111 protein-coding genes, 1 rRNA gene and 1 riboswitch (1 of these 113 only partly in view) are annotated in these 111066 nt (G+C 70.8%); of the genes, 45 read left to right on the forward strand and 67 right to left on the reverse strand.

Features of this window, described 5'->3' with window-relative positions; all coding sequences use genetic code 11:
* From N2041_RS04725 to rrf, 3 genes are all read right to left on the reverse strand, one after another.
* A partial coding sequence (locus N2041_RS04725) for an ATP-dependent Clp protease ATP-binding subunit (protein ID WP_297676322.1) occupies positions 1–1765 on the reverse strand: 1765 nt, incomplete at its 3' end.
* Positions 1766–1803: 38 nt separating this feature from the next.
* A complete protein-coding gene (locus tag N2041_RS04730; RefSeq protein ID WP_297676324.1) occupies positions 1804–3357 on the reverse strand; it encodes a S1 RNA-binding domain-containing protein in 1554 nt (517 codons plus the stop codon).
* A 307-nt stretch (positions 3358–3664) separates the two neighbouring features.
* A 5S ribosomal RNA gene (gene rrf, locus N2041_RS04735) occupies positions 3665–3781 on the reverse strand.
* A 79-nt stretch (positions 3782–3860) separates the two neighbouring features.
* Here rrf and N2041_RS04740 point away from each other — a divergent pair.
* A complete protein-coding gene (locus tag N2041_RS04740) occupies positions 3861–4361 on the forward strand; it encodes a hypothetical protein (protein ID WP_297676326.1) in 501 nt (166 codons plus the stop codon).
* Positions 4362–4370: 9 nt separating this feature from the next.
* On the opposite strand, the gene N2041_RS04745 is transcribed toward N2041_RS04740, so the two are convergent.
* The 3 genes from N2041_RS04745 to pth form a co-directional block, all read right to left on the reverse strand.
* Positions 4371–5501, reverse strand: a complete 1131-nt coding sequence (locus N2041_RS04745) for a VIT1/CCC1 transporter family protein (RefSeq protein WP_297676328.1) — start codon at positions 5499–5501, stop codon at positions 4371–4373.
* Positions 5502–5512: 11 nt separating this feature from the next.
* The gene (locus tag N2041_RS04750) at positions 5513–6877 is read right to left on the reverse strand and encodes a sigma-70 family RNA polymerase sigma factor (RefSeq protein WP_297676330.1); all 1365 of its coding nucleotides are present in this window, start codon (positions 6875–6877) and stop codon (positions 5513–5515) included.
* A gap of 142 nt (positions 6878–7019) precedes the next feature.
* Complete coding sequence (pth, locus tag N2041_RS04755) at positions 7020–7652, reverse strand: aminoacyl-tRNA hydrolase (RefSeq protein WP_297676331.1); 633 nt, start codon at positions 7650–7652, stop codon at positions 7020–7022.
* A gap of 68 nt (positions 7653–7720) precedes the next feature.
* On the opposite strand from pth, the gene N2041_RS04760 reads away from it, so the two are divergent.
* Entirely contained in the window at positions 7721–7891 is a 171-nt protein-coding gene (locus N2041_RS04760; RefSeq protein ID WP_297676333.1) for a hypothetical protein, read from the forward strand.
* A complete protein-coding gene (locus N2041_RS04765) occupies positions 7866–8435 on the forward strand; it encodes a DinB family protein (RefSeq protein ID WP_297676335.1) in 570 nt (189 codons plus the stop codon). The genes N2041_RS04760 and N2041_RS04765 overlap by 26 nt, the downstream gene beginning before the upstream one ends.
* Before the next feature lie 12 nt (positions 8436–8447).
* Here the strand turns inward: N2041_RS04765 and N2041_RS04770 are convergent, their stop codons facing one another.
* Positions 8448–8615: a hypothetical protein gene (locus N2041_RS04770; protein WP_297676337.1), complete on the reverse strand. Its 168-nt coding sequence runs from the start codon at positions 8613–8615 to the stop codon at positions 8448–8450.
* 131 nt (positions 8616–8746) lie between these two features.
* Between N2041_RS04770 and N2041_RS04775 the strand changes: the two genes are divergently transcribed.
* The 5 genes from N2041_RS04775 to N2041_RS04795 all read left to right on the forward strand — a co-directional run bounded on the left by N2041_RS04775 (position 8747) and on the right by N2041_RS04795 (position 12504).
* Positions 8747–9433 carry a CehA/McbA family metallohydrolase gene (locus N2041_RS04775; RefSeq protein ID WP_297676338.1) on the forward strand — a complete coding sequence of 229 codons (687 nt, stop codon included), beginning with the start codon at positions 8747–8749 and terminating at the stop codon, positions 9431–9433.
* A 131-nt stretch (positions 9434–9564) separates the two neighbouring features.
* Complete coding sequence (locus N2041_RS04780) at positions 9565–9852, forward strand: ferredoxin family protein (protein ID WP_270055872.1); 288 nt, start codon at positions 9565–9567, stop codon at positions 9850–9852.
* 145 nt (positions 9853–9997) lie between these two features.
* Positions 9998–10582, forward strand: a complete 585-nt coding sequence (locus N2041_RS04785) for a 50S ribosomal protein L25 (RefSeq protein ID WP_297676342.1) — start codon at positions 9998–10000, stop codon at positions 10580–10582.
* 12 nt (positions 10583–10594) lie between these two features.
* Complete coding sequence (locus N2041_RS04790; protein WP_297676344.1) at positions 10595–11554, forward strand: hypothetical protein; 960 nt, start codon at positions 10595–10597, stop codon at positions 11552–11554.
* A 65-nt stretch (positions 11555–11619) separates the two neighbouring features.
* Entirely contained in the window at positions 11620–12504 is an 885-nt protein-coding gene (locus N2041_RS04795) for an NAD(P)-dependent oxidoreductase (protein WP_297676346.1), read from the forward strand.
* 10 nt (positions 12505–12514) lie between these two features.
* Here the strand turns inward: N2041_RS04795 and N2041_RS04800 are convergent, their stop codons facing one another.
* The 4 genes from N2041_RS04800 to N2041_RS04815 all read right to left on the reverse strand — a co-directional run bounded on the left by N2041_RS04800 (position 12515) and on the right by N2041_RS04815 (position 15512).
* On the reverse strand, positions 12515–13483 hold the full coding sequence (locus N2041_RS04800; RefSeq protein WP_297676348.1) for a diguanylate cyclase: 969 nt from the start codon (positions 13481–13483) through the stop codon (positions 12515–12517).
* A 101-nt stretch (positions 13484–13584) separates the two neighbouring features.
* Positions 13585–14562: an SDR family NAD(P)-dependent oxidoreductase gene (locus tag N2041_RS04805; protein ID WP_297676350.1), complete on the reverse strand. Its 978-nt coding sequence runs from the start codon at positions 14560–14562 to the stop codon at positions 13585–13587.
* A 27-nt stretch (positions 14563–14589) separates the two neighbouring features.
* On the reverse strand, positions 14590–15009 hold the full coding sequence (locus N2041_RS04810; protein WP_297676352.1) for a MaoC/PaaZ C-terminal domain-containing protein: 420 nt from the start codon (positions 15007–15009) through the stop codon (positions 14590–14592).
* Positions 15010–15026: 17 nt separating this feature from the next.
* The gene (locus tag N2041_RS04815) at positions 15027–15512 is read right to left on the reverse strand and encodes a MaoC family dehydratase N-terminal domain-containing protein (RefSeq protein ID WP_297676354.1); all 486 of its coding nucleotides are present in this window, start codon (positions 15510–15512) and stop codon (positions 15027–15029) included.
* Between the two features lie 105 nt (positions 15513–15617).
* Here N2041_RS04815 and N2041_RS04820 point away from each other — a divergent pair, with 105 nt between their 5' ends.
* Positions 15618–16958, forward strand: coding sequence for a GH1 family beta-glucosidase (locus N2041_RS04820; RefSeq protein WP_297676356.1), 1341 nt, complete (start codon positions 15618–15620; stop codon positions 16956–16958).
* A 6-nt stretch (positions 16959–16964) separates the two neighbouring features.
* Here N2041_RS04820 and N2041_RS04825 read toward each other — a convergent pair whose 3' ends face one another.
* The gene (locus tag N2041_RS04825) at positions 16965–17420 is read right to left on the reverse strand and encodes a glutathione peroxidase (protein WP_367187686.1); all 456 of its coding nucleotides are present in this window, start codon (positions 17418–17420) and stop codon (positions 16965–16967) included.
* 85 nt (positions 17421–17505) lie between these two features.
* Positions 17506–17943 (reverse strand): TIGR03668 family PPOX class F420-dependent oxidoreductase, encoded by a 438-nt coding sequence (locus N2041_RS04830; protein WP_297676360.1) that lies wholly within the window; start codon positions 17941–17943, stop codon positions 17506–17508.
* 57 nt (positions 17944–18000) lie between these two features.
* Here N2041_RS04830 and N2041_RS04835 point away from each other — a divergent pair, with 57 nt between their 5' ends.
* A complete protein-coding gene (locus N2041_RS04835) occupies positions 18001–18954 on the forward strand; it encodes an ROK family protein (protein ID WP_297676362.1) in 954 nt (317 codons plus the stop codon).
* Position 18955: 1 nt separating this feature from the next.
* Here the strand turns inward: N2041_RS04835 and N2041_RS04840 are convergent, their stop codons facing one another.
* Both N2041_RS04840 and N2041_RS04845 read right to left on the reverse strand, forming a co-directional pair.
* Positions 18956–19687, reverse strand: coding sequence for a dienelactone hydrolase family protein (locus N2041_RS04840; RefSeq protein ID WP_297676364.1), 732 nt, complete (start codon positions 19685–19687; stop codon positions 18956–18958).
* An 85-nt stretch (positions 19688–19772) separates the two neighbouring features.
* A complete protein-coding gene (locus N2041_RS04845) occupies positions 19773–20618 on the reverse strand; it encodes a zinc metalloprotease HtpX (protein WP_297676366.1) in 846 nt (281 codons plus the stop codon).
* 187 nt (positions 20619–20805) lie between these two features.
* On the opposite strand from N2041_RS04845, the gene N2041_RS04850 reads away from it, so the two are divergent.
* A complete protein-coding gene (locus N2041_RS04850) occupies positions 20806–21345 on the forward strand; it encodes a fasciclin domain-containing protein (RefSeq protein WP_297676369.1) in 540 nt (179 codons plus the stop codon).
* Between the two features lie 88 nt (positions 21346–21433).
* On the opposite strand, the gene N2041_RS04855 is transcribed toward N2041_RS04850, so the two are convergent.
* The 5 genes from N2041_RS04855 to N2041_RS04875 all read right to left on the reverse strand — a co-directional run bounded on the left by N2041_RS04855 (position 21434) and on the right by N2041_RS04875 (position 26514).
* On the reverse strand, positions 21434–22003 hold the full coding sequence (locus tag N2041_RS04855) for a peroxidase-related enzyme (protein WP_297676371.1): 570 nt from the start codon (positions 22001–22003) through the stop codon (positions 21434–21436).
* A gap of 53 nt (positions 22004–22056) precedes the next feature.
* A complete protein-coding gene (locus N2041_RS04860) occupies positions 22057–22608 on the reverse strand; it encodes a YqgE/AlgH family protein (RefSeq protein ID WP_297676373.1) in 552 nt (183 codons plus the stop codon).
* 39 nt (positions 22609–22647) lie between these two features.
* A complete protein-coding gene (locus N2041_RS04865) occupies positions 22648–23046 on the reverse strand; it encodes a hypothetical protein (RefSeq protein WP_297676375.1) in 399 nt (132 codons plus the stop codon).
* A gap of 99 nt (positions 23047–23145) precedes the next feature.
* Positions 23146–24360 (reverse strand): CaiB/BaiF CoA-transferase family protein, encoded by a 1215-nt coding sequence (locus N2041_RS04870; protein ID WP_297676377.1) that lies wholly within the window; start codon positions 24358–24360, stop codon positions 23146–23148.
* Between the two features lie 63 nt (positions 24361–24423).
* Complete coding sequence (locus tag N2041_RS04875) at positions 24424–26514, reverse strand: lamin tail domain-containing protein (RefSeq protein WP_297676379.1); 2091 nt, start codon at positions 26512–26514, stop codon at positions 24424–24426.
* A gap of 191 nt (positions 26515–26705) precedes the next feature.
* Here N2041_RS04875 and N2041_RS04880 point away from each other — a divergent pair, with 191 nt between their 5' ends.
* The 10 genes from N2041_RS04880 to N2041_RS04925 all read left to right on the forward strand — a co-directional run bounded on the left by N2041_RS04880 (position 26706) and on the right by N2041_RS04925 (position 36922).
* The gene (locus N2041_RS04880; RefSeq protein WP_297676396.1) at positions 26706–27491 is read left to right on the forward strand and encodes an SDR family NAD(P)-dependent oxidoreductase; all 786 of its coding nucleotides are present in this window, start codon (positions 26706–26708) and stop codon (positions 27489–27491) included.
* Positions 27492–27545: 54 nt separating this feature from the next.
* Positions 27546–28343, forward strand: coding sequence for a pseudouridine synthase (locus N2041_RS04885; protein WP_297676398.1), 798 nt, complete (start codon positions 27546–27548; stop codon positions 28341–28343).
* Positions 28340–29014, forward strand: a complete 675-nt coding sequence (gene cmk / locus N2041_RS04890) for a (d)CMP kinase (protein WP_297676400.1) — start codon at positions 28340–28342, stop codon at positions 29012–29014. Before N2041_RS04885 ends, cmk begins: the two co-directional genes overlap by 4 nt.
* A complete protein-coding gene (locus N2041_RS04895; protein WP_297676402.1) occupies positions 29005–29724 on the forward strand; it encodes a 1-acyl-sn-glycerol-3-phosphate acyltransferase in 720 nt (239 codons plus the stop codon). Before cmk ends, N2041_RS04895 begins: the two co-directional genes overlap by 10 nt.
* A complete protein-coding gene (ispH, locus tag N2041_RS04900) occupies positions 29699–30643 on the forward strand; it encodes a 4-hydroxy-3-methylbut-2-enyl diphosphate reductase (protein WP_297676404.1) in 945 nt (314 codons plus the stop codon). The genes N2041_RS04895 and ispH overlap by 26 nt, the downstream gene beginning before the upstream one ends.
* A 25-nt stretch (positions 30644–30668) precedes the next feature.
* Positions 30669–32096 (forward strand): DUF512 domain-containing protein, encoded by a 1428-nt coding sequence (locus N2041_RS04905; RefSeq protein ID WP_297676406.1) that lies wholly within the window; start codon positions 30669–30671, stop codon positions 32094–32096.
* A gap of 100 nt (positions 32097–32196) precedes the next feature.
* Positions 32197–33744 (forward strand): acyl-CoA carboxylase subunit beta, encoded by a 1548-nt coding sequence (locus N2041_RS04910; RefSeq protein WP_297676408.1) that lies wholly within the window; start codon positions 32197–32199, stop codon positions 33742–33744.
* Positions 33745–33854: 110 nt separating this feature from the next.
* A complete protein-coding gene (locus N2041_RS04915) occupies positions 33855–34697 on the forward strand; it encodes an HDOD domain-containing protein (RefSeq protein WP_297676410.1) in 843 nt (280 codons plus the stop codon).
* Positions 34698–34832: 135 nt separating this feature from the next.
* Positions 34833–36419, forward strand: coding sequence for a phosphoenolpyruvate carboxykinase (ATP) (pckA, locus tag N2041_RS04920; protein ID WP_297676412.1), 1587 nt, complete (start codon positions 34833–34835; stop codon positions 36417–36419).
* Between the two features lie 80 nt (positions 36420–36499).
* On the forward strand, positions 36500–36922 hold the full coding sequence (locus N2041_RS04925; protein ID WP_297676414.1) for a hypothetical protein: 423 nt from the start codon (positions 36500–36502) through the stop codon (positions 36920–36922).
* Positions 36923–36962: 40 nt separating this feature from the next.
* Here N2041_RS04925 and N2041_RS04930 read toward each other — a convergent pair whose 3' ends face one another.
* The 3 genes from N2041_RS04930 to N2041_RS04940 are packed head-to-tail and all read right to left on the reverse strand — an operon-like array spanning position 36963 to position 40712.
* Positions 36963–38081 (reverse strand): calcium/sodium antiporter, encoded by a 1119-nt coding sequence (locus N2041_RS04930; RefSeq protein WP_297676416.1) that lies wholly within the window; start codon positions 38079–38081, stop codon positions 36963–36965.
* Between the two features lie 52 nt (positions 38082–38133).
* Positions 38134–39786 carry an ABC transporter substrate-binding protein gene (locus tag N2041_RS04935; RefSeq protein WP_297676418.1) on the reverse strand — a complete coding sequence of 551 codons (1653 nt, stop codon included), beginning with the start codon at positions 39784–39786 and terminating at the stop codon, positions 38134–38136.
* Positions 39783–40712, reverse strand: coding sequence for a cation diffusion facilitator family transporter (locus N2041_RS04940; RefSeq protein WP_297676419.1), 930 nt, complete (start codon positions 40710–40712; stop codon positions 39783–39785). Before N2041_RS04940 ends, N2041_RS04935 begins: the two co-directional genes overlap by 4 nt.
* A 187-nt stretch (positions 40713–40899) precedes the next feature.
* On the opposite strand from N2041_RS04940, the gene mfd reads away from it, so the two are divergent.
* The 4 genes from mfd to N2041_RS04960 all read left to right on the forward strand — a co-directional run bounded on the left by mfd (position 40900) and on the right by N2041_RS04960 (position 47206).
* The gene (mfd, locus tag N2041_RS04945; RefSeq protein WP_297676422.1) at positions 40900–44340 is read left to right on the forward strand and encodes a transcription-repair coupling factor; all 3441 of its coding nucleotides are present in this window, start codon (positions 40900–40902) and stop codon (positions 44338–44340) included.
* 120 nt (positions 44341–44460) lie between these two features.
* Positions 44461–44901, forward strand: a complete 441-nt coding sequence (locus N2041_RS04950) for an OB-fold domain-containing protein (protein ID WP_270055839.1) — start codon at positions 44461–44463, stop codon at positions 44899–44901.
* Between the two features lie 30 nt (positions 44902–44931).
* Positions 44932–46128, forward strand: coding sequence for a thiolase family protein (locus tag N2041_RS04955; RefSeq protein WP_270055838.1), 1197 nt, complete (start codon positions 44932–44934; stop codon positions 46126–46128).
* 127 nt (positions 46129–46255) lie between these two features.
* Complete coding sequence (locus N2041_RS04960) at positions 46256–47206, forward strand: phosphotransferase (RefSeq protein WP_297676425.1); 951 nt, start codon at positions 46256–46258, stop codon at positions 47204–47206.
* Here the strand turns inward: N2041_RS04960 and N2041_RS04965 are convergent.
* Positions 47196–48263 (reverse strand): AI-2E family transporter, encoded by a 1068-nt coding sequence (locus tag N2041_RS04965; RefSeq protein ID WP_297676427.1) that lies wholly within the window; start codon positions 48261–48263, stop codon positions 47196–47198. The two genes, N2041_RS04960 and N2041_RS04965, sit on opposite strands and share 11 nt — an antisense overlap.
* A 74-nt stretch (positions 48264–48337) precedes the next feature.
* Between N2041_RS04965 and N2041_RS04970 the strand changes: the two genes are divergently transcribed.
* Positions 48338–48889 (forward strand): DinB family protein, encoded by a 552-nt coding sequence (locus N2041_RS04970; protein WP_297676429.1) that lies wholly within the window; start codon positions 48338–48340, stop codon positions 48887–48889.
* A 76-nt stretch (positions 48890–48965) separates the two neighbouring features.
* Here N2041_RS04970 and ilvN read toward each other — a convergent pair whose 3' ends face one another.
* The 30 genes from ilvN to N2041_RS05120 form a co-directional block, all read right to left on the reverse strand.
* Positions 48966–49583, reverse strand: a complete 618-nt coding sequence (gene ilvN / locus N2041_RS04975) for an acetolactate synthase small subunit (RefSeq protein ID WP_297676431.1) — start codon at positions 49581–49583, stop codon at positions 48966–48968.
* Positions 49580–51271, reverse strand: coding sequence for a biosynthetic-type acetolactate synthase large subunit (gene ilvB, locus N2041_RS04980; RefSeq protein ID WP_367187685.1), 1692 nt, complete (start codon positions 51269–51271; stop codon positions 49580–49582). Before ilvB ends, ilvN begins: the two co-directional genes overlap by 4 nt.
* A gap of 162 nt (positions 51272–51433) precedes the next feature.
* The gene (locus N2041_RS04985; RefSeq protein WP_297676435.1) at positions 51434–52501 is read right to left on the reverse strand and encodes an SIS domain-containing protein; all 1068 of its coding nucleotides are present in this window, start codon (positions 52499–52501) and stop codon (positions 51434–51436) included.
* A complete protein-coding gene (locus N2041_RS04990) occupies positions 52498–53922 on the reverse strand; it encodes a phosphoglucomutase/phosphomannomutase family protein (protein WP_297676437.1) in 1425 nt (474 codons plus the stop codon). The genes N2041_RS04985 and N2041_RS04990 overlap by 4 nt, the downstream gene beginning before the upstream one ends.
* The gene (locus N2041_RS04995; RefSeq protein WP_297676439.1) at positions 53912–54925 is read right to left on the reverse strand and encodes an NDP-sugar synthase; all 1014 of its coding nucleotides are present in this window, start codon (positions 54923–54925) and stop codon (positions 53912–53914) included. The genes N2041_RS04990 and N2041_RS04995 overlap by 11 nt, the downstream gene beginning before the upstream one ends.
* Before the next feature lie 13 nt (positions 54926–54938).
* On the reverse strand, positions 54939–56102 hold the full coding sequence (gene metK, locus N2041_RS05000) for a methionine adenosyltransferase (protein WP_297676441.1): 1164 nt from the start codon (positions 56100–56102) through the stop codon (positions 54939–54941).
* A gap of 94 nt (positions 56103–56196) precedes the next feature.
* A riboswitch (SAM-I-IV-variant riboswitch) is annotated at positions 56197–56303 on the reverse strand.
* Positions 56304–56357: 54 nt separating this feature from the next.
* Entirely contained in the window at positions 56358–57083 is a 726-nt protein-coding gene (locus N2041_RS05005; protein WP_297676443.1) for a ScpA family protein, read from the reverse strand.
* A 67-nt stretch (positions 57084–57150) separates the two neighbouring features.
* The gene (aroF, locus tag N2041_RS05010) at positions 57151–58194 is read right to left on the reverse strand and encodes a 3-deoxy-7-phosphoheptulonate synthase (protein WP_297676445.1); all 1044 of its coding nucleotides are present in this window, start codon (positions 58192–58194) and stop codon (positions 57151–57153) included.
* A 28-nt stretch (positions 58195–58222) separates the two neighbouring features.
* Complete coding sequence (gene aroH, locus N2041_RS05015; protein WP_297676447.1) at positions 58223–58594, reverse strand: chorismate mutase; 372 nt, start codon at positions 58592–58594, stop codon at positions 58223–58225.
* A 167-nt stretch (positions 58595–58761) separates the two neighbouring features.
* Positions 58762–59553 (reverse strand): tryptophan synthase subunit alpha, encoded by a 792-nt coding sequence (trpA, locus tag N2041_RS05020; RefSeq protein ID WP_297676449.1) that lies wholly within the window; start codon positions 59551–59553, stop codon positions 58762–58764.
* Between the two features lie 7 nt (positions 59554–59560).
* The gene (locus tag N2041_RS05025) at positions 59561–60388 is read right to left on the reverse strand and encodes a CPBP family intramembrane glutamic endopeptidase (RefSeq protein WP_297676451.1); all 828 of its coding nucleotides are present in this window, start codon (positions 60386–60388) and stop codon (positions 59561–59563) included.
* Entirely contained in the window at positions 60385–61128 is a 744-nt protein-coding gene (locus tag N2041_RS05030) for a type II CAAX endopeptidase family protein (protein ID WP_297676453.1), read from the reverse strand. The genes N2041_RS05025 and N2041_RS05030 overlap by 4 nt, the downstream gene beginning before the upstream one ends.
* A 77-nt stretch (positions 61129–61205) precedes the next feature.
* On the reverse strand, positions 61206–62402 hold the full coding sequence (gene trpB / locus N2041_RS05035; protein WP_297676455.1) for a tryptophan synthase subunit beta: 1197 nt from the start codon (positions 62400–62402) through the stop codon (positions 61206–61208).
* Positions 62392–63138: a phosphoribosylanthranilate isomerase gene (locus N2041_RS05040; protein ID WP_297676456.1), complete on the reverse strand. Its 747-nt coding sequence runs from the start codon at positions 63136–63138 to the stop codon at positions 62392–62394. The genes trpB and N2041_RS05040 overlap by 11 nt, the downstream gene beginning before the upstream one ends.
* On the reverse strand, positions 63135–63968 hold the full coding sequence (gene trpC / locus N2041_RS05045; RefSeq protein ID WP_297676458.1) for an indole-3-glycerol phosphate synthase TrpC: 834 nt from the start codon (positions 63966–63968) through the stop codon (positions 63135–63137). Before trpC ends, N2041_RS05040 begins: the two co-directional genes overlap by 4 nt.
* Complete coding sequence (trpD, locus tag N2041_RS05050) at positions 63961–64980, reverse strand: anthranilate phosphoribosyltransferase (RefSeq protein WP_297676460.1); 1020 nt, start codon at positions 64978–64980, stop codon at positions 63961–63963. Before trpD ends, trpC begins: the two co-directional genes overlap by 8 nt.
* Before the next feature lie 43 nt (positions 64981–65023).
* Positions 65024–65611, reverse strand: a complete 588-nt coding sequence (locus N2041_RS05055; protein ID WP_297676462.1) for an aminodeoxychorismate/anthranilate synthase component II — start codon at positions 65609–65611, stop codon at positions 65024–65026.
* Complete coding sequence (locus N2041_RS05060) at positions 65608–65937, reverse strand: hypothetical protein (RefSeq protein ID WP_297676464.1); 330 nt, start codon at positions 65935–65937, stop codon at positions 65608–65610. The genes N2041_RS05055 and N2041_RS05060 overlap by 4 nt, the downstream gene beginning before the upstream one ends.
* The gene (locus N2041_RS05065) at positions 65934–66584 is read right to left on the reverse strand and encodes an HAD-IA family hydrolase (RefSeq protein ID WP_297676466.1); all 651 of its coding nucleotides are present in this window, start codon (positions 66582–66584) and stop codon (positions 65934–65936) included. The genes N2041_RS05060 and N2041_RS05065 overlap by 4 nt, the downstream gene beginning before the upstream one ends.
* Complete coding sequence (locus tag N2041_RS05070; RefSeq protein ID WP_297676468.1) at positions 66581–67438, reverse strand: carboxymuconolactone decarboxylase family protein; 858 nt, start codon at positions 67436–67438, stop codon at positions 66581–66583. The genes N2041_RS05065 and N2041_RS05070 overlap by 4 nt, the downstream gene beginning before the upstream one ends.
* A complete protein-coding gene (locus N2041_RS05075) occupies positions 67435–67827 on the reverse strand; it encodes a hypothetical protein (protein ID WP_297676470.1) in 393 nt (130 codons plus the stop codon). The genes N2041_RS05070 and N2041_RS05075 overlap by 4 nt, the downstream gene beginning before the upstream one ends.
* Before the next feature lie 17 nt (positions 67828–67844).
* Positions 67845–69332: an anthranilate synthase component I gene (gene trpE / locus N2041_RS05080; RefSeq protein ID WP_297676472.1), complete on the reverse strand. Its 1488-nt coding sequence runs from the start codon at positions 69330–69332 to the stop codon at positions 67845–67847.
* Positions 69332–70357: a tryptophan--tRNA ligase gene (gene trpS, locus N2041_RS05085; protein ID WP_297676474.1), complete on the reverse strand. Its 1026-nt coding sequence runs from the start codon at positions 70355–70357 to the stop codon at positions 69332–69334. Before trpS ends, trpE begins: the two co-directional genes overlap by 1 nt.
* Positions 70354–70815, reverse strand: coding sequence for a four helix bundle protein (locus N2041_RS05090; RefSeq protein WP_297676476.1), 462 nt, complete (start codon positions 70813–70815; stop codon positions 70354–70356). Before N2041_RS05090 ends, trpS begins: the two co-directional genes overlap by 4 nt.
* Position 70816: 1 nt before the next feature.
* On the reverse strand, positions 70817–71488 hold the full coding sequence (locus N2041_RS05095; protein ID WP_297676478.1) for a CADD family putative folate metabolism protein: 672 nt from the start codon (positions 71486–71488) through the stop codon (positions 70817–70819).
* Positions 71489–71535: 47 nt separating this feature from the next.
* Entirely contained in the window at positions 71536–72891 is a 1356-nt protein-coding gene (locus N2041_RS05100; protein WP_297676480.1) for a TrpB-like pyridoxal phosphate-dependent enzyme, read from the reverse strand.
* 398 nt (positions 72892–73289) lie between these two features.
* The gene (locus N2041_RS05105; protein WP_297676482.1) at positions 73290–74138 is read right to left on the reverse strand and encodes an alpha/beta fold hydrolase; all 849 of its coding nucleotides are present in this window, start codon (positions 74136–74138) and stop codon (positions 73290–73292) included.
* Positions 74139–74192: 54 nt separating this feature from the next.
* Complete coding sequence (locus N2041_RS05110; RefSeq protein WP_297676484.1) at positions 74193–74600, reverse strand: DUF2203 domain-containing protein; 408 nt, start codon at positions 74598–74600, stop codon at positions 74193–74195.
* On the reverse strand, positions 74600–75889 hold the full coding sequence (locus N2041_RS05115) for a glucose-1-phosphate adenylyltransferase family protein (protein WP_297676486.1): 1290 nt from the start codon (positions 75887–75889) through the stop codon (positions 74600–74602). Before N2041_RS05115 ends, N2041_RS05110 begins: the two co-directional genes overlap by 1 nt.
* 106 nt (positions 75890–75995) lie before the next feature.
* Positions 75996–76190: a hypothetical protein gene (locus N2041_RS05120; RefSeq protein ID WP_297676488.1), complete on the reverse strand. Its 195-nt coding sequence runs from the start codon at positions 76188–76190 to the stop codon at positions 75996–75998.
* Between the two features lie 136 nt (positions 76191–76326).
* Here N2041_RS05120 and N2041_RS05125 point away from each other — a divergent pair, with 136 nt between their 5' ends.
* Together N2041_RS05125 and N2041_RS05130 are read left to right on the forward strand one after the other, a co-directional pair.
* Positions 76327–78060, forward strand: coding sequence for an NAD+ synthase (locus tag N2041_RS05125; protein ID WP_297676490.1), 1734 nt, complete (start codon positions 76327–76329; stop codon positions 78058–78060).
* A 101-nt stretch (positions 78061–78161) separates the two neighbouring features.
* The gene (locus tag N2041_RS05130) at positions 78162–79295 is read left to right on the forward strand and encodes a citrate/2-methylcitrate synthase (protein WP_297676493.1); all 1134 of its coding nucleotides are present in this window, start codon (positions 78162–78164) and stop codon (positions 79293–79295) included.
* Positions 79296–79383: 88 nt separating this feature from the next.
* On the opposite strand, the gene N2041_RS05135 is transcribed toward N2041_RS05130, so the two are convergent.
* Positions 79384–80073, reverse strand: a complete 690-nt coding sequence (locus tag N2041_RS05135; RefSeq protein ID WP_297676495.1) for a flavin reductase family protein — start codon at positions 80071–80073, stop codon at positions 79384–79386.
* 86 nt (positions 80074–80159) lie between these two features.
* The gene (locus tag N2041_RS05140; RefSeq protein WP_297676497.1) at positions 80160–80507 is read right to left on the reverse strand and encodes a helix-turn-helix transcriptional regulator; all 348 of its coding nucleotides are present in this window, start codon (positions 80505–80507) and stop codon (positions 80160–80162) included.
* Positions 80508–80731: 224 nt separating this feature from the next.
* Here N2041_RS05140 and tsaE point away from each other — a divergent pair, with 224 nt between their 5' ends.
* Genes tsaE through N2041_RS05160 form a run of 4 tightly spaced genes read left to right on the forward strand, consistent with a single transcriptional unit; the run spans position 80732 to position 82832 of the window.
* Positions 80732–81208, forward strand: a complete 477-nt coding sequence (gene tsaE, locus N2041_RS05145) for a tRNA (adenosine(37)-N6)-threonylcarbamoyltransferase complex ATPase subunit type 1 TsaE (protein ID WP_297676499.1) — start codon at positions 80732–80734, stop codon at positions 81206–81208.
* A complete protein-coding gene (gene tsaB / locus N2041_RS05150; RefSeq protein ID WP_297676501.1) occupies positions 81205–81804 on the forward strand; it encodes a tRNA (adenosine(37)-N6)-threonylcarbamoyltransferase complex dimerization subunit type 1 TsaB in 600 nt (199 codons plus the stop codon). Before tsaE ends, tsaB begins: the two co-directional genes overlap by 4 nt.
* A 13-nt stretch (positions 81805–81817) precedes the next feature.
* On the forward strand, positions 81818–82276 hold the full coding sequence (gene ndk / locus N2041_RS05155) for a nucleoside-diphosphate kinase (RefSeq protein WP_297676503.1): 459 nt from the start codon (positions 81818–81820) through the stop codon (positions 82274–82276).
* Positions 82251–82832 carry a TIGR00730 family Rossman fold protein gene (locus N2041_RS05160; protein WP_297676505.1) on the forward strand — a complete coding sequence of 194 codons (582 nt, stop codon included), beginning with the start codon at positions 82251–82253 and terminating at the stop codon, positions 82830–82832. The genes ndk and N2041_RS05160 overlap by 26 nt, the downstream gene beginning before the upstream one ends.
* On the opposite strand, the gene N2041_RS05165 is transcribed toward N2041_RS05160, so the two are convergent.
* From N2041_RS05165 to N2041_RS05175, 3 genes are read right to left on the reverse strand one after another with little or no spacing between them, the layout of a single operon-like run.
* Complete coding sequence (locus tag N2041_RS05165) at positions 82829–84016, reverse strand: M20 family metallopeptidase (protein WP_297676507.1); 1188 nt, start codon at positions 84014–84016, stop codon at positions 82829–82831. The two genes, N2041_RS05160 and N2041_RS05165, sit on opposite strands and share 4 nt — an antisense overlap.
* A gap of 26 nt (positions 84017–84042) precedes the next feature.
* Entirely contained in the window at positions 84043–84969 is a 927-nt protein-coding gene (locus N2041_RS05170; protein ID WP_297676509.1) for a DMT family transporter, read from the reverse strand.
* 60 nt (positions 84970–85029) lie between these two features.
* Positions 85030–85626 (reverse strand): YkgJ family cysteine cluster protein, encoded by a 597-nt coding sequence (locus N2041_RS05175; RefSeq protein WP_297676511.1) that lies wholly within the window; start codon positions 85624–85626, stop codon positions 85030–85032.
* Between the two features lie 103 nt (positions 85627–85729).
* Here N2041_RS05175 and N2041_RS05180 point away from each other — a divergent pair, with 103 nt between their 5' ends.
* The 3 genes from N2041_RS05180 to N2041_RS05190 all read left to right on the forward strand — a co-directional run bounded on the left by N2041_RS05180 (position 85730) and on the right by N2041_RS05190 (position 88452).
* Complete coding sequence (locus N2041_RS05180; RefSeq protein ID WP_297676513.1) at positions 85730–86569, forward strand: tetratricopeptide repeat protein; 840 nt, start codon at positions 85730–85732, stop codon at positions 86567–86569.
* A gap of 92 nt (positions 86570–86661) precedes the next feature.
* Positions 86662–87123: a hypothetical protein gene (locus tag N2041_RS05185; RefSeq protein ID WP_297676515.1), complete on the forward strand. Its 462-nt coding sequence runs from the start codon at positions 86662–86664 to the stop codon at positions 87121–87123.
* 108 nt (positions 87124–87231) lie between these two features.
* Complete coding sequence (locus N2041_RS05190; protein ID WP_297676517.1) at positions 87232–88452, forward strand: acyl-CoA dehydrogenase family protein; 1221 nt, start codon at positions 87232–87234, stop codon at positions 88450–88452.
* Between the two features lie 65 nt (positions 88453–88517).
* On the opposite strand, the gene N2041_RS05195 is transcribed toward N2041_RS05190, so the two are convergent.
* Positions 88518–89162: a helix-turn-helix domain-containing protein gene (locus tag N2041_RS05195; protein WP_297676519.1), complete on the reverse strand. Its 645-nt coding sequence runs from the start codon at positions 89160–89162 to the stop codon at positions 88518–88520.
* 201 nt (positions 89163–89363) lie between these two features.
* Between N2041_RS05195 and queG the strand changes: the two genes are divergently transcribed.
* From queG to N2041_RS05210, 3 genes are all read left to right on the forward strand, one after another.
* Complete coding sequence (gene queG / locus N2041_RS05200) at positions 89364–90521, forward strand: tRNA epoxyqueuosine(34) reductase QueG (protein WP_297676522.1); 1158 nt, start codon at positions 89364–89366, stop codon at positions 90519–90521.
* A 54-nt stretch (positions 90522–90575) separates the two neighbouring features.
* A complete protein-coding gene (locus N2041_RS05205; RefSeq protein WP_297676524.1) occupies positions 90576–91244 on the forward strand; it encodes a dienelactone hydrolase family protein in 669 nt (222 codons plus the stop codon).
* Positions 91245–91319: 75 nt separating this feature from the next.
* Entirely contained in the window at positions 91320–92117 is a 798-nt protein-coding gene (locus N2041_RS05210; RefSeq protein ID WP_297676526.1) for an SDR family NAD(P)-dependent oxidoreductase, read from the forward strand.
* On the opposite strand, the gene N2041_RS05215 is transcribed toward N2041_RS05210, so the two are convergent.
* Together N2041_RS05215 and N2041_RS05220 are read right to left on the reverse strand one after the other, a co-directional pair.
* Positions 92103–92447, reverse strand: coding sequence for a hypothetical protein (locus tag N2041_RS05215; RefSeq protein ID WP_297676528.1), 345 nt, complete (start codon positions 92445–92447; stop codon positions 92103–92105). The genes N2041_RS05210 and N2041_RS05215 overlap by 15 nt on opposite strands.
* A 113-nt stretch (positions 92448–92560) precedes the next feature.
* Positions 92561–93442, reverse strand: a complete 882-nt coding sequence (locus tag N2041_RS05220) for a VOC family protein (RefSeq protein WP_297676530.1) — start codon at positions 93440–93442, stop codon at positions 92561–92563.
* 93 nt (positions 93443–93535) lie between these two features.
* Here N2041_RS05220 and treS point away from each other — a divergent pair, with 93 nt between their 5' ends.
* From treS to N2041_RS05250, 6 genes are all read left to right on the forward strand, one after another.
* The gene (gene treS / locus N2041_RS05225; protein ID WP_297676532.1) at positions 93536–96862 is read left to right on the forward strand and encodes a maltose alpha-D-glucosyltransferase; all 3327 of its coding nucleotides are present in this window, start codon (positions 93536–93538) and stop codon (positions 96860–96862) included.
* Positions 96859–98763 (forward strand): 1,4-alpha-glucan branching protein GlgB, encoded by a 1905-nt coding sequence (glgB, locus tag N2041_RS05230; RefSeq protein ID WP_297676533.1) that lies wholly within the window; start codon positions 96859–96861, stop codon positions 98761–98763. The genes treS and glgB overlap by 4 nt, the downstream gene beginning before the upstream one ends.
* A 53-nt stretch (positions 98764–98816) precedes the next feature.
* Positions 98817–100073: an MFS transporter gene (locus tag N2041_RS05235; RefSeq protein ID WP_297676535.1), complete on the forward strand. Its 1257-nt coding sequence runs from the start codon at positions 98817–98819 to the stop codon at positions 100071–100073.
* 157 nt (positions 100074–100230) lie between these two features.
* Positions 100231–101178 carry an ABC transporter permease gene (locus tag N2041_RS05240; protein WP_297676537.1) on the forward strand — a complete coding sequence of 316 codons (948 nt, stop codon included), beginning with the start codon at positions 100231–100233 and terminating at the stop codon, positions 101176–101178.
* Complete coding sequence (locus N2041_RS05245) at positions 101178–102110, forward strand: ABC transporter permease (protein ID WP_297676539.1); 933 nt, start codon at positions 101178–101180, stop codon at positions 102108–102110. The genes N2041_RS05240 and N2041_RS05245 overlap by 1 nt, the downstream gene beginning before the upstream one ends.
* Positions 102111–102166: 56 nt before the next feature.
* Positions 102167–103876, forward strand: a complete 1710-nt coding sequence (locus N2041_RS05250) for an ABC transporter substrate-binding protein (RefSeq protein WP_297676541.1) — start codon at positions 102167–102169, stop codon at positions 103874–103876.
* A gap of 95 nt (positions 103877–103971) precedes the next feature.
* On the opposite strand, the gene N2041_RS05255 is transcribed toward N2041_RS05250, so the two are convergent.
* The 5 genes from N2041_RS05255 to N2041_RS05275 form a co-directional block, all read right to left on the reverse strand.
* Positions 103972–104514, reverse strand: coding sequence for a methylated-DNA--[protein]-cysteine S-methyltransferase (locus N2041_RS05255; RefSeq protein WP_297676543.1), 543 nt, complete (start codon positions 104512–104514; stop codon positions 103972–103974).
* Positions 104511–106793 (reverse strand): transglutaminase domain-containing protein, encoded by a 2283-nt coding sequence (locus N2041_RS05260; RefSeq protein ID WP_297676545.1) that lies wholly within the window; start codon positions 106791–106793, stop codon positions 104511–104513. Before N2041_RS05260 ends, N2041_RS05255 begins: the two co-directional genes overlap by 4 nt.
* Positions 106781–108031, reverse strand: a complete 1251-nt coding sequence (locus N2041_RS05265; RefSeq protein WP_297676547.1) for a DUF58 domain-containing protein — start codon at positions 108029–108031, stop codon at positions 106781–106783. Before N2041_RS05265 ends, N2041_RS05260 begins: the two co-directional genes overlap by 13 nt.
* Before the next feature lie 9 nt (positions 108032–108040).
* Positions 108041–108991 (reverse strand): MoxR family ATPase, encoded by a 951-nt coding sequence (locus tag N2041_RS05270; protein ID WP_297676549.1) that lies wholly within the window; start codon positions 108989–108991, stop codon positions 108041–108043.
* Between the two features lie 85 nt (positions 108992–109076).
* A complete protein-coding gene (locus N2041_RS05275; protein WP_297676551.1) occupies positions 109077–109691 on the reverse strand; it encodes a TetR/AcrR family transcriptional regulator in 615 nt (204 codons plus the stop codon).
* 158 nt (positions 109692–109849) lie between these two features.
* On the opposite strand from N2041_RS05275, the gene N2041_RS05280 reads away from it, so the two are divergent.
* On the forward strand, positions 109850–111066 hold the 5' portion of the coding sequence (locus tag N2041_RS05280) for an MMPL family transporter (protein ID WP_297676552.1). 946 nt of this gene lie beyond the right edge of the window; only the first 1217 of its 2163 coding nucleotides appear in the window; the start codon lies at positions 109850–109852; its stop codon lies off the right edge, out of view.

Raw genomic sequence — 111066 nt, forward strand, 5'->3', positions numbered from 1 at the left:
AGACGGTGTGCTTCTCGCTGAACTCGCTCATGTCGAGCTTAATCATGTTGTCCTGCGAGCCGAACATGAACTCGGCGAGGGCGCGGGCGAGCTCCGTCTTGCCGACGCCGGTGGGGCCGCAGAAGAGGAAGACGCCGATCGGGCGGCGCGGGTCTTTGAGGCCGGCGCGGGCCCGGCGGACGGCGCGGGCGATGGTTTCGATCGCTTCGTCCTGGCCGATGATGCGGCTGCGGAGCGCTTCCTCCATGCGAAGGAGGCGGGCGCTTTCCTCGCTGGCGATGCGGGCGACGGGGATGCCGGTCCACATCGAGACGACTTCGGCGACGTCCTCATCGGTGACGACGGGGGTCGCGATGCCGGCCTCGCCCTCTTCCCATTCGCCCATCTCGCGGATCTTGTCCTGGAGCTTGACTTCGCGGTCGCGCAGCTCCGCGGCGTATTCGTACTGCTGGGCGGCGATCGCCTGCTCTTTCTCGCGGCGGAGGCTTTCGAGGCCCTTCATCGCCTCCTTGAGGGAGGGCGGAGTGGCGGCGCGCCGGATGCGGACGCGGCTGGCGGCCTCGTCGATGAGGTCGATGGCCTTGTCCGGCAGGTAGCGGTCGCTGACGTAGCGGGCGGAGAGCTCAGCGGCGGCGACGAGCGCGGCGTCGCTGATCTTCAGCTTGTGGTGCTCTTCGTAGCGCGGGCGGATGCCCTTGAGGATTTCGATCGCTTCCTCGACGGTCGGTTCTTCGACCATGACGGGCTGGAAGCGGCGCTCGAGGGCGGCGTCGCGCTCGATGTGCTTGCGGTACTCGTCGAGGGTGGTGGCGCCGATGCACTGGAGTTCGCCGCGGGCGAGCGAGGGCTTCAGGATGTTGGCGGCATCGACCGCGCCCTCGGCGGCGCCGGCGCCGACGAGCATGTGGAGCTCATCGATGAAGAGGATGCAGTTGCCGGCGGCTTTGATCTCTTCGATGACCTTCTTGAGGCGCTCTTCGAACTCGCCGCGGTACTTGGTGCCGGCGACGAGGGAACCGATATCGAGCGTGAGGAGGCGCTTGTTCTGGAGCGTCTCGGGGACATCGCCGGAGACGATGCGCTGGGCGAGCAGCTCGGCGATGGCGGTCTTGCCGACGCCGGGCTCGCCGATGAGCACCGGGTTGTTCTTCGTGCGGCGGGAGAGGATCTGGACGACCCGCTCGAGTTCGTTGGAGCGGCCGATGACGGGGTCGAGCTGGCCGTTGCGGGCGGCAGCGGTGAGGTCGATGCCGAGCTGGTCGACCGTCGGGGTGCGGCTGGCCTGGCGGGCGCCGGAGCCGGAGGCCGCGGCCTGCGGCGCGCTCTGGCTGAGGATGCGGGTCGTCTCGGCGCGGACGCGCTCGAGGTTGACGCCGAGGCTTTCGAGCACGCCGGCGGCGATGCCTTCGCCTTCGCGGACGAGGCCGAGGAGCAGGTGTTCGGTGCCGATGTAGGAGTGGTTGAGGCGGCGCGCCTCATCGACGGCGAGCTCGATGACCTTCTTGGCGCGCGGGGTGAGGCCGATTTCGCCGAGGACGGTGCGGTCGCCGCGGCCGATGATGAACTCGACGGCGGAACGGACCTTGTTGAGTTCGACGCCGAGGTTGGCGAGGACTTTCGCTGCGACGCCGTCGCCTTCGCGGACGAGGCCCAGGAGGATGTGCTCGGTGCCGATGTAGTTGTGGTTGAAGCGGTGGGCTTCTTCCTGGGCGAGCGTGAGGACGCGCCGCGCCCGTTCTGTGAATTTGTCAAACCGATCGGCCATGGTGGTACTCCCTTCCCCTGGGTGCGCCCAAAGAACGTCTAGGAGCCGTCAGCAGTTTCCTCCTCTGTTGCGGCTGGTGCTTCGTTCGGGGCCTCTTCGGTCCCCTCGCTTCTATTGTGCGGCATTTCTTCGGGGGCCGTCGCCCCGGTGGAAACCCGAGTTTCCGCTTCCGGCTCCCCGGACGCGGGGGCCTCGGCTGCGGCTTCGGCGGCCGGCGGCTCAGCGGCAGGCGCCTCTTCCTTCGGCGCGAGGCCGGCGGCCTGGGCGACCGTCTCGGCGAGGCCGTTGCCGGCTTCGGCGTTTTCGAGCGCCTGCGCGAAGGCGGCCGCGAAGGCGGACATCGGCTCGGGGTCGCGGGCGACGGCCTGCTCGATCGCCTCCTGCGCGGTGCGCGGCTCGCGGCGGGCGGGCTGGGCAGTGGTGTCGCGCGGGGGCAGGCCGAACTGCTCGCGGACGTCGTCCGGGTAGTCGATGACGGAACCGTTGGCATCGAAGACGAAGCCCATGGCCTCGGCGTCGCTGCGGGCCTGGCGGAGGCTGAGCCCAAGCCGGTGGCGGTCCTTCTCGATGCGGACCAGCTTCACGGGGACGACGTCGCCTTCCTTGACGACGTCCTTCGGGTGCTGGATGCGGCGGTTCGAGAGCTCGGAGATGTGAATGAGGCCCTCCACCGGCCCATCGAGGCGGACGAAGGCGCCGAAGGGCATGAGCTTGGTCACGCGGCCGATGAGGATCTGGCCGATGACGAAGCGGTCGACGGTGGTGTCCCAGCGTTCGGGCTGGGCGCGCTTGAGCGAGAGCGAGATCTTTTTGTTCTCGCGGTCGATCTTGAGGATGTAGGCCTGGACTTCGTCGCCGACCTGGAAGAGATCCTTCGCCTTTTTGCCGCGCTCCCAGGTGAGTTCGGTCATGTGGGCGAGGCCGTCGGCGCCGCCGAGGTCGACGAAGACGCCGAAGTCGGTGATGGAGGAGATGCGGCCGGTGCGGATCTGGCCCTCTTCGAGCTCATCGAGGACGCGGTCCTTCTGCTCCTTGCGGATCTCGGCCATGGCAGCGCGCTCGGAGAGGATGACGCGGTTCCGCTTCCGGTTGAGCTCGATGACCTTGAGCTTGATGACCTGGCCGACGAGGCCGGCGAGCTGGTTGGCGGCATCGGGGTCGTCGCGGCGGACCGATTCGACCTGCGAGAGCGGGACGAAGGCGTTGACGCCGTCGACGTTGACGAGGAGGCCGCCGCGGTTGTGGCCGGTGACCTGGGCGTCGAAGATTTCGCCGGATTCGAAGCGCTTCTGGAGGGTTTCCCAGCCCTCTTCGCCGCGGGCGCGGTCGAGCGAGACGATGGCGTGGCCTTCCGCGGTGGAGGGCTGGAGGACCATGACGCGGACGGTATCGCCGGCCTTGAGCTTGCTGGCGCCGTCGATGCCGAGGGAGAGCATTTCGTTCTGGGGGATGACGGCTTCCATCTTGGTGCCGACATCGACGATGAGGCCGTCGGGGGAGGCGCCCATCACCATGCCCTCGATGATTTCGCCGCGGCGAAGCTGGCCGCCCGACTGGGCGGCTTCGAGGTCGAGGAGGGCCCCCATATCCATTTCGGCTTCCGGGGGAGTGGTGGGCTGGGCGGTATCTGCTGACAAGTGTGGCTCCGTCTGGGGGCACGTATCCCTTCCGCAGGGTGTACGCGCCGGGGTGAGTTGAGGGATTCTCGAACTGAATTGTACCAGCGGCCGATCGTTCGAGGAAACCGGACGCGGGGCTGCGCGGGAGCCGCGCGGGGCATGAGGAGAAACGCCTGCGGGGGCCGTGCAGTTACCTTCTGGCGCAGCAGCCGGTCGCTCGGGGGTGCTGCTGGACCCTCCCGAAAAAGGAAGAAACCGCCTCGCGGCGGTTCTCGTGAGTACCCGGCGGCGGCCTATTTTCCCACCCGGTTGCCCGGGCAGTATCGTCAGCGCTGAGGCGTTTCACTTCCGTGTTCGGGATGGGAACGGGTGGGTCCACCTCGCTCTAGCCACCAGATGCTTCGAATTATGGCGGCGGGCGGGAGTTCGTGCAAGCGCCGGTTGCGGCAAGGGGGCGGAGGCGGCACGCTCGCGGCATGCGGGGACTGTTCGCGTTCGCGCTGGGGATGCTCGCCGGGGCCGTCGCGGTCGTGCTGTGGTTCACGGTGGACCCCGATTTCGACGCGCGGACGGAGGCGGTCGCCGGCGGCGGCAACATCACGGTGACGTTCGACGAGCGGGCGCTGGCGGCGATCATCGCGCGGGAGCTCCCGGCCATCCCGGGCGTCGGCGAGCGGCCGGCGGTGGATGTCGAGGTGCTGCAGGAGGGGCTCGTCGGGGTGACGTTCGGCGTCGGCGCGTGGGGCGTTGGGACGCGCGCCTCGGTGTACCTCGACCCGGAAGTGGCGGATGGGCGGCTCGTGCTGCGGGTGGCGCGGGCGACGCTGGGCGGCCTGACGGCGCCGGAGGCGGTGGCGGCGCTCATCGAACCGCCGCTGCAGGAGCGGCTCGACGAGGCGGCGGGGGAACTGCCGTACCGGCTGGTGGCGATCCGGACGACGGACCGGCGGCTGGCGCTGGACCTCGCGCTCGATTGACCGCGGGCGTCAGATGCCGGTGCTGACGCCGATGAGGCGGCCGATGCCGAAGGTGATGGCCGAGGCTGCGAGGCCGAAGGTGAGCATGCGGAACCCGGAGAAGAGGATGCCGCGGCCGGTGTAGAGGGTGATGGCGGCGCCGACGGCGAAGAGGCCGAGGGCGCTGGCGGCTGCGCTGGCGGCCACTCCGGCGATGCCGGCGAGGAAGAGCCACGGAATGACGGGAATGATGGCGCCAACGCTGAAGGTGAGGAACGAGGTGATGGCGGCGACCCACGGGTTGCCCGCCTCTTCTTCGGACATGCCGAGCTCTTCGCGGGCGAGGGTATCGAGGGCGGTTTCGCGGTTGGCGATGATGCGCTGCGCGGTGGCGCGGGCTTCCTCTTCGCCGAGGCCCTTCGCGCGGTAGATGAGGACGAGCTCCTCGAGCTCTTCATCGGGCATCAGGGCGAGCTCATCGCGCTCGATTTCGAGCTGGCGGGCGAAGGCCTCAGCCGAACTGCGAACGCTGATCCATTCGCCGAGAGCCATCGAGAGGGAGCCGGCGAGGAGGCCTGCGATGCCGGCGAGGACGACGACGTTCTGGCCGGGGTTCGCGCCGGCGACGCCCATGACGAGCGAGAGATTCGAGACGAGGCCGTCGTTAGCGCCGAGGACGGCGGCGCGGAGGGCGTTGCCGGTGCCGGCGCGGTGGCGGCCTTCGAGCCGGGCGATGTCGACCTCGACCGGCCGGCCGCGGGTCGATCGAGCGAGTTCGCGGAAGAGGCGGGCGTGGGAGCGCTCGTCGCGGGGGAGGTCGGCGGCGATGGCCTCCGGCTGGTCGTCGTACATCGTGTAGGCCGACATCTCCATGCGGGTGACGATGGGGCTGACGGAGGCGGTGCCGAAGCGGCGGGCGAGCCAGCCGAGGAAGCGAGTGCGGAAGCTTGGGCGGTAGTCCGGGACCTCAGCGCCGGCTTCTCGGAGCTTCGCTTCCCAAAGGGCGCGGTGGCGGTCTTCGCTCTCGGCGAGGCGGAGGAAGACGTCGCGCAGGTTCGGGTCTTTCTCAGCGGCGGCAAGGTAGCGGTAGAGGGCGGCGCCGTCGACCTCGTCGCGGAGGTTGCGCCGGTAGCGTTCGATGTCGGCAGCGGTCGGGCTCATCTGGAATGAGTCTAGGACGGGACGCGGTATTTGCGCGCCTTGCGCGGCTTCCGGGACGGGGAAGGCAGGGCTAATTGGCGGGGCGGGCGCTGCGCGGCCGGGGCGGGTGCCTCTTCGAGATACCAGCCCCAGGTGCCGGCGCGTTTGTGCTCCGTGAAGCGGAACCGGATGCCGCGGCGCGAAAGATCCTCCATCTCCTGCGCGAGCTTCATATGGAGGTCGTGGACCCAGAGGGCGCCGCCCCGGGGGCGGTTGTCGACGATGTCGTAGCCGCGGGCGCGGAAGCCCTCGAGGGCCATCGCGAGGGGGTCCTGCGGGGCGACTGCCGGGAACAGGATGAGACGGCTGCCGGGATCCTCGGTTTCGGCGGGCTCTTCGGGGGCGGAGGGCGGCGGCGGGGCGGGGTCGTACGTCCCGGGCGCGGCGCGGTGACGGCGGAGTTCGCGGGTGAACCAGCGGTCGAGGTCGGTGAGGCGCGCTTGCGGGATGCCGAGCTGCCGTTCGATGGCGGCCGGGGCGAGCGCGGCGCGGAAGCCGTGGAGGTGTTCGAGCGCGGCGCGTTCGGCGGGTTCGAGCATCGCGAGGAGGCGCTCGGTCGCGTCACTCGTACCGGTCACGGCCGGGACGCTGGAGGAGGCAGCGGATTCCGCGTCCGACGGCCCGGAGGGCGGGAAGAAGACGTGAACGATGGCGTCGTAGATGGCGTCCTCGGCGGTCGCCGGGGCCGGGCTGGAGGGGTCGGCCGGCGCCGGGGCCGCCGGTGGCCGCTCGGCACTGGCAGGCGGACGGTTCGCCAGGGGCGGCGCCGGAGCGGCGCGGCGGTCCGTTTCCCGGTTCGTCTTCGCGGGGCCGACGTGGCGGCGGTCGGCGGACCCATCCCGGGGTGCCGGTGCGCCCACCCGGCGGAGCACGGCGGGCGCTGCCGGCTTCGCGGCCGGGCGCGCGGGGCCGCCCGGGCGCCACGGCTCGAGGAAGGGCATGAACCGGGGCGACTGGAGCTTTTTCAGCGCTTTCGCCTCGATTTGGCGGATGCGTTCGCGCGTGAGGCCGAAGACGGCGCCGATCTGTTCGAGCGTCTGCGGTTCGCCCGCGAAGCCGAAGCGGAGACGAAGGACCTGGCGCTCGCGGGAATCGAGGGCGGCGAGCGCCTGCGCCACGGCGACGCGGAGGCCCTTGCGGAGCGCGGTCTCCTCCGGGTCCTCGGGCGATGGCGAGGGAAGGAGGTCGCCGTAGATGACGTCGCAGGCGTACGGGGAGACGCGGCCGGTGCCGCCGGGCGTGCAGGTCGTGTCCATACGAAGCGGTGGCCGGATGGCGCAGCCAGGGAAGAACCCGAGGTGCGCGTCGATAGCGCGGTAGTCTTCTTCGCGGTACATGCCTCGCTTCCGCGGTCGAATGTCGCCGAACCTTTCCCGGAATTTTACCCGGTATCAGCGCGGGTTTGCGCAGGCAGCATGCGACAGTTCAGCGACAAATCGTGACGCGCTCGGCGGCGCTGAGGCCGCTCTTGCGGGCTTCTCACGCCTTGCGATTGAAGGCGGCAGCGGCGGCTTCGACGCCGGCGGAGATGATGGTCTCGATGGCGTCAGCGGCGCGCTGGACGGCGGCTTCGAGGAGCTCGCGGTCGGCCGGCGCGGGCGGGCTGAGCACCCAGTCGGCGACGACGTCGGGATCCCAGGAGGGTTCGCCGCCGACGGTGGGGCGGCCGATGCCGATGCGGACGCGGATGAAGTCGAGCCCGGCGTGCTGGGCGATGCTCTTGAGACCGTTGTGGCCGCCGTGGCCGCCGCCGGCGCGGATGCGGAGCTGGCCGGGGGGCAGGTCGAGGTCGTCGTAGGCGACGATGGTGTGTGCGAGGTCGCAGCCGGTCCACTGGAGGGCCTGGGCGACGGCTTTGCCGCTGACGTTCATGAAGGTTTTCGGCTTGACGAGGGCGGCGCGCTGACCCTGGAGGGTGCCGACGCCGATGTGCATGAGGCTGCCGACGGCCTTCGGCTGGGTGCCGGCGCGCTTCGCGAGGACGTTCACGACCCAGAAGCCGACGTTATGACGCGTACGGGCGTACTCTTCGCCCGGGTTGCCGAGGCCGACGATGAGCCAGTCGGCGGCGAAGCGGGGGCCGGCGGGCGCGGGCTTGCGGCGGAAGGGCATGGGGGGAGTGTGGCACGGGGCGGGCGTGCGCCCAACCGGCGGGAGCAGATGCCGGTAGAATCGGAGCCGTGCCGCTGGCGGAGTTCGCGGTGGATTTCGTTTTCGGGGGCCTGTACGGGGCGCTCGTGACGGGCATCGCGCTGCTGGCGGCGATCCCCTACGCGGCCTGGCAGGGCGTGCGCCGGCTCGGCCGCCGATTCGGAGGCAGGCAAGATGGCGACCCGCGACCAGGTGGATGAACTGCTGGCGAAGATGGCGGAAGAGCGGGCGAACCTCATCCGCGTGGCGGAGGGGCTGAGCCCGGAGGACGCGCTGCGGGTGCCCGTCGATGCGGAGGGCGAAGAGCAGTGGACGGCGCTCGAGCAGCTCGCGCACCTGTGCGAGATGGAGCGGACGTACGACGCGTGGGTCCGGGCGGCGCTGCGGGAGGAGAACCCGGACCTCGGCCGCATCCCGTGGCAGTCGGTGCCGATCCCGATCGAGGAGGCGAACCGCTACACCGTAGCGGACCTGCTGCGGCAGCTGGAGCTGGAGCGGCGGTACACGCTGGGGCTCATCGACGGGATGCGGCTGGAGGACTTCGACCGTGTGGCGACGAGCCCGATGTTCGGGACGCTCACGGTGCTGCAGTGGCTGCGCTCGTTCTACCGGCACGACCGGCAGCACACGGCGCAGATCCTCGGGCGGCGGAGCGAGTACCAGCCGAACTTCAAGGGGCGCGAGCCGAACCAGCGCAAAATGCGGCTGGAGATGGTCGCGCGCCGGCAGGCCGGGCAGGCCTGAGCGCCGGGCAGGTCAGGCGGATTCGCGGAGGCGCGACGCCTGGCCGGGGAGCGGCGCGAGCTCGACCGGGATGACGGAGCGGCGGCCGCAGCGCGCGCATTCGCGGATGCGGATGGCGCGGGTGCGCACCTCGACGAGGTAGCGCCACTCGTGCTGGCAGGGGCTGTTCGTGCGTTCCATGGCTTCATCATGCCGGGGCCGTGTGAACGGACGGTTTCGCGGCCGGGGTTCGAGCGCGGCAGCCGAGCAGCGGGGCCGGGGGTGCGGATTGCCCGGGTGCTGGAGGCGGCCCTATAGTACCGGGCAGCCCCATGCTCATCGATATCCACAGTCACACGTGGCCCCGCTCGCACGACAGCGTCCTGAACCCCGATGACCTGATCGTCCGCGCGAAGGCAGCGGGCCTCGACGCGATCGTGTTCACGGAGCACGACACGGTGTGGGATTACAAGGCGATCGAGGAGCTGCGCGCGAAGCACAACTTCCTCGTGCTGGCCGGGGTGGAGATTTCGACGGACGACGGCCACATCCTCGCCTTCGGCATCGACAAGTACGTCTTCGGGATGCACCGGTCGCGGGAGCTGGCGGCGTACGTGGAGAAGGTAGGCGGCGCGCTGGTGGCGGCCCACCCCTACCGGCGGCAGATGCCGTGGTTCTCGCGGAACGACGACGAGTACCGGGCGGCGCTGGAGAAGGCGGCGCGGAACCCGGCGTACCAGTACGTGCAGGGGCTCGAGGAGATCAACGGGCGGGGTTCGGACAAGGAGAACGAGTTCTCCCAGCGGCTGTGCGAGATGATGCACCTGCCGGGAACGGGCGGGACGGACTCGCACGCGATTTCGGACATCGGGAAGTGCGCAACGTATTTCGAGCGGGAGATTCGCGACGAGCGGGAGCTGATCGAGGAGATCCGGGCGGGGCGGTTCTACGCGGTCGATTTGCGGTCGGGGAAGCCGGTGGCGGTGCGGGACGCGCGGCGGGAGCGGCTGCGGGAGTAGCTCGCGGACGGCGCGTCATGGCGCCGATGCCGGGTTGGCGGCTCTTCTTCACAGAGGCAGGGGCCGAATAGTAGTATGCGAGACGCCCACGCGGCAGGAACGCAGCACCCCCGACGGGAGAGGAGCCCCGAATGGCCTACGTAATCACGGAACCCTGCATCGACGTCCAGGACCAGGCGTGCGTCGAGGTCTGCCCGGTCGACTGCATCCACTTCGACGAAGGCGAAGACCGGATGCTGTACATCAACCCCGACGAGTGCATCGACTGCGGTGCCTGCGAGCCGGCCTGCCCTGTGACGGCGATCTTCGCGGAGGACGACGTCCCGTCGGACCGGGCGGTGTTCAAGGAGATCAACGCGCTCTGGTACAGCGACAAGGCCGCGGCGCGCGCGAAGGTCGCGGAGATCAAGCCCGCCTGACGCTGGCGGTTCGATGGTCGTGAACGGGAGCCGCTCTGCGGGCGGCTCCCGTTTTCTTTCGCGCGGGGCGGCTTGACCCTGCGCCGGGCTCGGCTAGATTGGAAATGTTGCGCCACGTATGGAGCGTGGCCCAGAGGGTTGTGACATGGCAGAACGTGTGACGATCGAAGCGGCGCCGCGGACGGTGCTCGGCAAGCAGGTGCGGCACCTCCGGCGGGAAGGCCGGCTCCCGGCGAACGTGTACGGCAAGGCGATCGCGTCCCGGGCGATCGAGATCGACGCGCGGGAGTTCGCCCGGACGATCAAGTCGGCCGGCCTGCGCGCGATGATCGAGCTGAAGGTGGCGGGTGAGACGGCACCGCGGTACGTGATCCTGCGCGGCATCGCGCGGGCGCACGGCACCGGCGAACCGATCCACGTCGATTTCTTCCAGGTGGACCCGGAGCGGCCGATCACGGCGAACGTGCCGCTGCGGCTGGTGGGCGAGGCGCCGGCGGTGCGCGACCTCGCGGGCACGCTGCTCCCGGGCATCGAGATCGTGTCGGTGCGCTGCCGGCCGCTCGACATCCCGGACACCATCCCGGTCGACATCGCGCCGCTAAAGGGGTTCGACTCGGTGCTGACGGTCGGGGACATCACACCGCCGCCGGGGGTGGAGATCCTGACGGACCCCTCGGTGGTGGTGGCATCGGTGGCGAAGCCGCGCATCCGCGGCCAGCGCGGCGGCTAAGCTGCGGGAGCCGTGACCGAACGAAGCTACCCGGCAGACCAGGCGGAGGCGGGCCTCCGCCTTTTCCTTGCCTGGTTCGGCCCGCACTACGCGCGGAGCACGTCGGTCGACGATGCTGCCTCGGACGGGACGACGCTCCGGGGCACGGTGGTCGTAGGGCGGCGGTGGGCGCTCCGGACGACGGTCCTCAACACGTTCGGCCCGGATGCGACGGTCGCCTGGGAGGCCGGGCGGGCGGCGCTGGAGCGGCGGCTGGACGCCGCGGGCCGGGCAGTCGCGGTGTGGGTGCCGCGGGGCGCGGGGTTCCCGACGGAGGAGCCGGGGCTCTCGGAGGTCGCGGCAGCCATCGACGCGGCGCGGAAGCTGGACGACGGGCGGCTCGAGTTCTGCCGGCCGGTGCGGCTGTACCTGCGGCGGGTGGCGACGACCGGTTCGGTCGTGACGGCGCTCGGCGGGCTGGCCGGCCACTGGGCGCAGTTCACGAACCGCGTGCCGGGCACGTTCCAGCTGAATTCGAACGAGCTGTTCCGGCTGCCGTCGAGCGAGGAAGCGCGGCAGGAGCTGGTCGAGCGCATCGTGATGGCATCGCAGCAGCCGGAGGTGGACGAGTCGATCACCATCGAGGCGCAGGACTGCTGGACGGCGAACGACCTCGGGGGCGGCGGGAGCTGCGTGCTCGGGACGCCAGCGCCGGAGAACGACGAGTGGAGCGCTTCGCTGCGGCGGAACCTGCGGCGGCTGCTGAAAGCGGCGAACGAGGCCGGGGCGGGAGAGCAGGCGGACGCGCGGGCGCTGGTCGTCATCGGGCCGGCGACCTACGCGGAAGACGAGAAGCTCTCGTGGGCGCTGCGGGGGATGGACCCGTCGCTGTACGCGGGGTACGACATCCTCGCGGTCATCGCGGATGGCGTGGTGAAGCCGGTGCTGCTGCCCGGGCGGTCGGTGCTGCCGTGGGACGCGCCGCTGCGCTGACCCGCGAGCAGGGTTGACGGCGGCCCGGCACAATCCGGGCGATCACGGCGCGAGAGGTGCGTGCGATGGCGATCGAACGGGTCGGGTTCATCGGGCTGGGCATCATGGGCGGGCCGATGGCGGCGAACCTGCTGCGCGCGGGGTTCGCGCTGACGGTATGGAACCGGACGCCGGCGAAAGCGGAGCCGCTGGCGGAGCTGGGGGCCGCGGTCGCCGGGTCGCCGGCGGAGGTGGCTTCCCGGTCTGGCGTCACGTTCACCTGCGTGACGGCCTCGCGCGATGTGGAGGAGGTGGTGCTGGGACCGGGCGGGGTCATCGAGGGAGCGGCGCCGGGCAGCATCGTGGTCGACTGCTCCACCGTGGCGCCGGCGACGGCGCGGCTGCTCCACGCGCGGCTCGCCGAGCGGGGCATCGGCTTCCTCGATGCGCCGGTTTCCGGGGGCGACGTGGGCGCGAAGGCGGGCACCCTCGCCATCATGGCCGGGGGCGACCCGGCGGTGTTCGAACGGGCGCTGCCCGCGCTGCAGGCGATGGGGAAGACCATCGTCCACGTGGGGCCGGCGGGCGCAGGGCAGGTGGTGAAGCTCTGCAACCAGGTCGCGGGCGGGCTGAATCTCCTCGCGATGGCGGAGGCGATCAGCCTCTGCCGCCGCTCGGGGGTGGACCCGGCGAAGATGCTGGAGGTGGTGTCGGCGGGGGCGGCGGGTTCGTGGATGCTGCAGCACCTGGGGCCGCGGGCGGTCGCGGGGGATTTCGCCCCCGGGTTCATGGTGGACCTGATGCAGAAGGACCTGGGGCTGGTGCTGGACGCGGCGCACGAGACGCACACGCCGCTGCCGGGCACGGCGCTGGTGCGGCAGCTGTTCGAGATGCTGCAGGCGCGGGACCGGGGCCGGGACGGGACGCAGGCGATCGTGGAGGCGCTGCGGCTGCTGGCGGGTGAGGCGTAGCCCGGGCGATTCAGGCGACGGAGGGACCGTCGGTCTCGCCGCCGGGGCGGAGGAGGCTGAGGACGGCCGCCGTGCGGTGGCGGCCGGCGAGCTGGCGGTCGGCAGCGGCGAAGAGGTCGGCGGGTTCGCAATCGACACCCGTGGCGACGCCGAACGAGAGGGAGACGGGGACGAGATCGGCCCACTCACTGAGGTTGCGCCGCTCGACCTCCTGCGCGATGCGGCGGGCGATGAGGCGGCCGACGGCCAGGTCGGCGCCGGGGAGGATGACGCCGAAATCGTCGCCGCCGATGCGGGCCGCGAAGTCGCCGCCGCGGATGCTGTGGGCGATGGCGGAGGCGGCGCGCCGGAGCATGTCGTCGCCGACGTCGTGGCCGTGGGCCTGGTTGACGAGGCGGGTGCCGACGAGGTCGGCGAGGATGAGGGTGACCGGTTCGCGGGTGCCGCGTCGGGCGGCGCAGTCGTCGCGGAGGCGCTCATCGAAGGCGTGGCGATTGTAGAGGCCGGTGAGGTGGTCGGTGCGGGCCTCGCGCTCGAGCCAGCGGACCATGGTGTCGCGCCGGCGGAGGGTGCGGTTCTCTTCGACGGCGGCGATGAGGCGGAGGGCGAGCTGGGCGGCGTCGAACTGGCCGATGGTGAGGAAATCGTGGGCGCCGAGCTTGAGCGAAGGCACGGCTTCGAGGTCGGGCTGGCCATCGAGCAGGAGGACGACGGCGATATCGGGGCGGCGTTCGCGCAGGAGGCCGGCGAGCGGCGAGGCGGGGTCGAGCCAGAGGCGCGCGGCGATGATGGCGACGTCGAAGGCGCCGTCGGCGAGGAGGCCTTCGGCTTCCTGGGCGCCGCGGGCGGCGTGAGCGTGGAAGCGGGGCGAGGATTCGAGGAGCTGGCGAACGGCGCGGATGCGCTCGACGTCCTCATCGATGATGAGGACGCGGAGGGTGCGCGGCTGCGCGGGCGGCGTGGCCGTTCGGATGGTCATGCTGTGGCCCCTGTTCTGAGTATCGGCCGGGACTCGACAGAAGAAGAGGCCCGCCGCGGGAATTTGCGGCGGGCCTCCGGCGATGCGGCGGGCGGCGCGGACTAGAAGTCGCGGCCCGGGATTTTGATGTCGTCGGCGGGCGGCGCCGGGTTGGCGATGCCGGCCATCAGCTGGGTGGGCACGAGCATGCGGAGCTCATCGAGCGTCCATTTGCCGTGCTTGTAGATGTTGCGGAAGGGCGGGTAGAGGTCGGCGAGGAGGCCGACATGGCCGCCGGCGACCTGGAAGATGCGGCCGTTGATGTTCCACGCCTCATCGAGGAGGAGGTAGACGGTCATGGGCGCGACCATATCGGGCGTGCGCATGGCGGCGGCTTCCTCGGCGGCGCGGTTGGCGGCGGCCTGCGGCGGGCCGCCGGCGGCGGCGATGCCGCGCTGGGCTCGGAGGTCGCGCGCGGCCTGGGGAACGGTGGCCGTGAGGCGGGTGGCCGCGCCGGGGGCGATGCAGTTGACGGTGACGCCGTAGCGGCCGAGGTCGCGGGCGGCGACGCGGGTGAGCCCGGCGACGCCGGCCTTGGCGGCGCCGTAGTTCGCCTGGCCGGAGTTGCCCTGGAGCCCGGAGACGGAGCTGAAGTTGACGATGCGGCCGTAGCGCTGCTGCCGCATGAGGACGGAGGCGGGCTTGATGGTGGTGAAGTGGCCCTTGAGGTCGACGCGGATGACGTCGTCCCACTCTTCTTCGGAGAGGTTGAAGATCATCCGGTCGCGGAGGATGGCGGCGAGGTTGATGAGGCCGTCGAGGCGGCCCCAGGTATCGAGGGCGGTGCGGATGACGCTTTCGCCGCCTTCCATGGTGGAGACATCGGCGAAGTTGGCGACGGCTTCGCCGCCCATTTTCTTGATCTCTTCGACGACCTGGGCGGCGGGCCCGTCGTCGTGGCCGGAGCCGTCGGGGTTGACGCCGGGGTCGTTGACGACGACGCGGGCGCCTTCGGAGGCGGCGAGGAGGGCGCATTCGCGGCCGATGCCGCGGCCGGCACCGGTCATGGCGATGACTTTGCCCTCGAGGAGGTTGCCCATGTTCGGCGGTCCTTTCTGCGGTTCGGGCTAGCTGTTGATGATGACGGTGGCGGAGCCGGGGGTCGTTTTCTTGCCCTCGGGGTTCTCGGTCCAGATTTCGAGGTCGACGAGCTTCTGGCCGTTTTCTTCGTACTTGCGGGTGACGATGCCCTTGCAGGTGATGTCCTGGTTGGGGAAGTCCATGCCGCGGTAGGAGCAGCCGAAGCGCTTGATTTTGCCGTTGCCGCCGAGCCAGTCGTGGAGGAGCTGGCCGAGGAAGGCGTGCTTGAGGGCGCCGTGGACGATGATGTCGCTGAGGCCGGTGCCCTTGGCGAAGTCCTTATCGTAGTGAATCTGGTAGAAGTCGCCGGAGCCCGCGGCCCAGAGGACGAGCTGCTGGGTGGAGCAGTTCTTCTTGAGCTCGGGGATGGCCATGCCTTCGGTGATCTCGTTCCATTTCGCTGCCATGGGAGTGCTCCTCGGGGTCAGTAGCGGATGCCGGTGCCGGTCATGATGGCGACGACCTTGCCGTCCTGGTTCCTGTAGACGGTCTTCGTCGTGGTGATGAGCATCTGGCCGATGCTGCCTTCGCGCTCTTCGTAGGAGGCGACGTGGGAGGTGGCGGTGAGGACGTCGCCGGCGCAGATGTCGTCGAAGTACTCGATTTCGGTGCCGCCATTGAGGATGCGGTTGAGCGGACGGCTCGGCTGGGGACCGATGTCGCGGCCGCGGCGGGCGGCGGCGTTCGGGTTGAAGATGGGCGTGCCGAGGTAGCCGGGGGGCGCGACGAGGCTGCGGTAGCCGGCGGCCTTCGCGGCGGCTTCGTCGTAGAAGATGGGGTCGGTGTGGCCGACGGCGCGGGCGAACATGCGGATGGAGGTCTTATCGACCTCGAGGGTGTAGGGTTCGGATTCTTTGCCGACGTGGGCGCGCATCTCATCGGTGATGAGCGGCGTCTTCTCCTGGGTCACGGGGCCTACTCCGCGGGATGATTTGTGCGCGGGGAACGATACGCGAGCGGGGGCGGCGCGTAAACGGCGTTTTGCTGGAGGGCGGCGGCGCATAGAATGCGCGCCATGGCGTTTCTTTCGTTTCCCGAGGGCTTTCAGTGGGGGGTCGCGACGGCCTCCTATCAGATCGAAGGGGCGGTGCAGGAGGACGACCGCGGCGTGACCATCTGGGACACGTTCGTGCGGCAGCCGGGGAAGGTGCAGAACGGCGACACGGGCGATGTCGCCTGCGACCACTACCACCGGTTCCGCGAGGACGTGGAGCTGATGGCGAGCCTCGGCATCCAGACGTACCGGTTCTCGCTGGCGTGGGCGCGCATCTACCCGTTCGGCCGCGGCGCGGTGAACGAGAAGGGGCTGGCGTTTTACGACCGGCTGATCGATGCGCTGCTGGAGAAGAACATCCAGCCGGCGGTGACGCTCTACCACTGGGACCTGCCGCAGGCGCTGCAGGACCTCGGCGGGTGGACGAACCGCGAGGTGGTGGACGCGTTCGCGGCGTATGCGAAGACGGCGTTCGACCGGTTCGGCGACCGGGTGACGCGGTGGATCACGCTGAACGAGCCGATCGTCTTCACGGAGATGGGGCACCGCACCGGAGTGATGGCGCCGGGGATGCGCGACCTCGGGGCGTACAGCCGGGCGATCCACCACGCGCTGCTGGCGCACGGCCGGGCCGTGCAGGTCTTCCGCGAGGGCGGCTACCGGGGCGAAATCGGGATCACGAACGCGAACACGTTTTACGAGCCGGCCGACGATTCGCCGGAGACGGCGGCTGCGGTGGAGCGGGCGCGCGATTTCGACACGCGGCTGTTCCATGGGCCGGTCTTCGGCCGGGGCTACCCGGCCTCGGTGGTGAAGCACTTCGCCGAGCGCGGGGTGCCGCTGCCGATTCAGCCGGGCGACATGGACGTCATCGCGACGCCGACGGACTTCCTCGGGGTGAACCTGTATTCGCGGGGGCTCATCCAGCCGGCGAACAACAGCGTGGGGTTCACCTATGCGCCGCCGCGGCTGCCTCTGCTGCCGATGGGGTACGAGGCGGCGCCGCACGCGCTCGGCGCGTTCGTGCGGTGGATTTCGAACGAGTACGGGCGGCCGCGCATCTACATCACCGAAAACGGCGTGTGCGACAACACCGAGCCGGACGCGAACGGGGTGATCGACGATGCGACGCGGCAGGAGCTGCTGCGCGGCTTCCTCGCGGGGCTGCACGGGGCGATCGAGGACGGCTGCGACGTGCGCGCGTACTACCAGTGGTCGCTGATGGACAACTTCGAGTGGGCGTTCGGCTACAGCAAGCGGTTCGGCATCGTGTACACGGATTACCGGACGCTGGCGCGCATTCCGAAAAAATCGGCGGAGATGTACGCCGACATCATCCGCCGAAACGGGCTGGACGCCTGACGGGGCTCAGAGGAGCTGTTCGATCGCCTCGATGACTTCGGGCGCATCGGGCGCGGTGCGCGGGTCGAACTTCGCCACGACGTTGCCCTCGCGGTCGACGAGGTATTTCTGGAAGTTCCAGAGGACCTCGCCGCCGATCGGCTCGGGCAGCGAGGTGAGGACGCGGTAGAGGGGGTGCATGCCTTCGCCCTTGACGGAGATCTTGGCGAAGAGGGGGAAGGTGACGCCGTAGTTGAGGTCGCAGAACTGGGCGATTTCTTCGTTGGTGCCGGGTTCCTGGCCCATGAAGTCATTGGCGGGGAAGCCGAGGATTTCGAAGCCCTGGCCGCGGTATTTCTCGTAGAGCGCCTGGAGCGCGGCGTACTGGGGGGTGAGGCCGCACTTGCTGGCGACGTTGACGAGGAGGAGGACGTTGCCGCGGTAGCGTTCGAGCGGCTCTTCGGTGCCGTCGATGCGGGGCATGGTGAACTGCAGGACCAAGGGAACCTCCGTAGGGGCGAAAAGGTACGCCTCCGATCGTAGCAGGCCGACGCCGGGCGGGTTGCGCTCAGCCGGCTGCGAACCAGGAGACGACGCGGGACGGGACGAAGCGGAGCAGCGGGAGACCTTCGAGCGCCATCGCGCGGTACTGCGGGTAGCGGGCGCGGAGGGCGGCGAGGGCGGCGGGCCAGGTGTCGCCGCGGGGGAGCACCTCGCCCACCACATCGAGTCGGACCCAGGCGAGGCGGCTCCAGTCGGCGTCGTAACGGTCGACGAGGACGGCCGCGCGGGGGTCGCGCTGGAGGTCGGCGATGCGGGCGAGCGCGGCGGTCCGCTTCGGTTTTTCGTCGACGGCGACGGCGATGACGGGGCCGGCCGGCTCGTCGAGGAGGGCGAAGCAGACGGGGACGAGGCGGGGGCGGCCGGAGGGCGCGATGGTCGCGAGGCGGGCGACGGGTTCGGCGAGGAGGAGCTCGCGTTCGCGGGGGCCGATGACGGCGGGCACGGCGGAAAGGGTACGCGAAGTGCGGACCGGCGCGGGCATGCGCTAGAGTGCGGACGTATGGCGCGGACGGTGCTGGCAGCAGACCTCGGGGGGACGCACCTGCGGGCGGCGGTCGTCGACGAGGGCGGCGCCATCGGCTACCGGGCAGACCACCCGACGCCGGCGGAGGCTTCGCCGGGGGAGATGGTGCAGCTGGTCGTCGACCTGCTGGCCGAGGCGGTACGCGCCTCGGGGGCGCGGCCGGCGGCGGCCTGCATTGCGACGGCGGGGCTGGTGAACGCGAACGAGGGGCGGGTGATCTTCGCGCCGAACATCGCAGGCTTCCGGAACGTGGTGCTCACGACGCCGGTGGCGCAGCGGCTTGGCATCCCGGCCTTCATCGAGAACGACGCCTCGGCGGCGGCGCTCGGAGAGCACCGGTTCGGCGCAGGGCGCGGCACGCGGCACCTCCTCCATGCGACGCTTGGGACGGGGATCGGCGGCGGGCTGGTGATCGACGGGCGGCTGTACCGGGGCGCGCAGGGGCTGGCCGGGGAGATCGGCCACATCGTGATCGACCCGGGCGGGCCGCGGTGCGCGTGCGGCTCGCGCGGGTGCCTCGAGGCGCTGGTGAGCGGGGTGGCCTTCGCGGCGCGGGCGCGGAAGCTGCTGGAGCAGGGAAAGTCGCCGGTGCTGAAGGAAGTCGTGGGGTATGAGGAGCCGACGGGCGCGCACCTGTTCGCGGCGGCGGCGAAGGGCGACCGGGCGAGCGAGGCGGAGATCCGGAACGGCGGCCACTACCTCGGGCTGGGGCTGGGGAGCCTCGTGAACGTGCTGAACCCGGATGCGGTGACGCTCTCAGGCGGGCTGCTGGCGATGGGCGAGATGCTGCTGGGCCCGATGCGGGAGGCGATGCGGTCGATGGCGTACGGGGCGGCGGGCAGCGCGCTGGTGCGGCTGAGCGAACTGGGGGAGAACACGGGCCTGCTGGGCGCGGCGGCGGTGGCGTTCGAGCGGCTCGAGTCGGCGTGATTCAGCTGCCCAGGTGCTCAGCGAAGAAGGCGGCGATGCGGCGCCAGCTGTCTTCGGCCGCGGCAGGGTCGTAGCCGACCTTCATCGGGCCCCAGGCGCCGAGCCGGGCCGCGACGCCGTCGTGGCGGTTCATGAAGGAGTGGCCGGCAGCGGGATAGATGACGACGTCGTGCGGCGTGTCGAGTGCGGCGAGGTGCTGCTGGAGGCGGCGGCCCTGCGGCGCGAAGAGGCGGTCGCGGCCGCCGTAGCCGGCGACGACGGGACAGACGCCTTCGAGCGCCGCAGGGCTCTTCGGGACGGCGCCGTAGAAGACGGCGGCGGCGCGGAGGGGTGCGCGGGCCGCCATGAGCAGGGCGAAGGAGCCGCCCATGCAGAAGCCGAGGATGCCCAGGCGGCTCGAATCGACGGCGGGGTGGGCGGCGAGCCACGCGCGGGCGGCATCGAGCGCGTCGAAGGCGCGGCCCTCGCCGCGGGCCAGGTCGCGGAAGGCACGGACGAGGCAGAAGGGACGCGGACCGAGCGCGGCGAGGAGGTCCGGCGCGAGGGCGGCGTAGCCGAGGCTGGCGGCGCGGCGGGCCTGGGCGCGGATGTCGTCGTTGAGGCCGAAGATTTCGTGGAGGACGAGGACGCCGGGCACCGGCGCGGCGTCGGCGCCGGCGGGGAGGGCGAGGAACGCGGGCATGGGCCGGCCGCCGGGACCGGGGAAGGCGACGGAAGATTCGAAGAGGTCCACGGCGGGGATGGTGCCGCATCGCGCGGAAAGCTGCGAGCCGCCCGGGCGGGCGGCTCGCGGGAGCGTTCGGACAGTGGAGGCGCGGCTAGATGCGGCCGGCCATGTTGCGCAGGCGGCGGATGCGCTCGTCCAGCGGCGGGTGGGTGCTGAAGAGGTTGGCGAGGCCTTCGCCGCGGAAGGGGTTGGCGATGTAGAGGGCGGAGACGGCCTCCTGCGCCGGGGTAGGCTCCATCGGCATGGCGGCGATACCCATCTTCAATTTTTCGAGGGCGCTGGCGAGGGCGAGCGGGTCGCGGGTGACGCGGGCGCCGGTTTCGTCGGCGGCGTACTCGCGGGAGCGGCTGATGCCGAGCTGGAGGAGCGTGGCGGCGATGGGCGCGAGGAGAATGACGGCGAGGGCGACGAGCGGGTTGCGGTCGCGGTCGCCGCCGCCGAAGAGGCTGGTGAACATCAGCACCTGCGCGATCATGGAGATGGCGCCGGCGATGGTGGCGACGATGGAGCTGGTGAGGATGTCGCGGTTCTTGACGTGGCCCATTTCGTGGCCGATGACGGCCCGGAGTTCGCGCTCATCGAGGAGGCGGAGGATGCCGGTCGTGACGGCGACGACGGCGTGCTTGGGGTCGCGCCCGGTGGCGAAGGCGTTGGGCGAGGCGTTTTCGACGATGTAGACACGGGGCATGGGCATGCCGGCCGCGCGGGCAACTTCGCGGACCATCTGGAAGAGCCGGGGATGCTCTGCCTCGGAGATTTCGCGGGCGCCAGCCATGGCGAGGGCCACGCGGTCGCTGAACCAGTACGCGAAGAAGTTCATGATGCCCGCGAAGATGAGGAAGACGATGGCGCCGCCGGTGCCGCCGATGAAGCCGCCGACGGCGACGAGCAGGCCGGTGAGGGCAGCGAGCAGGATGGTAGTTTTCAGGAAGTTCATGGCGACCTTTTGAGTAACCTCCTCAGGTAAAAGTATAGGGCGCGAGCCGCGGCCGGGGTCGGAAAGGCGGGGTAAGGCGGGCGAAAAGGCGGCTTTTCGTTCGGGGATCGATTTGGCACGCGACATTCGTACCCCCTGTACCTGCCGGCCGAAGCGGCGGCGGGAAGCTCACACCCAGGGGGTTCTCATGAAGGTCGTTCGATGGCGCACTGCGCTGCTGCTCGCGGGGGCGGCGTTCGCTTCGCTGGCGATGGTCGCCTGCGGAGGGGACGACGACGAGGCAGCGCCGACGCCCATCCCGACGGCGCCGCCGGCTGCGGCGAGCGGGGATATCATCGAGGTGGCGACGGCCGCCGGGAACTTCACGACGCTGGCGCGCGCCCTCGAAGCCGCCGGCCTGGTGGAGACGCTGAAGGGCGACGGCCCGTTCACGGTGTTCGCGCCAACGGATGAGGCCTTCGCGGCGCTGCCGGCGGGGACGCTGGATGACCTGCTGGCCGACCGCGACCAGCTGACGAAGGTGTTGACCTACCACGTGGTGGCCGGGAAGGTGACTTCGGACCAGGTGGCGTCGCTGACGCAGGCGACGACGGTGGAGGGTTCGACGCTGCGCATCAAGGTCGAGAACGGCAAGGTCATGGTCGACGATGCGACGGTGACGACGGCGGACGTCGAGGCGACGAACGGGGTCATCCACGTCATCGACAAGGTGCTCATCCCCGAGTAGCGGGGCCGGGGCGACCCGAGACCGATCACAGGAACGGGGGCCGGAAATCCGGCCCCCGTTTCGTTGCGTCCCGGGCGCGGGCGCGATGTCAGCGGGCGAGGCCGTGGTATTCGGGGTTGGGGAGGACGCCGGCGCCGCTCATGAGGCGGTTGGTGAAGTTGAACATGGAAGCGACCTCGACGATGTCCCAGCAGTCTTCATCGCTGAAGCCGACGGCGCGGAGCTCATCGATGTCGTCTTCGGTGACGGTGACAGGGTCGAGGGTGAGTTTGACGGCGAAATCGAGCATCGCCATGTGCTTTTCGGAGAGGCCGGCTTTGCGGTAGTCGAGCGTGATGCGGTCGCCCTGGACGGGGTCTTTGAGGATGGCGCGGAGGGCGAAGCCGTGGCTGGTGAGGCAGTAGAGGCACTGGTTCTGCATGGAGACGACCACGGCGATCATTTCGCGCTCGGCCTTGCCGAGGCCGGGGGTCGGCTCCATGACGGCCTGGTAGTGAGCCCACCATTTGAGCATGCGGTCGCCCCGCCAGGCGAGCGCGCGGAAGACGTTGGGGACGAAGCCCATGCGCTCTTCCATCTGGTCGAAGAGGGCGCGGGCTTCTTCGGAGAGCTGGTCGCGTTCGAGGACGGGGAACCAGGAGATGCGTTCGCTGCTCATGGGCGCAGGGTGCGCCGGGCGGGGCGCAGCGTCAACGGGCGCCGGGGCGCGGGTCAGTTGACGCGGGGGTCGGCGGGCGCCCAGGCGAAGAGTTTGAGCTTGCCGGGCTGGCGCTGGAGGACGCGGCGCCAGAGGGTGGCGGCGTCGGGGTCGAAGGCGTCGGCTTCGAGGGCGGGGACGACGAACCAGGCTTCTTCGGCGATTTCGCGGTCGAGCTGGCCGGCGCCCCAGCCGGCGTAGCCGGCGAAGACGCGGACGGATTCGAGGTCGGCGCGGTAGTCTTCGAGGGGGCGGGAGAGGTCGAGGAGGGCGGCGCGGCCGACGATGCGGTTGGGCGGGTCGGCGCCGGGCCGGAAGCGGCCGAGGGCGATGGCAGCGGTCGGTTCGACGGGGCCGCCTTTGAAGACGACGGGGGGAGGGGCAGCGAGGTCAGCAAACTGCGGCAGATGGTCGGCGACGGGGGCCTGCTCGAGCGGGTGGTTGAGGACGAGGCCCATGGCGCCGTCCTCGTCGTGCATGCAGACGAGGACGACGGTGCGGAAGAAGTTCGGGTCGACGAGGGAGAGGGAGGCGATGAGGAGCTTCCCGGCGAGGGATTCAGTCACGGGAGGGATCTTCGCGCAGGGAGGCGGGAGCGGGAAGGGTCAGACGGAGCGGAGGCCGTAACTCCGGTTGCATTCCGCGATGAGGGCCCGGATGACGGCAGTCAGCTCTTCGGCGTGGCGGCGCATGCGGTCGATGACCGCAGGGTCGACTTGTTCACGCTCATGCAGCCTGCGAACCAGGAGGCAGAGGCGGTCGAGCGCCTCGAGGGCTCCGTACAGCGCCGTCCGGAGTTCGACCCGAGCGTGAAGGTCGACTGGCGGGACCAGGGCGCTCGCGCTAGCGACGTGCGCGAGCGTGCTGATTCCTGCGTCGCCAACCTGAGCGGCGTAGAAGCGGAGATGCGCGAGCCGGTTTTCCAGCTCGAGCGCATCCTCGGAGATGTCGTGGGCGAGCGAGTGCGCGAGGACGAACAGGCTGCGCAGGTCGCGAATGGCCACGCGGCGGCCCCAGCGAACGGGTTCCCTCTGGGGCAGATTATCGACCCGGGGCGGGATGGAACTATTAGGGTTTTTCTGAAAAGTTAGACAATCAACTGGTTAGGCCGGCGCATGGGCCGGGTCGTGGAGGCCGATGACGCCGCGGGCCGCGAGGTCGGCGAGGTCGGCTTCGGTGAGGCCGAGCTCGGCGGCGAGGACGCCGGCGGTGTGTTCGCCGAGAAGCGGCGCGCGCTGGAGTTCGACCTCGGAGTCGCTGAGGTGGATGGGCGGGGCGAGGAGCTGGAATTCGCCGACGGTGGGGTGCTGGATGGTGCGGACCATGTTGCGGGCGCGGAGGTGGCGGTTGGCGAGGAGGTCTTCGGTATCGAAGACGGCGCTGCAGGGGACGCCGGCGGCGGCGAGGTGCTCCATGGCTTCGAACTTGGTGCGCTGGCGCGTCCAGCTGGCGATGTACTCCCAGAGCTCGTCGCCGTGGGCGTGGCGGTCGCGGACGGTGGCGAAGCGCGGGTCCATGCCGAGCTCGGGCATATCGATGGCGGCGATGAGGGCGTCCCACATGCGGGTGGTAACGACCATGATGTAGATGTAGTCGTTCGGGCCGCCCGGGGCGCAGGGGTAGAGGTCGGTGGGGACGACGGTGCGGTTGCCGCGGCGCTGGATGGGGCTGGAGCGCCATTCGCGCTGGGACATCGGCTCGCGCATGAAGTTGGCGATTACTTCCTGCATGGCGATTTCGACGACCTGGCCGCGGCCGGTGCGCTGCCGCTGGATGTACGCCGCGAGGATGCCGAGGGCGGTGTGCACGCCGGAGCCGGTGTCGCCGAAGGTGGCGCCGGGGCGCATGGGCGGACCTTCCGGGTCGCCGGTGACGCTGAAGGCACCGCCCGCGGCCTGGGCAACCATGTCGAAGCATTTGTACCCGGCGTAGGGGCCGTGCGTGCCGAAGCCTTTGATGGTGGCGTAGATGATGCCGGGGTTGATGGCGGAGAGGACGTCGTAGCCGAGGCCGAGCTTCTCCATGGTGCCGAGGGTGAAGTTTTCGACCACGACGTCGAAGCGGGGCACGAGGCTGAGGAAGAGTTCGCGGCCCTCGGGGGTATCGAGGGCGATGGCGACGCTCTTCTTGTTGTTATTGAACGAAAGGAAGTAGTAGGAATCGCGGCCTTTGCCGGCCACGTTGCGGCCAGGGTCGCCGATGCCGGGGCGCTCGATTTTGATGACCTCGGCGCCGAGCCAGGCGAGGTACTGGGTGCAGGTCGTGCCGGCTTCGTACTGGGTGAGGTCGAGGACTTTCAGGCCGTCGAGCGCTGCCATCGTCGGGCCTCCGGGGCTGGATGGCGGGAGTGTAGCAGGGGCGAACGGGGCCGGGGGAGGGCGTCAGGAGCGGGGCTTCCGGCGGCCGCGGCGTTCGCGCGCCCGCTTGACTGCGCGGGCGATGGCGGCGCCGAGCATGCCGACGCTGATGCCGGCGAGGCCGCCGAGGACCATCCAGGGGACGACGGAGCCGCCGTCGCCGCCTTCTTCGACCTGGAGGGTCGCGCCGGCGCGGGACGCCTGAGGGGACGCGCCCGCGGCCGATGCGCCGGCGACGGCGGTTTCGACGGCGGCGGCGAAGACGTTGGGCTGGCCCGGCGTCGGGCGGAGGGTGACGGCCCAGTTCTCGGGAGCTGGCTCGGCGGCGGAGTCGCGGAGGCCGATGGTTTCGCCAGCTTCGGGCGCCGTCGGCGGCGGGTCGAACACGTCCGTGCGGGTGCCGAAGGAGACTTCGTCGACGGTGCGCCCGGCGGGGTCGCGGAGGCGGAGGAGATCGCCGGTGTTGCCGAGGCCATTCCCGATTTCGCCATCGGGAACGCGGACGACGGGGACGTCGGCCGGGAGCACGGCCGAGGCGCCGGCGATGACGGCGTAGCCGCCGGGCGGGATGACGGCGGCCGGCAGGGTGTCGCTGGCGGAGGCATCGGCGATGACCCAGCCGGCGAGGTCGACGGGTTCGGCACCGGTGTTGACGATTTCGACCCATTCGAAGGGGGCATCGCGGCCGGGCTCGGGCGGGTCGCTCATGATTTCGGAAATACGGAGGGCTGCGGGGTTCCCGGCTGACGGCGCGGCCGGCGCGGCGGAAGGGCGGGGCGAACTGCTGCCGGCCGAAGCGGCGCGCGTCGGGGCGGGCGAGGCGGCTGAGGCGGGGGCGCTCGAGCCGGCAGCGGAGGACGGCGACGGTTTCGGCGCAGGCGTCGGCGTAGGGGGAGGCGCGTCGACGGCGTCGAACCAGGCGTCATCGAAGCAGGCCGTGGCGGTGCCGGATGGGCGGAGCATGAGGCGCACACGGGCCGAGCGGGCATCGACCGGGGCGCGGAACGGGCCGGCGGCGAGAGGCGCCCAGCCGCCGGAGACGGGTTCGCCATCGGCCTGGTCGGCGCCGGAGCCGCTGCCGTCGGCGGAGGCGTACCAGGTGATGCGGAGGAAGGCCTCGCCGCCGCTGGCGCTGGCCCAGGCGCGGGCTTCGTACCATTGACCGGGTTCGACGGGCACGACCTGGTAGAGCCACTTCGTGGAGGAGGTATCGGAATCGAGGCAGGCGGCGTAGCGGCCTTCGTGGGCGTCGCCGGAGGCGCGGAGTTCGCCGCCAACCTTCGACCAGTAGGCCGGGCGGCCGGACTGGACGACTTCGAAATCGCCGTTGCGGAGGAGGCCGCCGCTGGCGGAACCGGGCGGAAGGGTCGGCGTAGCGGTTGGCGGCATGGTCGGGGTGCGCGCGGGGGTGCTGGCGCGCGGCGGCGTCGGGGTTTTCGTCGGCGTGGGCGTGCGGGTTGGCGTCGGGGTGCGCGTCGGGGTCGGCGTGCGGGTGGCGTCCGTCGCGCCTCCGGAGTCGCCGGCCCCGCCGGGTGGCTGAGACGTCGGGCTTGGGTTGCTCGTCGGCGTCGCCGTGGGCGCGGGGGTTGGATTGCCGGCCGACTCGACGAGCGAGGCGCCTGAGGGCCGGACGATGGCGCCAGTGCTGCCGCGGACTTCGACGATGAAGGCGGCGAGCTGCGTGCCGGGCGGCGCCGAGGGGCTGGCCGTCGTAAGCACGACGGGTATCTCACCGACCATGGTGACCGGGCTGATGACGGTGGCCGCGCTGATGGGGCCGGTGGTGTTCCAGAATTCGACCCGGAGCTGGGCAGAGAGGGTCGCCGAGGCTGCGAGGGTGATGCGGGCGTCGTAGCGGTTCCCGGGCGAAGCGGGGACGTACTGGGAGAAGAAGGCGAGGGTGCTGCCGAGGCGAAGGCCGTCCGGGGTTTCTTCGAGCAGAGAGAGGCCCCACGCGTCTTCGACGGGCGGCGCGAAGGAGGGGTTTTCGAGGAGGTTGTCGGAGGCTCTTGCCGGCGGAGACGAGGCTGCGAGGAGGGTGATGGCGACGGCGAACGCGGCGGAGAGAAGGGATGCGGAGGCGACGCGCCGCCCGGGCCCCGCTCTGCGCTTCATGGCGCGGGATTGTGGTGAGGGTGGGGAGGGGCGTAAAGGGGTGCGGGGAAAATATTCACACTGGTCGCTCGCTTATGTTGCTTGCGGCCCGAATTGTCTTCAGGCTGGCCGGCTTCACCGGGGCGGGAGGAGCGGGGTAGACTGCGGCGGCCGGGCGCGGGCGATGCGGCCCGGCGAGGAGGTCTTCGGCGATGGATATCCGCGGGGGCGTGGTCATCGTGACCGGCTCGGCGACGGGCGTGGGCGCGGCCTGCGCAAAGCTGCTCGCCAGCAAGGGCTGCAACGTCGTCATCAACTACACGAAGTCGGAGGCCGAGGCGCGCGAAACGCAGGCGGCCTGCGAGGCGCTCGGCGCCGAGACGCTGCTCGTGCAGGCGGACGTCGCCAACGATGCGGACTGCCGGCGGATGGCGCAGGCGGCCATCGACCGCTGGGGCCGCATCGATGGGCTGATCAACAACGCCGGGGCGACGAAGTTCGTGAACCACACGGACCTCGAGGGGCTGACGGCGGAGGACTTCCAGCGGATCTACGCGGTGAACGTCATCGGGCCGTACCAGATGACGCGGGCGGTGGCGCCGCAGATGAAGCTGCAGGGCCGCGGCGCGGTCGTGAACATCTCGTCGATCGCGGGGGTGATGGGCATCGGCAGTTCGATCGCGTATGCGGCCTCCAAGGGAGCGCTGAACACGATGACGCTCTCGCTGGCGCGGGCGCTCGGGCCGGAGATCCGGGTGAACGCGATCTGCCCGGGGTTCATCCAGGGACGGTGGCTGCGCGGCGGCCTCGGCGACGCGGCCTACGAGGCGGCGCTGGCGCAGCAGGAGCGGACGACGCCGCTGCGGAAGGCCGGGACACCGGAGGACATGGCGCAGGCGGCGGTCTGGTTCATCGAAGGGGCGGACCTGGTCACCGGGGAGCTGCTCATCGTGGATGCGGGGGCCCACCTCGGCGCGGCGCCGCTCATCGCGCGGTAGCCGGGCGCGGCCGCGCGGGTTGCGCGCGCGGGGGCGAGGGTGTGGAGTGGAGACGTGGCGCTGAAACGGCTGCAGAAGATCCTTTCGAACGCGGGCGTGGCATCGCGCCGGCAGGCGGAGGAGCTGATCCTCGCCGGGCGGGTGCAAGTGAACGGCCAGCCGGTGACGACGCTCGGCGCGCGGGCGGACCCGGAAACGGACGACATCCTCGTGGACGGGGAGCCGGTGCGGCGGGACCGCTACCGGTACTTCGCGCTGAACAAGCCGCGGGGGTTCGTGACGACGGCGCGGGACGACCGGGGCCGGGAGACGGTGCTCGACCTCGTGCCGATAGGCGACGTGCAGCTCCACCCGGTGGGGCGGCTCGATATGGACAGCGAGGGGCTCGTCATCATCACGAACGACGGGCACCTGACGGACCTGCTGACGCACCCGAAGTACGAAGTAGAAAAGGAATACCTGGTGGGCGTCGATGCCGCGCCGTCGCAGCGTGACCTGGAGCGGATGGTGCGCGGGATCGAGGTCGATGGCGAGCGGCTGCGGGCGGCGGCGGTTCGGCTGGTCGAGCCCCCGGCGGACGCCGAGCCGGGCGGGGGTGCGGGGGCGTGGCTGCTGGTGACGCTGCGGCAGGGGAAGAACCGCGAGATCCGGCGGATGCTGGGAGCGCTGGGGCGGAAGGTGGTGCTGCTGCGGCGGCTGCGGGTGGGGCCGCTGCGGCTGGGGAACCTCGGAAGCGGGGCGTTCCGGGAGCTGACGGCGGAGGAGGTGGCGGCGCTCTACCGGGCGGGACGGGCGGCCGCCGCCGGCGGCGATGGGCCGGAACGGAAGGGTCGCGTACCATCGCGGCGATGACACAGGATGGCTGCGTCCCCTGGCCGATTGCGATCGACGGGCCGGCGGCCTCGGGCAAGAGTTCGCTCGGGATGGCGCTGGCGGAGCGCTTCGGGTTCCTCTTCCTCGATACCGGGCTGATGTACCGGGCGGTGACGCTGGCCGCGCTGGAGGCAGGAGTGCCCCCGGAAGACGAGGCGGCAGGCGCGTTCGCGCGGTCGCTGGATATCCGCGCCGAGGCGGGAACGGAGACGCGCATCCTCGTCGGTGGGCGTGACGTGACGGGACGGCTGCGCGAGCCGGAGGTGGAGCACCACGTGAGCGCTTACAGCGCCCTGCCGTCGGTGCGGGCGGCGATGGTGGCGGCGCAGCGGGCGATTGCAGCGCGCGGGCCGGCGATTCTCGCGGGGCGGGACATCGGCACGGTCGTGCTGCCGGATGCGCCGGTGAAGCTGTTCCTCGAAGCCTCGCCCGAGGCGCGGGCGGCGCGGCGGAGCCTGCAGGCGCGGCAGTGGGGAATGGCGCAGGAGGCGGCGGAGGCGCGCCGGGACATCGAACAGCGGGACCGGCTGGACAGTTCGCGGGCGGCGAGCCCGCTGCGGCCGGCCGAGGACGCGGTCGTCATCGATACGACGGACCTCTCGCTGGAGGACGTGATCCGCTACGCGCTGGAGCTGCTGGGATGCAACTGAAGCTGCCGCGGCCGCGGTGGGAGTGGTTCGTGCCGGCGTTCTACTGGGGGTGCACGTACGCCCTGCGCGGGGCGCTCTGGCTGGTGACGCGCTGGGAGGTGCGGGGCCGGGAGCACGTGCCGCTCGAAGGCGGGCTGATCGTGGTCTCGAACCACCTGAACAACGCGGACCCGCCGATCGTGGGGGCGGGGGTGGCGAAGCGGCGCATCCGGTGGATGGCGAAGATCGAGCTGTTCCGCTACCCGTTCGGGGTGATCCCGCGGCTGTGGGGCGCGTTCCCGGTGCGGCGGTTCGAAGCCGACCTCGGGGCGATGCTGAACGCGGAGCGGATTTTGCGCCACGGGGGCGTGCTGGGGATGTTCCCGGAGGGGACGCGGTCGCGCACGGGCTACCTCGGCAAGCCGCACCCGGGGACGGCGCTCATCGCGCTGCGGACCGGGGTGCCGGTGCTCCCCTGCGCGGTGACCGGGACGGAGCGGTTCCGGAATCCGCTGGTCGTGCTGCGGCGGCCGCGGTTTACGGTGACGATTGGCGAGCCGATCCGGGTCGAGGCGGTGAAGCGGCCGACGGAGGAGCAGGTGAGCGCCCTGACGGAGCGGATTTTCGAGGCCATCAAGGCGCTCTTACCGCCGGAGTACGTGGCTCCCTATACTGGGAGTGGCGGCGGTGCGCCGCAGGAGCACGATGGTCCAGATCATCCGCGCGAGTGACATGGGGTTCTGCATGGGCGTGCGCCGCGCCGTGCAGATCATGGAAGCCGAGGCGTCGCCTGAGCGGCCGGTCTTCAGCGTCGGCGAAATCGTCCACAACCCGCACGTGGTGCGGTCCCTCGAGCAGAGCGGGGTGGTCCAGCTGCCGGGCCCGGACGAGGTGGATGGGGACATCGGCAAAGCGACGGCTGAGCGCGTGAAGCAGGGCCGGGTGGCGATTACCGCCCACGGGGTCGGCGAGCGGGTGGTGAAGGAGCTGGCGGCGAGCGGACTGGAGATCATCGATACGACCTGCCCGATCGTCACGCGGGCGCAGCGGTACGGGCAGAAGTTCGCCCGCGAAGGCTGGCACGTGCTGATTTTCGGTGACCCGGGGCACAAGGAAGTACGCGGCATCCTCGGCTGGACGAACGGCCCGGACGGTTCGCCGAACGCGACGGTCGTGCCGCAATCGGACCTCGCCAGCCTGCGCCGGCTGGTCGACGAGTTCCCGGGCGGGTTCCCGAACAAAATCGGGGTGATGGCGCAGACGACCCACAAGATGGAGGACTTCGCCCAGTTCGTGGCAAACCTGATGCTGCTGCGGCGGGATTACAACTTCGAGCTGCACGTGGTGAACACGCTCTGCCACGCCACGACGGGCCAGCAAGAGGCGGCCGCAGCGCTGGCGAAGCAGGTCGACGTGATGATCGTCGTCGGCGGGAAGAAAAGCGCGAACACGCGGCACCTGCGGGAAGTGGCGGAGGAGCAGGGGACGCGCGCGTACCACATCGAAGGGCCCGAGGAGCTGGAGGCGGGCTGGTTCGACGGGGTCGAGCGCATCGGGCTGACGGCCGGGGCTTCGACGCCGGATTTCTCGGTGGATGCGGTGGAGGCCCGGATCCGGGAGCTGGTGGGAGCAGCGGGCGCCGGGCGCTGAGCGCCCCCGTGCCATAATCGAACGCATGCGGAACGAACCGGCGCCGGGCGTCATCAGCGGCGTGCGGCCGGGCTCGCTGGCGGACCTCGCCGGGCTCGAGCCGGGCGACGCCGTAGTGCGGGTCAACGGGCGGGCGCCGCGCGACGTGGTCGACGTCCAGTTCTACGCTGCCGAACCGGAGGTCGAAGTGCTCGTCCGGAAGGCGAACGGGCTCGACGACCTGATCGTGTTCGAAAAGGCGATCGACGAGGACATCGGGTGGGAGTTCGAGCGGGCCACGTGGGACGACGTCATCCTCTGTAATAACAACTGTTTCTTCTGCTTCCTGAAGGGGCTGCCGAAGGGGATGCGGAAGACCCTGTACGTGAAGGACGACGACTACCGGCTCTCGTTCCTCCACGGGAACTTCGTGACGTTGACGAACCTGACGGAGGAGGACTGGGCGCGGCTGGAGGAGCAGCGGCTGAGCCCCCTCAACGTCTCGGTACATGCGACGGAGCTGGCGCTGCGGCGGCGGATGCTGGCGAACCCGGAGGCGCCGGACATCATCGCGCAGCTCCGGCGGCTGGGAGAGCTCGGCATCCAGGCACATACGCAGATCGTGCTCTGCCCGGGGGTGAACGACGGCGAACACCTGCAGCGGTCGATTGCCGACCTCGGCGCACTGTACCCGACGGTGCTGACCATCAGCGTCGTGCCGGTGGGCGCGAGCCCGCGGCTGGAAGAATGGGCGCTGGAGCGGGACGGCATCCCGCTGGCGCGGCCGACGCCGGCGTACGCGCGGGAGGTCATCGAGCTGATCCGGCCGTTCCAGCGGGAGTTCCGGAGGCGGTACGGGGCGACGATCGCGCAGTGCAGCGACGAGTACTACGTGACGTCGGGGCTGCCGGTGCCGCCGGCGCGGGCGTACGACGGGTTCCCGCAGTACGAAAACGGCATCGGGATGGTGCGGAAGCTGCTGGACGACTGGACGCGGACCCGGCGCCGGCTGCGGGAGCGGGGCGTGCCGGCGGGCGTGGCCGGGCGGCGGGCGGTGGTGGGGACGGCGCGGCTGATGGCGCCGACGCTGGCCGGCATCGCGCGGGAGTTTTCGGAGCTGACGGGGGCGGAGGTCGAGGTGCGGGGAGTGACGAACCGGGTGTTCGGCGAGCGGGTGAACGTGAGCGGGCTGGTCTGCGGCGCGGATTATGTGGAGCAAGTGCGCCGGGACGGGCCGCCGGACTGCTACATCCTGCCGCGGCCGAGCCTCGACTTCTTCGGCGAGAAGTTCCTCGACTCGATGACGGTGGAGGAGGCGGAGGCGCGGCTGGGTGCGCCGCTGGGGTTCGCGAGCGCGTGGTCGGAAGTGGTGCGCATCCTGGCGGAGGGGCCGCGGCGGCCGGGGCGGAACGCGCGGGAGAACGGCAGGTTCTGGTCCGAGCCGGCACCGGCAGGGGCGGCCGCGGATTCGTGAATCGCCCGGGAGGGCGGAGGATGCTATCTTCGGCGGTGGCGGCCTGCGCCCGGCTGCGACGGGCAGGGCGGGCCGAATTCCCCTACCTACCGAGGCCAGGATGACCGACCAGTTGACCGCTGAGCAGAAGCTCCAGCAGTTGATCGCCCTGAAGGAAGCCGCCGCGCTGGGCGGCGGCGAGAAGCGGATCGAGGCGCAGCATGCGCGCGGGAAGCTGACGGCGCGGGAGCGCATCGACCTCCTGCTGGACCCCGGGACGTTCGAAGAGCTGGACATGCTGATGCGGCCGCGCGGGTCGCTGGCGGGCGGCAACGTGGAGGCGGTGGTCACCGGCTGGGGGAAGGTCGAAGGCCGGCCGGTCTACGTGTTCTCGTACGACTTCACGGTGGCGGGGGGCTCCCTCAGCGAGGCGGTCGCGGAGAAGATCCTCAAGGTGATGGACCTCGCGATGATGACGGGGGCGCCGATCATCGGGATCCAGGACTCGGGCGGGGCGCGCATCCAGGACGGGCCGGAGAGCCTGCGGGGCTTCGGCGAAATCTTCGCGATGAACACGCTGGCGAGCGGCGTCGTGCCGCAGATCAGCGTCATCATGGGGCCGTGCGCAGGCGGCGCCGTCTACAGCCCGGCCATCACGGACTTCGTGTTCATGGCCGAGGGCTCGAGCTACATGTTCATCACCGGGCCGGACGTGGTGAAGTCGGTGACGGGCGAAGAGGTGACGCAGGAGACGCTCGGCGGCGCGGATGTCCACGCGACGCGGAGCGGCGTGGCGCACTTCGCCATCGCGGGCGAGGAGGCGACGCTGGCCGAGGTGCGGCGGCTGCTCTCGTTCCTGCCTTCGAACAACGCCGAAGACCCGCCGTTCGTGCCGACGAACGATGACGTGAACCGGGCGGAGGAGGACCTGCTGACGATCGTGCCGGCGGAGCCGAACCGGCCGTACGACGTGCGGGACGTCATCGTGCGGATCGTGGACGACGGGGATTTCATGGAGGTGCAGGAGGCGTTCGCGCCGAACATCGTGGTCGGCTTCGGGCGGATGGGCGGCCGGAGCGTCGGGTTCGTGGCGAACCAGCCGATTCACCTCGCGGGCTCGCTCGACATCAACGCGAGCCGGAAGGCGGCGCGGTTCGTGCGGTTCTGCGACTGCTTCAACATCCCGCTGGTGACGCTGGTGGACGTGCCCGGATACCTGCCGGGGACGTCGCAGGAGTACAACGGCATCATCACGCACGGCGCGAAGCTGCTGTACGCCTACAGCGAGGCGACGGTGCCGAAGGTCGCCGTGGTGCTGCGGAAGGCCTACGGCGGGGCGTACGTGGTCATGTCGTCGAAGCACCTGCGCGGGGACATGAACTTCGCGTGGCCGACGGGCGAGATCGCGGTGATGGGCCCGGACGGGGCGGCGAACATCGTCTACCGGGACGAAATCGCGAATGCACCGGACCCGGAGGCGCGGCGGAAGGAGCTCATCGAGGAGTACCGGGAGAAATTCGCGAACCCGTACATCCCGGCCGGGCGCGGCTACATCGATGACGTCATCGACCCGCGGCAGACGCGGGCGAAGATCATCCGCGCGCTGGAGATGCTGCAGAACAAGGCGGACCGGAACCCGCCGAAGAAGCACGGGAACATCCCGCTCTAGGGCCGGGTCGGGGAAGCCCCGCCGGGGAAAGCGGGGGAGTCCCCGATGACCGCGGCGGATGGCCGGGGCGACACTGTGGCGAGAACGCCTTCGCGGAGGAGGGGCGCGCCATGGATGAGAGCCAGCCGGCCGGGATCGATATCGTCGCGGCGATCGAGGCGCTGCCGCCGCTGCCGGCGGTCGCGCTGCGGGTGATGCAGGTCGCGCAGGACCCGAAGGCGTCGGCCTCCGACCTCGCGCTGGTCGTCTCGGCGGACCCGGGGCTGAGCAGCCGGATTTTGCGGGTCGTGAACTCGGCGGCGTACCGGCGGATGCGGGAGATCACGTCGGTGCAGCAGGCGCTGGTGACGCTGGGGTTCGTGCAGGCGCGGAACCTCGCCATCAGCGGGGCGATCGCCGGGGCGTATGCGCCGGACGCGCTGCACGCGCTGTTCCGGATCGAGGTGTTCTGGCGGCATTCGATCGCGGTGGCGTTCAAAGCGGCGGAGTACGCGGGGCAGGGGCGGCGGGTGGACGTGCCGAGCGCGTTCACGGCGGGCATCGTCCACAACATGGGGCGGCTGGCGCTCTTCTACCGCGACCCGGCGCTGGTGGACCAGGCCGTGGCGCGGGCGATGGCAGAAGAGCGGACGCTGGAGGACGTGGAGGCGGAGCTGGGGTTCGACCACGCGGCCGCAGGCGCCCTGCTGGCGCGGAAGTGGAAGCTGCCGGAGCCGATTTGCGAGGCGATCGGGCGGCATCATGAGCCGCTGGATTCGCCGCTCACGCTGGCGGGGTGCGTGGCGATGGCGGACCGGTACGTGGTCGCGAACGGGCTGCTGCCCGGGTATGTGCTGCCGCCGGAACCGGGGACGCAGCGGATTCCTTCGCCGGATTTCGCGGGGCTGATGAAGCAGGTGGACGCGTTGATGGAGCTGGTGACGGGCGAGCCGGCCGGGGTGCGGGCGGCGTAGCGCGCGGAGCGATACGGCTCGCCCGGCCGAAGCATCGGCAGCTGCTATAGCTCGAGGTTCAGCTATTCACTTTTCGGAAGGCTTCCGCTAGGCTGGTCCGGTCAACCCTCGCGAACGAGTGTGGAAGCAGCAGCCATGGCGATTTCCCCGGCACCCAGCAACGCGGGCAGCGCGATCATCGCGCGCGCTGCCGAGGTTCACCACAACCTGAGCGTCCCGGTCCTGTACGAATACGCGGTCCGGCGGCGGGAAGGGAAGCTCCTGCAGGGCGGGACCTTTGCCGTCTTCAGCGGCGAACGGACGGGCCGGAGCCCGCAGGACAAGTTCGTGGTGAAGACGCCGGAGATTTCGGAGCACGTGTGGTGGGGCAAGCACAACCAGCCGCTGCCGGTGGATACGTTCGAGCGGCTGCTGGCGAAGGCGATGCAGTACCTCGGCGGGCGCGAGATCTTCGTGCAGGACACGGTGGTCTCGCAGGACCCGGCGCACCGGAAGACGGTGCGGGTGATCACCGAGCAGGCGTACCACTCGCTGTTCGCGCGGACGATGTTCATCCCGTCGGAGAAGCGGCCGATCGATGAGCGGGCGGACATCACGATCATCCACTGCCCGTTCCTGCAGCTCGAGGGCGAAGCCGACGGGGTGCGGAGCGACGCGGTCGTGGCGCTGAACCTGACAGAGGGCATCATCCTCATCGCGGGGACGGCGTACGCCGGCGAGATGAAGAAGGCCGTCTTCACGGCGATGAACTACTACCTGCCGCTGGAGGGGACGCTTTCGCTGCATTCGGCGGCGAACGTGGACCCGCGGACGGGGAAGTCGGCGCTGTTCTTCGGGCTTTCGGGCACGGGGAAGACGACGCTGAGCACGGACCCGGAGCGGCTGCTGGTCGGCGACGACGAGCACGCGTGGACGGAGCGGGGGATTTTCAACATCGAAGGCGGCTGCTACGCGAAGACGATCCGGCTTTCGAAGGAAGCGGAGCCGGATATCTTCGAGCAGACGCATGAGTTCGGGACGATCCTCGAGAACGTGATCTTCGATGAAGACACGCGCGAGGTGGACCTCGACGACGACAGCATCACGGAGAACACGCGGGGCAGCTACCCGCTCGGGTCGCTGAAGCACGTCTACCTCGAGCCGGTTGCGCCGCACCCGGCGCACGTCATCCTGCTGACGGCCGATGCGTTCGGGGTGATGCCGCCGGTGGCGCGGCTGACGCCGGAGCAGGCGCTCTACCACTTCCTGAGCGGCTACACCTGCAAGCTGGCGGGGACGGAAGTGGGGCTGAAGGACCCGGAGGTGACGTTCAGCCCGTGCTACGGCGCGCCATTCATGGCGCTGAACCCGACGGTGTACGCCGACCTGCTGGAGCAGCGGCTGCGGATGACGGGAGCGCAGACCTGGCTCATCAACACCGGCTGGACGGGCGGGAAGTACGGCGTCGGGAAGCGGATCGCGATCCAGGAGACGCGGAAGATGGTGCGGGCGGTGCTGAACGACGCGCTGAACGGGGTGGAGTTCCGGAAGGACCCGGTGTTCGGCTTCGAGGTGCCGCTGCGCTGCCCTGGAGTGGATTCGAAGCTGCTGGACCCGCGGGCGATGTGGGCGGACCCGGAGGAGTACGACCGGGTGTACCGCGGGCTGGCGGAGCGGTTCGCGGCGAACTTCGAGCAGTTCCGTCCGCTGGTGCGGCCGGAGGTCGCGGCCGCGGGCCCGTGAGTGAGGGGCGGCGGAGGTTCGACCCAGCCGGGGAGCGCCCGTAGAATCGTTCGCAGCGCCACTGCGGAGGACGTGTTCGCGTGACCGTGAAGCAGCTCAGCCAGCTTCGCCACCAGGGGACGGTGGCTGAAATCGCGAAGGTGAAGTTCCCGTACCCGAACGACGAGTTCCCGGATTACGAGACGATCGTGAACGTCCCGAAGCCGCGGCTCGCGGTGGGGGAAGCGAACGGCCGGGAGCTGGTGCCGGACATCGTGGTGGTGCACAAGCCGGGCCTCTTCCTGCGGATGATGGCCGAGGTGGAGATGCCGGACACGCTGACCGATGAGTCGGCGGTGAACGACTGGCTGCCGATGTCGAAGATCGGGCCGCTCTACCTGTACGTGCCTGCCGGGACGGTGCCGGAGACGAAGAAGCTGCTGAAGAAGCACAAGATTTCGGTGGCGGGCATCCGGACGTGGCGGTTCCGGCCCGTGTGGGGGCTGGAGGTCGTCGAGGTCTAGGCTCGACGACACCTGCGGTTCGGCGTTCAGGCGCCGGGGTTCAGGCCCCGGCGTTTTCGTTGCGGGCGGCGCGGCGCTGGCGGAGGTAGAAGCGGAGAGCGAGGCCGAGGGTGACGATCGCGATGGCGGGCAGGATGAGGCCGAGCATCACCATGCTGTAGGCGTCGAGCGCGTCGTGGCCGGAGGCATCGAGGAAGAGGTAGGTGGCGTAGGCGGCGTAGAGGCCGAGGAAGAGGAGGCCGTTGGCGCGGGTGATGATGTAGCCGGTGAAGAAGATGGGCAGGGCTGCGACGGCGACGGCCAGCATGACGGGGAGATCGAACGCGACGGCGGAATCCGCGACGGGGACGCCGCCGCGCGAGACGGTGGCCGTGGCGCCGAGGACGGCCATGAGGTTGAACAGGTTGCTGCCGACGGCGTTGCCGACGGCGATGTCGCGCTCGCCGCGGATGGCGGCGACGACGGAGGTCGCCAGCTCGGGCATCGAGGTGCCGGCGGCGACGATCGTGAGGCCGATGACCAGCTGCGAGACGCCGAGGAACTCGGCGATCTCGACGGCGCCGCCGGTGAACCATTCGGAGCCGAGGACGAGCATGCCGAGGCCGCCGGCGACGAGAACGAGGTCGAGCGCGACGGTGCGGGGCGTGACTGGCCGGCCGGTGATGGCGGCTTCGTACTCGTCGTACTCGGACTGGACTTCGCGGGACTCGCTGCGGCTCTTGCGGATGGCCCACGTGGTGTAGGCGATGACGCCGAGGAAGAGGATGACGCCTTCGTACCGCTGGATGTCGCCATCGAGAGCGAAGAGGAGGACGAGGACGGAGACGGCGATCATGAGCGGGACTTCGAAGCGGACGAGCTGCTGGTGGACGATGAGCGGAGCGGCGACGGCGGACGCGCCAAGGATGACGAGGATGTTGAAGATGTTGCTGCCGACGACGTTGCCGATGGCGAGGTCCGGTTTGCCGCCGAAGGAGGAGGAGACGCTGACGGCGAGCTCGGGGGAGCTGGTGCCGAAGGCGACGACCGTGAGGCCGACGACGAGGGGGGAGACGCCCATGGCGATGGCGAGGTGGCCGGCGCCGCGCACGAGGCCTTCGGCGCCGACGATGAGGAGGGCGATGCCGGCGATGAAGAGCACGAGGGAAAGGAGGTCCATCCGTTCCCCAGTATCCGGGAAGCCGGGGTGAGGAAAAACCGGCAGGCGGCGGTCAGGCGGTTCGATACCGCCGGATGTCGCGGTGGCCATCCCAGAACGGCGATGGGGCCGGACCTTCGAGCCCGGGCCGGCGGAAGACCTCGGTCACCTGCTGAACCCACGGGATGACGCCGCCGCTGAAGCCGGAGAACAGCGTGCGCTGGAGGCTCCTGAGCGAGGCGACGTCGGGGACGGCGAGGAGCATCTCCCGGTCGGCCGGGGCGAGGGCGTGGCCGTAGAGGTCGAGGAGGGCGTCGCGGGGGTCGGGCGAGGGGAGCGGCGGCCCCCAGCCGAACCAGAAGGCGGCCCGGCCGTTGCCGTAGAAGCCTTCCTGCACACGGGCGGCGATGACGGGGTAGCGCTCGACGGCCGGGCGGAACTGCGGGCCGAGGATGGCATTGAGGCGGCCGATGATGACGGCGCTGGCGGCGTAGCGGGGGTCGAAAATGGTCGGGACATCGACGGTGACGGTGCCGAGGGCGGGGCCGCCGGCGGCCTCCCAGCGCTGGCGGGCCGTGCGGGCGTCGGCATCCGGGTCCGGGGCGTAGCCGGGGAACGCGGCGAGGTCCGCTTCCGGGAGTGCCGCGGCGTAGACGGGCGGCAGCGGGCCGGATGGACGGGCGCGGCCGGCGAACAGGGCTTCCGCGAGCCACCGGCGGTTGAGGGCGGCGGAGAGGGCCTCGAGCAGACGGGCATCCGACCAGGGCGGAGCGCTGACGGAGAACGTGGAGAGCACGGCCTCGCGCCAGGAGAGGGCGAACTCCTTGATGCCGGCGACGGCGCGGGCGGCCGCGGCATCGCGGGGATCGAGCGCCGGAAACTCATCGAGCCCGCCGGCGCGGTAGCGTTGGAGGGCATCGGCCGGGGGCGAGACATCGAGCGCATCGAGGAGCGGCGGGCGGTGGCCGGCGGCGTGCGCGGCGAACCGGGCGGTGTCGCCGTCGAAACCAGCGAAGCGCCAGGAGCCGCAGCCGGCCAGGAGCGCCGGGTCGAGCGGGTCGGCGTCGAACCGCTCCGCCAAGCCGGGCGGCTGGACGAGGGCGAACTCTCCAGCGAGGGCGGCAGCGAGGAGCGGCGATGGGCGGGCGAGGATGAGGCGGACGATTCCCGGCCCGGGAAGCTCGACCCGGGCGACATCGCGGAGGGGGCCGGTTCGCTGGATGAGCGGGGCGCTGGCTTCGCCGGCGATCGCGAGCGCGCGTTCGAGGTGGAGGCGGACGTCGTCCTCCGTGACGGGGCGGCCGTCGAGGGGCGGGACGTCGTGCCAGCAGGCGCGGGGGTCGATGCGGAGGAGCAGCGTGATCGAGTCGGGCTGCTCCCAGGCGGCGGCGAGGTCGGGGCCGAGGCGGGCCTCAGCCGGTTCGACCCACTGGAAGAGGCGGGCGTGGACGCGGCCGAGCAGTTCGACGGTCGACGGCTCGCCGGAGCGGAGGGCGTCGAAGGTGTCGAAATCGAAACTGGAGGTGATGGCGAGGCGGGCCGTGCCGCCGCGGGGGAGCGGGGTCGGGGAGGGCGGCAGAGAAGGCGAGGGTTCGCCGGCGGGAGGAGATGCTTGCGGCGATGGGCCAGGGCCGGGAGAGCGCCGGGCGACGACGACCGCGGCAGCGGCCGCGCTACCTGCGCCGAGCGCGCCGGCGAACAGCGCGCGGCGGGAGAGGCGCGTCATGAGCGGGCGGGTTCGTGGGCGTGGCCGGCGTCGAGCAGGGCGGCGTCGGGACTGGAGCAGCATTCGATCGCCAGGTGGAGGGCCGGCGTTTCGGGCTGGAGGGTCACGTGGACGATGCCGAATCGTTCGCGGAAGAGCGCGGCGAGGTCGGTGAGGACGTGTTCGGTGCAGCCGGCATCGGCGAGTTCGACGTGGGCGCTCAAGGCCGGGAAGGAAGGCGCGATGCTCCAGACGTGGACGTCGTGGAGATCCAGGACGCCGCGGACGTCGCGGGCGGCGGCAGCGATGGCGCGGGGGTCGAGGCCGGGCGGGGCGCTTTCGAGGAGGATGGCGCCGGCCTGGCGGAGGAGGTTGACGGCGCGGGGGAGGATGAGCGCCGCGATGAGGAGGGCGGCGATGGGGTCCAGCGCGGGCGTCGCACCGAGGGCGATGGCAGCTGCGGAGACGATGACAAGGACGGAGCCGAGCGCGTCGGCCATCGCTTCGAGGACGGCGCCGCGGATGTTCAGGTTGTCGTGGCTGTGGCCGTGGAGGATGCGGAGGACGAGGAGGTTGACGCCGAGGCCGAGGACGGCGGTGGCCAGGACGGGACCGGGCCGCATCGCGTGGGAGCCATCGAGGCGGCCGAGAGATTCGTAGATGATGAAGGCCGCGATGCCGGCGAGCAGGGCGACGTGGAGGGGCACGGCGAGGACTTCGGCGCGGGCGTAGCCGAAGGTGCGGCGGGCGTCCGGCGGGCGGGCAGCGATCGTCGCCGCGGCGAAAGCGAGCCCGAGCCCGAGGGCATCGGTGAGCATGTGGCCGGCATCGGAGACGAGGGCGATCGAGCCGAAGGCGAGGCCGACGCCGGCCTGGGCGGCGGCGAAGGCGAGGGTGAGGCCGAGGCCGAGGAGCAGCGCGCGGCGGTGGAGGGGCGGGTGCGCCACGGCGTGATCGTACCACGTGACGGCCGTTCCGATACCTGAGAGGAAATCTCAGTGATGCCCCCGGGGAATTTCGGGAACGGCTTGCCGGGAACGGGGGCATGGCCGAGGCGGGCTACCGGGCGGTAAAGTGGAGGGCGAGGCGGCTGCTGCCGCCGAGGGTTCGGACCTGGCTGGTGAACTCGCGGGCGTGACGGCCGCGGTCGCCGAGGAGCTGGCCCCGCTGCTGGCGCGCGGGGAGGGCTGCGTATGCCTTTCGGCGCCCGAGAGCGCGCGGGCGTACGTCGCGGCGGCGCTGGCGAGCGGTCATGCCGGCCCGCTGCTGGCGGCGGTGCCGACGGCGCTGGCCGCGCAGGCGCTGGCGGACGACCTCGAGCTGCTGAGCGACCGGCCGGTCATCCGGCTGCCGCAGCGGGATGCGCTGCCGTACGAGTTCGCGCGGGACGACCCCTCGGCAGGGGTGGAGCGGGCGCGGGCGCTGCGGGCGCTGGGCGGCGCGGAGCCGGCGATCGTGGTCGGGACGTGGGCCGCCATCACCGAACACACGGCGCCGCCGGCCCCGGAGGCGGAGGACCTGCGGCTGGAGGCCGGCGCTGCGGCACGGCCCGGCGACGTGCTGGCGTGGCTGGAGGGCGCGGGCTACGCGATCGAGCCGCTCGCCGATGCGCCCGGGACTGCGGCGCGACGGGGCGGGCTCATCGATATCTTCCCGGCCGGGTTCGAGCGGCCCGTGCGGGTCGAATTCTTCGGGGATACGGTCGAGAGCATCCGGCTGGTCGACCTCGCGACGCAGCGGAGCGCGGGCCGGGTGGAGGCCGTGCTCGTGCCGCCGGTCTCGACATCGCTCGGGGCGGGGCGGGCCGCGGCGCAGGCGCTGGCGGGGCAGCTCACCGCGCACGGGGAAGAGGCGGAGGCGGTCATCGAGCAGGTCGAGGCGGTGGCGGCGGGCGGGCGGACCGACTACCACCAGTTCCTCGAGCCGCTGCTGTACCGGTCGACGGCGCTGGACCACCTCGGCAGCGCGGCCATCGTGGTCGTCTTCGACCCCGACGAGGGGCGGCAGGCGCTGGAGCAGACGCTGGAGTTCGAGCGGCGGGCGCGGGCGGAGATGGAGGCGCGGGGCGCGATCCCGGCCGGGCTGCCGGACCTGCGCGAGGAGCCGGGAGCGGCAGCGGAGGCGCTGCTGGGGCGGGCGGCGTACGTACTGGAGCGGTTCGGGACGGCCGAGCGCGGGGCGCGGGAGCTGCCGGTGCAATCAGCGCCGGGCTTCGGCGGCCGGCTGCGGGTCGTGGCGCAGCAGACGGAGGCGTGGCGGCGGGAGGGCCGGCGGGTCGTCGTGGCGTCGCTGCAGGCGCTTCGGCTGGCGGATGTCTTCGAAGAAGAGGGCACGCGGAGCGCGAAAGCGCGCGCGCTGGGCGAGGCGCCGGCGGGCGGAAGCGTGACGCTCGTCCCGGCGGCGATTTCGAGCGGCATCGTGACGGCGGCGGGCACGGTGGTGCTCGCCGACGCGGAGGTGTTCGGCTTCCGGAAGCGGCGGAAGCCGACGCGGCCGCACCACGGCGTCCGGCCGGACCTCGTCGAGAGCCTCGAGGTCGGCGACTACGTCGTCCACGCGGAGCACGGCATCGCGCGGTACGGCGGGCTGGTGCGGCGGTCGGTGGAGGGGGTCGAGCGGGAGTACCTCGAGCTGCAGTACGCGGAGGGCGACCGGCTGTACGTGCCGGCCGACCAGCTGGAGGCGCTGAGCCGGTACGTGGGGCCGAGCGACCATCCGCCGGCGCTGACGCGGCTGGGCACGCAGGACTGGGCGCGGTCGAAGCGGCGGGTGAAGCAGGCGGTAGTGCAGATGGCGCGCGACCTGCTGGAGCTGTACGCGAGGCGGCAGCTCGTGCCGGGGCACGCTTTCCGGGAGGATACGCCGTGGCAGATGGAGATGGAGGCTTCGTTCCCGTACGTCGAGACGCAGGACCAGCTGGCGGCGATTCTCGAGGTGAAGGCGGACATGGAGCGGCCGCGGCCGATGGACCGGCTGATTTGCGGGGACGTCGGCTACGGCAAGACGGAGGTCGCGGTGCGGGCAGCGTTCAAGGCAGTGATGGACGGCAAGCAGGTGGCGGTGCTGGTGCCGACGACGGTGCTCGCCGAGCAGCACGGGGAGACGTTCCGGGAGCGGACGGCGGGCTTTCCGGTGCGCGTGGAGGTGCTCTCGCGGTTCCGGTCGGCGGAGGAGCAGCGGCGGATTCTCGCGGACCTCGCGGCGGGGGAGGTGGACATCGTGGTGGGGACGCACCGGCTGCTGCAGAAGGACGTGAGCTTCAAGGACCTCGGGCTGGTGATCATCGACGAGGAGCAGCGCTTCGGGGTGAGCCACAAGGAGCGGCTGCGGCAGATGCGCGCGGAGGTCGACACGCTGACGCTCTCGGCGACGCCGATCCCGCGGACGCTGCAGATGTCGCTCGTGGGCATTCGCGACATGAGCACGATCATGACGCCGCCGGAGGAGCGGCAGCCGATCCGCACCTACGTGCTGGCGTGGGACGACGAGATCCTGCGGGAGGCGATCGAGCGGGAGCTGCAGCGGGGCGGACAGGTGTTCTTCGTGCACAACCGGGTGCAGACCATCGAACGGATTGCGAAGCGGGTGATGGAGCTCGCGCCGGGCGCGCGGGTGGCGATCGGGCACGGTCAGATGCCGGAGGAGCAGCTGGAGCGGGTGATGCTGGAGTTCCAGGCCGGGGAGCACGACGTGCTGGTGTGTACGACGATCATCGAGAGCGGGCTGGACATCCCGAACGCGAACACCATCATCATCAACGAAGCGAACCGGCTGGGGCTGGCGCAGCTGTACCAGCTGCGCGGCCGGGTTGGGCGGTCGGCGAACCGGGCGTACGCCTACCTGCTGTACGACAAGGACCGGGCGCTGAGCGAGGCGGCGCAGAAACGGCTGGAGGCGATTTTCGAAGCCTCGGAGCTGGGGGCGGGCTTCCAGCTGGCGCTGCGGGACCTCGAAATCCGCGGCGCGGGCAACGTGCTCGGGACGGAGCAGAGCGGGCACATCGCGGAGGTGGGGTTCGAGCTGTACACGAAGCTGGTGGCGGAGGCGGTGGCGGCGCTGAAGCGGGGCCTGGGCGAAGAGCTGCCGCAGGCGGCCGAGCCGGAGCCGCCGCCGCCGGTCGTCGACCTGCCGGTGAGCGCGCACATCCCGGAGAGCTACATCGGCGACACCCACGCACGGCTGAACCTGTACCAGCGCATCGCGCACCTCGGGACGGTCGAGGCGGTGGCGGAGATGCACGAGGAGCTGCGCGACCGGTTCGGGCCGGTGCCGCTGGCGGTGGAGCACCTGCTCTACGTGGCGCTGGTGCGGAACCTCGCCAAGCGGGCGGGGGTCGAAGCGATCAAGACCGACGAGCAGATGTTCCACCTGTACGTGCGCGGCGGCACGACGCCGGAGCTGCGCGAGCGGGTGGCGCGGCTGGGGCTGGGCGAGATGGTGCTCGCGGGGCCGAAGCAGGTGCGAATCGACCGGGTGGGCGCGGGCGAGGGGTGGATGCCGCTGCTGGTGCGGGTGCTGCGGGCGATGGGCGGGGGCCGGCCGGCTGCGGAAAGGGCCGGGAACGGCCGAGTGTGAAGGTTCGTTGACAGCCCTTTACGGGGGGCGAACAATACGGTGCGGCGAGGCCCTGGCCCCGGGGCGTATTCGCCGTGAGCGGAACACCAGCCCGGGCAGCAATGAGAAGGAGGTCCAGGATTGGCAGAAGCGACAGCAACGCAGGGCGAGGTTCGCCCACTGGTGCCGCACCTGACGCTCGGTGAGACGCGCGATCAGGATTACCTGAACGGCTCCGTCTGCAAGAAGTGCGGGACGAAGTACGTCGGCCCGCGGCTCTTCTGCGGGGTCTGCAGCAGCGACGGCCCGTTCGAGACGATCCGGCTGGCGAACACCGGCACCGTGCACGTGTGGACGATCATCCACCAGGCGACGCCCTACGTGCAGGCACCGTACATCGCGGCGGTGGTCGACCTGGACGGCGGCGGAAGCGTGAACACGAACATCGTGGGCATCGAGCCGAAGCCGGAGAACATGAAGTTCGGCATGCGGGTGAAGATGTTCACCGAGAAGGTGTCGGAGGACCGGGAAGGGAATTCGTACATCGCCTACCGGTTCACGCCGATCGAGGGCGAGAACTAAGGCCCGGGCGCGCGAAGGAGGTAAAGGACAGTGCGCGAAGTAGCAATCGTTGGCATTTCGATGATCAAGTTCGGCCGCTATGCGGACCGGGACTTCGCCCAGCTTTCGGCGCAGGCGGTGCTCGAGGCGCTGAAGGACGCGGGCATGGAGATGAAGCAGATCGAGGCGCTGTACAGCGGCAACCTGTACCAGACCTCGGGCTCGGGCCAGCGGATCCTGCAGCAGATCGGCCAGACGGGCATCCCGGTGGTGAACGTGGCGAACGCCTGCGCGACGGGCTCGACGGCCTTCCGCGAGGCGTACTTCGCGGTCGCCTCGGGGGCGTACGACGTGGTGATGGCGGTCGGCTCGGAGCAGATGGGCAAGCAGGGCCTGCTGGGCTCGCGGGGCGACCCGGCGACGAGCCTCGAGGGCCGGGTCGGCTCGTACATGATGCCGGCGGTGTTCGGCATGGCGGGCATGGAGCATGCCCGGAAGTACGGCACGAAGCAGGAGCACTTCGCGCTGGCGAGCGTGAAGAACCACTGGCACAGCACGATGAACCCGCTGGCGCAGTACCAGAAGGAATCGCCGCTGGATGAAGTGCTGAACTCGCGGATGATTGCCTACCCGAACACGCTGCTGATGTGCTGCCCGACGGGCGACGGCGCGGCGGCGGCGATCCTGACCTCGATGGACAAGGCGCGGCAGTTCACGACGCAGCCGATCAAGGTGGCGGCGAGCGTGCTGACGAGCGACCCGTTCACCGACCGCGACCTGACGCTGCCGGACATCAACACGCTGACCCGGAACGCGGCGAAGCTGGCGTACGAGCAGGCCGGCATCGGGCCGGAGGATCTCGACCAGGTCGAGCTGCACGACTGCTTCGCGACGGCGGAGCTGCTGCACTACGAGAACCTGGGCCTCTGCGGCGACGGCGAGGCCGCCATGCACGTGGCGAGCGGCGCGCCGTGGCTCGGGAACAAGATCCCGACGAAGTACGAGGAGGACGTTGCGCCGTTCCGCGACAAGACCTACCAGCCGAAGACGAAGGCGGTGGTGAACGCTTCCGGCGGCCTGCTCTCGAAGGGGCACCCGCTGGGCGCGACGGGCGTGGCGAACATCGCCGAGATCGTCTTCCACCTGCGCGGCCAGGCCGGCCAGCGGCAGGTGGAGGGCTCGAAGGTGGGCCTCGCGCACGTCATCGGCCTCTGCTCGGCCTGCACGATCCACATCCTGCAGAAGTAGCGCGGGCCCGACCGGTTCGACGTCGCTGGCGCCCCTTCCCGGTTTCGGGGAGGGGCGCCGGTTCGTTTGGACGACGCGGAGGGTCGACGGCGCGTTTGGGGGGCGGCACGATGGGGAGGTGGATGTGATGCGCGAGCCGCCGACAGCGGTGCTGCGGGCGTTCGGCCTCGGCGGGGAGACGCTGCAGTCGGTCAGCCGGGACGGGCGAGTGTGGCTGACGGGCCGCGGCGTGCTGAAGCGGCGGCGGCTCCCGGGACCGGAGGCCGGGCTGCGGTGGGAGGCGGAGCTGCGGGACGCGGCGGCGCGGGCCGGCTGGCCGACGGCGCGGGCGCTCGCGGCGGCGGATGGCGTGATGGCTGTGGACGAGGGCGGCCGGCCCTGGACGTGTGAAGAGCGGCTGCCGGGGGAGCCGCGGGAGCTGACGACCGTGGCGGCGTGGCGCATCGCCGGGCGGCTGCTGGGCCGGCTGCACCGCGACCTCGCCGCGGCGGACCCCGGGACGCAGCGGCCGGGCCTCGGGAAGGCGTGGGAGCTGGACGTGCTGACCGACGCGGCGGGTGCGGGGACGTTCAACCGGCTGGTGGCGGCCTTCGGGCGGGAGTACCCGGAGCTGGCGGCGGCTATCCGGCGGGAGCGCTACCGGAACCTGCGGGAGCTGGCGCGGCTCGGCTACCCGGAGCTGCCGGAACAGCCGATCCACGGGGATTTTTCGGCGAAGAACCTGCTGTGGCGGGACGGCGAGCTGAGCGGGCTGGTGGACTGGGAGTTCGCGCGGCGGGATGCGGCGCTCTGCGACCTCGCGCCGCTGTTGATGCCGTTTGGGCCGCTCGAGCCGCAATTCGCGCGGGCGCTGTTCGAGGGATACGCCGCGGTGCGCCCGGTTTCGAACCAGGAGTTCGGGCTGCTGCCGGCGCTGGTGCGGGCGTCGCTCCTGTGGTGGGTCGCCGTGGAACTGATACGGTGGCGGCTGGAGGGCGGGCCGCCGGAGCGCATCGCGCGGACGATGCAGGTGCGGTTCCCGGCGTTCGAGCGGTACGCGCTGGAGCTGGGCTTCCTGCGCGAGAACGTCAGGGGATAGCTTCGTCCGGCTCGTCGGGGGCGAGGACCTGCGGCACCTGGTCGTCGGTGAAGCCGTTGGCGCGCCGTTCGAGGTAGTAGTCGAGGACGACACGGCCGGCGGCGGCGGCCGGGAGGGCGAGAAGGACGCCGACGATGCCCATGAGTTCGGCGCCGGCGAGGACGGCAAGGAGGACGACGAGCGCGGGCAGATTGAGCGTCTGGCCGTAGATGCGGGGGACGAGGAGGCGGTCTTCGAACTGCTGGTAGATGAGCAGGGCAACGAGGACGATGACGGCCTGGGTGGGCGATTCCTGGAAGGCGGCGACGGTCGCGGGGACGACGGCGATGAAGGCGCCGACGAGCGGGATGATGTCGGCGAAGGCGGCGAGGACGCCGAAGGCGACGGCGTTGGGCACGCCAACGACGAGGAGGACGACCATCGTGTAGACGCCGATGATGAGCGACGTGATGAGCTGGCCGCGGACGTAGCCGCCGACGACGCGCTCGAGGGCGCGGAGGAAGTGGTGGGCGTCGGCTTCGCGCTCGGGCGGGATGAAGCGGAAGAGGAAGGCGCGGAGGCGATGGGTTTCGACGAGGAGGTAGGCGGTGATGACGGCGATGGTGAAGCCGGTGAAGATGCCGACGAGGACGCGCTGGCCGTAGTCGACGACCTGCGAGCCGCTGATGATGCGGTTCCAGTCGATTTCGGCGGCGCGCTCGGGGAGGTCCCAGCGTTCGGTGTTGAAGCCGAGGTCGGAGGCGAAGGTTTCGACGTCGCGGGCGTAATCGGGAAGGTTGCTCTGGAGGTCGCGGAACTCATCGATGACGGCGGGGGCGACGATGGCGATGACGGCCCCGAGGAGGACGAGGATGCCGAGCAGCATGAGGAGGACAGCGACGACGCGGTTGATGCCGCGGCGGACCATCCACTCGACGTAGGGGAGGAGGGCGGCCATGAAGATGAAGGACGTGACGATGATGATGGGGAGGGGCCAGAGCTGGACGATGAGCCAGAGGCCGAACAGGGCGAGCGCGATGGCGAGGATGCCGCGGATGGAGAGTTCGAGCCGGATCATGGGACCGCCGTGGCGGGGGATGTAGCGTAGGATGGGGGGCGCGCGGCGCTGGTGACAATGCTGCCGCGGGGGACATGGCGATGTACCGTTCGGTCGATGCGTTCCTGGGCTATTTCGCGGCGGTGAACCGGCGGGCGATGCGCGATATCGGCGCGCTGCCGCCGGAGGCGGACGGCTGGACGCCGGCGACGGGCGAGGGCGAGGGGGCGTGGAGCATCAACAAGCTGGTGGGCCACATGTGCGGCTCGCGGCTGTACTTCGCGAGCGCGTACCTCGGCCGGGGCTGGGTGAGCCCGGCGCCGCCCGACGTGAGCCGGCGGGAGCTGTGGGTGCCCGCGCTGGCCGAGAGCTTCGAGCGGTTCTGCGAGTTGTTGCGCGGCACGCCGGACGAGTGGCTGGAGCGGAAGGTGGCGATGATCGACAGCGGCGGAACGCTTTCGGGCTGGCGCATCCTGGCGATGATGGTGGAGCACGACATCCACCACCGGAGCCAGATCGATACCTACGCGGGGCTGAACGGCTGGCCGGTGCCGCAGATTTTCGACCGGTCGGCGGAGACGATCGGCGCGCTGCAGGCGCAGGAGCGGGCGAAGTACGGGCTCGCGGGCGAGGGACACGGGCTGTAGAGAAGGTGCGCGCCGAAAACGCCGCGGCGGGGCTCCCGTGTGGGGAACCCCGCCGCGGTTCGCTTCCTGCGGGCGCTCAGTCGCTGGAGAAGGGGAGGTCTCCTTCGACGCGGCGGCCCTGGGTCTGGTGGATGCGGGCGATGCGCTCGGGTTCGGGTTCGTGGACGGTCGTGGTCTTGGTGCCGCGGACCATGGCGATGCGGCCGGTGCGGGAGAGTTCGCGGATGCCGTAGGGCTCGCACATCTTGATGAGGCCGTCGATTTTGTCTTCATCGCCGACGACCTGGAGGATGATGGAGTTGGTGGCGATGTCGACGACGTCGGCGCGGAAGACGTTGGCGATATCGAGGAGCTCGTGGCGGTTCACGTTGTTGCAGCGAACCTTAATCATGGCGAGCTCGCGGGCGACGATGTCTTCCTGGCTGAGGTCGCTGACCTTGATGACGTCGATGAGCTTGTAGAGCTGCTTTTCGACCTGCTCGACGGGCGCGCTGTCGCCATCGACGACGATGGTCATGCGGCTGAGGCCGGGCATCTCGGAGTGGCCGACGGTGAGCGATTCGATGTTGAAGCCGCGCCGGCGGAAGAGGCTGGCGACGCGCATGAGGACGCCGGGCTTGTCTTCGACGATGGCGACGACGGTGTGGTGGTTGGCGCGCTTGCGGGGCTGGTGGCCGTTGAGGGAGGGGTTCACCGGGCGAGCTCCTCGGCGGGGGCTTCGATGGTTTCGGAGAGGGCGGCGCCGGCGGGGACCATCGGCCAGACGTTCTCCTCCTGGTCGATCATGAAGTCGATGAGGATGGGCCCCTTGTGGGCGCGCGCCTCGCGGATGGCGGGGGCGACTTCGGCCTTGGTTTCGACGCGGAGGGAGCGGATGCCGTAGGCGTCGGCGATCTTGCAGAAGTCGGGCTGCGTCATGGCGACGGAGACGAAGTTGCGGTCGTAGAAGAGCTGCTGCCACTGGCGGACCATGCCGAGGTAGCCGTTGTTGAAGATGGCGATCTTGAGCGGCAGGTTTTCGTCGACGACGACGGCGAGCTCCTGCATGGTCATCTGGAAGCCGCCGTCGCCGCAGATGGCCCAGACTTCGGCGTCGGGGAGGGCGACCTGTGCGCCGATGGCACCGGGGAGTTCGAATCCCATGGTGCCGAGGCCGCCGGAGGAGATGAGCTGGCGGGGGCGCTTGTAGAAGTAGTGCTGGCCGGCCCACATCTGGTGCTGGCCGACGCCGGTGACGATGGTGGCGTTGCCCTCGGTCTCTTCGTAGAGGGTGCGGACGACGTACTGCGGGAGCATCCGGCGGCTTTCGCGGATGTGGAGGCTCGGGTGCTCTTCCCGCACCTGGTCGATCCACTGGAGCCACTCGGTGTGCTTCGCCTCGCGGACGTGTTCGGTGAGGCGTGGGAGGACGTTCTTGGCGCTGCCGACGATGGGGACGGCGGTGGGGAAGTTCTTGCCGATTTCGGCGGGGTCGATGTCGATGTGGATGATCTTGACGCCCGGGTTGAAGTCCTTGAAGCGGCCCATGGCGCGGTCGTCGAAGCGCATCCCGACGCCGATGACGAGGTCGGCGTTATCGGCGGCCATGTTGGCGTAGAACATGCCGTGCATGCCGAGCCAGCCGTAGGAGAGGCGGTGCGCCTCGGGGAAGGCGCCGATGCCGAGGAAGGTGGTGATGACGGGGATCTCGGCCTTTTCGGCGAGGGCGACGAGTTCGTCCTGGGCGTCGGACCAGATGACGCCGTGGCCGGCGATGATGATGGGCCGGCGGGCCTGGTCGATGAGTTCGGCGGCGCGGCGGATCATGCCGGCGTGACCTTCGTAGGTGGGCCGGTAGCCGCGGAGGTGGACCTGTTCGGGCCAGTCGAATTCGGCGGATTCCTGGAAGACGTCCTTCGGGATGTCGACGAGGACGGGGCCGGGGCGGCCGGTGCGGCAGATGTGCGCTGCTTCGCGGATGGTGAGGGGGATCTCCTCGGGGCGCATCACCAGGTAGTTGTGTTTGGTGATCGAGTGCGTGATCCCGGTGATGTCCGCTTCCTGGAAGCCGTCTTTGCCGAGGAGGGTGCGGCTGACGTTGCCGGTGAGGGCGAAGACGGGGACGGAGTCCATCCAGGCGGTGCAGATGCCGGTGACGAGGTTGGTGGCGCCGGGGCCGGAGGTGCCGAGGCAAACGCCCATGCGGCCGCTGGCGCGGGCGTAGCCGTCGGCCATGTGGGCCGCGCCCTGTTCGTGCCGGACGAGGATGTGGCGGATGCCGGGATACTGGGGAAGGGTGTCGTAGAGGGGGAGGACGACGCCCCCGGGGTAGCCGAAGATGACTTCGACACCTTCGCGCTGGAGGCCTTCCAGCACCATCTGTGCGCCTGTCATGCGCGCCATGAGGAACCCTTTCCGCGGAGCGAACGCTGGAGCGGGCGGAACCCGGTGAGGGGCGCCTGCTGCCTGCCGCGCCGTGCGGTCGCGGCTGCCCGTGGGCCGGGCGGTGGCTGGAGGGGTGGCCGGTAAGCCGATTGCCCTCCGTTCGGTCCGCAGGATTTCAGATTACGTCGATATTTCGGCGGAGGAAAGGCGGGCGATGCGGCTGCGGATAGATTCGATTTCTGGAATCGGCGTCGGGTCGATGCCGCGGGCGATGGCGGCGTGCCAGGAGAGGGCGTCGACGGTGACGAGGGCAGCGAGGGCCCGTTCGAACGGGCTGCTGCCGGGGATGGGAAGGCGGTGGAAGGGGATGCCGCGGGGGGCGGCGAGTTCTTCGACGGCCTCGAGGTAGGGCGCGGCCGGGTCGTCTTCGGCAGCGAGGGCGAGAAGGGTCCAGCGCGCGGGGGCGAGGTCCGGGTCGAGGCCGACGACGAGATTGTGGGCGGCTTCGGGGAGGGCGGCCGAGGCGGCGAGGAGCTTGGCATTCTCGGCGAGCTGGTTGCGGGCGCGGTCGGCGAGGGGGAGCAGCACTCCCCCGGCGAGGATGAGCGGCACGCGGCCGGCGATGGCCCCGGCGGCGCGGGCGGCGGCGGAGCCGGCGGCCAGCTGCGCGGCGGCAAGCCCGGCGCACAGGGCCGCGGCCCGCTCGATATCGGGCGTGGTGACGAGGTAGAGGCCGAGGCGCTCGACGATGCGGAGGAGGGGTGCGAGGAGCAGGGCGACGGCCGCGCGGGGCGGGGCATCGTAGTCGAAGCGCCAGGCCGGGACGCCGTCGTCCTCGCAGCGGGCAGCGAGCCGGCCGCCGCGGGTGATGGCGATGATGGGGGCATCCCGGCGCCACGCGTCGTCGTAGAGGGCGAGCGTCTCGGCGGTGTTGCCGGAGCAGGAGACGGCAGCGACGAGGGTGCGTTCGCCGACGAAGTTGGGGAGTTCGCGGCCGCGAACGACGGTGATGGGAATTTCGCTCACCGGGGCGGCGAGCGCGGCGACGATATCGCCGGCGGCGGCAGACCCCCCGGTGGCCGCGATGACGAGGTGGTCCGGCATGCGGCCGCGGGGGAGGGGCAGTTCGAGGTCGGCGGTGCGGCGCCACTCACGCGCGAGCTGGCCGCCGAAGGCAGCGATGTGGCGCCACATGCCGGCGCGGTCGACCGCGGCGGCGGCGGGTTCGGGTTCGAACGCAGCGCTCACCGGCGGACCCCGGCGATGGCGGCGCCGGCATCGAGGACGGGCCGGACGAGGGTCTCATCGGTGACTTCGGTGTAGATGCGGAGGAGCGGCTCGGTGCCGGAGAGGCGGAAGAGGAGCCAGCCGCCATCGAAGAGGAAGCGCCAGCCGTCGGTGCGGTCGCTGCCGGTGACTGGCCGGCCGGCGATGTCGCCGGGCGCGGCGGCATCGAGCGCGCTGCGGATGGCGTCGCGCTGGCCGGGTTCGAGGTCGTAGTCGTCGCGGGCGTAGAAGTGCGGCCCGGTGATTTCGAAGACCTGCTGGAGGAGTTCGGAGGGAGATTTGCCGGTAGCGGCGACGTAGTCGAGGAGGAAGAGGCCGGCGAGGATGCCGTCGCGCTCGGGGAGGTGGCCGCGGAAGCCGTAGCCGCCGGATTCTTCGCCGCCGATGAGGGCGTCTTTCTCCATCATGAGGGGGCCGATGAATTTGAAGCCGACCGGAGTCTCGAAGCATTCGACGCCGTAGCGGGCGGCGAGGAGGTTGGCCATGCGGGTGGTGGTGATGGAGCGGACGATGGGGCCGCGGAGGCCGCGTTCGCCGAGGAGGTAGTTGATGAGGAGCGCGAACGTGCGGAGCTGGTCGACGTAGCGGCCGCGCTCGTCGACGAGGCCGACGCGGTCAGCGTCGCCGTCGTTCGCGATGCCGATGTGGTAGCGGCCGGTGCCCATGAGGACGAGGAATTCGCCGAGGTTCTTTTCGATGGGCTCGGGGGCGCGGATGCCGGGGAAGGCCGGGTTCCGCTCGGTGTGGATTTCGCGGACGGTGGTGGAGCCGCCCGCGAGCAGTTCGGTGAAGAGGCCGGCGCCGGCACCGTACATCGGGTCGACGGCGACGGCGAGGCCGGCGCTGCGGATGCGCTGGAGATTGACCTGCCGGCCGAGGGCGGCGAGGTAGCCGGGGATGGGATCGAAGGCGGTGATGGCGTCCGTGTCCGCGGGCGCCATGGCAACGTCGGCGGGGTTTTCGAGGATGGCCGGGACGCGGCGCTCGATATCGGCGACGATCTCGGGGCTGGCGCTGCCGCCGTAGTGAGGTTTGACTTTGATGCCGTTCCAGTTGAAAGGGTTGTGGGAGCTGGTGACGACGACGCCGCCGGCGGCGCCGGTTTCGATGATCCGGTAGCTGATCGCGGGTGTCGGGGCTGGCCGGTCGGCGAGCTGGACGGTGAAGCCGGCGGCGGCGAGCACGCGGGCGACATCGCGCGCGAAGTGGTCGGAGAGGAAGCGGGTGTCGTAGCCGACGACGAGGGGGCGGGCGGTGCCGCCGTGCTCGGCGAAGTGGTCGGCGACGGCGCGGGCGCAGGCGCGGACGTTTTCGAAGGTGAAGGTATCGGCGATGATGGCGCGCCAGCCATCGGTGCCGAAGCGAACGGGGTTATCCGGCATGGGCCTCATGATACTGGCCGTCTGCGTCAACGATCGTGCCCGGCGGGGGCGCTGCGCCGGGGCCGATGGTCGCGCCGGGGCCGATGACGCAGCCGCGAAGGCGGGCGCCGGGGCCGATGCGGGCGCCGTCGGCGGCGATGGTGTCGACGAGCTCGGCGGCTTCGCCGACGTCGACGCGCTCCCAGAGCACCGAGCCGCGCAGGCTGGCCCGCGGGCCGACGGCCGAGCCTTCGCCGACGGCCGCGCGTTCGAGCACGGCAGTGGGGTGGACCGCGGCGGCGGGGTGGACGGCGTTCCCGGCTTCGAGGAGGGCGTGGTGGAGGGCGAGGTAGCGGGCTGGCGTCCCGAGGTCGGCCCAGTGGCCTTCGAAGCGGTAGCCGAGGACGACCCGGCGGCGGGCGACGAGGGAGGGGAAGAGGGTCTCTTCGACGCGGACGGCGCCAGGGGGAATTTCGTCGACGAGGCGGCGTTCGAAAATCCATGCGCCGGCGTTGACGAGGCGGGACGGGGCCTCGCCGGGGGGCGGCTTTTCGACGAAGCCGGTGACGAGGCCATCCGGGCCGCAGACCGCGACGCCGAAACTGGAGGGGTCGTCGACGTCGTGGAGGGCGAGGGTCAGGTCGGCGGCGCGATCGACATGGGCGCGGAGTGCGGCGGCGAAATCGAAATCGAGGTAGACATCGCCGTTGAGGACGAGGAAGCGGTCGTCGATGCCGGCGGTTTCGACGGCGTTGCGGATGGCGCCGCCGGATTCGAGGCGGGCGGTTTCGATGATGGGGAGGACCTCGAGGCCGCGGTGCCGGCCGGCGGGGTAGCGGGCCGCGAGGTCTTCGTTGGCGAGGCCGAGGGCGAGGATGGCGCGGCGGATGCCGGAGCGCTCGAGCCACGCGAAGAGGTAGTCGATGGCGGGCCGGTTGCAGACGGGCACGAGGCTCTTGTGGCGGCGGGCGGTGAGGGGGCGCAGCCGGGTGCCCTGGCCGCCGACGAGGAGGATGGCGTCCACGCGGGCGCGGCGGTCAGCGGCCGGCGGCGGCGCGGAGGTCGGCAGCCCGGGAGGTGTCCTCCCAGGGGAGATCGAGGTCGGTGCGGCCGAAGTGCCCGTAGGCGGCGGTCGGCCGGTAGATCGGCCGGCGGAGGCCGAGGTCCTCGATGATGGCGCCGGGGCGGAGATCGAAGAGGCGGCGGACGGCGGCGAGGATGACCGAATCGGGGACGACGCCGGTGCCGAACGTTTCGATGCCGATGGAGGTGGGCTCGGAGACGCCGATGGCGTAGGAGAGCATGAATTCGCAGCGGGTGGCCAGGCCGGCGGCGACGATGTTCTTGGCGACCCAGCGGGCAGCGTAGGCGCCGGAGCGGTCGACCTTCGTCGGGTCCTTGCCCGAGAAGGCGCCGCCGCCGTGGCGGGCGACGCCGCCATAGGTATCGACGATGATCTTGCGGCCGGTGAGGCCGGCATCGCCGCGGGGGCCGCCGATGACGAAGCGGCCGGTGGGGTTGACGTGGATGGTGACGTCCTTGCTGAGGAGCGGGCCGACGACGGGCTCGATGACGTGCTTCGTCACCTGGGTGGTGATGAACTCGGGGTCTTCGACGTCGGGGGAGTGCTGGGTGGAGATGACGACGGTATCGACCTGGAGGGGGTTCCAGTGTTCGTCGTATTCGACGGTGACCTGGGACTTGCCGTCGGGCCAGACCCAGGGGAGGGTGCCGGATTTGCGGACTTCGGCGAGGCGGCGGGTGAGCCGGTGGGCGAGGGAGATGGTGAGGGGCATGTATTCGGGGGTTTCGCTGCAGGCGAAGCCCATCATCATGCCCTGGTCGCCGGCGCCGATGGAGCGGGGGTCGGTGTTATTGACGCCGCGGGCGATATCGGCGGACTGCTCGGCGATGGAGGTGATGACGCCGCAGGTGTGGCCGTCGAAGCCTTTTTCGGAGGAGTCGTAGCCGATATCGACGATGGTCTTGCGGACGAGCTTGTTGATATCGACGTAGCCATGGGTGGTGATTTCCCCCATGACGAGGACGAGGCCGTTGGTGGTGGCGGTTTCGCAGGCGACGCGGGAGGCGGGGTCCTGTTCGAGGAGGGCATCGAGGACGGCGTCGCTGATCTGGTCGCAGATTTTGTCGGGGTGGCCTTCGGTGACGGATTCGGAGGTGAGGAGCTTGCGTTCGGACACGTGGAGCCCTTTCGGTGGTGGAGTTGCCTTCGCGCGGGCATGAAAAATCCCCCCGTGCCGCTGGGGTGCGGCGGCGAGGGGCGGGCCTTCCCGCAAGCCCGCCTTTTGTTGCCCGGCGGCGGGTGCCGCGGGGCCGCGTCGGTTTGGCACCTTGGAGGCATAACCAGGTTGCCGGGCGGGGACGCCCTCTTGACGCTTGCAGTGAGGGTAGCAGGGCGGGGTGCGTGGCGGAAGATGGAGGCGGCGGTGGTGCGGTCAGGCGGCGGGGGCGAGCGCGACGACCTGGATATCGCCCCAGGGGGTTTCCTGGAGGGCGTCGGCTTCGCCGGCGCGGAGGAGTTCGAGGACGGCGAGGAAGGAGACGACGACTTCGAGGCGGTTCGCGCATTCGAGGATGGCGCGCCGGAAGGAGAAGCGGCCCCGGCGGCGGAGGCGGTCGCGGAACTGCTCGAGGCGCTGAGCGAGGGTGATGGCGGTATCGCGGGGGAGGATGGCGCGGGGCGCCGGGTCGGCAGGCTTGCGCTGGAGGAGCCGGAGCATGAGAGCGTGGAGGCGCTCGATACTGACGCCTTCGAGGGGGGAGGCTTCCGGGAGGTCGGGAGGCGGGGCGAGGCGGGTGTAGATGCGGAGGCCGGCGTCCTGGCGGGCTTCGAGGAGGTCGACGACCTGGAGGAAGCGGCGGTATTCGCGGAGGAGTTCGACGAGCTCCTGGCCGACGTCGTCGTCTTCGAGCGAGGGCGCCTCCTCCCCCTGCGGGCGGGGGAGGAGGGCGCGGGACTTCAGGTAGATGAGGCGGGCGCCGATGGCGACGAATTCGGCGAGGGCGGAGGGGTCGAAGCCTTCGCCGGTGTGGATGGCGGCGAGGTACTGGTCGGTCACCGCGACGAGGGAGACGGCGGTGATATCGAGGTCGTCCTTCTCGATGAGGTGGAGAAGGAGGTCGAGCGGCCCCTGGAAGACGGGCAGCGAGATTTCTGCCATGGCTCCTGCCGGCGCGATGCCCCCCCGCTGAGGCGGCGCCGGTGCGGTCTTGCGACCGTGTGCGCTATCACGCGCTGGCAGGCGCCCACACCCCCGGGAGCGTCCGCTCGACTGCAGCGGCGATAGCGCCGACCGAGCGCATCATCCCGGCGAAGCGGTCGTATGTCAACGACTGGGCGCCGTCGGAGAGGGCGTGGTCGGGGTTGTTGTGGACCTCGATCATGAGGCCGTCGGCGCCGGCGGCGATGGCGGCCATCGCGATCGGCGTGACGAGGGAGGCTTTGCCGGTGCCGTGGGAAGGGTCGGCGATGACGGGCAGGTGGCTGAGCTCGCGCGCGAGGGGGATGGCGTTGACGTCGAACGTGTTGCGGTAGGCGGTTTCGAAGGTGCGGATGCCGCGCTCGCAGAGGATCACGTTCGGGTTGCCCTGGGCCATGATGTACTCGGCAGCGAGGAGCCACTCTTCGATTTGGCCGGAGAGCCCGCGCTTGAGCATGACGGGCTTCTTCACGCGGCCGACTTCATCGAGGAGGATGAAGTTCTGCATGTTGCGGGCGCCGATCTGGATGATATCGGCGTATTCGCAGACGGCGTCGATATCGCGGACGCTCATGAGCTCGGTAATGACGGGGAGGCCGTGGGCCTTGCCGGCGGCGTGGAGGTAGCGGAGGCCTTCTTCGCCGAGGCCGCGGAAGGTGTAGGGGGAGGTGCGGGGCTTGAAGGCGCCGCCGCGGAGGATGTTGGCGCCGGCGGCTTTGACGGCGCGGGCGGAATCGAAGATGTGCTCTTCGTTTTCGATGGAGCAGGGGCCGGCCATGATGGCGAGCTCGGTGCCGCCGACTTTGACGCCGTAGCCGACGTCGATGATGGAATCGGCGGGATGGAAGTCGCGGGAGGCGAGCTTGTAGGGGCGGGTGACGCGGTGGACGGATTCGACGCGGGGGAGCGCGAGGAAGATGTCTTCGAGGCCGGGCTCATCGGAGCCGATGACGCCGATGATGGTGCGCTCCTGGCCGACGGAGAGGTGGGCCTGGCGGCCGGTTTCTTCGACGCGCTTGATGATGACGTCGAGGTCGTCCGGGGTGGCTTCCGGGGAAACGACGATGATCACGGGTTCTTTTGCTCCGTTTCGAGGTAGTTCAGGGGGTTGGGGACGCGAGGTCGGGCCGCAGGCGGGCGGCCTCGCGCAGGTAGATGTGGCGGATTTCACTCTGGGCTTTATCCGTGTTCCAGTGGAGGAGCACCCGGATGCAGAGGGGGAGCATGCCGGGGACGGACATTTCGTGGCTCTGCATGAGGGGGACCTGCGTCCACCCGAGCTGGCGGGCGGCGACGGCCGGGAATTCGGCGTAGACGTCGGGGGTGGTGGTCAGCCAGGCGGAGGCGATGTCCTCGGTGCGGATGCCGTTGGCCTCGACCATGTGGACGAGGAGCTCGCGGGTGCGCTCGAGGATTTCTTCCTTCTGGTTGCGGTCGACAGTGGTTGCGCCGCGGACGCCGCGGACGGGCATACGCGCAGGTCCTCCTGGGTGTTCCGTGGGTGTGATGGCAGTGCGCTCAGGATCGGCGGGCGCCAAAGGCCCCGGCCGGCGGACTGCCATATGCACGGCCCACAGGGGGACGCGGCCACGCCTGTTGAGGCGCAGCCGGCCGTCTGTGGGCCGCGATCACCTGTCCGCTATCGGCCGGAGACATCCTCCACGAACTCCCTGACGCTCTGCGCGCGGCGGTCTTCCGCCGCAGCGTCGATGGCGCTGATTATAGCAGAGCCGATGACTGCGGCATCGGCGATGGAGCGGACGGCTTCGGCCTGCTGGCGGCTGGTGATGCCGAAGCCGACGGCGAGGGGCAGGTTCGTCTGTGCGCGGACGCGCTGGATGAAGGCCGGGAGAGCATCGAGCGCGACGTTGCCTTTGCCGGTGGTGCCGGTCACGCTGACGCAGTAGAGGAAGGCATCGGCGCACGCGGCGATGCGGGGGATGCGCTCGTCGCGGGTGGTCGGGGCGACGAGGGGGACGAAGCTGAGGTCGTGCGCGCGGCAGGCGGCGAGGAAGCTGCCGGCCTCCTCGGGCGGGAGGTCGACGACGATCCAGCCGTCGGCGCCGGCAGCCGCGGCTTCAGCGCAGGCGCGGACTTCGCCGCGGGCGAGGATCGGGTTGTAGTAGCCCATGAGGATGACGGGCGCGGTGAGGCCCTGCGCGCGCGCCGCGCGGATGAAATCGAAGCAATCGGCGAGGGAAACGCCCTGTTCGAGGGCGACCTGGTTCGCGTGCTGGATGGTGGCGCCGTCGGCCATGGGGTCGGAGAAGGGGACGCCGAGTTCGATGACGTCGGCGCCGCCTTCCTGCATGGCGAGCAGGATGGGCACGGTCTCGTCGCGGCGGGGGTAGCCGGCGGTGACGTAGCCGATGAAGAGGGAGCGGCCGGCTTCGCGGGCGCGGGCGAAGGTGTCGCGGAGACGCTGGGACATGGGGCGGTCAGTACCTCGCGAGGAGCAGGATAAAGCTGAGGCCGTTGAAGAGCACATGGAAGGCGACGGCATCCCAGAGGCTGCCGGAGCGGGCGTAGAGCCAGGCGATGACGAGGCCGATGGCGAAGAAGGGGAGGAGCGTGGCGAGCTCGCGGTGGCTGAGGGCGAAGAGAGCCGAGCTGAAGGCGGCGGCGGGCCAAAAGCCCCAGCGGAGCGTGCCGGTGAAGGCGAGGCCGCGGTAAACGGCTTCTTCGCTGACCGGCGCGGCGACGACGGTCGCGAGCCCGTAGAGCGCGAGCGCGGCGGGGTCGCGGAGGACGGGTTCGAGCCCCTCGGGCGAAGGGGAGGGGATGAGCGGGCCGAGGCCGAGGGCGCGGACGGCGGCGGCGTAGAGGCCCGTCAGCGGATAGGCGATGGCGACGCAGAGAGCGGGGAGCCAGAGCCGGCCGGCGTCGAAGCGGTCGAGGCCGACAGCGCCGAGCACCTCGCGGAGCGGGCGGCGAGGCGCGAGGAGTGCGACGGCGACGAACAGGGCCGAGCTGACGAGGGCCATGACCCAGGCGACGCGGGCAGCGACCGGGTCGCCGAGGAGGCGCGGGGGCTCCGGGAGGGGGTTGCCCGCGGCCGCGCGGGCGAGGGCGAGGTCGGCCCAGCTGGCGACGCGGGCGGCCTTTTCGAAGGCGTCGCCGGCATCGCGGAAGCCGGCCTGGGCGCCGAACAGGTTCGCGACGGGCTGGATGAGGAAGAAGGGGATGACGTAGGCGAGGACGGCCAGCCAGAGCCCCGCGAGGACGTGGAGTTCGCTCCATGGCGCGGGGCGGAGGCGGCCGTTCATCCGAACGCGAGGATGGTAAAGCTGACGGCGTTGAAGGCGAAGTGGAAGAGGATGGGATACCAGAGGGTGCCGCTGCGCTGGTAGAGCCAGGCGAGGGCGACGCCGATGGCGAGGAAGGGGACGACGCTGCCCGGGTCGAAGTGGACGAGCGAGAAGAGGAAGCCGGAGAGGAGGGCGGCGGGCCAGAAGCCCCAGCGGCTGAAGCCGCCGAAGACGAGGCCGCGGAAGAAGAGCTCTTCGGTGACGGGGGCGCCGACGAGGGTGACGGCGGCGGCGATGCTGAGGGTGAGGTCATCGCGGGTGATTTCGATGGGGACGGTGCTGCGCGGTTCGAGCCAGGTGAGGCCGAGGGCATCGACGAGCTGCACCCAGGCGAAGGTGCCGACGTAGGCGGCGAAGACGGCCGCGAGCGGGAGCCAGGCCCCGGCCAGCGGGAAGCGGCGGAGACCGAGAGCACGGATGAGTTCGCGGCCGGTGAGGCCGGTGATGATGCCGGTGTAGGCGATGATGGCAGCCTGCGAGACGGCGGTGACGATGAAGAGGATCTGGAGGCTGGCCTGGTCGGCGAGGAGGTCGGGCGGCTCCGGGAGGGGCGCGCCGGCCTGCGCGGCGGCGAGCCGGTCGGCCGCGTACTGCGCGATGCGGGCGGCCTTTTCGAACGTGTCGCCGACGTCGCGGGCGCGGAAGTCGTGGCCGGTGGCGAGGGCGACGAGCGCGACCGCGACGTTGGTGAGGACCATGAGGCCGACGAAGGCGGCGATGCCGGCAGCGGCCTGGCGCGGCCCCCAGGGGACGAGCGGGCGGGGCGCCGGAGCGCTCAGAGCGTCACCCCGAGGGCGGCGGCGACGGTGTGCATGTCCTTGTCGCCGCGGCCGGAGAGGCCGACGAGGATGTCCTTGCCGGGGCCGAGTTCGCGGGCGAGCTGGATGGCGTAGTAGATGGCGTGGCTCGGTTCGAGGGCGGGGATGATGCCCTCCGCCCGGGTGAGGGCCTGGAAGCCTTCGAGCGCCTGGCGGTCGTCGACGGCAACGTACTCGGCGCGCTCGCTGGTCTTGAGCCAGGAGTGTTCGGGGCCGACGCCGGGGTAGTCGAGGCCGGCGGAGATGCTGTGCGTTTCGAGGATTTGGCCGTTCGGGTCCTGGAGCAGGTAGGTGCGTGTGCCGTGGAGGACGCCGGGGCGGCCGGCGACGAGGGTGGCGGAGTGTTTGCCGGTGCCGACGCCGTCGCCGCCGGCTTCGACGCCGACGAGGCGCACGGGGTCATCGAGGAAGGGGTGGAAGAGGCCGATGGCGTTCGAGCCACCGCCCACGCAGGCGACGGCGGCATCGGGGAGGCGACCGGCCTGCTCGAGCATCTGCGCGCGGGCCTCGCGGCCGATGACGGACTGGAAATCGCGGACGATGGTGGGGAAGGGGTGGGGGCCGATGGCGGAGCCGATGATGTAGTGGGTCGTGCGGACGTTGGTGACCCAGTCGCGCATCGCTTCGTTGATGGCGTCTTTGAGCGTCTTCGAGCCGGAATCGACGGAGATGAGGGTGGCGCCGAGCATCTTCATGCGGAAGGCGTTGAGCGACTGCCGGCGGACATCCTCGGAGCCCATGTAGACGACGCATTCGAGGCCGAGCATGGCGCAGACGGTGGCGGTGGCGACGCCGTGCTGGCCGGCGCCGGTCTCGGCGATGATGCGGGTCTTGCCGAGGCGGCGTGCGAGGAGGGCCTGGCCGAGGGCGTTGTTGATCTTGTGGGCGCCGGTGTGGGCGAGGTCTTCGCGCTTGAGCCAGATGCGGGCGCCGCCGACTTCGCGGCTGAGGCGCTCGGCGAAGTAGAGCGGCGTCGGGCGGCCGACGTAGTGGCGGAGGAGGTGGTCGAGCTCCTGCTGGAAGGCGGGGTCGCTGCGGGCTTCGAGGTAGGCGGCCTCGAGGTCTTCGTGGGCGGCGACGAGGGTCTCGGGAATGTAGCGGCCGCCGAACTCGCCGAAGCGCGGGGAGAGCGGGGAGGCAGTCTCAACGGTCACGGCTGGCACCTTTCGCGGCGCGGATGAACGCGCGGATTTTTTCGGGGTCTTTGGCGGCATCGGTTTCGACACCGGAGGAGACATCGACGGCCCAGGGCCGGACGGTGCGGACGGCATCGCCGACGTTTTCGGGCGTGAGGCCGCCGGCGAGGACGACGGGGAAGCGGGCGGCGACGTCTTCGGCGAGCGTCCAGTCGAAGGCGGTGCCGGTGCCGCCGAGGGCGCCGGGGACGGCCGTATCGAGGAGCGTCGCGGCGGCGAGGCCGGGGATGATGCGCTCGGTGATATCGGCGGTGTCGTCGCCTTCGCGGACGTGGATGGTGCGGAGGACGGGGCGCTGGACGGCGCGGACGAAGGCGTCGTCTTCGCCGCCGGAGAGCTGGACGAGGTCGAGGCGGGCGGCCTCGGCGATATCGTTGACCTCGGCGGGGGTCATGCGGGCGAAGACGCCGACGAGGAGGGGCCGGGCGCGGGCAAGGGCGAGCTCGATGGCGTCGGCCCAGGCAGGGAACCAGGAGCGGGCGGAGACTTCGCCGCGGGCGGGCCCGCCGAGGTCGGCGGGCGGCGGCGCGAGGCGGCGGCGCTCGGCGAGGGCTTCGACGATATCGTGGCAGGCCTGCGGGGTGACCTGGCGGCGCGATTCGGCGAAGACGAGGCCGATGAAGTCGGCGCCGGCCTCGGCGGCGGCGAGGGCCGTCGCGGCATCGCGGATGCCGCAGATTTTGACGAGCGTCACGGCGCGCTCCCGGGTGCGGCGACGGGGATGCCGCGGAGTTCGCGGACCTTCGCGGCGGGGTCGGGCGCGAGCATGAGCGACTCGCCGACGAGGACGGCGGCGGCGCCGACGGCCATGAAGCGCTCGACATCGGCGCGGCTGCTGATGCCGCTGAGGGCAGCGAGGAGGGCGCCGGGGGGCGCGAGGCTGGCGAGGCGGTCGGTGGTCGCGAGGTCGACCCGGAAGCTGCGGAGGTCGCGGTTGTTGATGCCGATGAGCGGGGCGCCGAGGCTGGCGGCGCGGGCCATTTCGTCGGCGTCGTTCACTTCGACGAGGGCCTGCATGCCGAGGGCGCGGGCGCCATCGTAGAGGCGGCGGAGCACCGCGTCATCCAGCGCGGCGACGATGAGGAGGACGGCGTCAGCGCCGTGGACGCGGGCTTCGAGGAGCTGGTACTCGTCGATGATGAAGTCTTTGCGGAGGATGGCGGGCCGGGCCGGGCCGAGCTCGTCGACGGCGGCGCGGGCGGCGGCCATGTCGGCGAGGGTGCCTTTGAACCAGGTCGGCTCGGTGAGGATGGAGATGGCGCTCGCGCCCCCGCGGGCGTAGCGGAGGGCCTGTTCGGCAGCATCGAGGCCGGGGGCGATGTCGCCTTTGCTCGGGGAGGCGCGCTTGACCTCGGCGATGACGGCGAGGGGTGCGTCGCGGCGGAGGCGGTCGACGAAGTCGATGACGGGCGGCGCATCGGCAAGCTTCGCTTCGAGCGCCGCGGCCGGGACGGCGGCCTTCGCGGCGGCGACGTCCTCCCCGCGGCGGGCGACGATGGTATCGAGGATGGTCGGGCTACCCACCGGCGGCCTCGCGGGAGAGGGCGACGTAGGCATCGAGGACTTCGCGGGCGCGGCCGGTCGCGATGGCGTCGCGGGCGAGGGCGGCGCCTTCGCGGAAATCGGCGGCGCGGCCGGCGACGACGAGCGCGGCAGCGGCGTTGATGACGGTGAAGTCGGTCTTCGGGCCTTCGGCGCCGTCGAGGATGGCGAGGATGTCGCCGGCGTTCGCGGCGGCATCGCCGCCGGCGACGGCTGCGAGCGGGGAGGGGGCGACGCCGAAGTCGGCCGGCGTGAGGACACGCTCGGCGACGGCGCCATCGCCGACGACCCAGGCGAGGGTCGGCGCGGCGGGGCTGATCTCGTCGAGGCCGTCTTCGGAGTGGACGACGAGGGCGCGCTCGATGCCGCGGAGGGCGAGGGCCTCAGCGACGAGCGGGCCGAGGGCGCGCGCGCCGACGCCGACGAGCTGGCGGGAGGGCATGGCGGGGTTCGAGAGCGGGCCGAGGATGTTGAAGGCGGTGCGGATGCCGATTTCGCGGCGGGCGCCGCCGACATGGCGCATGGCGGGGTGCATGCGCTGGGCGAAGAGGAAGCAGAAGCCGCAGGCGTCGATGATGCGGGCGATGGCGGCGCCGTCGACGTCGATGCGGGCGCCGAGCGCTTCGAGGACGTCGGCGCTGCCGCATTTGGAGCTGGCGGCGCGGTTGCCGTGCTTGGCGACGCGGACGCCGCAGGCAGCGACGACGAAGCCGGCGGCGGTGGAGACGTTGATCGTGTCGATGCCATCCCCCCCGGTGCCGCAGATGTCGATGGTATCCGGGGCGCGGACGGGCTCGGCGTGGCGGAGCATGACGCCGAGGCAGGCGGCGATGGCGGCCGGGGTTTCGCCGCGGATGCGCCAGGCGGCCAGGAAGGCGCCGACCTGGGCCGGGGTCGCAGCGCCGGTCATCAGTTCTTCGAGCGCGGCGGCGGCGAGCGGCGGCGGGAGGTCACCGGCATCGACAAGGGTTTTGATTGCTTCCTGGACGGCCATCAGGGGTCGCTCCGGAGGGGGGTGTGGGGACCAGTGTGGCGAATCAGGCGGGCCATTCGCCACCCTCCATGCGGAGGAAGTTCGCGAGGAGCTCCTTGCCGTGCTCGGTGGCGATGGATTCGGGGTGGAACTGGACGCCTTCGACCGTGTAGCGGCGGTGGCGAACGCCCATGATGATGCCGGATTCGGAGCGGGCCGTGACTTCGAGGTCGGGCGGAAGGGTATCGGGCGTGCCGCAGAGGGAGTGGTAGCGGACGGCCTCGAAGGGGGAGGGGATGCCGGCGAAGACGCCGCGGCCGTCGTGGGTGATGTTCGAGGTCTTGCCGTGCTTGATTTCGCCGGCGCCGGCGACGGTGCCGCCGTAGACGTCGTAGATGCACTGGTGGCCGAGGCAGACGCCGAGGACGGGGACCTTGCCGGCGAAGGCGCGGATGACATCGCGGGAGATGCCGGCATCGTCGGGGTCGCCGGGGCCGGGGGAGATGACGACGTGGTCGGGCTGGAGCGCGAGGCACTCCTCGAGGGTGACCTGGTCGTTCCGGTAGACGCGGACGTCGGCGCCGAGTTCGCAGAGATACTGGTAGAGGTTGTAGGTGAAGGAGTCGTAGTTATCGATGAGCAGGGTGGTCACTGGTCGAGCGCTTCCTCCCGGGAGAGATCTTCGGCGATGAGGGCGAGGACGGCTGCGAGCTCTTCGGGCGTGTAGCCGAAGCCGCGGCGGTCGAGGCGGAACTTGGCGGCGAGGTAGGCAGGGTCGAGCGAGGCCGGCGAGCGGAGGTCGAGCGGGTAGGCGGTGCCGGGCTCGCCGATGAGGGCGACGAGGAAATAGCCGTCGCCGGCGGAGCGGGTGAAGGAGGCGGACTCGGCGAGGAGCGGGACGAGCGCGAGTTCGACGCCGCCGGAGCGGTAGAAGCGGACGGCGACGTGGGCGATGTGTTTCTGGAGGAGCGGGCTCACCGGCCGAACCCCTGTTCGACGATGAGTTCGAGGACAGCGCCCGGGGAGTGGGCGGTGAAATCGGGGACGGCCTCGAGGGCGGCCTCGGCGTCGATGGTGCCCCAGAGGGCGGCGATGGAGCGGACGCCAGCGTTGCGCGCGGCCCAGATATCGGCGGGGCTATCGCCGACGAAGGCGACGCGGGCGGGGTGGTCGGCGAGGAGGCGGTCGAGGGCGGCGTAGACGGGCTCGGGGTCGGGTTTGTGGCGCTCGGTATCGTCGAAGCCGATGACGGCCTGGAAGTACCGGAGCAGGCCGGCGGCTTCGAGCTCCTCGGTAGCGCCGTAGCTCACCTTCGAGGTGACGACGGCCATCGGGATACCGGCAGCGTGGAGCGAGCGGAGGACCGGCTCGATGCCTTCGAAGGGGCGGATGGCGCGGTCGCGGCCGTAGTAGTGGTCGCGGTAGACGCGGGCGAAGCGCTGGTAGTCGTCGCCGACGAGGCGGCGGGCGAGGTCTTCGAGGGTGCCGCCGCGGTTGGAGCGCCAGAGTTCGACGGGGTCGACGGGCTCGCCGAGGACGGCCTGGTGGGCGTAGGCGAGCGACTCCATCCGGGCGGGGAGGGTGTTCAGGAGGGTGTCATCGAGGTCCCAGAGGATGGCGCTCACGGGGCAGGCTCCTGCCGGGATGGACGCGGAATGCCGCGGCTGGCGAAGACCTCCTCCATGACGGCCCAGGCTTCGAGGGCCGCCGGGAAGCCGGCGTAGATGGCGACCATGCGGAGGACTTCGACGACCTGGGCCGGGCTGGCGCCGTGGTTGAGGGCGCCGTTGAGGTGGGAGCGGAGGGGACCGCCGGTGCGGCCCTGCGCCGCGAGCATGGCGACGACGAGGAGGCTGCGGGTGCGGCGGTCGAGCTGGGGGCCTGTCCAGAAGCGGGCCAGGGCGAACTCGATGATGTCGTCGGCGAGCTCGGGGGAGGAGCGGCGGAGGGCGGCCTCGGCGGCCGGGTCGCCGCCGGTGAGGGTGCGGAGGACATCGAGGCCGGCCTCGCGGGCGGAAGCGGGCGGCGCGGGCCGGGCGGCGGCTTCGAGCTCGGCGCCGAGGGCGGCGAGGATTTCGGCCGAGCGGTCCGGCGGCTGGTCGAGGCCGAAGGCTTCGCGGATGGCGCGGCGGACGCCGGGGTGGAGGTCGATGGCGTCGAGTTCATCGAGGGTGAACCAGCCGCTGCCGACGCCCGGGGGCGGGGCCGGTTCGCCCTGCCATTCGGATGGTGCATAGAGGTTGTAGACGACCTGGCCGTCGTCGGCGGGGAAGTAGTGGGTCTGGAGGAAGTCGTCCTCGACGGCGGGGGCTTCGATGCCGAGCCGCTGGAGGATGCGGTCCATCTCCTCGTCGACGTCGTGGACGTCCGGCGGAAGGGGGCCGGAGGGCAGCTCCCAGGGCGCGGAGGGCGACGGGCGGACGAGGTAGATGCGCCCGCCGCGTTCGAGGATGGCGGCCATGGTGATGTGCTGCTTCATGTGGTCTTGATCGCGATCGTATCGAGGATGGAGATGAGGAGGATGCGGAGGGAGGGGCATAGGTCCGCGGCGAGGACGTCGTCGCGGGTGAGCCAGCGGCCGGCGCCGGGGGCCGGGTCGGGCTGCCACTGCCAGACGGTGTAGAAGCCTGAGAACCAGGCGCGGGCTTCGGCGGGGTCCTGGTAGTCGAAGGCGCCCTGGGCCCAGATTGCGGAGGCCTCGATGCCGAGCTGGTCCCAGAGATGCGCGCGGAGTTCGACTTTCCGGTCTTCGGCGAGGGGGCGGAAGACGCCGCCGGGCAGGCCGAGCGCGCCGCCGACGCTGCGGAGGAAGACTTCGCCGGGCCGGACGAGGATGCCGTAGACGCGGTCGGGGCGGCGGTCGGTCACTGGGTGCCCCCGGGAGGTCAGCCGTAGCCGATGCTGCCGGTCTTGAGTTCGGCGGCGGCGACTTCGGCCTGGTCGATGGCGCGCATGAGGGCGCGCATCTTGTTGACGGTTTCCATGTACTCGGTTTCGGGGACGGAGTCGTAGACGATGCCGCCGCCGGCCTGGAGGTAGGCGACGCCGTCTTTGACGACCATGGTGCGGATGGCGATGCAGGTATCGAGGCTGCCGGCGAAGGAGGCGTAGCCGACAGCGCCGCCGTAGATGCCGCGGCGGGAGGGTTCGAGCTCGGCGATGATCTCCATGGCGCGGACTTTCGGGGCGCCGGAGAGGGTGCCGGCGGGGAAGACGGAGCGGAAGGCATCGAAGGGCGTTTTGTCGTCGGCGAGCCGGCCGGAGACGTTGGAGACGATGTGCATGACGTGGGAGTACTTCTCGATGTGCATCAGGCTGTCGACGCGGACGGTGCCGGGGCGGGCGACACGGCCGATGTCGTTGCGGCCGAGGTCGACGAGCATGATGTGCTCGGCGCGCTCCTTTTCGTCGGCGAGGAGTTCGGCGGCGAGGCGTTCGTCTTCTTCGGGCGTGGCGCCGCGGGGGCGGGTGCCGGCGATGGGGTGGGTGGTGACGACGCCGTCCTCGACCCGGACGAGGAGTTCGGGGGAAGCGCCGACGACCTGGAAGTCGCCCAGGTCGAGGTAGAACATGTAGGGCGACGGGTTGATGGTGCGGAGCTGCCGGTAGATGTTGAAGGGGTGGACGGCCGTGGGCCGGCGAAGGCGCTGTGAGGGGACGACCTGGATGCAGTCGCCCGCGATGATGTACTCCCGGATCTTTTCGACCATGAGCTCGTAGCCTTCGCGGCCGACGTTGGATTCGGCTTGGCCGTTGGTCCGGAGGACGGCGGCGATGTCCTGGTGCGGGAGGCGGACGGTGGGGCTGTTCAGCCGCTCGACGATGGCGTCGATCTGGAAGGCGGCCTGGCGGTAGGCGGCATCGATGTCGCCGTCGAGGCGGCAGTGGGCGATGACTTTGATGGTGTGGCGGAGGTGGTCGAAGACGACCATGGCATCGGTGAAGAGCCACATCGCTTCGGGGATGCCGAGTTCATCGGCCTCGGGCGGATGGACGCGGGGCTCGAAGTGACGGACGGCATCGTAGGCGACGTAGCCGATGGCGCCGCCGGTGAAGGCGGGGATGCCGGGCGTCATGATTTGGCGGAAGCGGGCGAGCTCCTGCTCGACGGGGACGAGGGGGTCGCCTTCCCATTCGCGGCCGGGCCCGGTGCGGAGGACGCGGTAGGGCTGGGTGCCGATGAACGAGTAGCGCGCGAGCCGCTCGCCGCCTTCGACGGATTCGAGGAGGAAGCTGTAGGGGCCCGTGGCGACCTTGAGGTAGGCGGAGACCGGGGTTTCGAGGTCGGCGGTGACCTCGCGGTAGACGGCGACGAGGTTGCCCTGGCCGGATGCTGCGAGCTGGCGGACCTCTTCGAGGGTTGGGCGAAGCATCAGTATTTCTCGAGGTAGTTGAGGTCGAGGGCGTCGTGGACCATGTCCATGGTTTCGCGGGCGATGCGGCGCATGCGCTCGGAGCCTGAGGCGAGGGCATCGCGGACGAGGCGCATGCGGGCTTCGTAGTAGGCGCGGCGTTCGCGGAAGGGGTCGAGGAGGTCGTTGAGAACCTTCGTGAGGCGGTCTTTGAGGACTTTGTTGGGGACGCCGCGGGTTTCGTACTCGTGTTCGAGCTGGCGGAGGCCTTCGGTATCGGGGTCGAAGGCGCGGAGGTAGAGGAAAATCGGGTTTTCGTCGCAGCGGCCGGGTTCGTTGGCGCCGCGGGGCGGGCCGCCATACATGCCGCGGACCTTGCGGGCGACGGTTTCGGCGTCGTCCTTGAGGTCGATGGTGTTGCCGCGCGACTTGCTCATCTTGGCGTTGCCGTCGATGCCGACGAGGCGGGGGACGCGGCCGACGAGGGCCTCGGGCTCGGGGAAGACCTCTTTGAAGCGGCGGTTGAAGCGGCGGGCCGTCTCGCGGGTGAGTTCAATGTGGGGGAGCTGGTCCTCGCCGACGGGGACGAGGTGGGCCCGGGGCATGAGGATGTTGGCCACCTGCATCACCGGGTAGGTGTAGAAGGCGACCGGGACGGATTTGCGCTCGGTGGAGCCGTCCTCGGGGTTCTCCATCGCGGCCATCTCGGACTTGAGGGTGGGGTTCCGCTCGAGCATGGAGACGGGGAGGAACCAGCCGAGGAGGGTGGTGAGTTCGGCGTGCTCGGGGACGAGCGATTCGATGACGAAGGCGGAACCCTCCGGGTCGAGGCCGACGGCGAGCCAGTCGAGGGCGACTTCCCAGACAGCCTCGCGGACGCGGGGGATGTCGTCGGCGTAGTCGGAGACCTGGTAATCCGCGATGAGGAAGTAGCACTCGTAGTCGTGCTGGAGGCGGACCCAGTTTTCGAGGGCGCCGGCGTAGTGGCCGAGGTGGAGGGCGCCGGTGGGGCGGATGCCGGTGAGGATGCGCTTCCGTTCGCTCACCGGGGGCCTCCCTGGAGGCGGCCGGGGCCGCGGCCGGGAGCGGGCGGCGGGCCGGCGGGGCGGGACGGTGCGGGGCGGCCGGGGGCTGCGCCGGGGCCGGCCGCGCGCTCCGCGGCGCGGAGGTACGCGTTGATCTGCTTGCCGGCCTGGTCGATGAGGTCGAGCTCGGCGGCGAAGACGGATTCGGGCTCGTTGACGAGCGCGGCGAGGACGTGGAGCCACGAGCGGCAGGCGGCCAGGGACCCGCGGGCCTCGCGGAGGATGGCGGCCTGGGCCTGGCCTTCGCGGGCGCCGGCCTCGGCGATGCGGGCGGCGGCTTCGCCGGCGGCCTGGAAGGCGCGGTCCTGCGCTTCCTGCGAGGCGCGGAGGTTGGACGGCACTTTGAGGCGCCCGATGGACGCGGCGAGCCGGATGGCCGTGTTCCAGGCCTCGATCTCGGTGTGGTCGGTGCCGGGCATGTCAGGCAGCGGCCGCGTAGCAGCCGTCGAGGAACGCGAGGAGGCGGTCGCAGGCGGTGTCGACGGCGCGGATGACGGCGTCTTCATCGGTGCAGGCCTCGGCGATGGCCTCCATCTCGGCGCCGGAGTGAGCGATATCGGCGACGAGGTGGACGGAGAAGAATTCGAACTGCTTCGGCTCGAAGCCGTAGAACTCGGTGAGGCCTTTGATCTTCTGCCAGGCGATGGCGGGCACCTGCCCTTCGTAGGCGAAGAGGGTGCCGAGGGCTTCGGCGACGGGGGCTTCGTTCGCCATGCGGCGGAAGTGGTCGACGAGGGCGCGGGTCTCGGGGCGGAGTTCCGCGTTGACGACCTCGCCGGGCTCGACGCCGACGGCGCGGGCGAATTCGAGCCAGAGCGCGGGGTGGTTGCGCTCGCCGTGCTCTTCGTCCCAGAGGTTATCGAGGATGAGCTGGCGGATGTTCGCGCTCTCGGTGCGGGTGTGGATGGCGGAGAGGAAGCGGGGGAAGGCGGCTTCGAAGTGGTAGTACTGGCGGGCGTACTCCTGCATCTTGTGCATGGGGAGGGTGCCCTGCGTCCACTCGACGTAGAAGGGGTGCTTGAGCATGGATTTCGCCTCGAGGACGGCCTTGAGGCGGGCTTCGAACTGGGTGGAGACGGTGAGCATCGACATCGGGGGTACTCCGCGCTGTGGTGATTTCAGGATAGCCGGGGTGCGGCTTAGATGACGGGGAGGTCCTTCATCGCTTCGCGGACCTTCTCTTCGGGGTAGAAGTCATCGATGAGCTTGCCGGCGAGGTAGTCGTCGTAGGCCTGGAGGTCGAGGAGGCCGTGGCCGGAGAGGTTGAAGAGGATGACGCGGCTGCGGCCTTCTTCGCGGGCCTGGATGGCTTCGTCGATGGCGGCGCGGATGGCGTGCGAGCTTTCCGGCGCGGGGACGATGCCCTCGGTGCGGGCGAAGAGGGTGGCGGCTTCGAAGCAGGGATTCTGGGGATAGGCGCGGGCTTCGATGTAGCCCTGGTCGTAGAGGTGGCAGAGGAGGGGCGCCATGGCGTGGTAGCGGAGGCCGCCGGCGTGGATGCCAGGGGGCATGAAGGTGTGGCCGAGGGTGTACATCTTCAGGAGGGGCGTGAGGCCGGCGGTGTCGCCGAAGTCGTAGCGGTATTCGCCCTTCGTGAGGGAGGGGCAGGAGGCGGGCTCGACGGCGAGGAAGCGGGTGTTCGTCTTGCCGGCGAGGCGGTCCTTCATGAAGGGGAAGATGAGGCCGGCAGCGTTGGAGCCGCCGCCGGCGCAGCCGATGACGACGTCGGGGTATTCGCCGGCCATCTCCATCTGGGCGATGGCTTCCTGGCCGATGACGGTCTGGTGGAGGAGGACGTGGTTGAGGACGCTGCCGAGGGAGTACCTGGTGTCCTCGCGCAGGGCGGCGTCTTCGACGGCCTCGGAGATGGCGATGCCGAGGGAGCCGGAGTTCTCCGGGTCTTCGGCGAGGATTTTGCGGCCGGCTTCGGTATCGGGGCTGGGGCTGGGGACGACGGTGCCGCCCCAGACCTGCATGAGGGAGCGGCGGTAGGGCTTCTGGTTGTAGGAGACGCGGACCATGTAGACCTTGCATTCGATGCCGAAGAGCTGGCAGGCGAATGCGAGGGAGGAGCCCCACTGGCCGGCGCCGGTTTCGGTGGCGATGCGCTTCACCCCTTCCTGCTTGTTGTAGTAGGCCTGGGCGACGGCGGTGTTCGGCTTGTGGGAGCCGGAGGGGGAGACGCCTTCGTACTTGTAGTAGATGTGGGCAGGGGTCTGGAGGGCCTGCTCGAGGAAGGTGGCGCGGATGAGCGGGGAGGGCCGCCAGATGCTGTAGATGCGGCGGACTTCTTCGGGGATTTCGATGTAGCGCTCGGTGCTGACTTCCTGCTTGATGAGCTCCATGGGGAAGAGCGGGGCGAGCGCCTCGGGGCCGATGGGCTGGTGGGTGGCGGGGTGGAGGGGCGGGGGCGGCGGGGTGGGAAGGTCGGCCGCGATGTTGTACCAGTGGGTGGGCAGCCGGTCGTCGGTGAGGAGGAATTTGCGGGTTGCCATGGGTGATGCCCTCCGTTGGGTGCGATAGGTGCAGGCGGGGCCTGCGAAGCAAAACGACCCCTCGTCAGCCAAAGGACGAGGGGTCGCTCGCGGTGCCACCTTTGTTCCCCGGGGCTCGCGCCTGCGGGGCACTCTTCAGCCGCCGCGGGCGGGGATGCCCGCGAGGGCCCTGGCTGTGATAACGGTGCCACTCCGCCGCAACCTACTGCCCCGGGGTGCGGGGGTTGGGCTGCGGGGCTCCCGGGCCCATTCGCCTGCGGCGCTGCCGCCGGTTTTCAGCTGCCCCGGCTCTCTGGGGGCTCGCTTCGCAGGGTACTCTTCCCGTTCGTCGCCGTACGTCTTCAGTTGAGGGGCTCAAGGTAGGGCGCGCGCCGGGGGCGTGTCAATGGGCGAACGGTTCAGCGGTGCTCGGCGAGGAAGGATTCGAGCGCTTTGCGGGCCTCCGGCTCGATGAGGAGCGGGGCATGGCCGACGCCGGGGACTTCGACGAGGCGGGCGCGGGGGTTCGCCTCGAGCATCTTGCGGGCCGTCTCGGCGGAGAGGACGTCGCTCTGGGCGCCGCGGATGATGAGGATGGGGCATTCCATGGCTTTGTAGGCGTCCCACGGGTCGAGGGCGGGCGCTTTGGGCGGGGCGGTGCGGACGGCGGGGTCCATCTTCCAGACGTAGACGCCGGCATCGGAGCGGCGGACGTTGTAGCGGGCGAATTCGGCGAGCTGGTCTTCGGTGAGGTGGGCGAGCATGGGAGCGTAGTGCTCGCGGTAGTAGCGGACGACGGCTTTGAGGTCGGGGAACATCTCCGGCGCGCCCTGGACGTAGGCGAGGATGCGCTGGAGGCCGGCGGGGTCGATTTCGGGGCCGACGTCGTTGAGGACGGCGGCGGCGACGCGCTCGGGGTGGCGGGGGGCGTACTGCATGGCGATGAGGCCGCCCATCGAGGTGCCGACGAGGGCGAAGCGCTGGAGGCCGAGGGCTTCGCGGACGGCTTCGAGGTCTTCGACGTAGGTGTCGATGTTGTACTGGTCGGGCGGGCCCCACTCGGTTTCGCCGCGGCCGCGGACGTCGAGGCAGTAGACGTGGTAGCGGGCGGCGAGGACGTTGGCGATGGCGTCGAAGGTGTGCGCCTGGCCGGCGAGGCCGTGGATCATGAGGACGACCGGGGCGCCGGGGGCGCCGCGGGCGAGGAGGTGGTGGCGGAGGCCGTTGGCCTGGACGAAGATGTCGCGGACGGGGAAGACGGCGGACATGGCGTGCGCTCCCGCGGGAGGTTGGCGGGGATTATAGGGCGCGGCGGGGAAGGGTCAGAGCGGCTGGCGGCCTGCGAAGCCGGCGTCGAGCTCGTGCCACCAGCTGATGGTGGGTTCGCCGAGGAGGTAGCAGAGGTAGACGATGCGGCTGCCGCGGCGGTGGGGGAAATCGATGAGGCCGCGGGCCGGGTCTTTGAGTTCGATGCCCTGCGCTTCGAGGGCCTGGACGGCGGCGCGGACGGTGTCGCGCAGGGATTCGGCGGGGTCGACTTCTTCGCCGGTGGCGAAGGGCGCGGCGAGGTCGTGGCCGTCGGCGGTGGCGCCGCGGGCCGCGGCGGCGCGCGCAGCTTCGATGGCGCGGAGTTCGAGGTAGGCCTGCCGGAGCTGTTCGAGCACGGGGACGACGGAGGGCAGGAGGGCGCGGGCTTCTTCGAGGGTGAAGAGGCGCGGAGCGGGGCCCATCAGACGAAGAGGTGGAGGGGGATGTGGGTCGGGTGGACGGAGGCGCCGGATTCGAGTTCGTCGCGGTCGGCGAGCTCTTCGTGGACGCCGGGGCCGACGACGACGTTGCGGCCGATGCGGAGGCCCGGGGGGATGGTGGCGCGCTTGCCGATGATGGAGATGCCAGTGTTGACGATGTCGGGACGTTCGAAGTTGGGGATGTTGGGGTCGCCCGTGCCGATGATGCAGCCGGCGCCGACGTTCACTTCCTTATCGAGGATGCAGCGGTCGATGACGGCGCCGGAGCGGATGACGCAGCGGTGCTGGATGATGGATTCGCGGACGACGGCGCCGGGTTCGATGACGACGCCGGGGGAGATGACGGAGCGGTAGACCTCGCCATCGATGCGGGCGGAGGGGGAGATGAGGGATTCGGTGACGCGGGCGCTGGCGCCGAAGCGGGCGGGCGGGGGGATGGAGCCGGCGGTGCGGAGCTTGAGGTCCGGGTCTTCGAGGTCGAGCGGCGGGTTGGGCTGGAGGAGGTCCATGTGGGCGGCCCAGTAGGATTCGATGGTGCCGACATCGCGCCAGTAGTCGTGGTACTGGTAGCCGAAGACGCGGTGGGTCTGGTACATGCGGGGGATGATGTCCTTGCCGAAGTCGTGGGAGCTGGCTTCGCCGAGGTCGGCGTCGGCCTGGAGCTGTTCGACGAGGACGTCTTTGTTGAAGACGTAGATGCCCATGGAGACCCAGGAGCCGCGGGGTTCTTTGGGCTTCTCCTGGAAGTCGATGACGCGGCCGGTGGAGTCGAGTTCGAGGACGCCGAAGCGGTGGGCTTCGCTGCGGGGGACGCTATAGACGGCGACGGTGGCATCGGCGCCCTGGGAACGGTGGTAGGCGATGAGGTTGCGGTAGGAGGTGAGGTAGATGTGGTCGCCGGCGAGGATGAGGACTTCGCGGACGCGGGATTCTTCGATGACGTAGAGGTTCTGGTAGACGGCGTCGGCGGTGCCCTGGTACCAGTCGGCATCAGCTTTGCCGAGGTAGGGCTGGAGGATCTGGATGCCGCCTTCGGGGGTGTCGTAGCCCCAGGGGCGGCCGGCGCCGAGGTGGTTGAAGAGGGAGCGGGGGCGGTACTGAGTGAGGACGGCGAGCTTGGAGATATCGCTGTTGGCGCAGTTGGAGAGGACGAAATCGATGATTCGGTAGTTGCCGCCGAAGACGACGGCGGGCTTGGCGCGCTGTTCGGAGAGGATGGAGAGGCGGTCGCCCTGTCCGCCTGCGAGGATCATCGCGAGGACGTCGTTCATGGGCTGCCTCCTGCCGCCTGGCGCGCGCTCGTGGGGATGGGCTCATTCTAGACGGCGCCGCCGGCCCTCGAAACCGGGGGCCGGCGGCATGGGCGGAGAACCGGGACTAGCTGGCGCGGCGCAGCGCGGCGGCCTCGGAGCGGAGGACCATGGCGAACGCGCAATCTCGACAAATCACGGTCGCGTAGCTGGTCTTCCTGGCGCCGACGGGTTCGACGTCGGCGATGAGGATGCGCGAGTGCGCGCGGGTATGGCGCCCGCAGAGCGGGCAGGGGCTGAAGGATGTGGTGCTTCGAGTCATCTCCCTACCTCGAAACCCCGCCGAGGGGAGGATGGCAGACGGCGGGCGGCGCGGGAATCGGGTGAGATGCCTAGGCGAAACCCTGAGGGAAGCCGCTGGGGCGGGCGGGGCCTATACTCGCGGCGAGGAGGCGACGATGAGGCTGGTGCGCCTTGGGCTGGCGCAGATCGACACGATGGTCGGCGACCTGGAGGGGAACACGCGGAAGATCCGCGAGTTCCTCGGCGCGGCGCGGGCTGCGGGCTGCGACATCGCCGCGTTCCCGGAGCTGGCGGTGACGGGCTACCCGCCGGAGGACCTGCTGCTGCGGCGGGCGTTCTGCGAGGCATCGCGCGAGGCGACGGCGGCGCTGGCGGAGGCGACGCGGGGGATGGCGGCGGTGGTCGGGTTCGTCGACTGGCGGGACGACGATGCCTACAACGCGGCGGCGGTGTTCGCGGACGGGCGGTGGGTGGATACGTACGAGAAGCAGCGGCTGCCGAACTACGGAGTGTTCGATGAGGAGCGGTACTTCCGCGCGGGGCGGCGGACGGCGGTGTACCGGGCGGGGGGCGTGCGCTTCGGGGTGAGCATCTGCGAGGACATCTGGTATCCGGGCGCACCGCTCGACGCGATGGCGCTGGCCGGGGCGGAGCTGTGCGTGAACATCAACGCTTCGCCGTACCACCGGGGGAAGGCGCGGGAGCGGGAGCGGATGCTGGCGACGCGGGCGGCGGACAACGGGATTGCGGTGGCGTACCTTAACGCGGTCGGCGGGCAGGACGAGCTGGTGTTCGACGGCGCGTCGGTGGTCGTGGATGCGGAGGGGCGGGTCATCGCGCGGGGGCGGCAGTTCGCGGAAGAGCTGCTGGTGGTGGACGTCGACCTCGACGAGGTGGCGCAGCGGCGGCTGCACGACCCGCGGCGGCGGGTGGAGCTGCGGGCGCGGGACTGGGTCACGGGGGCGGTGACGGTCGACGTCGGGTTCGGGCTGGAGACGAGCCGGGAGCCCGCGCGGGCGGGCGGGCCGGTGGCGCCGCTGATGAGCGAGGAGGAGGAGGTGTGGTCGGCGCTGGTGCTGGCGACGCGGGATTACCTCGGGAAGACGGGGTTCCGGGAGGCGATCATCGGGCTTTCGGGCGGGATCGATTCGGCGGTCGTGGCGGCGGTCGCGGTCGACGCGATCGGGGCAGAGCGCGTCATCGGCGTGTCGATGCCGAGCCGGTATTCGAGCGAGCACAGCAAGGAGGATGCGCGGGAGCTGGCGGCGAACCTCGGTATCCGGTTCCTGACCATCCCGATCGAGCCGGCGCATGCGGCGATGCTGGAGATGATGGCGGAGGTGTTCGAGGGCGGCGAGCCGGGGACGGCGGAGGAGAACCTGCAGGCGCGGCAGCGCGGCAACGTGCTGATGACGATTTCGAACCGGACGGGGGCGATCGTGCTCACGACGGGGAACAAGAGCGAGATGGCGACGGGGTACGCGACGCTCTACGGGGACATGGCGGGCGGCTACGCGGTGCTGAAAGACGTGCCGAAGACGCTGGTGTACCGGCTGGCGCGGTGGCGGAATGCGCAGGCCGGGCGGCCGTGGATCCCGGAGCGTTCGATTACGAAGCCGCCGAGCGCGGAGCTGCGGCCCGGGCAGCTGGACCAGGATTCGCTGCCGCCGTACGAGGTGCTGGACCCGATCCTCGAGGCGTACGTGGAGGACGACCGGACGGTGGATGAGATCGTCGCGATGGGGTTCGAGCGGGCGACGGTGGAGCGGGTGGTGCGGATGGTGGACCGGAACGAGTACAAGCGGCGGCAGGCGGCACCGGGCGTGAAGATCACGCCGCGGGCGTTCGGGCGGGACCGGCGGCTGCCGCTGGCCGCGAAGTATCACTAGCCGGGCGGGGGCGATCACGCACGGGCGGGCTCGGGCGTGGTAGGATCGTGGGGCAAGGGCTTGTATACAATCCGCGGGTTCCGCGGCGAGGGAGTAGGCACGTGACCGAAGTCATCGCACGGGGGCTGGAGGGCGTCAACGTCACAGCGACGAAGCTGTGCCGAATCGACGGCCAGAAGGGCGAGCTGATCTACGCCGGGTACAACATCTTCGACCTGGCGGAGCACTCGACGTTCGAAGAGACGGCGTTCCTGCTGTGGAACCTGCGGCTGCCGACGAAGGCCGAGCTGGAGCAGCTGAAGGCGGACCTGCGCCGGGAGCGGCCGCTTTCGGACCTGAACTCGCGGGTGCAGCGGGAGATCGTCGGGAAAATCCGGCCGATGCGGGCGCTGGAGATCTCGGTGATCATCGCGGGGGCGCTCGACCCGAAATCGAGCGACCTTTCGCAGGAGCAGCTGAAGAAGACGGCGGCGCTGCTGACGGCGCGGATGCCAACGGTGCTGGCGAACTTCCACCGGCTGCGGCAGGGGCTGGAGCCGGTGCCGCCGCGGGACGACCTCGGGCATGCGGCGAACTTCCTCTGGATGCTGAAGGGCGAGGAGCCGAACGAGCTCGAGGCGCGGGTCTTCGACGTGGCGATGATCCTGCACGCCGAGCACGAGATGAACGCCTCGACGTTCTCGGCGCTGGTGACGGCTTCGACGCTGAGCGACATGTACTCGGCGATCGCGTCGGCGATCGGGACGCTGAAGGGGCCGCTGCACGGCGGCGCGAACGAGGCGGTCTACCGGACGCTCGAGGCGATCGGGACAGAGGAGAACATCCCGGCGTACGTGGACGACCTGCTGGCGCGGGGCGAGCGGGTGATGGGCATCGGCCACCGGGTGTACAAGACGACGGACCCGCGGGCGATCATCCTCGAGCAGCTCGGGCACAAGCTGGCGGAGACGTCGCCGGACCGGAAGTACTTCGACCTCTCGCTGAAGCTGCGGGACTACCTCGCGAAGAAGCTGGAGGGGAAGCCGCTCTACCCGAACGTCGACTTCTTCAGCGCGTCGGTCTACAAGATGCTGGGCATTCCGAGCGACCTGTACACGCCGATTTTCGCGATGTCGCGCATCGCGGGCTGGACGGCGCACCTGCTGGAGCAGTACGCGGACAACCGGCTGGTGCGGCCGAACGCGCTGTACGAAGGCGCGGACCTGCGGCCGTACGTACCGCTCGAGCAGCGGTAGCGCGGGCCTGCGGGAGCACGCTGGGGACGACGGGGCCGGTCCAAATGGACCGGCCCCGTTTTCCGTGCGCCGGGTGGGACGGGCCGAATCAGGATTCGCGCTGGAGGCGCTGGCGGTAGCCTTCGTCGCCTTCGAGGCGGCGGAGTTCGGCCTCGCGGGCTTCGCGCTCGAGGCGGGCTTCGCGCTCTTCGGGGGTCTCGGTCACGAGGGCGCCGTGTTCGTCGACGGTGACGGCGGCTTCGAGGAGGTCGCCGATGACAGCGTAGTGGCGGCCGCCGATGTAGGTGAGGGGGGACTTTTCGCGGGACTGGAGGAGCCAGCGGCCGGCGTAGGCTTCATCGTCGGCCTGGACTTTGACGGGGTCGGCGACGAAGAGGGTGTGGTCGCCGATTTTGATGGCGTCTTCGACGAGGCATTCGATCCAGGCGAGGCAGCCTTCGATGAGGGGCGCGTCGATGAGGAGGGGGCGGAACGTTTCGAGGCCGGCGGCCTCGAGCTTGTTCGTTTCGAGGCCGGAGAGGGACCCGAGGAAGGCGGTGTGCTTGAGGAGGGCCGGCCCCGGGATGTTGATGGCGAAGGCACCGCTGAAGCGGATCATGGCGGCGGTGTGGCGCTCGGGGGCGATGGCGGCGCCGATGCGGGGCGGGTCGATGGAGAGGGGCGTCATCCAGGCGACGGGGGCGGCGTTGACGTTGCCGCGCCAGGCGGTGGTGATGATGCCGACGGGGCCGGGGTTGAGGAGGCGGCGGGCATCGGCGGGGTCACAGAGGCGGCGCATCGGAGAGCCTCGGGATGGTGTCCGGTGAAATGGAACAGCCGGGCTGCTGGAGCCCGGCTGCTGCGGCAGCGCGGATCGCGCGGAGGTCAGTGGCGGCCGGCGCCGTTGCTGGACATGCGGCGCCAGCGGAGGAAGTTCCAGTACTGGAGCAGCTCGGGGAGGTCCTCCGGATGCCGCTCGAGCTCCTGGATGAGGTTGGCGATTTCGCTGTCCTTGACGTAGAGCATTTCGCCGTCGTCGCCGAGGAAGTAGTGGAGCGGGCGGTTGAGGATGCGGGCGACGTTGAGGAGCATATCGATGCCGACGGAGCGCTGGCCGGCTTCGTAGAGGGAGATGGCGCTCTGGGTGGTGTTGAGAGCCTGGGCGAGCTGGCCCTGGCTCATGCCGGCATCGCGGCGGGCGGCGCGGATGCGGCTGCCCAGTGAGGCGGACACGGGGGGCTTACCGGTTTCGGTCGGGGTTCTCATCATGCCTGCGGGACTCCGTGTAGGGACGGTGAGATTGGGGGCGCCGCGGACGCTGGCCGAGGCGATTGCAAAGACAAGTTAGCCACCGGCTACCTACTGGTCAATCGCAGGTATGAGGTTGCGCAATTGGGCCGTGTGATGGTATCGGAGGCGGAATAGGGCGTTAGCGCGGGGCTGCCTATACTGGGCGTATGTCGGACGAGCTGGCGATCGAACTGGCGTCATCGAGCGAAGAGGAGACGCGGGCGCTCGGCGAACGGCTGGGGCGGGAGCTCCGGCGGGGCGACGTCGTGCTGCTCAGCGGCGACCTCGGCAGCGGCAAGACGTGCCTGACGCAGGGGATCGGGCGGGGGCTGGGCTGCCGCGGGCAGGTGAACAGCCCGTCGTTCGTGCTGATGAACGAGTACGCCGGGCGGGAAGTGCTGTACCACGTGGACCTCTACCGGATCGAGGACGTGGAGGAGCTGGACGAGCTCGGGCTGTGGGACTATGCGGAGAAGGGCGTGCTGGTGATCGAGTGGCCGGAGCGCGGGGCGGAGCTGCTGCCCGGGGACGGCCTGATCGTGGAGCTGCGGCCGGGCGAGCAGGGGCCGCGGACGCGGCGGCTGCGGTTCATCGCGCGGGGCGCGCGCGGGCGAGAACTCGTCGAGGCGCTCAGGGCAGCGTGAGCGCGATCCTCGTCATCGACACGGCATCGGACCGGTTCGCCGTCGGCGTGGACCGCGACGGCGAGCGCGCGGTCACGGTTGCGGAGGAGGAGCGGACGCACACGACCGGGCTGCTCTCGGCGATCGAAGCGCTGTTGGGCGGCGAGCGGCCGGCGGGCATCATCATCGTGACCGGCCCAGGCTCGTACGCCGGGCTGCGCGTGGGGATTGCAACCGCGCAGGGGCTCTCGCTGGCGACGGGGGCGCCGCTCTTCGGGGTGCGGACGTTCGAGGCGGTCGCCCTGGCTGCCGGCAAGGAGGCCGTGACGGCGATCCACCCGGCGGGGCGGGGCGAATTCGGGCTGCAGCGGTGGGCCGGCGGAAGACCGGCGGGCGACATCGTGCTGACGGGCGAGCTGCCGGCGGGCGAGCTGCTGGCGGGAGAGGGCGCCGGGGCGCGGGGGGGCATCGAAATCGGACCGCGCGAACGGGCGGCGGCGCTGCTGGAGCGGCTGGCCCCAGCGGCCCGGGAAGGCCGGCTGCAGGCGGGCGCGGAGCCGTACTACCTGCGCGAACCGGCCATCACGATCTCCCGGCGGCAGCGCGCGGCCGGGTAGCGAGGAGGAACGCTTGGAATCGACGGAGCGCACACTGTTCCTGGTGAAGCCCGATGCGATGCAGCGGGGGCTCGCCGGGGAGATCATCGCGCGGCTGGAGCGCCGCGGGCTGAAGATCGTCGGGATGAAGCTGCTGCGGGTGACGCGGGAGCTGGCGGAGCGGCACTACGCCGAGCACGTGGGAAAGCCGTTCTTCCCGGGGCTGGTGGAGTTCATCACGAGCGCGCCGGTCATCGCCATCGCGTGGGAGGGGAAGGACGCGATCCGGGTGGTGCGCGCGACGATCGGGGCGACGAACCCGGTAGAGGCAGCGCCGGGGACGGTGCGGGCCGACTTTGGGATCGACAAGGGGCGGAACCTGGTCCACGCGAGCGACGGCCCGGAGAGCGCGGCGCGGGAGCTGGCGCTCTTCTTCGAACCGGGCGAGCTGGTGAGCTGGGACCGGGATGGCGACCGGTGGGTCGCTGAGTAGCGGCGGCGCGCCCGCCGTCGCGGTGTTCTGCGGTTCGCGGTCGGGCGCGCGCCGGCTCTACCTCCAAGCGGCGCGGGAGACGGGGCGGCTGCTCGCCGCGCGCGGGGTGACGGTGGTCTACGGCGGGGCGACGGTCGGGTTGATGGGGGCGCTCGCGGATGCGTGCCTCGCGGCCGGCGGGCGCGTGGTCGGCGTCATCCCGCGGCTGCTCGTCGACCTCGAGCTGGCGCACTCGGGCGTCACGGAGCTGCACGTCGTGGAGACGATGGCTGAGCGGAAGGCGCTGATGGCCGGGCTGGCGCAGGGGTTCCTCGCGCTGCCGGGAGCGTACGGGACGCTGGACGAGGCGTTCGAGATGGTGACGTGGCGGCAGCTGGGCTTGCACGCCGGGCCGCTCGTGTTCGCGAACGTGGGCGGCTACTTCGACGGGCTGAAGGCGTTCCTCGACCGGGCGGAGGAGGACGGGCTGCTGAGCCGGGAGAACCGCCGGCTGGCGGCGTTCGAGCCGGGGGTCGAAGGGGCGGTGGAGCGGCTGCTCGAGCTGATCGCGGGCTAGCGCCGGAGGAAGTGTTCGACCATGCGGGCGGCGAATTCGACGCCGAGCGGCAGCGCGTCTTCATCGATGACGAAGCCCGGGTCGTGGTGGCGGCCGGCGATGCCCTTCCGTTCGTTGCGGGCGCCGAGCCAGAAGTAGCAGCCGGGGCGGGCTTCGAGGAAGACGGACATGTCTTCGGCGCCCATCGTGGGGACGCCGATGACGCGGCCGGGGCCGAAGTACGCGCGGGCGAGCTCGAGCACCTCGGCGGTGACAGCCGGGTCGTTGACGAGCGGCGGGCAGGAGGTCTCGTGGCGGAGTTCGAAGGTGGCGCCGAAGGCCGCGCAGACGCCGGCGAGGATCTCTTCGGTGCGGCGGAGCATGAGGTCGCGGACGGCAGCGGAGTAGGAGCGGATGGTGCCGGACATGACGGCGGATTCGGCGATGACGTTGCCGCGGAAGCCGCCCTGGATTTTGCCGATGGTGAGGACGGCCTGTTCGGACGGGGGCAGGGAGCGGCTGACGACGGTCTGGAGGGCGGTGACAGCGTGGGCGGCGACGACGATGGCATCGACGGCCTGGTGGGGCGCGGCGGCGTGGCCGCCCCGGCCCGTGATTTCGATGCGGAGCGCGGTCGGCGCGGCGAAGAAGGGGCCGGGCGCGAGGTTGATGGCCCCGATGGGGATATCGGCGCTGATGTGGAGGCCGAGCGCGACGTCGACGCGGGGGTTCTCGAGGACGCCGTCAGCGATGCAGGCAGCCGCGCCGCCGGCGGCCTCTTCGGCGGGCTGGAAGACGAAGCGGATGGCGCCCGGGAGGTCGGCGCGGTGCTGCTGCGCCCAGGCGGCGAGGCCGAGGGCGATGGCCATGTGGGTATCGTGGCCGCAGGCGTGCATGACGCCCTCGTTGACCGAAGCGAAGGGGAGGCCGCTCTTCTCGGGGACGGGGAGGGCGTCGATGTCAGCGCGCCAGAGGACGCAGGGACCGGGCCGAGCGCCTTCGACGAGGGCCGTGGCGCCGGTCCGGGCGATGGGCCGGACGTCGGCGAGGCCGAGCTCCGACAGGCGCTGGAGCAGGTAGCGCTGGGTCTCGTGCTCCTGCCACGAGAGTTCGGGGTGCTGGTGGAGATGGCGGCGGTCGGCGATGAGCTGGCTGGTGAGGGCGCGGACGGCTGGGCGAACGGGCGGAAGCTCGGGGCTGGCCATGGCGGGAGCTTAGCAGGAAGGCGGGCTCAGCGGCCGGCAGCGGCCGAACCTTCCGGGGAGGGTGCGCGGGAGAGGGGAAGCCGGATGACGCCCTGGACGAGGAGGACGCCCGCGAGGACGACGGCGAGGCCGGCGAGGAGGTTCCAGCCGAGCGGTTCGCCGAGGATGGCCCAGCCGAACATGACGCCCCACGGCGGGATGAGATAGGTGACGAGCGTGGAGCGGACGGCGCCGATCTGCTGGATGAGGCCCATGTAGAGCACGACGGCGACGCCCGAACCGAGCACGCCGAGGGCGGCAGCGGAGCCGAGGACGCCGGCGCCCCAGGCGGCGCCAGAGAAGCCGCCGGTGGCGAGGGCGGGCGGCGCGAGCGCCGCGGCGGCGGCCGCGACCTGCCCGAAGGCGACGAGTGCCGGCGGGAGGCCGCCGAGGGTGCGGCGGATGACGATGGCGGAGGAGGAGTAGCTGAGGGTGGAGAGGAGCATGAGGCTCACGCCGAGGGCTTCGCCGGAGAGGTGCGCGAGCGAGGCGGGCCCGGCGAGGAGGACGATGCCCGTGAAGCCGAAGGCGAGGCCGAGGGATTTCTGGAGGGTGAGCGGCTCATCGCGGAGGAAGGCGACGGCGAGGACGGCGGCCCAGAGCGGCGCGGTGGCGTTCGCGATGGAGGCCATGCCGCTCGAGATGTGGTGCTCGGCGACAGCGACGAGCGTCCACGGGAGGGCGAAGTTGGTCAGGCCGAGCGCCGCGAGGAGCGCGGCCTGGCGGGGCGTCGGCCGGACGGTGCGGGCCGCGGCGAAAGCGAACGGCGCGAGGGCCGCGGCACCGAGGAGGGTGCGGAGGCTGGCGACGGCGAGCGGTTCGAGCCCGGCATCGAGCTGGACCTTGATGAAGAGGAACGAGGCTCCCCACGTGACGGAGAGCAGGAAGAGGATGAACAGGTGGCGGCTGGACATCGATGCGGCGGGCTCACCTTCGAGGGTAGGGCACGGCCGCGGGAGAGGACAGGGCCGGTTTCAGGCGAGGTTCCGCTGGAGGTGGTCGGTCGCTTCGAGGAGTGCGAGCCATTCGGGTGCCGTCAGCGGCTCGCCGGTGAACCCGGGGCACTGCTCGTGGCCGAGCAGGAGCGGGACGACGGGGCCGGCGGCGGCTGCGGCGGCGAGCGGGGGCGGGTCGGCGTAGACGGGGCGGGCGGTTTCGAGGTTCCAGTAGACGACGAAGTGGGGGTAGAGGCGGCAGGCAGTCGGCCGGGCTTCGTAGGCGCCGCAGCGGTGGCGGGGCTGGAGGAAGCGGCAGCGGCCGTCGTCGCGGGCGAGCAGGTAGGGCTGCGCGAGGGGGAGCCGGATCGGTTCGCCGTTTTCGAGCTCGAGGAACTGGACGGGCGCGAGGCCGGAGACGCGCGCGAAGTGGTCGACGTCGCGGTCGTGCATGGCGACGGAGAAGACGCGGCAGCAGGCGGCCTCGCAGTCATCGACCTTGCAGACGAACGCGGGGGCGCCGGGGAGGATGAGGTGGTAGGCGCCGAAGCGCGGGGCCGCATCGGCCCAGGCGCGGGCCATGCGTTCGGCGAGGGCGCCGGGGTCGATGGATGCGAGGGAGCCCGGGGAGGCCATGGGATGATGGTACGGCGGCGCGCCGCGGGGCGCTTCGGATTGCTCCAGCGGGGCGCTGGCCGTATCCTTTCGGCTTCGCCGGGCGGGTAGAAAGCGACGGAAGATGACGAACGAAACGAACCTCGACGAGATGACGCCCGAGGAGCGGGCGAAGCTGAAGAAGCAACTGACGGAGCAGGCGGTCAAGCTGGCGGTGAACGGGCGCTGGCAGGAGGCCGTGCAGGTCAACCGGGAATACACGCGGCTCTTCGCGAACGAAGCGGAGGGGTACAACCGGCTCGGGAAGGCGCTGAGCGAGCTGGGGCAGGTGCAGGACGCGCTGGACGCCTACCAGAAGGCGCTCGACCTGGACCCAACGAACCAGATCGCGCGGCGGAACATCGACCGGCTGGCGGCGCTGCGCGATGCGCCGGTGAGCGCGCCGCCGACGCAGGTCGATACGCGGCTGTTCGTCGAAGAGACGGGCAGCGCGGCGGTGGCGTCGCTGCAGGCGGTAGACCCGAAGGTCGCGGCGGTGCTGGACGCGGGCGACATCGTGCAGCTCGAAGTGCAGGGGAACGCGGTGAACGTGCTGACGGTGCGCGGGGAGTACGTGGGGATGATCGAGCCGCGCATCGGGCTGCGGCTGGCGCGGATGATGAAGGCGGGGAACCGGTACAGCGCGGCGATGGTGAGCACCGGCGAGCAGCCGAAGGTCATCCTGCGGGAGACGTTCAAGCACCCGTCGATGATCGACAAGGTGAGCTTCCCGCAATCGCGGCTTTCGGAGATCCGGGCGTACACGCGGCGCGGCCTGCTCCGGCGGGACGAGGACGAGGAGTGGGGGTACGACGAAGACGAGGAGCTGGAAGAGGAGACGGAAGAGGGCTGGAGCGAGACCGGCGAGGACATCGAATCCACCCCGGACGTGGACGTCGAGGCGGAGGACGAGAGCTACGAGTAGTGGCTCCCTCAGGTCGCGGCAAAGCGGCGGTTGCGGGCACGACCGCCGGGGCCGCACGCTACGTGCGACCCTTCCCATGAGGAGATGACAGCATGATTTCGAAGCAGGAACTGGCCGAGGGCATCCGGTTCGCTGGCCGGCGGGCGGCGGCTGCCGCGGAACGGACGAAGGACTGGGACTACCAGCTGGGCCACCAGTGGACGAGCGGGGACGCGTACCGGCACATCGCCGCGGTGGCCGGGGCGGCGCCGCGGCTCTACCCGCTGCTCGGCGCGGGCGTGCTGGACGCCGTGACGGGCGCGGCAGCGGCGCAGAACAACGCGGCGGCGATCGCGGCGCTGAAGGAGAAGAGCCGGGAGGAGGTCATCCAGGCGATCCTCGATGGGCAGGAAGCCTCGGCGAAGTTCGTGGAGGGGCTGGACGAGGCGGACCTGGCCACGGTCGTGAAGCTGGGCGGCTACGAGATGGAGAAGGCCGAGCTAGTCGCCCAGATCTGGATCCACCACCCGATTGCGCACGCGTACGAGGCGAGCGCGCGCTGGCCGATTACCTGACGCGACCTCGAAGGACCACGCGACGCTGCGGGGCGCGCCGAACGGACGGCGCGCCCCGTGCGTTTCGGCGTAGACTTCGCCCATCGCACATCGATGGAGGACGCACCCATGCAGGTTTCGCCGGTGCCGACGCTGGACCCGGAGATCAACCAGATCCGGGAGGCGACGGCGAACATCGTCAACCGGTACATCATCCCGAACGAGGACCGGCTGGGGGACTACCGGAACCCGGAGACCCAGCGGCTCCGCCACGAGATCCAGGAGCACGTGAAGGCGGCCGGGCTGTGGGCGCCGCACCTGCCGAAGGAGTACGGCGGGATGGGGATAGGGTTCATGAAGCACGCCTACATGAACGAGATCCTGGCCTGGAGCCCGTATTCGAACCCGCTCTTCGGGGTGGTGGCGCCGGATTCGGGCAACCAGACCATCCTGCTGAAGTACGGGACGGAGGAGCAGAAGAAGAAGTGGCTCGAGCCGCTCATCCGGGGCGAAATCCGGTCGTGCTTTTCGATGACGGAGCCGGACGCTCCGGGTTCGGACCCGTACGCGATCCAGACGCGGGCCGTGCGCGATGGCGATGAGTGGGTGATCAACGGGCGGAAGTGGTTCACCTCGGGCGCCGACGGTGCGGCCTTCGCGATCGTGATGTGCCGGACGGAGGAGCCGGACGGTGCGGGCGGCCAGAAGGAGAAGATGACGCAGATCATCGTGCCGACGGATACGCCGGGCTTCCGCATCGTCCGGAAGATCAAGGTCTGGGGCATCGAATCGAACCACTGCGAGGTGGAGTACCGGAACGTCCGGGTGCCGGTGACGAACCAGCTCGGCCGGACGGGGAGCGGCCACCAGGCGGCGCAGGACCGGCTGGGCGCTGGCCGGGTGTTCCACTGCATGAACAGCGTAGGCCAGATGTGGCGGGCGTTCGACCTGATGGTGCGGCGCTCGATGGACCGGCAGGTGCGCGGCGGGAAGCTGGAGACGAAGCAGTTCATCCAGGGGTTCATCGCCGATTCGTACATCGACATCGTGACGGCGCGGCTGATGACGATTCACACGGCGGAAGTGATCGACAGCGGGCTGGACCCGCGGACGCTCATCTCGGGGCTGAAGGTGTACGTGCCGGCGGCACACGAGCGCGTGGTGGACCGGGCCATCCAGGTGCACGGGGCGATGGGCGTCTCGGGCGATACGCCGCTGGCGGGGATGTATACGGGGGCGCGGACGCTGCGGATCGCGGACGGGCCGGACGAGGTGCACCGGATCCTGATCGCGAAGAACGTGCTCAAGGTGTACCACGACGGCGCGAGCTGGGACTTCGGCGTGGCCTGAGGCCCCGCCGGTCAGCGCAGACTGTCGAGGCCCCGGCGCGCGTCGCCGGGGCCTTCGACTGCCGGTCAGCCGTCGCCGGGTTCGAGGATGTAGGTGCAGGTGGCGTCGCCACCGGGCCGGAACGTGCCGCGGGCGACCCGGAGGCCGTCGAAGGCGGCGGCGAGGCAGCGGGCTTCGGCCTCGCAGAGGAGGCCGCGCCGGCGGGCGGCGTCGGCGATGGGGCAGTGGTGGAGCGTGATGGCGATGCCGGCGGGCGTCTCGCGGACCTCCGGGAGGTAGCCGGCCTCTTCGAAGACGGCGACGGCGCCGCGGAGGGGTGAACCGCGGCCGTGGGCTTCGAAGGCGGGCCGGTAGCGGCTGATGGTGCCTTCGACGAGGCGGCGGAGCAGGCGTTCGCGAACGTCCGGGGCTTCCTGTTCGATGGCCTCGAGGAGGGTATCGAGGGCTTCGTGGTCGAGTTTCGGGAAGAGGGCTTCGCCGGCGGCGGTGAGGAGGTAGCGGTGACGGGGCCGGCCGGGACCGTGACGCAGCGGCGCGTGGGCGACGAGGCCCTGCGCTTCGAGCGACTGGAGGTGCTGGCGGGCGGCGCCGACGGAGAGGAAGCAGTGGGCGGCGGCCTCTTCGGCGGTCGCGCCGCCGAGGCGGCGGAGCGCGACGAGGAGCGCGCGGCGGGTCGGGTCGAGGAGGTCGAGGCAGGTGATCGGGGGCATGGATGCGGAAGTGTGAAGGACGCTGCGCTGATCGTTGAAGGGGCAAACGTAGCTTAGCGGATACTCAAGAGCTTTTTGGCGCGCGAAGAGCGCGGAATGGCAAGTCTTACGCTGGCATGCAATGTTGTCGCGCGAAGCATCTTCGACATCACGGCGAAATGTTGGACGGCGCGCCGGCGGGGGAGGCGCGACAATGGAGAGGTGGCCGGGGAGCTCGAGGCGCGGGTGAAGGAGGTCTGCCGCGAGGCAGGGTTCCCGCTCGCCGGGATCGCGCGGGCTGAGCCGGCGGCGGGGGCCCGGGCGGCGGCGCTCCGCGGGCTGGAGGCCGGGCTGTTCGGCGAGATGCGGTGGATGGACGCGGACTGGGTTGAGCGGGCGACCGACCCGGGGCGGTTCCTCGCGGGGGCGCGGAGCCTGGTGGTCGTCGCGCTGCCGGCGCGGGGGCCGGACCCGGCGCCGCCGGGGGATGGGGAGGCGCGGGGCATCGTCGCCCGGTACGCGCGAGGGCGGGATTACCACCGGGTGTTCGAATCGCGCCTGCGGAAGGTAGTGCGGCGGCTGCGCGAGGAGTTCGGCTGCGAGGCGCGGGCGACGGTGGACTACGGGCCGCTGCTCGAGCGGCCGTACGCGGCGGCGGCCGGGCTGGGCTGGCTGGGGAAGTCGACGATGCTGCTGGCGCCCGGGTTCGGGCCGTGGGTGCTGCTGGGGGTGCTCGCGACGACGCTGGAGCTGGATCCGGACCCGCCGCTGAAGAAGACGTGCGGCGCCTGCCGGCGGTGCATCGCGGCCTGCCCGACGGGGGCGATCGCGGAGGACGGCGGCACGGTCGATGCGCGGCGCTGCATCAGCTACCTGACGATCGAGCTGCGGGGGCCGGTCCCGCGGGAGCTGCGGGCCGAGATGGGCGCGCGGGTGTTCGGCTGCGACGACTGCCTCGACGCGTGCCCGGTCGGGGCCGGGCGGTGGGAGGCAGACCCGGAGCTGGCGGCGGCGGACGCCGACCGGGCCTGGCCGGCGCTTCGCCAGTTCATCGAGATGGACCAGGCGGCGTTCGAAGCGCGCTACCGGGGGACCGCGCTGATGCGGGCGAAGCGGGAGGGGATGGCGCGGAACGCGTGCATCGCGCTCGGGAACGCGGGCGGACCGGGCGACGTGCCGGTGCTCGCGCGGGCGCTGGAGGACCCGTCAGCGCTCGTGCGGGGGCACGCGGCGTGGGCGCTGGGGCGGCTCGGGGCGAGGACGGGCGCGGCGGTGCGCGAGCTGCTCGCAGCCCGGCTGGGCGTCGAGGAGGAGGCGTGGGTGCGGGAGGAGATCGCGCTGGCGCTGGCGGAGGCTGACGCGGAAACGGGGAGCGGGTAGGCTATCGGCGCGAAGTTTCGGCCCCGCGGCTGCGGGGGAAAGGAGTCGAGACCGATGGGAGAGATGGTGACCTTCGCCGCCAATGGCGGGACGTGCGGCGGCTACCTTGCGAAGCCGGCCTCGGGGTCCGGCAAGGGCGTCATCGTGATCCAGGAGTGGTGGGGGCTCAACGACAACATCAAAGGCATCGCGGACCGGTTCGCGAACGAGGGGTTCGTCGCGCTGGCGCCGGACCTGTACCACGGCGTGGTGACGAAAGAGCCGGACGAGGCCGGCAAGCTGCTGATGGCGCTGAACATCCAGCGGGCGGAGGCGGACCTGAAGGGTGCGGTGGCCTACCTGAAAGAGCTGACCGGCGGGCCGGTCGGCACGGTCGGGTTCTGCATGGGCGGCGCGCTCTCGCTGTTCGCGGCGTGCAACAGCGACGGCGACGTGGGCGCGTGCGTCGATTTCTACGGCGGCCATCCGATGGTGAAGTACAACTGGGACGGGCTGACGGCGCCGGTGCTGGGCATCTGGGCGGAGCACGACGACTTCGTGAACCCGAACATCCCGACCTACAAGGCGGAGCTGGAGAAGCGGGGCATCACGCACGAGTTCATCACGTACCCCGGGACGCAGCACGCGTTCTTCAACGATGAGCACCCCGAGCCGCAGTACAACCCGGCGGCGGCGAAGGATGCGTGGGAGAAGACGCTCGCCTGGTTCCGGAAGTACCTCTAGGCGGCGGATTCGACGGCAGGCGGCCCCGGCGGATGCGCCGGGGCCGTTTCGTGAGCAGCGATGGAGGTTCGGACGATGGGTTCGCTGGAGGGCAAGGTCGCGATCGTCACGGGCGGCGCTTCGGGCATCGGGAAGGCGATCGTGGTGGCGTTCGTCCGGGAAGGGGCGCGAGTCATCGTGGGCGATGTCGACCCGGCGGGCATCGGGCGGCTCATCGGGGAGCTGGGGCACAACCAGGTCGACGGGGCGGAGGTGGACGTGCGGGACGAGGCGGCGGTGGAGCGGATGGTCGCGCAGGCGGTGCGGCGGTTCGGGCGGCTGGACATCGCGGTGAACAACGCCGGCGTGGGCGGGTTCTCGCCGATCCAGGCGTACCCGCTGCCGGACTGGGAGCGGGTCATCGGGATTTCGCTGACAGGGACGTTCCTGTGCATAAAGCACGAGGCGGCGCAGCTGATCGCGCAGGGGCAGGGCGGCAGCATCATCAACATCGCGAGCCTGAATGCGATCCAGCCGACGGAGGGGTTCGCGGCCTACTGCGCGGCGAAGGCAGGGGTGGCGATGCTGACGAAGGTGGCGGCGCTGGAGCTGGGCCGGCACGGGATCCGGGTGAACGCGATCGGGCCGGGGCTCATCCATACGCCGGCGACGGCGCCGATGACGGCGGTGCCGGGGCTGGAGGCCGCCTTCATCGCGGAGACGGCGCTGGGGCGGGCCGGTGAGCCGGAGGACGTAGCCGGGCTGGCGCTCTACCTGGCGTCGGATGTGTCGTCGCTGATGACCGGGCAGACGCTGTACATCGACGGCGGAGCGAGCCTGAAAAAGTACCCGGAGCTGTTCTCGTTCTTCGGCGCGGCGTCAGGCGGGGGCTGAGCCGGGGGCCGCGGCGCCGGGTTCGGCGGGGTCGCCGGGTTTGCAGAAGACGCGGTCGACGATCTCCATCCACTGCTGGTGGGCAACTTCCCAGGGGAAGTCGGGGTCGTCGGTGTGGGGAGGGTCGTAGCGGACCTGGTCCCAGTAGCCGTCGCGGGGGAAGGGGCGGGCGAAGCGGTCGGCGAGTTCGCGGGCTTCGGGGGAGATTTCGACCGTATCGGCGACGTCGGCGACGGGCGGCGGGTGGCGCACGACGGGCGAGCCGTTGCCGGGGAGGAACGGGCGGTAGGCGGCGGCGCCGAGGAGGCCGGAGACCGGGCGCGTATCCATCGTATGCTCCCGCCCCTGCGCGAAGCGGAGGGGCTTCGATCAGGTTTTCGCCCTAGGGGGAAACCCCTACGGGTGCATCTCGGGGGAAGGGAGGTTGCAGGCGCGGGGACGGCTCAGCCGGCGTATTCGAGGAGCTGCATCGCGACGCCGCCGAGCTCGGCGGCAGGGATGGTGGTCCGGCGGGTGCCGGGGATGACGCCGGGCGACGGCGGCGGGCAGGTGAAGCCGCGCTCACGGGCGAGGTCGGCCGCGGCTTCGAGCGGGCCGGCGACCTCCCAGGCGGCGACGGGCAGGAGCGCGGCAGGGCGGCCGGCGAGCGGGCTGGCATCGCCGGCGGGGGCGAGGAGTTCGATCACGGCATCGCCGCAGCGGAGCTGGCGGATGACCATGCCGGGGGCGGTGATTTCGCCGGCGACGACGAGGCCGAGGAGGTCGACCCATGCGCGGGTCGCGGCGTCGAGGTCGGGGGCGAGGACCGCGAGGTGGTCGAGCCGGGCAAGCGGGAAGCGGTGGTCGAAGCGCCCGAGGCCGCGGGAGCGTTCGAAGCGGGCCTCGAGGCCGCCGGGGTAGTCGACGAGGAGGACGGGGAAGGGGATGGCGGAGAGGCCGGCCGCGAGGGCGGCATCGACGAGGAGGCGCCCGTCCTCGGCGCGGACGCCGGCGCGGTCGATGGCGGCGCCGGCGGAGGCGAGCGGCGCGAGGGCGGCTTCGAGCGGGCGGTCGACCGTGAACGCGATGGCCGCGAGGCCGCCGCCGTGGGCGGCGATGTCGGCGTAGACGGCGCGCGAGGCGGGGAGGGCGGCCGGGGCTTCGACGGTGAGGAGTTCGAGGTAGACGAAATCGGCGGCGGAGCGGCCGATGAAGGCGGCGCGGTTGGCGGTGCCGCGGCCGGTGTGGACGGTGCGCGGCGTGAGCGCGAGGCCGAGCCGTTCGTACGCTTCGGCGGCGTCGAGGGAGGGGACGGGGGCGACGAGGTGGTCGATGCGCTGGAGCATTCGGGGCAGTTTACCGGCGGAGTTGGTCCGGGGCGCGGGCGTCGGGGAAACTGAAAGGGCCGGCCGCGCGTTGTGACCGGCGCAGGAGGTCCGATGACCCGGGCGACGGCTTCGCGCGCGGAACGTTCGGCGGTGCTCACGGGCGACCCGCTCTGGTACAAGGACGCGGTCATCTACGAGCTGCACGTGCGGGCGTTCCACGACGGGAACGGCGACGGCGTCGGGGATTTCGCGGGCCTGACGGCGAAGCTGGACTACCTGCAGGAGCTGGGCGTGACGGCGGTCTGGCTGCTGCCGTTCTACGAATCGCCGCTGCGGGACGACGGGTACGACATCGCCGACTACCGGAAGATACACCCGGCCTACGGGACGCTGGCAGAGTTCAAGACGTTCCTGCGGGAGGCGCACGCGCGGGGGCTGCGGGTGATTACCGAGCTGGTCGTCAACCACACGAGCGACCAGCACCCGTGGTTCCAGCGGGCGCGGCGGGCGCCGAAGGGGAGCGCCTACCGCAACTATTATGTCTGGAGCGACACGGCGGCGGAGTACGCGGACGCGCGGATCATCTTCAAGGATTTCGAGCGGTCGAACTGGACGTGGGACCCGGTGGCGGGGCAGTACTACTGGCACCGCTTCTATTCGCACCAGCCGGATTTGAACTTCGAGAACCCGCGGGTGCGGCGGGAGATCATGGACGTGGCGGACTTCTGGCTCGAGCTGGGGGTGGACGGGTTCCGGCTGGACGCGGTGCCGTACCTGTTCGAAGCGGAGGGGACGACCTGCGAGAACCTGCCGCCGACGCACGCCTTCCTGAAGGAGCTGCGGGCGCACGTCGATGCGAAGTTCCCCGGGCGGATGCTGCTGGCGGAGGCGAACCAGTGGCCGGAGGACGCGGTGGCGTACTTCGGGAACGGGGACGAGTGCCACATGGCGTTCCACTTCCCGCTGATGCCGCGGCTGTTCATGTCGGTGCGGATGGAGGACCGGTTCCCGACGACGGAGATCCTGGAGCAGACGCCGCCGATCCCGGAGACGTGCCAGTGGGCGCTGTTCCTGCGGAACCACGACGAACTGACGCTCGAGATGGTGACGGACGAAGAGCGGGACTACATGTACCGGGTGTACGCGGCGGAGGACCGGGCGCGGGTGAACCTCGGCATCCGGCGGCGGCTGGCGCCGCTGCTGGCGAACAACCGGCGGCTCATCGAGCTGCTCAACGCGCTGCTGTTTTCGCTGAACGGGACGCCGGTGATCTACTACGGCGACGAAATCGGGATGGGAGACAACATCTACCTCGGCGACCGGGACAGCGTGCGGACGCCGATGCAGTGGAGCGCGGACCGGAACGCGGGGTTCTCGCGGGCGAACCCGCAGAAGCTGTACCTGCCGGTGATCATCGACCCGGAGTACCACTACGAATCGGTGAACGTGGATGCGCAGCAGGCGAACCCGTCATCGCTGCTGTGGTGGATGCGGCGGCTGATCGGGCTGCGGCGGCGGCACCCGGCGTTCGCGCGGGGGAGCCTGCAGTTCGTGGAGTGCGACAACCACCGGGTGCTGGCGTTCGTGCGGGAGTACGCGGGGGAGCGGCTGCTGGTGGTGGCGAACCTGTCGCGGTTCGCGCAGGCGGCGCACCTGTCGCTCGGGGCGTACGCAGGGACGGAGCCGGTGGAGCTGTTCGGCAACGGGCGGTTCCCCCGGGTGGGGAGCGAGCCGTACTTCCTCTCGCTGGGGCCGCACTCGTTTTACTGGTTCGAGCTGGCGGCGCCCGGCGCGGACGGACGGGCGGAGCCGGTGCTGCCGGAGATCGCGGTCGACGTGAGCCCGGAGGAGGTGTTCGACGGGCGGCGGGCGGCGCTGGACGCGGTGCTCGCGGAGTACGTGCCGGCGCGGCGCTGGTTCGGCGGGCTGACGCGGCGGCCGCGGCGGGTGCGGGTCGCGGACCGGGTGCCGCTGCGCGCGCGGGGGCTGCCGCCGACGGCCTTCGCCGTGGTGCTGGTGGAATATGAGCAGGGAGAGCCGGACCAGTTCGGGCTGCTGCTCTCGCTGGTGCCGGAGGGGCGGAGAGGCGGGGTGGAGGCCGCAGCCGGGTGGGCGGTCGCGGCCGAGATTCGCAACGCCGCGGGCGAGCGGTGGCTGCTGGTGGACGGGCTGGCGCTGCCGGAGGTGTGCGGCGCGCTGCCGGGGCTGTTCCGCGCGCGGACGCGGCTGGCGGGCGAGCGGGGCGGGCTGGTGTTCGTGCCGGAGCCCGGCGCGCGGTTCAACGGGGTCGAGGGCATGCCGGTGCTGGGCCGGGCGGAGCAGAGCAATACCTCGGTGCACTACCCGGGGCAATTCGTCTTCAAGGCGATCCGGCGACTCGAGCCGGGGGTGCATCCGCAGGTGGAGCTGGGCGAACTGCTGGCGAAGACGCCGGCGGCGGGCATGGTGCCGCGGCTCGCGGGGTACGTGGAGTACGTGCGGGACGGAGCGCGGCCGGCGGTCGCGGCGGTCATCGAGGCGGCCGTACCGCACCAGTACGACGCGTGGACGTTCGCGACGGAGCAGCTGGAGCGGATGCTGGAGGAGGTGGCGGCGGCGCGGCTCGAGGCGCCGAAGGTGAGCGAGGCCGACCATCCGCTGGAGCTGGGGCCGGCGCCGGAGGGGCTGGCAGGGTTCGCGGGGGGATGGCTCGAGTTCGCGGAGACGCTGGGGCGGCGGACCGCGGAGCTACACGCCGCGCTCGCGGGCATCGCGCACCCGGACTTCGCGCCCGAGCGGTACACGCCGTTCTACCAGCGTGCGCTGGCGCAGGGCTTCCGGGTGCAGGCGCGGCGCTCGCTGCGGGCGCTGCGGCGGTGCCTGCCGACGCTGAGCGCGGAGGCGGTGGCGCTGGCGGGGCTGGTGCTGGAGAAGGAGCCGGCGCTGCTCGAGCGGCTGCAGCAGGTGGCCCGGCGGAAGCTGGAGAGCCTGCGCATCCGGTGCCACGGCGACCTGCACCTCGGGCAGGTGCTGGTGAACGGGCGGGAGCCGGTGTTCATCGACTTCGAAGGCGAACCGGCGCGGTCGCTGGGGGAGCGGCGGCTGCGGCGCTCGCCGCTGCGGGACGTGGCCGGGATGGTGCGGTCGTTCCACTACGCGAGCCGGGCGGGGCTGCGGCAGGTGGTCGAGGGGCACGCGGCGGGGACCGGGACGGACCTCGAGCGGTGGGCGCTGGCCTGGTACCTGTGGACGAGCCGGGCGTATCTCGACGGGTACTTCGCGGCCGCGCGGGCGAACGGGCTGCCGGGAGGCAGCGACGAAGAGCACCGGTTCCTGCTGGACACGTTCGTGCTGGACAAGGCGTTCTATGAGCTCGGGTACGAGCTGGACCACCGCCCGGACTGGGCGGAGATTCCGCTGCGGGGGCTGCTGCTCGCAGCGGCGCAGGAGGGATTGTGAGCAGGAGCGATGGCGAGACGGCGTTCGGCGAGCAGGACCTGTACCTGTTCAACGAGGGGAACCATGCGGGCCTGTACCGGTTGATGGGGGCACACCCGTGCGAGCAGGGCGGCGCGGCGGGCGTCCGGTTCGCGGTTTGGGCGCCGAACGCGCGGGAGGTCGCGGTCGTCGGCGACTTCAACGGCTGGCGGCCGGGCGCGAACCCGCTGCGCTGCCTCGGCGCTTCCGGGGTGTGGGAAGGGTTCGTGCCGGGCGCGAAGCCGGGCGACCGGTACAAATTCTGGCTGAAGAACCGGGAGACGGGGGAGGAGCTGTGGAAGGCCGACCCGTTCGGGTACCGGGCGGAGGTGCCGCCGGCGACGGCGTCGGTCGTGGCGGACCTCGCGTACGCGTGGGGCGACGGCGACTGGATGCGGCGGCGAGGGGAGGTGAACCGGCATGACCGGCCGATGGCGATCTACGAAGTGCACCTCGGGTCGTGGCGGCGGGGGCCGGGCGGGGAGATGCTGACGTACCGGGAGCTGGCGCCGCAGCTGGCGGAGTACGCGGCGGCGCACGGGTTCACGCACGTCGAGCTGATGCCGGTGATGGAGCACCCGTTCTACGGGTCGTGGGGCTACCAGGTCACGGGGTATTTCGCGCCGAGCAGCCGGTGGGGTTCGCCGCAGGACTTCATGTTCCTCGTGGATACGCTGCACCAGGCGGGCATCGGGGTCATCCTGGACTGGGTGCCGTCGCATTTCCCGGATGATGCGTTCGCGCTGGCGCGGTTCGACGGGACGCACCTGTTCGAGCACGCGGACCCGCGGCGGGGGTACCACCCGGACTGGGGGAGCCTCGTCTTCAACTACGGGCGGCACGAGGTGCGCTCGTTCCTGCTGAGCAGCGCGATGTTCTGGCTGGACATGTACCACGCGGACGGGCTGCGGGTGGATGCGGTGGCCTCGATGCTGTACCTCGACTATTCGCGGAAGCCGGGCGAGTGGGAGCCGAACGTCTTCGGCGGGCGGGAGGATCTCGACGCCATCCGGTTCCTGCGGCGGCTGAACGAGACGGTCTACCTGCTGGCGCCGGGGACACAGACGGTGGCGGAGGAATCGACGGCGTGGCCGATGGTTTCGCGGCCGACGTCGATGGGCGGACTGGGGTTCGGCTTCAAGTGGGACATGGGGTGGATGCACGACACGCTGCTGTACTTCGGGCACGACCCGGTGCACCGGAAGTGGCACCACAACCTGCTGACGTTCCGGGCGCTGTACGGGTTCACAGAGAACTTCGTGCTGGCGCTCTCGCACGACGAGGTGGTGCACGGGAAGGGGTCGCTGCTGGGGAAGATGCCGGGCGACGACTGGCAGAAGTTCGCGAACCTGCGGCTGCTGCTGGCGTACCAGTGGACGCTGCCCGGGAAGAAGCTGCTGTTCATGGGGCAGGAGTTCGGGCAGTGGTCGGAGTGGAACCACGAGCGGGAGCTGGAGTGGCACCTCGCGGGGTTCGAGCGGCACGCCGGGCTGGCGCGGCTGGTCGGCGACCTGAACCGGCTGTACCGGGAGCTGCCGGCGCTGCACGCGACGGACCACGACCCGGCCGGGTTCGAGTGGATCGACTGCACCGACGCGGAGCAGAGCACGCTGAGCTTTTTACGGCGGTCGCCGGACGGGCGGCGGGAGGTGGCGGTGGCGCTGAACTTCACGCCGGTGCCGCGGGTGAGCCACGTCATCGGCGTGCCGCACGGGGGCACGTGGCGGGAGGTGCTGAACACCGATGCGTCGGAGTACGGGGGGAGCGGGATGGGGAACCTCGGCGGCGTGGAGGCCGAGGCGGAGCCGGCGCACGGGCGGCCGTATGCGCTGCGGATCGTGCTGCCGCCGCTGGGGGCCGTGGTGTTCGCCCACGACGAATGAGCCCCGGGGGCGGCCGAGCGCTTCATCGAACGTTAACGTAGACTGGCGGGCCGATGGCCCGGGAAGCAGCCGCAGCAGCAGAGGTCCCCGCGGCGGGGATTTCGCGCAATCCGTTCACGGTGGCGAAGTACCGGGCGTGGTGGTTCGCATCGGTCGCGGCGGGGATGGGGGTCGGCATCCAGGCGGTGACGGTGCCGCTGTTCATCCGGGACCGGGTGGCGGAGGACCAGCGGGCGGCGGCGATCGCGGCGGCCCTCATCTGCCAGACGCTGCCGGGGGCGGCGCTGGCCCTGCTGGGCGGGGTGGTAGCGGACCGGGTGGAGCGGCGGCGGGTGCTGGTGCGGACGTACCTCGTGGCGGCGGCGGTCTCGCTGGTGTACGTCGCGCTGGCGGGCCTGGAGGTGCGGGCGGTGTGGCCGGTCTTCTTGCTGGCCGCGGTCGTTGGCTCGGCGGGGGCGTTCACGAACCCGGCGCGGCAGGCGATGATGCCGCAAATCCTCGCGCAGCCGCAGATCCAGAACGGCGCGATTTTCGGGACGCTGGCGTTCATGGCGACGCTGCAGTTCGGCGGGCCGACGTTCGGCGGGCTGGCGGCGGATTTCCTCGGGCTGACGGCGGCGTTCGGGGCCGAGGTCGTGCTGCTGGCGCTGGCCTCGCTGCTCTTCTGGCGGATCGCGACGGACCGGCCGGTGCCGACGGGGCGGAGCGTGCGTGCGGACCTCGTCGAGGGGCTGCGGTACGTGCGGCGGGAGCCGACCCTGCTGGGCATCCTCGCGCTGGGGACGGTGCCGGGCGTCCTCATCATGGGGCCGTTCGCGGTGACGATCGTGTTGATGGTGGAGGACGAATTCCGGGCAGCGGACCGGTGGGTGGGGCTGCTGTGGGGGGCGTTCGGGGCGGGCATCGTGGCCGGGTCGCTGCTGCTGAGCGCGGTGCGGGTGCGGCGGCGGGGGCTGCTGCTGGCGAGTTCGCTGGTGTTCGGGCCGGCGTTCACGCTGGCGTACGGGCTGGCGCCGAACCTGGGCGTCGCGATGGCGTGCCTCTTCGCAGCGGGGGTGCTCGGGCCGGCGGTGTTCATCAACTTCGCGGTGGCGCTGCTCCAGGAGCAGGCAGACCGGGCGATGATGGGCCGGGTGATGAGCATGTACGGGCTGGCGTTCACGGCGAGCGTGCCGGCGGGGTACTTGCAGGCGGGCATCCAGGCGAGCGCGTGGGGGCCGCGGGCGACGGTGGTTTCGAGCGTGGCGCTGTGCATCGTCGTCGGGCTGCTGGCGATGGCGTTCCTGCGGCCGGTGACGCGGCTCCGGTGAGCGGAAACGCCGGGTGAAGCGAGCGGCGTTCGTCGGTTAGACGGGTCGGAACTATCGGCCCGATAGACCTTGACGATTGATCCCGGGCTTTCCAGAATGCCGCAATCCCCGGGCCAGCCGCCCGGCCGGCCCCTACCGGGGAGACAAGGCAGGGGGCATGGGACAGTACCTCGCCAAGCGCGTGCTGCTCGCGCTCGTCGTCCTGTTCGTCATCAGCATCGTGGTCTTCACGGCGGTGCGGATGATCCCGGGGGACGTGTGCAAGATCGTGCTGAACACGCCGGACGTGGACGAGGCGCAGTGCCAGGCAATCCGGGAGGACCTCGGGCTCGATAAGCCGCTCGTGACGCAGTACCTCGTGTACATGGGCGGGGTGCTGACGGGGGACTGGGGGACGACGATCATCAGCAAGCGGGACGTTTGGACGGAAATCCGGACGCGGATCCCGCTGACGCTGGAGCTGACCATCCTGAGCACCTTCTTCGCGCTGATCGTGGCGATCCCGATCGGGGTGATCAGCGCGGTGCGGCAGGATTCGGCGCTGGATTACGCGCTGCGGGTGCTGTCCATCGGCTGGCTGAGCATCCCTGGCTTCTGGCTGGGGACGATGCTCATCGTCTTCCCGGCGAAGTGGTGGGGATATGCGCCGCCGGTGGGGTACGTCGACATCTGGGAAGACCCGCTGAAAAACCTCGAGCAGCTGTACCTGCCGGCGATTTCGCTGGGGCTGGCGCTGAGCGCGAGCCTGGCGCGGGTGACGCGGAGTTCGATGCTGGAGGTGTTCCGGCAGGACTACATCCGGACGGCGCGGGCGAAGGGCCTGCGGGAGCGGATGGTGGTGCTCCGGCACGCGCTGAAGAACGCGATGATCCCGGTGGTCACGCTGTTCGGGCTGCAGTTCGGGGTGCTGCTGGGCGGGACGGTGGTGCTGGAGAACATCTACAGCCTGCCGGGGCTGGGGCTCCTGACGTTCACGTCGGTGACGATCAAGGACTACCCGCAGGTGCAGGGACTCGTGCTGTTCTTCGCGGCGGTGCTGGTGACGATCAACCTGCTGGTCGACCTGAGCTACGCGTGGTTCGACCCGCGGATCAGGTACGCGTGATGAGTGCGGAAGCGGTATCGGCGGCGCCAGTGATTGCGGGGGCGCTCCCCCGGCGGCCGGGCCGGCTGGCGCGGCTGTGGCGGATTGCGCGGCAGAAACCGCTCGGGGCCGCGGCGGGGGTCGTGTGCATCCTGCTGATCCTCGTGGCGATCGGGGCGAACGTGATCGCGCCGCAGGCGGCCGACGCGGTGGACCCGGTGAAGAACCCGCGGCTGCAGCCGCCGAGCCTGAGCCACCCCTTCGGGACGGACAACCTGTTCCGGGACATGTTCAGCCGGGTGATCATCGGGAGCCGGATTTCGCTGGGCATCGGGTTTGCGGCGGTGGCGATCGGGACGGTGCTGGGGACGCTGCTCGGGATGGTGGCGGGATTCTTCCGGGGGTGGGTGGACATGCTGGTGAGCCGGGCGATCGAGGTGGTGCTCGGGTTCCCGCCGCTCGTGCTGGCGATCTTCTTCCTGTCGATTTTCAACCCGGAGCGGGGGTACAGCCTGCGGTCGTTCCTCATGGTGAGCCTGGCCATCGGGATCATCATCACGCCGACGACGGCGCGCATCGTGCGGGGGGCGGTGCTGAGCATCCGGAACCTGCAATACGTCGAAGCGGCGGAATCGCTGGGGAACGGGCCGGTGCGGATCATGTGGCGCCACGTGCTGCCGAACGTGGCGGCGCCGATCATCGTGATCGCGAGCATCCAGGTCGGGAACGCGATCCTGGCGGAGGCAGCGCTGAGCTTCCTCGCGCTGGGCATCGCGGATGCGGCGCACCCGAGCTGGGGCGGGATGCTGCAGGAGATGCGGCAGGTGTGGCTCGAAGCGTGGTGGACGGCGGTAGTGCCGGGGGCCGCGATCAGCATCGCGGTGCTGGCGTTCAACCTGTTCGGGGACGCGCTCCGGGATGTCCTCGATCCAAGATTGCGTCAATCGTCGTAATAGATACGGGGAATCGCAGCGCCCGCTGCTTCCAAACCAGGGGAAAGGACAGAACCATGGAGAAACGGGACAACTACTGGCTTCGGCGAAAGCTGAGCCGCCGGACCGCGCTGCGCGGGACGGCACTGGCCGGGGCGGGGGCCGCGACGATGGCGCTGGTGGGGTGCGGCGGCGGGGACGATGATGACGGCGGCGGGAGCGGGCCCGGGCTGCTGCCGACGGCCGCGGCGACGCCGACCCCGGCGAAGCAGCCGAAGCCGGGCGGGAGCCTGACCTTCCAGATCTCGTCGCCGCCGCCGAGCCTCGACCCCTACACGCAAACGTCGTTCGTCGCGGCCTACAACCACGGGTTGAGCTACTCGAAGCTCTTCCGGTTCAAGGCGGGCACGCCGGACGTGGCGCCCGCGGACAACTCCATGGAGCCGGACCTCGCGCAGGCGATGCCGGAGCAGCCGGATACGCTGACGTTCATCGTGAAGCTGAAGCCGAACGCGAAGTTCCACAACGTCGCGCCGGTGAACGGCCGGGCGGTGACCTCGAAGGACATCGCGTACGCCTACAACCGGTACAAGACGTACGAGAAGTCGGTGCACAAGACGGGGCTGGCGTTCATCGACAAGGTGGAGACGCCGGACGACCAGACGGTGCGGATCACGACGAAGCAGCCGTACGCGGACCTGGTGTTCTACCTCGGCGGCAACCTCGGGGCATGGATTTGCCCGCAGGAGTGGGCCGAATCGCAGGACGTCGCGACGAAGATGATCGGCTCGGGGCCGTTCCTGCACACGGAGTTCAAGACGGGCGTGAGCCTGAGCTACAAGAAGAACCCGGACTACTTCGACAAGCCGTACCCGTACTTCGACGACGTGACGGCGCTCATCGTCACGGACCAGGCGAAGCGGGTGGCGGACTTCTCATCGAAGCAGGTGAACCTGACGTGGCTCTTCCTGCCGACGGAGCGCGACCAGCTGAAGGCGGCGCGCCCCGACGCGAAGTTCGAGGAGACGCAGGGCATCGGCGGGTACATCTACCTGCGCACCGACAAGCCGCCGTTCAACGACAAGCGGGTGCGGCAGGCGATTTCGATGGCGCTCAACCGGAAGGCGATCCGGGACGCGATCTCGAAGGGCGAGGGTGTGCCGGAGCAGCTGTACCACGTGGGCTACCCGTGGGCGCGGCAGGTGAAGGACCTCCCGCAGGCGAAGTACTGGGAGTACAACCTCGCGGAGGCGAAGAAGCTGCTCGCGGCGGCGATCGGGGAAGGCAAGACCATCGACACGACGTGGGAGCACGCTGACGCGGCGATCTACACGCAGGCGTACGTGGACACGGCCACACTCGCGATGGCACAGCTGAAGCAGCTGGGCATCAACATCACGCCGATCGTGAAGCCGTACGCGCAGTACATCTCGACGACGTACCAGGGGCAGTACGAGGGGATGGGCCACAGCCCGCGGGCGGTGGCCTACTGGCTGGACTTCGTGACGGAGCGGTTCACGATGAAGCCGCAGCGCGGCCGCATCAACCTCTCGTACGTGAACGACCCGAAGCTGGAGGACCTGATGGACAAGCAGCGCGGGCAGTTCGTCTGGGAGGAGCGGCTGCAGACGGTGCGGCAGATCGAGGAGCACGTCGCGGAGGAGCAGTACGAAATCTACTTCTCGACGGACACCCGGACGTACTTCTGGGATGCGAACATCGAGAACTACCGCCCGACGGCGTGGTTCCCGTACACGCACCTGATGAAGGCCTGGCGGGACGCCTGAGCCGAGGGCGGCCAGCGAGCCGCCGCCACGAAGGGAGGGGGTGCCGCGGACCGGCACCCCCTTTCGCACCTGGCCGGGAGCAGGGGACGCGCCGCTCAGGGGAGGAGCGGGGCGGGGAGGGCGCCTTCGAGTTCGAGGAGGCGGCGCTTCATGGCGAGCCCGCCGGCGAACCCGTGGAGTGAACCGTCGGCGGCGACGACGCGGTGGCAGGGAAGCCAGAGGGGGACGGGGTTGGCGCCGATGATGGCGCCGGCGGCGCGCGCGTTGCCGCGGCCGAGCCCGGCGGCCTCGGCGAGCCAGCCATAGCTGCGGACCTCGCCGGGCGGGATGGCGCGGAGGGCGAGGAGCACACGCCGGGAGGCCGCGGGGAGGTCCGGGGGAAGGTCGACGGGGAAGCTGCCGAGGGCTGCCGGGTCGCCGGCGGCGTAGGCGGCGAGGCGCTCGAGCGCGGCCGCGAGGAGGGGCGGCCGTTCGGCGGGCTGGGCTTCGACGGCGCCGAATGCGCGGAGCTCGCCGAGGCAGGCGTCGCGGGTGCGGTGGAAGAGGGTGGCGCGCCGGATGCCGGCCGGGCTGACGGCGACGCCAGCCCAGCCGAGCGGCGTCTCGACGGCGGCGGCAGGGAGGACCGGTTCGCTCATGGCCGGGGCTTTTTGCGGCCGAAGAGCCGGCCGAGGAGCGCGCCGCGGAGCGAGCGGTAGGAGGCGGCGGCCTCGGCGTCGTCGACGCGGTGCTGGTCCGGGCGGGCGTAACGGGATTCTTCGTAGGCCTGGCTGAGGCGGATGGCGGGCTCTTCGCGCTGGATGGTGCGCCCGAGGCGGCGCGACCATTCGCGCGGGGTTTCGGGGGCGCGCGGGCCGAGGCCAGCCCAGCCGGCGAGGCGCTGGGTGTGGGCCCAGAGGCGGGCGCGCTCATCGAGGCCGGCGAGACCCCAGTTCCAGGCGACGCGCAGGCCGACGGCCGCGGCCGCGACGAGGGCGAGGATGCTCAACGGGATGATGACGAGCAGCCAGTTGAAGCGCTGGTTGATGACGGGGTCTTCGGCGAGGGCCTCCTGCACGGGACCTGCGCCGCCGGTCGGGTCGAGGTAGTCGGGGCCGAAGAGCTCTTCGAGCGAGGGTTCGACGAACGGGTCGGAGGGGACGAGGGGCTGGCTGAGGCCGCCGGCGCCGCCTTCGGGCCGGTCGGAGGTCGGGTTGAATTCCACCCAGCCGTAGGAGGGGAAGAAGACTTCGACCCAGGAGTAGGCGTCGCTCTTCCGGACGGTGTAGAGGGTCTCGTCGCCAGAGCCAGGGGTGAGGACGTAGCCGACGGCGACGCGGCAGGGGATGCCGGCGGTGCGGAGCATGACGCACATGGCGGAGGACTGGTAGTCGAAGTAGCCGCGCTTGAGGTCGAAGAGAAGGAATTCGACGGCGTCGCGGCCGGGCGGCGGCGCGGGCACGGCGAGGTCGTAGGGGAAGGAGCGGAGGTAGGCTTCGATGGCCTTGGCCTGCTGGTAGGGAGTGCGGGCGCCGGATTCGGCGATGATGCGGCGGGTTTCGTCGCGGACGGACTGGGGGAGCGAGTTGGGGAGCTGGAGGTAGCGCTCGGCGACCCAGTCGGGGTAAGCGGTGCCGGCGGCATCGAGCTGGGCAGCGGTAGCGGTCGAGACCGAGCCGAAGCTGTTGTAGGTGTCGTCCGGGCCGAGGGCGACGCGGCTGCGCATGCGTTCGATGTCGCCGGCCTGGCCGGGGGCCGTGTCGACCCGGGTATCGAGATTCGCCGCGAGGGGGACGCCCGGGGTGAGGATGGTGCTCTCGGAGGAGAGCAGCTTGACGCGGAGGATCGCGGTGGTGCGGGCTTCGTAGGTGGCGGAGCGGGCGTCGACGGCGAGTTCGCGGGCGTCGACGCGGGCGGAGTCGCGGTCGCCGGCTTTCCAGCCGTTGCCGGTGTAGACCTCGTAGCTGGTGGCGCGGAGGAGGCCGGCCTGGGCGCTGTTCACTTCGAAGAGGCGCTTCGAGCCGAGGGTGACATCGCCCTGGATGGGGAGCGTGTTGCCGAAGGTGTGGAGGTTGGCGCCGCGGCGGGAATCGATGTTGTGGAAGAGGCGGACAAGCTGGTCGGACTGGGAGGTGAAGGGCCGGGCGAGGGTATCGAAGACGGATTCGGCGGCCTTCGCCTGGTTGCCGAGGGGGAGCCACCATGCGAGGACGACGAGGGCAGCGGCGACGGCGACGGTGAGCTGGATGAGGCTGACGGAGATGAACTCGGGGTAATCGACGCCTTCGGCGCGCCAGCGGGCGAGGTGCTTCTGGAGGTGGACCCGGGAGATGAGGACGATGGCGCCGAAGAGGAAAACGACGAAATCGCCGGTGGGCTGGCCATCGAGGAAGGAGATGTTGGTGAGGAGGATGAAGCCGCCCGGCAGGAGGGCGAGCCAGGCGTTGTGCCAGCGGAAGAGGCACCAGGCGGCGAGGTAGGCGGCGAGCCAGGTGGTGCCCTGGACGAGGGTGACGAACGGGAGGTTGTCGTTCGAGATGTCGCCGGCGCGGACGACGTGGAACCATTCGACCATGCGGACGCGGAAGTCGGCGAGGCGGTCGGCGAGGGTGGGGCCGTCGGCGTAGGTCTGGGCGACGAGGACGACGACGACGGCACCAGCGAGGAGGCCGACGGGGTGGATGGCGAGTGCGTGGAGCCGGGTGCGGGCGGTGAGCATGCCGATGGCGAGGCCGGCGAGGACGGTCGGGATGAAGGGCGGCATGCCGTCGACCCAGTTCGCCTGCTCGAGGGAGTGGCCGATGGCGACGAAGGTGATGACGGCGACGGCGAAGGTGAGCCAGTCCTCCCAGCTCATGACGACGCGCGGGAGGTTGAGGGCGACGGACCCGGCGCTGCGGACGGGCCCGCGCTCGATGGTGGGGTTCAGGCCTGCCATGCGCCACCTCCTGCGCCGGCCGGGCCGAGGGCGACGGAGAGGTCATCGCCGCGGCGGACGACGTAGGTGAGGATATCGGATGCGGTGAGCTGCCCGTAGAGGAGGAGCGGCGAGCGGTCGCTTCCGAAGGTCGAGGGGTCGACGAGGACGACGGCGGCGCGGACGCCGCGCTGGGTGAGGGACTGGATGGCGGTGAGCCAGTGGTCGTCGGTGGAGGCGGTGACGATGATGAGCGTGGTATGGCGGCCGAAGCGACGCTGCTCCTCGAGGAGGAGGGCGCCGAGGGGGGCATCGCCGACGGCGCTGGCGGTCGCGAGGGTTTCGAGGATGCGGGTGAGCTGGTTTTGGCCCCGCTCAGGTTCGAGGATGCGGAGGTCGCGGCCGAACTGCATGAGCCCCGCGGGGCGGTTGGCGACGATGTAGTGGCGGGCGACGCTGGCGGCGATGCGAACGGCGTACTCCTCGGTGGAGTCGTCGCCGGAGCCGGCGTGGACGCGGCGTTCGAGGTCGAGGATGACCCAGATGTCGGAGGCGGGGTCGAGCTCGAAGGTCTTGACCATGAGTTCGCCGGTGCGGGCGGTGGAGCGCCAGTGGATGCGGTTGAAGGCATCGCCGGGGGCGTATTCGCGGACGCCGGCGGCGTTCGGTGTGACGTAGTGGGTGCGGCGGCGGAAGCGGCCTTCGCCGGGGAGGTTGGCGGGCGGCGCCTGGAAGTGGGGGAGCTCGACCACCGGAGGGTAGACGAGGATTTGCTGCGCTTCGCCGAAGGTGCGCGTGCGGCGGAAGATGCCGAAGGGGTCGACGGCGGTGACGGTGAGCGGGCCCCATTCGTACAGGCCGCGGCGGAGCAGCGGGGTGGTCACCATCCAGTTGCGGGAGCGGCGCGGCGGGATGGTGACGATGCGGCGGGAGCGGTGGCCGGGCAGGCCGGAGGGGTCTTCGATTTCGAGCCAGACTTTCGGGAGGAAGGAGGTGTTGCGGACGTCGATGACTTCGAGGGCTTCCTGGCCGACCTGGGCGCGGGCGGTGCGCCGGTCGGCAGCGGCCTCGAGGTTGCGCGTGTTCCACCAGGTGTAGAGCCAGGCGAGCGGGAGGACGAGGGCGATGATGTAGACGAGGCGGAAGAGGAGCCAGAAGCCGGTGGCGAAGGCGACGAAGACGGAGACGGCGAGGATGGCGAGGACGAGGGCGAGGGTGCGCCGTTCGGGAGCGATGGCCGCGCCGATGAGCCGCCGCACGGTGCCGCCTCAGGCGCGGGCGCGGGCCCCGGGAACGGGGACGCGCTGGAGGCACTGGGCGATGACGTCGGCCTGGGTGACGCCTTTGACCTTGGCGCCGGGGCTGACGATGACGCGGTGGGCCAGGGTGAAGACGGCGAGGTCCTTGACGTCGTCGGGGATGACGAAGTCGCGGCCTTCGAGGAGGGCTGTCGCCTGGGCGGTGCGGAAGAGCGCGAGGGAGCCGCGGGGGCTGGCGCCGAGGTAGACGGCCTCGTGCTCGCGGGTGGCGTTGGCGAGCTGGACGATGTACTGCTTGATGAGCGGGTCGACGTAGATTTCGCGGACAGCGCGCTGGAGCTGGAGGATTTCGTTGGCGTCGGTGACCTGCTGGAGGGCTTCGATGGGGTGGCGGGTCTGCTGGTTATCGAGGACGAGCACCTCGTCGGTGGGGGAGGGGTAGCCGAGGTACATGCGGATGAGGAAGCGGTCGAGCTGCGCCTCGGGGAGGGGGAAGGTGCCCTCGTATTCGATGGGGTTCTGGGTGGCGAGGACCATGAAGGGCTGGGGCATGCGATAGGTGACGCCGTCGACGGTGACCTGCCGCTCCTCCATGGCTTCGAGGAGGGCGGACTGGGTCTTCGGGGTGGCGCGGTTGACTTCGTCGGCGAGGACGACCTGGGCGAGGATGGGGCCGGGGCGGAATTCGAAGTCGCCGGTCTTCTGGTTATAGATGGAGACGCCGGTGACGTCGGAGGGGAGGAGGTCCGGGGTGAACTGGATGCGGCGGAAGGTGCAGCCGGTGGAGACGGCGATGGCGCGGGCGAGCATGGTCTTGCCGACGCCGGGGACGTCTTCGATGAGCATGTGGCCGCCGCAGATGAGGGCGGTGACGGCGAGGCGGATTTCGCGGGATTTGCCGACGATGACGTGTTCGACGTTCTGGATGATCCGCTCGGCGACGATCCTGGGGTCTTCCACGAGGCAGGCTCCGGAGGGGCGAGTGGCGGGGCGGGGCGGCCCGCCGGGGTTGACGGGATTATAGCGCCGGGGAATAGGGGGCCGGTTAAGTCCCTTTCGGAGCGAGGGCGGCCGGCAGCTCGACGCCGGGCGCGAGGAGGGCGCGGAGGACGAGGTCGACGAGGCCGCGCTGGAGGCGGGGCGGGAGGGGACCCGGCCCGACGCTGAGGACGAGGAGGGGGTCGGCGGCGCCGGCGACGAAGAGGCGGGCCGCTTCGGGGTCGAGGTCGCGGCGGAAGACGCCGCGAGCGATGCCGCGTTCGATGGCGCGCTGGAGGCGCGGCTCGGCGAACCAGCTGAGGACCTGGCTGCGGATGGTCTCGAAGGCGGGCGCAGCCATGAGGTCCATGGCGAGCGGGGCGGTGCGCGCGAAGGTCTCGGCGAGGACTTCGACGTAGCGGGCGACGACTTCGACGGGGTCTTCAAGGGCGAGGACGGCGTCGAGGGCGGCCGAGGTCTCGGCGACGATATCGGCAGCGACGGCGGAAACGAGGTCGGATTTGGCGGGGAAGTTGCGGTAGACGGTGCCGATGCCGACGCCGGCGCGCTCGGCGAGCTGCCGCATTTCGACGGCGGTGCCGTGCTCGAGGAAGAGGAGGCGGGCGGCATCGATGATGCGCTCCCGGTTTTGGCGGGCGTCGGAGCGTTCGGCGCGGGACATGCGATAGAGAACTCCGAGGGGGAGGATAGCGGAAATGCCTCTTGATCGGAACCGGAGTTCCGTTTCACACTCGATTACGTGCTTTCCGGCGGCGCGCGGCATCGCGGCGCGGCTGGCGGAGGCGATTCGCCGGCTCGGTCCGGCTGGAGGGTGTGGCGATGCCTGGCCTCGAACGATGGGCGCGGCTGATGTACCGGCGGCGGTGGTGGGTGCTGGGGGCGTGGGTTCTCATCCTCGCGGTGATGGGCGGGCTGGCGCGGAGCATCGGCGGGGAGTTCCAGACGGAATTCACGCTGCCGGGTTCGGAATCGCAGCGGGCGAACGACCTGCTCAAGGCGCGGTTCCCGGCGCAGGCGGGCGGCGAGGCGGACCTCGTGTTCGAGGTGCCGACGGGCATCGAGGGGGCGCGGGACCGGATCGAGGCGGTGCTGGCGCGGGTGCAGGCCGAAGTCCCGGACGTGGCGGCGATCGAGTCGCCGTTCGACCGGCCGGGATACATCTCGCCGGACGGGACGATTGCGCGGGCGGTGGTGCGGTTCCAGTTCGACGCGGACAAGGTGCCGCACGAGACGGCGGTGGCGCTCATCCGGCTGGCGGAATCCGAGACCGGGCCGGGGTTCACGGTGGAGCCGGGCGGCCGGGTGGTGCAGTTCAACGAGCAGACGGAGTTCGGCTCGGAGATTTACGGGCTGATCGCGGCGGTGTTCATCCTGCTCATCGCGTTCGGCTCGGTGGTCGCGATGGGTGTGCCGATCGGGGCGGCGCTCTTCGGGCTCGGGACGGGGCTTGCGGTCATCACGGTGGCGGCGCGGTGGGTCGGCTTCCCGGGCTTTTCGTCGCAGTTCGCGGCGATGATCGGGATCGGCGTCGGCATCGACTACAGCCTGCTGGTGGTGACGCGGTTCCGGGAGGCGATCCACGCCGGGCGGTCGGTGGAGGAGGGGGTCGTCGAGGCGGTGGTGACCTCCGGCCGGTCGGTGATGTTCGCCGGTGTGGTGGTGGCGATCGCGTTCCTCGGGCTGTTCGTCATGGGGCTGCCGTTCGTGGCGACGCTGGCGACGGCGGGGGCGGTGGTGGTGCTGGTGGCGGTAGCGATCGCGGTCTCGCTGACGCCGGCGCTGCTGGCGGTCTTCGGGAACCGGGTGGATGCGCTGCGGGTGCCGTTCCTGCACCAGTCGGAGGGCATCGACCCGCGGAGCCCGTGGTTCCGGCTGAGCTGTGTGATCCAGCGGCACCCGTGGCCGTTCGCCATCGTCACGGGCGGGCTGCTCGTGGCGGCGGCGCTCCCGATTTTCTCGATGCAGCTCGGGTTCACGGATGCCGGGAACCGGTCGCCGAGTTCGCATTCGCGCAGGGCGTATGACCTCATCGCGAA

The sequence above is a fragment of the Tepidiforma sp. genome (assembly GCF_026419595.1).
GTDB lineage: Bacteria > Chloroflexota > Dehalococcoidia > Tepidiformales > Tepidiformaceae > Tepidiforma.

Excerpts from the sequence above, each read along its gene's own strand:
- N2041_RS04730 (WP_297676324.1), bottom strand. The coding sequence starts at position 3,357 with ATGGATATGGGGGCCCTCCTCGACCTCGAAGCCGCCCAGTCGGGCGGC.
- N2041_RS04740 (WP_297676326.1), top strand. The coding sequence starts at position 3,861 with ATGCGGGGACTGTTCGCGTTCGCGCTGGGGATGCTCGCCGGGGCCGTC.
- N2041_RS04745 (WP_297676328.1), bottom strand. The coding sequence starts at position 5,501 with ATGAGCCCGACCGCTGCCGACATCGAACGCTACCGGCGCAACCTCCGC.
- N2041_RS04750 (WP_297676330.1), bottom strand. The coding sequence starts at position 6,877 with ATGTACCGCGAAGAAGACTACCGCGCTATCGACGCGCACCTCGGGTTC.
- pth (WP_297676331.1), bottom strand. The coding sequence starts at position 7,652 with ATGCCCTTCCGCCGCAAGCCCGCGCCCGCCGGCCCCCGCTTCGCCGCC.
- N2041_RS04765 (WP_297676335.1), top strand. The coding sequence starts at position 7,866 with ATGGCGACCCGCGACCAGGTGGATGAACTGCTGGCGAAGATGGCGGAA.
- N2041_RS04770 (WP_297676337.1), bottom strand. The coding sequence starts at position 8,615 with ATGGAACGCACGAACAGCCCCTGCCAGCACGAGTGGCGCTACCTCGTC.
- N2041_RS04775 (WP_297676338.1), top strand. The coding sequence starts at position 8,747 with ATGCTCATCGATATCCACAGTCACACGTGGCCCCGCTCGCACGACAGC.
- N2041_RS04780 (WP_270055872.1), top strand. The coding sequence starts at position 9,565 with ATGGCCTACGTAATCACGGAACCCTGCATCGACGTCCAGGACCAGGCG.
- N2041_RS04785 (WP_297676342.1), top strand. The coding sequence starts at position 9,998 with ATGGCAGAACGTGTGACGATCGAAGCGGCGCCGCGGACGGTGCTCGGC.
- N2041_RS04795 (WP_297676346.1), top strand. The coding sequence starts at position 11,620 with ATGGCGATCGAACGGGTCGGGTTCATCGGGCTGGGCATCATGGGCGGG.
- N2041_RS04800 (WP_297676348.1), bottom strand. The coding sequence starts at position 13,483 with ATGACCATCCGAACGGCCACGCCGCCCGCGCAGCCGCGCACCCTCCGC.
- N2041_RS04805 (WP_297676350.1), bottom strand. The coding sequence starts at position 14,562 with ATGGGCAACCTCCTCGAGGGCAAAGTCATCGCCATGACCGGTGCCGGC.
- N2041_RS04810 (WP_297676352.1), bottom strand. The coding sequence starts at position 15,009 with ATGGCAGCGAAATGGAACGAGATCACCGAAGGCATGGCCATCCCCGAG.
- N2041_RS04820 (WP_297676356.1), top strand. The coding sequence starts at position 15,618 with ATGGCGTTTCTTTCGTTTCCCGAGGGCTTTCAGTGGGGGGTCGCGACG.
- N2041_RS04825 (WP_367187686.1), bottom strand. The coding sequence starts at position 17,420 with ATGCCCCGCATCGACGGCACCGAAGAGCCGCTCGAACGCTACCGCGGC.
- N2041_RS04835 (WP_297676362.1), top strand. The coding sequence starts at position 18,001 with ATGGCGCGGACGGTGCTGGCAGCAGACCTCGGGGGGACGCACCTGCGG.
- N2041_RS04845 (WP_297676366.1), bottom strand. The coding sequence starts at position 20,618 with ATGAACTTCCTGAAAACTACCATCCTGCTCGCTGCCCTCACCGGCCTG.
- N2041_RS04850 (WP_297676369.1), top strand. The coding sequence starts at position 20,806 with ATGAAGGTCGTTCGATGGCGCACTGCGCTGCTGCTCGCGGGGGCGGCG.
- N2041_RS04855 (WP_297676371.1), bottom strand. The coding sequence starts at position 22,003 with ATGAGCAGCGAACGCATCTCCTGGTTCCCCGTCCTCGAACGCGACCAG.
- N2041_RS04870 (WP_297676377.1), bottom strand. The coding sequence starts at position 24,360 with ATGGCAGCGCTCGACGGCCTGAAAGTCCTCGACCTCACCCAGTACGAA.
- N2041_RS04875 (WP_297676379.1), bottom strand. The coding sequence starts at position 26,514 with ATGAAGCGCAGAGCGGGGCCCGGGCGGCGCGTCGCCTCCGCATCCCTT.
- N2041_RS04880 (WP_297676396.1), top strand. The coding sequence starts at position 26,706 with ATGGATATCCGCGGGGGCGTGGTCATCGTGACCGGCTCGGCGACGGGC.
- cmk (WP_297676400.1), top strand. The coding sequence starts at position 28,340 with ATGACACAGGATGGCTGCGTCCCCTGGCCGATTGCGATCGACGGGCCG.
- N2041_RS04895 (WP_297676402.1), top strand. The coding sequence starts at position 29,005 with ATGCAACTGAAGCTGCCGCGGCCGCGGTGGGAGTGGTTCGTGCCGGCG.
- ispH (WP_297676404.1), top strand. The coding sequence starts at position 29,699 with ATGGTCCAGATCATCCGCGCGAGTGACATGGGGTTCTGCATGGGCGTG.
- N2041_RS04905 (WP_297676406.1), top strand. The coding sequence starts at position 30,669 with ATGCGGAACGAACCGGCGCCGGGCGTCATCAGCGGCGTGCGGCCGGGC.
- N2041_RS04910 (WP_297676408.1), top strand. The coding sequence starts at position 32,197 with ATGACCGACCAGTTGACCGCTGAGCAGAAGCTCCAGCAGTTGATCGCC.
- N2041_RS04915 (WP_297676410.1), top strand. The coding sequence starts at position 33,855 with ATGGATGAGAGCCAGCCGGCCGGGATCGATATCGTCGCGGCGATCGAG.
- pckA (WP_297676412.1), top strand. The coding sequence starts at position 34,833 with ATGGCGATTTCCCCGGCACCCAGCAACGCGGGCAGCGCGATCATCGCG.
- N2041_RS04930 (WP_297676416.1), bottom strand. The coding sequence starts at position 38,081 with ATGGACCTCCTTTCCCTCGTGCTCTTCATCGCCGGCATCGCCCTCCTC.
- N2041_RS04935 (WP_297676418.1), bottom strand. The coding sequence starts at position 39,786 with ATGACGCGCCTCTCCCGCCGCGCGCTGTTCGCCGGCGCGCTCGGCGCA.
- N2041_RS04960 (WP_297676425.1), top strand. The coding sequence starts at position 46,256 with ATGCGCGAGCCGCCGACAGCGGTGCTGCGGGCGTTCGGCCTCGGCGGG.
- N2041_RS04965 (WP_297676427.1), bottom strand. The coding sequence starts at position 48,263 with ATGATCCGGCTCGAACTCTCCATCCGCGGCATCCTCGCCATCGCGCTC.
- N2041_RS04970 (WP_297676429.1), top strand. The coding sequence starts at position 48,338 with ATGGCGATGTACCGTTCGGTCGATGCGTTCCTGGGCTATTTCGCGGCG.
- ilvB (WP_367187685.1), bottom strand. The coding sequence starts at position 51,271 with ATGGCGCGCATGACAGGCGCACAGATGGTGCTGGAAGGCCTCCAGCGC.
- N2041_RS04990 (WP_297676437.1), bottom strand. The coding sequence starts at position 53,922 with ATGCCGGATAACCCCGTTCGCTTCGGCACCGATGGCTGGCGCGCCATC.
- N2041_RS05005 (WP_297676443.1), bottom strand. The coding sequence starts at position 57,083 with ATGGCAGAAATCTCGCTGCCCGTCTTCCAGGGGCCGCTCGACCTCCTT.
- aroH (WP_297676447.1), bottom strand. The coding sequence starts at position 58,594 with ATGCCCGTCCGCGGCGTCCGCGGCGCAACCACTGTCGACCGCAACCAG.
- trpA (WP_297676449.1), bottom strand. The coding sequence starts at position 59,553 with ATGTCCCAGCGTCTCCGCGACACCTTCGCCCGCGCCCGCGAAGCCGGC.
- N2041_RS05025 (WP_297676451.1), bottom strand. The coding sequence starts at position 60,388 with ATGAACGGCCGCCTCCGCCCCGCGCCATGGAGCGAACTCCACGTCCTC.
- N2041_RS05030 (WP_297676453.1), bottom strand. The coding sequence starts at position 61,128 with ATGGTCCTCACCAACGTCGCGGTCGCGCTCGTCGCCCTCGCCACCGGC.
- trpD (WP_297676460.1), bottom strand. The coding sequence starts at position 64,980 with ATGGCCGTCCAGGAAGCAATCAAAACCCTTGTCGATGCCGGTGACCTC.
- N2041_RS05070 (WP_297676468.1), bottom strand. The coding sequence starts at position 67,438 with ATGAAGCAGCACATCACCATGGCCGCCATCCTCGAACGCGGCGGGCGC.
- trpE (WP_297676472.1), bottom strand. The coding sequence starts at position 69,332 with ATGCTTCGCCCAACCCTCGAAGAGGTCCGCCAGCTCGCAGCATCCGGC.
- N2041_RS05090 (WP_297676476.1), bottom strand. The coding sequence starts at position 70,815 with ATGCCCGGCACCGACCACACCGAGATCGAGGCCTGGAACACGGCCATC.
- N2041_RS05095 (WP_297676478.1), bottom strand. The coding sequence starts at position 71,488 with ATGTCGATGCTCACCGTCTCCACCCAGTTCGAAGCCCGCCTCAAGGCC.
- N2041_RS05100 (WP_297676480.1), bottom strand. The coding sequence starts at position 72,891 with ATGGCAACCCGCAAATTCCTCCTCACCGACGACCGGCTGCCCACCCAC.
- N2041_RS05105 (WP_297676482.1), bottom strand. The coding sequence starts at position 74,138 with ATGTCCGCCGTCTTCCCCGTCCGCGACATCTTCGTCCAGGCCAACGGC.
- N2041_RS05110 (WP_297676484.1), bottom strand. The coding sequence starts at position 74,600 with ATGGGCCCCGCTCCGCGCCTCTTCACCCTCGAAGAAGCCCGCGCCCTC.
- N2041_RS05115 (WP_297676486.1), bottom strand. The coding sequence starts at position 75,889 with ATGAACGACGTCCTCGCGATGATCCTCGCAGGCGGACAGGGCGACCGC.
- N2041_RS05120 (WP_297676488.1), bottom strand. The coding sequence starts at position 76,190 with ATGACTCGAAGCACCACATCCTTCAGCCCCTGCCCGCTCTGCGGGCGC.
- N2041_RS05125 (WP_297676490.1), top strand. The coding sequence starts at position 76,327 with ATGAGGCTGGTGCGCCTTGGGCTGGCGCAGATCGACACGATGGTCGGC.
- N2041_RS05135 (WP_297676495.1), bottom strand. The coding sequence starts at position 80,073 with ATGCGCCGCCTCTGTGACCCCGCCGATGCCCGCCGCCTCCTCAACCCC.
- tsaE (WP_297676499.1), top strand. The coding sequence starts at position 80,732 with ATGTCGGACGAGCTGGCGATCGAACTGGCGTCATCGAGCGAAGAGGAG.
- N2041_RS05160 (WP_297676505.1), top strand. The coding sequence starts at position 82,251 with ATGGCGACCGGTGGGTCGCTGAGTAGCGGCGGCGCGCCCGCCGTCGCG.
- N2041_RS05165 (WP_297676507.1), bottom strand. The coding sequence starts at position 84,016 with ATGGCCAGCCCCGAGCTTCCGCCCGTTCGCCCAGCCGTCCGCGCCCTC.
- N2041_RS05170 (WP_297676509.1), bottom strand. The coding sequence starts at position 84,969 with ATGTCCAGCCGCCACCTGTTCATCCTCTTCCTGCTCTCCGTCACGTGG.
- N2041_RS05175 (WP_297676511.1), bottom strand. The coding sequence starts at position 85,626 with ATGGCCTCCCCGGGCTCCCTCGCATCCATCGACCCCGGCGCCCTCGCC.
- N2041_RS05180 (WP_297676513.1), top strand. The coding sequence starts at position 85,730 with ATGACGAACGAAACGAACCTCGACGAGATGACGCCCGAGGAGCGGGCG.
- N2041_RS05185 (WP_297676515.1), top strand. The coding sequence starts at position 86,662 with ATGATTTCGAAGCAGGAACTGGCCGAGGGCATCCGGTTCGCTGGCCGG.
- N2041_RS05190 (WP_297676517.1), top strand. The coding sequence starts at position 87,232 with ATGCAGGTTTCGCCGGTGCCGACGCTGGACCCGGAGATCAACCAGATC.
- N2041_RS05195 (WP_297676519.1), bottom strand. The coding sequence starts at position 89,162 with ATGCCCCCGATCACCTGCCTCGACCTCCTCGACCCGACCCGCCGCGCG.
- N2041_RS05205 (WP_297676524.1), top strand. The coding sequence starts at position 90,576 with ATGGGAGAGATGGTGACCTTCGCCGCCAATGGCGGGACGTGCGGCGGC.
- N2041_RS05210 (WP_297676526.1), top strand. The coding sequence starts at position 91,320 with ATGGGTTCGCTGGAGGGCAAGGTCGCGATCGTCACGGGCGGCGCTTCG.
- N2041_RS05215 (WP_297676528.1), bottom strand. The coding sequence starts at position 92,447 with ATGGATACGCGCCCGGTCTCCGGCCTCCTCGGCGCCGCCGCCTACCGC.
- N2041_RS05220 (WP_297676530.1), bottom strand. The coding sequence starts at position 93,442 with ATGCTCCAGCGCATCGACCACCTCGTCGCCCCCGTCCCCTCCCTCGAC.
- treS (WP_297676532.1), top strand. The coding sequence starts at position 93,536 with ATGACCCGGGCGACGGCTTCGCGCGCGGAACGTTCGGCGGTGCTCACG.
- N2041_RS05235 (WP_297676535.1), top strand. The coding sequence starts at position 98,817 with ATGGCCCGGGAAGCAGCCGCAGCAGCAGAGGTCCCCGCGGCGGGGATT.
- N2041_RS05240 (WP_297676537.1), top strand. The coding sequence starts at position 100,231 with ATGGGACAGTACCTCGCCAAGCGCGTGCTGCTCGCGCTCGTCGTCCTG.
- N2041_RS05245 (WP_297676539.1), top strand. The coding sequence starts at position 101,178 with ATGAGTGCGGAAGCGGTATCGGCGGCGCCAGTGATTGCGGGGGCGCTC.
- N2041_RS05250 (WP_297676541.1), top strand. The coding sequence starts at position 102,167 with ATGGAGAAACGGGACAACTACTGGCTTCGGCGAAAGCTGAGCCGCCGG.
- N2041_RS05255 (WP_297676543.1), bottom strand. The coding sequence starts at position 104,514 with ATGAGCGAACCGGTCCTCCCTGCCGCCGCCGTCGAGACGCCGCTCGGC.
- N2041_RS05260 (WP_297676545.1), bottom strand. The coding sequence starts at position 106,793 with ATGGCAGGCCTGAACCCCACCATCGAGCGCGGGCCCGTCCGCAGCGCC.
- N2041_RS05275 (WP_297676551.1), bottom strand. The coding sequence starts at position 109,691 with ATGTCCCGCGCCGAACGCTCCGACGCCCGCCAAAACCGGGAGCGCATC.